Origin of the sequence: Mucilaginibacter sp. (genome assembly GCF_039921305.1) — a bacterium.
In the GTDB taxonomy this organism is placed as follows: domain Bacteria; phylum Bacteroidota; class Bacteroidia; order Sphingobacteriales; family Sphingobacteriaceae; genus Mucilaginibacter.
The window spans coordinates 1-115,343 of record NZ_JBDSCA010000052.1 but is presented as its reverse complement, the minus strand read 5'-3'; the positions used below and the strand labels follow the sequence as shown (position 1 = coordinate 115,343).

99 protein-coding genes, 1 tRNA gene and 1 pseudogene (1 of these 101 running past the window's edge) are annotated in these 115,343 nt (G+C 40.4%); 65 read left to right on the top strand and 36 right to left on the bottom strand.

The features are described from left to right. The 13 genes from ABIN91_RS15650 to ABIN91_RS15590 form a co-directional block, all read right to left on the bottom strand. Positions 1-1,163, bottom strand: the 5' portion of a protein-coding gene (locus tag ABIN91_RS15650) for a glycoside hydrolase family 88 protein (RefSeq protein ID WP_348052163.1). It extends 10 nt beyond the left edge of the window; 1,163 of the gene's 1,173 nt are visible here — the first part of the coding sequence; the start codon lies at positions 1,161-1,163; its stop codon lies off the left edge, out of view. Positions 1,164-1,178: 15 nt separating this feature from the next. After that, complete coding sequence (locus ABIN91_RS15645; protein ID WP_348052162.1) at positions 1,179-3,875, bottom strand: glycoside hydrolase family 2 TIM barrel-domain containing protein; 2,697 nt, start codon at positions 3,873-3,875, stop codon at positions 1,179-1,181. Between the two features lie 21 nt (positions 3,876-3,896). After that, positions 3,897-4,988 (bottom strand): alginate lyase family protein, encoded by a 1,092-nt coding sequence (locus ABIN91_RS15640; RefSeq protein ID WP_348052161.1) that lies wholly within the window; start codon positions 4,986-4,988, stop codon positions 3,897-3,899. Positions 4,989-5,063: 75 nt separating this feature from the next. Beyond that, a complete protein-coding gene (locus tag ABIN91_RS15635; RefSeq protein ID WP_348052160.1) occupies positions 5,064-7,301 on the bottom strand; it encodes a glycoside hydrolase family 3 N-terminal domain-containing protein in 2,238 nt (745 codons plus the stop codon). 182 nt (positions 7,302-7,483) lie between these two features. Beyond that, positions 7,484-8,212 carry a hypothetical protein gene (locus ABIN91_RS15630; RefSeq protein WP_348052159.1) on the bottom strand — a complete coding sequence of 243 codons (729 nt, stop codon included), beginning with the start codon at positions 8,210-8,212 and terminating at the stop codon, positions 7,484-7,486. A gap of 10 nt (positions 8,213-8,222) precedes the next feature. Next, positions 8,223-9,845: a RagB/SusD family nutrient uptake outer membrane protein gene (locus ABIN91_RS15625; RefSeq protein WP_348052158.1), complete on the bottom strand. Its 1,623-nt coding sequence runs from the start codon at positions 9,843-9,845 to the stop codon at positions 8,223-8,225. A gap of 28 nt (positions 9,846-9,873) precedes the next feature. Continuing rightward, the gene (locus ABIN91_RS15620) at positions 9,874-13,062 is read right to left on the bottom strand and encodes a TonB-dependent receptor (RefSeq protein WP_348052157.1); all 3,189 of its coding nucleotides are present in this window, start codon (positions 13,060-13,062) and stop codon (positions 9,874-9,876) included. 724 nt (positions 13,063-13,786) lie between these two features. Continuing rightward, a complete protein-coding gene (locus ABIN91_RS15615; RefSeq protein WP_348052156.1) occupies positions 13,787-15,709 on the bottom strand; it encodes a 7TM diverse intracellular signaling domain-containing protein in 1,923 nt (640 codons plus the stop codon). Positions 15,710-16,108: 399 nt separating this feature from the next. Further along, positions 16,109-17,497 carry a glycoside hydrolase family 30 beta sandwich domain-containing protein gene (locus ABIN91_RS15610; protein WP_348052155.1) on the bottom strand — a complete coding sequence of 463 codons (1,389 nt, stop codon included), beginning with the start codon at positions 17,495-17,497 and terminating at the stop codon, positions 16,109-16,111. A 1-nt stretch (position 17,498) separates the two neighbouring features. After that, positions 17,499-18,971 (bottom strand): glycoside hydrolase family 30 protein, encoded by a 1,473-nt coding sequence (locus ABIN91_RS15605; protein ID WP_348052154.1) that lies wholly within the window; start codon positions 18,969-18,971, stop codon positions 17,499-17,501. 25 nt (positions 18,972-18,996) lie between these two features. Next, entirely contained in the window at positions 18,997-20,178 is a 1,182-nt protein-coding gene (locus tag ABIN91_RS15600; RefSeq protein WP_348052153.1) for an alginate lyase family protein, read from the bottom strand. Position 20,179: 1 nt separating this feature from the next. Then, a complete protein-coding gene (locus ABIN91_RS15595) occupies positions 20,180-22,630 on the bottom strand; it encodes a glycoside hydrolase family 2 TIM barrel-domain containing protein (protein WP_348052152.1) in 2,451 nt (816 codons plus the stop codon). Positions 22,631-22,635: 5 nt separating this feature from the next. Beyond that, a complete protein-coding gene (locus ABIN91_RS15590) occupies positions 22,636-23,838 on the bottom strand; it encodes an alginate lyase family protein (RefSeq protein WP_348052151.1) in 1,203 nt (400 codons plus the stop codon). 442 nt (positions 23,839-24,280) lie between these two features. Between ABIN91_RS15590 and ABIN91_RS15585 the strand changes: the two genes are divergently transcribed. Further along, on the top strand, positions 24,281-25,027 hold the full coding sequence (locus ABIN91_RS15585) for an SDR family oxidoreductase (RefSeq protein ID WP_348052150.1): 747 nt from the start codon (positions 24,281-24,283) through the stop codon (positions 25,025-25,027). Positions 25,028-25,134: 107 nt separating this feature from the next. On the opposite strand, the gene ABIN91_RS15580 is transcribed toward ABIN91_RS15585, so the two are convergent. Together ABIN91_RS15580 and ABIN91_RS15575 are read right to left on the bottom strand one after the other, a co-directional pair. Beyond that, positions 25,135-25,644 (bottom strand): molybdopterin-dependent oxidoreductase, encoded by a 510-nt coding sequence (locus ABIN91_RS15580; protein WP_348052149.1) that lies wholly within the window; start codon positions 25,642-25,644, stop codon positions 25,135-25,137. A gap of 6 nt (positions 25,645-25,650) precedes the next feature. Continuing rightward, a complete protein-coding gene (locus ABIN91_RS15575) occupies positions 25,651-26,772 on the bottom strand; it encodes a cytochrome c peroxidase (RefSeq protein ID WP_348052148.1) in 1,122 nt (373 codons plus the stop codon). A 109-nt stretch (positions 26,773-26,881) separates the two neighbouring features. On the opposite strand from ABIN91_RS15575, the gene ABIN91_RS15570 reads away from it, so the two are divergent. The 3 genes from ABIN91_RS15570 to ABIN91_RS15560 all read left to right on the top strand — a co-directional run bounded on the left by ABIN91_RS15570 (position 26,882) and on the right by ABIN91_RS15560 (position 29,334). After that, a complete protein-coding gene (locus ABIN91_RS15570) occupies positions 26,882-27,949 on the top strand; it encodes a winged helix DNA-binding domain-containing protein (RefSeq protein ID WP_348052147.1) in 1,068 nt (355 codons plus the stop codon). A gap of 62 nt (positions 27,950-28,011) precedes the next feature. Then, positions 28,012-28,917, top strand: a complete 906-nt coding sequence (locus ABIN91_RS15565) for a nuclear transport factor 2 family protein (RefSeq protein ID WP_348052146.1) — start codon at positions 28,012-28,014, stop codon at positions 28,915-28,917. A gap of 81 nt (positions 28,918-28,998) precedes the next feature. Beyond that, positions 28,999-29,334: a hypothetical protein gene (locus ABIN91_RS15560; protein WP_348052145.1), complete on the top strand. Its 336-nt coding sequence runs from the start codon at positions 28,999-29,001 to the stop codon at positions 29,332-29,334. Positions 29,335-29,386: 52 nt separating this feature from the next. Here the strand turns inward: ABIN91_RS15560 and ABIN91_RS15555 are convergent, their stop codons facing one another. Next, positions 29,387-29,896, bottom strand: a complete 510-nt coding sequence (locus tag ABIN91_RS15555; RefSeq protein WP_348052144.1) for a hypothetical protein — start codon at positions 29,894-29,896, stop codon at positions 29,387-29,389. A 108-nt stretch (positions 29,897-30,004) separates the two neighbouring features. Next, positions 30,005-31,003: a helix-turn-helix domain-containing protein gene (locus ABIN91_RS15550; protein WP_348052143.1), complete on the bottom strand. Its 999-nt coding sequence runs from the start codon at positions 31,001-31,003 to the stop codon at positions 30,005-30,007. A 98-nt stretch (positions 31,004-31,101) separates the two neighbouring features. Between ABIN91_RS15550 and ABIN91_RS15545 the strand changes: the two genes are divergently transcribed. The 13 genes from ABIN91_RS15545 (at position 31,102) to ABIN91_RS15485 (ending at position 37,917) form a co-directional block, all read left to right on the top strand. Then, positions 31,102-31,611, top strand: a complete 510-nt coding sequence (locus ABIN91_RS15545; RefSeq protein WP_348052142.1) for a DinB family protein — start codon at positions 31,102-31,104, stop codon at positions 31,609-31,611. A gap of 40 nt (positions 31,612-31,651) precedes the next feature. After that, a complete protein-coding gene (locus ABIN91_RS15540) occupies positions 31,652-32,035 on the top strand; it encodes a DoxX family protein (protein ID WP_348052141.1) in 384 nt (127 codons plus the stop codon). A gap of 18 nt (positions 32,036-32,053) precedes the next feature. Continuing rightward, the gene (locus ABIN91_RS15535) at positions 32,054-32,593 is read left to right on the top strand and encodes an SRPBCC family protein (protein ID WP_348052140.1); all 540 of its coding nucleotides are present in this window, start codon (positions 32,054-32,056) and stop codon (positions 32,591-32,593) included. 35 nt (positions 32,594-32,628) lie between these two features. Next, a complete protein-coding gene (locus tag ABIN91_RS15530) occupies positions 32,629-33,057 on the top strand; it encodes a VOC family protein (protein WP_348052139.1) in 429 nt (142 codons plus the stop codon). A gap of 182 nt (positions 33,058-33,239) precedes the next feature. Then, positions 33,240-33,578 carry a metalloregulator ArsR/SmtB family transcription factor gene (locus ABIN91_RS15525; RefSeq protein WP_348052138.1) on the top strand — a complete coding sequence of 113 codons (339 nt, stop codon included), beginning with the start codon at positions 33,240-33,242 and terminating at the stop codon, positions 33,576-33,578. Then, positions 33,562-34,050 (top strand): SRPBCC family protein, encoded by a 489-nt coding sequence (locus tag ABIN91_RS15520; protein ID WP_348052137.1) that lies wholly within the window; start codon positions 33,562-33,564, stop codon positions 34,048-34,050. Before ABIN91_RS15525 ends, ABIN91_RS15520 begins: the two co-directional genes overlap by 17 nt. After that, a complete protein-coding gene (locus ABIN91_RS15515) occupies positions 34,040-34,474 on the top strand; it encodes an SRPBCC family protein (protein WP_348052136.1) in 435 nt (144 codons plus the stop codon). The genes ABIN91_RS15520 and ABIN91_RS15515 overlap by 11 nt, the downstream gene beginning before the upstream one ends. Beyond that, complete coding sequence (locus ABIN91_RS15510) at positions 34,471-34,965, top strand: SRPBCC domain-containing protein (protein WP_348052135.1); 495 nt, start codon at positions 34,471-34,473, stop codon at positions 34,963-34,965. The genes ABIN91_RS15515 and ABIN91_RS15510 overlap by 4 nt, the downstream gene beginning before the upstream one ends. A 10-nt stretch (positions 34,966-34,975) precedes the next feature. After that, positions 34,976-35,467 carry an SRPBCC domain-containing protein gene (locus ABIN91_RS15505; protein WP_348052134.1) on the top strand — a complete coding sequence of 164 codons (492 nt, stop codon included), beginning with the start codon at positions 34,976-34,978 and terminating at the stop codon, positions 35,465-35,467. A 54-nt stretch (positions 35,468-35,521) separates the two neighbouring features. Next, positions 35,522-35,905 (top strand): DoxX family protein, encoded by a 384-nt coding sequence (locus ABIN91_RS15500; protein ID WP_348052133.1) that lies wholly within the window; start codon positions 35,522-35,524, stop codon positions 35,903-35,905. 28 nt (positions 35,906-35,933) lie between these two features. Further along, positions 35,934-36,149 carry a hypothetical protein gene (locus ABIN91_RS15495; RefSeq protein WP_348052132.1) on the top strand — a complete coding sequence of 72 codons (216 nt, stop codon included), beginning with the start codon at positions 35,934-35,936 and terminating at the stop codon, positions 36,147-36,149. A gap of 68 nt (positions 36,150-36,217) precedes the next feature. Beyond that, positions 36,218-36,604: a VOC family protein gene (locus tag ABIN91_RS15490; RefSeq protein WP_348052131.1), complete on the top strand. Its 387-nt coding sequence runs from the start codon at positions 36,218-36,220 to the stop codon at positions 36,602-36,604. A gap of 77 nt (positions 36,605-36,681) precedes the next feature. Then, positions 36,682-37,917, top strand: a complete 1,236-nt coding sequence (locus ABIN91_RS15485) for a serpin family protein (RefSeq protein WP_348052130.1) — start codon at positions 36,682-36,684, stop codon at positions 37,915-37,917. Between the two features lie 21 nt (positions 37,918-37,938). On the opposite strand, the gene ABIN91_RS15480 is transcribed toward ABIN91_RS15485, so the two are convergent. Further along, positions 37,939-38,805 (bottom strand): glycosyltransferase family 2 protein, encoded by an 867-nt coding sequence (locus tag ABIN91_RS15480; protein ID WP_348052129.1) that lies wholly within the window; start codon positions 38,803-38,805, stop codon positions 37,939-37,941. Positions 38,806-39,121: 316 nt separating this feature from the next. On the opposite strand from ABIN91_RS15480, the gene ABIN91_RS15475 reads away from it, so the two are divergent. Beyond that, positions 39,122-42,115: a lantibiotic dehydratase gene (locus ABIN91_RS15475; RefSeq protein ID WP_348052128.1), complete on the top strand. Its 2,994-nt coding sequence runs from the start codon at positions 39,122-39,124 to the stop codon at positions 42,113-42,115. On the opposite strand, the gene ABIN91_RS15470 is transcribed toward ABIN91_RS15475, so the two are convergent. After that, positions 42,112-42,825 (bottom strand): histidine kinase, encoded by a 714-nt coding sequence (locus tag ABIN91_RS15470; protein WP_348052127.1) that lies wholly within the window; start codon positions 42,823-42,825, stop codon positions 42,112-42,114. The genes ABIN91_RS15475 and ABIN91_RS15470 overlap by 4 nt on opposite strands. 463 nt (positions 42,826-43,288) lie before the next feature. On the opposite strand from ABIN91_RS15470, the gene ABIN91_RS15465 reads away from it, so the two are divergent. Further along, positions 43,289-43,450 carry a hypothetical protein gene (locus tag ABIN91_RS15465; RefSeq protein ID WP_348052126.1) on the top strand — a complete coding sequence of 54 codons (162 nt, stop codon included), beginning with the start codon at positions 43,289-43,291 and terminating at the stop codon, positions 43,448-43,450. A 102-nt stretch (positions 43,451-43,552) separates the two neighbouring features. On the opposite strand, the gene ABIN91_RS15460 is transcribed toward ABIN91_RS15465, so the two are convergent. Then, the gene (locus tag ABIN91_RS15460) at positions 43,553-44,287 is read right to left on the bottom strand and encodes a LytTR family DNA-binding domain-containing protein (protein ID WP_348052125.1); all 735 of its coding nucleotides are present in this window, start codon (positions 44,285-44,287) and stop codon (positions 43,553-43,555) included. 584 nt (positions 44,288-44,871) lie between these two features. Here ABIN91_RS15460 and ABIN91_RS15455 point away from each other — a divergent pair. The 15 genes from ABIN91_RS15455 to ABIN91_RS15385 all read left to right on the top strand — a co-directional run bounded on the left by ABIN91_RS15455 (position 44,872) and on the right by ABIN91_RS15385 (position 63,708). Then, the gene (locus tag ABIN91_RS15455) at positions 44,872-46,116 is read left to right on the top strand and encodes an FAD-dependent oxidoreductase (protein ID WP_348052124.1); all 1,245 of its coding nucleotides are present in this window, start codon (positions 44,872-44,874) and stop codon (positions 46,114-46,116) included. Positions 46,117-46,127: 11 nt separating this feature from the next. After that, entirely contained in the window at positions 46,128-46,406 is a 279-nt protein-coding gene (locus tag ABIN91_RS15450; protein ID WP_348052123.1) for a UBP-type zinc finger domain-containing protein, read from the top strand. Between the two features lie 366 nt (positions 46,407-46,772). Continuing rightward, on the top strand, positions 46,773-49,136 hold the full coding sequence (locus ABIN91_RS15445; protein WP_348052122.1) for a DPP IV N-terminal domain-containing protein: 2,364 nt from the start codon (positions 46,773-46,775) through the stop codon (positions 49,134-49,136). 58 nt (positions 49,137-49,194) lie between these two features. Beyond that, a complete protein-coding gene (locus tag ABIN91_RS15440; protein ID WP_348052121.1) occupies positions 49,195-49,971 on the top strand; it encodes a hypothetical protein in 777 nt (258 codons plus the stop codon). After that, complete coding sequence (locus ABIN91_RS15435) at positions 49,955-50,503, top strand: hypothetical protein (RefSeq protein WP_348052120.1); 549 nt, start codon at positions 49,955-49,957, stop codon at positions 50,501-50,503. Before ABIN91_RS15440 ends, ABIN91_RS15435 begins: the two co-directional genes overlap by 17 nt. 37 nt (positions 50,504-50,540) lie before the next feature. Continuing rightward, positions 50,541-51,467 carry a helix-turn-helix transcriptional regulator gene (locus ABIN91_RS15430; protein WP_348052119.1) on the top strand — a complete coding sequence of 309 codons (927 nt, stop codon included), beginning with the start codon at positions 50,541-50,543 and terminating at the stop codon, positions 51,465-51,467. 90 nt (positions 51,468-51,557) lie between these two features. Next, positions 51,558-52,319 (top strand): SDR family oxidoreductase, encoded by a 762-nt coding sequence (locus tag ABIN91_RS15425; RefSeq protein ID WP_348052118.1) that lies wholly within the window; start codon positions 51,558-51,560, stop codon positions 52,317-52,319. A gap of 370 nt (positions 52,320-52,689) precedes the next feature. Continuing rightward, positions 52,690-53,166: a hypothetical protein gene (locus ABIN91_RS15420; protein WP_348052117.1), complete on the top strand. Its 477-nt coding sequence runs from the start codon at positions 52,690-52,692 to the stop codon at positions 53,164-53,166. Between the two features lie 237 nt (positions 53,167-53,403). Beyond that, complete coding sequence (locus ABIN91_RS15415; RefSeq protein WP_348052116.1) at positions 53,404-56,316, top strand: two-component regulator propeller domain-containing protein; 2,913 nt, start codon at positions 53,404-53,406, stop codon at positions 56,314-56,316. A gap of 15 nt (positions 56,317-56,331) precedes the next feature. Continuing rightward, the gene (locus ABIN91_RS15410) at positions 56,332-56,964 is read left to right on the top strand and encodes a response regulator transcription factor (RefSeq protein WP_348052115.1); all 633 of its coding nucleotides are present in this window, start codon (positions 56,332-56,334) and stop codon (positions 56,962-56,964) included. 269 nt (positions 56,965-57,233) lie between these two features. After that, on the top strand, positions 57,234-57,602 hold the full coding sequence (locus ABIN91_RS15405; RefSeq protein WP_348052114.1) for a VOC family protein: 369 nt from the start codon (positions 57,234-57,236) through the stop codon (positions 57,600-57,602). Positions 57,603-57,613: 11 nt separating this feature from the next. Beyond that, positions 57,614-58,489 carry a helix-turn-helix transcriptional regulator gene (locus ABIN91_RS15400; RefSeq protein WP_348052113.1) on the top strand — a complete coding sequence of 292 codons (876 nt, stop codon included), beginning with the start codon at positions 57,614-57,616 and terminating at the stop codon, positions 58,487-58,489. A 318-nt stretch (positions 58,490-58,807) separates the two neighbouring features. Beyond that, the gene (locus tag ABIN91_RS15395; protein ID WP_348052112.1) at positions 58,808-61,807 is read left to right on the top strand and encodes a TonB-dependent receptor; all 3,000 of its coding nucleotides are present in this window, start codon (positions 58,808-58,810) and stop codon (positions 61,805-61,807) included. Positions 61,808-61,825: 18 nt separating this feature from the next. Continuing rightward, positions 61,826-63,238 carry a RagB/SusD family nutrient uptake outer membrane protein gene (locus ABIN91_RS15390; RefSeq protein WP_348052111.1) on the top strand — a complete coding sequence of 471 codons (1,413 nt, stop codon included), beginning with the start codon at positions 61,826-61,828 and terminating at the stop codon, positions 63,236-63,238. Between the two features lie 11 nt (positions 63,239-63,249). Continuing rightward, positions 63,250-63,708: a hypothetical protein gene (locus ABIN91_RS15385; protein WP_348052110.1), complete on the top strand. Its 459-nt coding sequence runs from the start codon at positions 63,250-63,252 to the stop codon at positions 63,706-63,708. A gap of 553 nt (positions 63,709-64,261) precedes the next feature. On the opposite strand, the gene ABIN91_RS15380 is transcribed toward ABIN91_RS15385, so the two are convergent. Then, on the bottom strand, positions 64,262-67,525 hold the full coding sequence (locus ABIN91_RS15380) for a VIT domain-containing protein (protein ID WP_348052109.1): 3,264 nt from the start codon (positions 67,523-67,525) through the stop codon (positions 64,262-64,264). Between the two features lie 155 nt (positions 67,526-67,680). Between ABIN91_RS15380 and ABIN91_RS15375 the strand changes: the two genes are divergently transcribed. Continuing rightward, the gene (locus tag ABIN91_RS15375; protein ID WP_348052108.1) at positions 67,681-68,412 is read left to right on the top strand and encodes a DoxX family protein; all 732 of its coding nucleotides are present in this window, start codon (positions 67,681-67,683) and stop codon (positions 68,410-68,412) included. Positions 68,413-68,664: 252 nt separating this feature from the next. Next, on the top strand, positions 68,665-69,432 hold the full coding sequence (locus tag ABIN91_RS15370; RefSeq protein ID WP_348052107.1) for a hypothetical protein: 768 nt from the start codon (positions 68,665-68,667) through the stop codon (positions 69,430-69,432). 103 nt (positions 69,433-69,535) lie between these two features. On the opposite strand, the gene ABIN91_RS15365 is transcribed toward ABIN91_RS15370, so the two are convergent. Then, positions 69,536-69,778, bottom strand: a complete 243-nt coding sequence (locus ABIN91_RS15365; protein ID WP_348052106.1) for a hypothetical protein — start codon at positions 69,776-69,778, stop codon at positions 69,536-69,538. Positions 69,779-69,947: 169 nt separating this feature from the next. Beyond that, positions 69,948-70,021: transfer RNA gene (locus ABIN91_RS15360), tRNA-Ile, on the bottom strand. Positions 70,022-70,290: 269 nt separating this feature from the next. Between ABIN91_RS15360 and ABIN91_RS15355 the strand changes: the two genes are divergently transcribed. Both ABIN91_RS15355 and ABIN91_RS15350 read left to right on the top strand, forming a co-directional pair. Continuing rightward, positions 70,291-71,301, top strand: a complete 1,011-nt coding sequence (locus ABIN91_RS15355; protein WP_348052105.1) for a fatty acid desaturase — start codon at positions 70,291-70,293, stop codon at positions 71,299-71,301. A gap of 18 nt (positions 71,302-71,319) precedes the next feature. Continuing rightward, positions 71,320-71,952, top strand: coding sequence for an HAD family phosphatase (locus ABIN91_RS15350; protein ID WP_348052104.1), 633 nt, complete (start codon positions 71,320-71,322; stop codon positions 71,950-71,952). Here the strand turns inward: ABIN91_RS15350 and ABIN91_RS15345 are convergent. After that, a complete protein-coding gene (locus ABIN91_RS15345; protein ID WP_348052103.1) occupies positions 71,949-72,833 on the bottom strand; it encodes a glycosyltransferase family 8 protein in 885 nt (294 codons plus the stop codon). The genes ABIN91_RS15350 and ABIN91_RS15345 overlap by 4 nt on opposite strands. A gap of 115 nt (positions 72,834-72,948) precedes the next feature. Between ABIN91_RS15345 and ABIN91_RS15340 the strand changes: the two genes are divergently transcribed. The 6 genes from ABIN91_RS15340 (at position 72,949) to ABIN91_RS15315 (ending at position 79,119) form a co-directional block, all read left to right on the top strand. Beyond that, positions 72,949-73,428, top strand: a complete 480-nt coding sequence (locus ABIN91_RS15340) for a GNAT family N-acetyltransferase (protein ID WP_348052102.1) — start codon at positions 72,949-72,951, stop codon at positions 73,426-73,428. Positions 73,429-73,544: 116 nt separating this feature from the next. Then, positions 73,545-73,808 carry a YtxH domain-containing protein gene (locus ABIN91_RS15335; protein WP_348052101.1) on the top strand — a complete coding sequence of 88 codons (264 nt, stop codon included), beginning with the start codon at positions 73,545-73,547 and terminating at the stop codon, positions 73,806-73,808. A gap of 72 nt (positions 73,809-73,880) precedes the next feature. Continuing rightward, the gene (locus tag ABIN91_RS15330) at positions 73,881-74,546 is read left to right on the top strand and encodes a cytochrome b/b6 domain-containing protein (RefSeq protein WP_348052100.1); all 666 of its coding nucleotides are present in this window, start codon (positions 73,881-73,883) and stop codon (positions 74,544-74,546) included. A gap of 112 nt (positions 74,547-74,658) precedes the next feature. Continuing rightward, on the top strand, positions 74,659-75,798 hold the full coding sequence (locus ABIN91_RS15325; RefSeq protein ID WP_348052099.1) for an AI-2E family transporter: 1,140 nt from the start codon (positions 74,659-74,661) through the stop codon (positions 75,796-75,798). Between the two features lie 426 nt (positions 75,799-76,224). Further along, positions 76,225-78,717, top strand: coding sequence for a DUF5686 family protein (locus tag ABIN91_RS15320; RefSeq protein ID WP_348052098.1), 2,493 nt, complete (start codon positions 76,225-76,227; stop codon positions 78,715-78,717). 72 nt (positions 78,718-78,789) lie between these two features. After that, the gene (locus ABIN91_RS15315) at positions 78,790-79,119 is read left to right on the top strand and encodes a hypothetical protein (protein ID WP_348052097.1); all 330 of its coding nucleotides are present in this window, start codon (positions 78,790-78,792) and stop codon (positions 79,117-79,119) included. A gap of 118 nt (positions 79,120-79,237) precedes the next feature. Here ABIN91_RS15315 and ABIN91_RS15310 read toward each other — a convergent pair whose 3' ends face one another. The 3 genes from ABIN91_RS15310 to ABIN91_RS15300 form a co-directional block, all read right to left on the bottom strand. Further along, positions 79,238-79,405: a hypothetical protein gene (locus tag ABIN91_RS15310; RefSeq protein WP_348052096.1), complete on the bottom strand. Its 168-nt coding sequence runs from the start codon at positions 79,403-79,405 to the stop codon at positions 79,238-79,240. A 31-nt stretch (positions 79,406-79,436) separates the two neighbouring features. Next, complete coding sequence (locus tag ABIN91_RS15305) at positions 79,437-79,604, bottom strand: hypothetical protein (RefSeq protein ID WP_348052095.1); 168 nt, start codon at positions 79,602-79,604, stop codon at positions 79,437-79,439. Positions 79,605-79,800: 196 nt separating this feature from the next. Next, positions 79,801-81,102, bottom strand: coding sequence for a DEAD/DEAH box helicase (locus ABIN91_RS15300; protein WP_348052341.1), 1,302 nt, complete (start codon positions 81,100-81,102; stop codon positions 79,801-79,803). 78 nt (positions 81,103-81,180) lie between these two features. On the opposite strand from ABIN91_RS15300, the gene ABIN91_RS15295 reads away from it, so the two are divergent. The 15 genes and pseudogenes from ABIN91_RS15295 (at position 81,181) to ABIN91_RS15225 (ending at position 97,359) form a co-directional block, all read left to right on the top strand. Next, on the top strand, positions 81,181-82,527 hold the full coding sequence (locus ABIN91_RS15295; RefSeq protein WP_348052094.1) for a DEAD/DEAH box helicase: 1,347 nt from the start codon (positions 81,181-81,183) through the stop codon (positions 82,525-82,527). 64 nt (positions 82,528-82,591) lie between these two features. Next, on the top strand, positions 82,592-82,861 hold the full coding sequence (locus tag ABIN91_RS15290) for a hypothetical protein (RefSeq protein ID WP_348052093.1): 270 nt from the start codon (positions 82,592-82,594) through the stop codon (positions 82,859-82,861). Then, positions 82,862-83,209 (top strand): hypothetical protein, encoded by a 348-nt coding sequence (locus ABIN91_RS15285; RefSeq protein WP_348052092.1) that lies wholly within the window; start codon positions 82,862-82,864, stop codon positions 83,207-83,209. It abuts the gene before it with no gap. 844 nt (positions 83,210-84,053) lie between these two features. Continuing rightward, complete coding sequence (locus ABIN91_RS15280; protein ID WP_348052091.1) at positions 84,054-85,274, top strand: enolase C-terminal domain-like protein; 1,221 nt, start codon at positions 84,054-84,056, stop codon at positions 85,272-85,274. Between the two features lie 54 nt (positions 85,275-85,328). Further along, a complete protein-coding gene (locus ABIN91_RS15275) occupies positions 85,329-86,975 on the top strand; it encodes a sodium:solute symporter (protein WP_348052090.1) in 1,647 nt (548 codons plus the stop codon). A 68-nt stretch (positions 86,976-87,043) separates the two neighbouring features. Then, positions 87,044-88,366, top strand: a complete 1,323-nt coding sequence (locus tag ABIN91_RS15270) for an alpha-L-fucosidase (RefSeq protein WP_348052089.1) — start codon at positions 87,044-87,046, stop codon at positions 88,364-88,366. Between the two features lie 13 nt (positions 88,367-88,379). Next, positions 88,380-88,838 (top strand): L-rhamnose mutarotase, encoded by a 459-nt coding sequence (locus ABIN91_RS15265; RefSeq protein ID WP_348052088.1) that lies wholly within the window; start codon positions 88,380-88,382, stop codon positions 88,836-88,838. A gap of 199 nt (positions 88,839-89,037) precedes the next feature. Next, positions 89,038-89,157 (top strand): annotated as a pseudogene (locus tag ABIN91_RS15260) (glucuronyl hydrolase); the annotation flags it as partial. A 56-nt stretch (positions 89,158-89,213) separates the two neighbouring features. Next, positions 89,214-89,837 (top strand): alpha-L-fucosidase, encoded by a 624-nt coding sequence (locus ABIN91_RS15255; protein ID WP_348052087.1) that lies wholly within the window; start codon positions 89,214-89,216, stop codon positions 89,835-89,837. 70 nt (positions 89,838-89,907) lie between these two features. After that, a complete protein-coding gene (locus ABIN91_RS15250; protein WP_348052086.1) occupies positions 89,908-90,660 on the top strand; it encodes a TlpA disulfide reductase family protein in 753 nt (250 codons plus the stop codon). A 25-nt stretch (positions 90,661-90,685) separates the two neighbouring features. Beyond that, positions 90,686-92,437 carry a TlpA disulfide reductase family protein gene (locus ABIN91_RS15245; RefSeq protein WP_348052085.1) on the top strand — a complete coding sequence of 584 codons (1,752 nt, stop codon included), beginning with the start codon at positions 90,686-90,688 and terminating at the stop codon, positions 92,435-92,437. Between the two features lie 482 nt (positions 92,438-92,919). Then, positions 92,920-94,515 (top strand): tetratricopeptide repeat protein, encoded by a 1,596-nt coding sequence (locus ABIN91_RS15240; protein WP_348052084.1) that lies wholly within the window; start codon positions 92,920-92,922, stop codon positions 94,513-94,515. 351 nt (positions 94,516-94,866) lie between these two features. Beyond that, the gene (locus ABIN91_RS15235) at positions 94,867-95,811 is read left to right on the top strand and encodes an AraC family transcriptional regulator (protein ID WP_348052083.1); all 945 of its coding nucleotides are present in this window, start codon (positions 94,867-94,869) and stop codon (positions 95,809-95,811) included. Positions 95,812-95,858: 47 nt separating this feature from the next. Further along, positions 95,859-96,308: a protein-disulfide reductase DsbD N-terminal domain-containing protein gene (locus tag ABIN91_RS15230; RefSeq protein ID WP_348052082.1), complete on the top strand. Its 450-nt coding sequence runs from the start codon at positions 95,859-95,861 to the stop codon at positions 96,306-96,308. A 193-nt stretch (positions 96,309-96,501) separates the two neighbouring features. Next, positions 96,502-97,359 (top strand): histidine decarboxylase, encoded by an 858-nt coding sequence (locus ABIN91_RS15225; RefSeq protein WP_348052081.1) that lies wholly within the window; start codon positions 96,502-96,504, stop codon positions 97,357-97,359. Positions 97,360-98,596: 1,237 nt separating this feature from the next. On the opposite strand, the gene ABIN91_RS15220 is transcribed toward ABIN91_RS15225, so the two are convergent. The 4 genes from ABIN91_RS15220 to ABIN91_RS15205 form a co-directional block, all read right to left on the bottom strand. Then, positions 98,597-99,280 carry a hypothetical protein gene (locus tag ABIN91_RS15220; protein ID WP_348052080.1) on the bottom strand — a complete coding sequence of 228 codons (684 nt, stop codon included), beginning with the start codon at positions 99,278-99,280 and terminating at the stop codon, positions 98,597-98,599. Positions 99,281-99,392: 112 nt separating this feature from the next. Further along, complete coding sequence (locus ABIN91_RS15215) at positions 99,393-101,039, bottom strand: hypothetical protein (protein WP_348052079.1); 1,647 nt, start codon at positions 101,037-101,039, stop codon at positions 99,393-99,395. A 3-nt stretch (positions 101,040-101,042) separates the two neighbouring features. Next, on the bottom strand, positions 101,043-101,822 hold the full coding sequence (locus ABIN91_RS15210; RefSeq protein WP_348052078.1) for a caspase family protein: 780 nt from the start codon (positions 101,820-101,822) through the stop codon (positions 101,043-101,045). A 10-nt stretch (positions 101,823-101,832) separates the two neighbouring features. Then, positions 101,833-103,290, bottom strand: coding sequence for an alpha/beta hydrolase (locus tag ABIN91_RS15205; protein WP_348052077.1), 1,458 nt, complete (start codon positions 103,288-103,290; stop codon positions 101,833-101,835). 833 nt (positions 103,291-104,123) lie between these two features. Here ABIN91_RS15205 and ABIN91_RS15200 point away from each other — a divergent pair. From ABIN91_RS15200 to ABIN91_RS15180, 5 genes are all read left to right on the top strand, one after another. After that, complete coding sequence (locus tag ABIN91_RS15200; protein WP_348052076.1) at positions 104,124-105,767, top strand: vitamin K epoxide reductase family protein; 1,644 nt, start codon at positions 104,124-104,126, stop codon at positions 105,765-105,767. Between the two features lie 438 nt (positions 105,768-106,205). Further along, positions 106,206-107,273 (top strand): glutaminyl-peptide cyclotransferase, encoded by a 1,068-nt coding sequence (locus ABIN91_RS15195; protein WP_348052075.1) that lies wholly within the window; start codon positions 106,206-106,208, stop codon positions 107,271-107,273. Positions 107,274-107,346: 73 nt separating this feature from the next. Further along, complete coding sequence (locus ABIN91_RS15190) at positions 107,347-109,524, top strand: peptidase domain-containing ABC transporter (protein WP_348052074.1); 2,178 nt, start codon at positions 107,347-107,349, stop codon at positions 109,522-109,524. 2 nt (positions 109,525-109,526) lie between these two features. Further along, on the top strand, positions 109,527-110,825 hold the full coding sequence (locus ABIN91_RS15185) for an HlyD family efflux transporter periplasmic adaptor subunit (protein ID WP_348052073.1): 1,299 nt from the start codon (positions 109,527-109,529) through the stop codon (positions 110,823-110,825). A gap of 96 nt (positions 110,826-110,921) precedes the next feature. Further along, the gene (locus tag ABIN91_RS15180; protein WP_348052072.1) at positions 110,922-111,230 is read left to right on the top strand and encodes a hypothetical protein; all 309 of its coding nucleotides are present in this window, start codon (positions 110,922-110,924) and stop codon (positions 111,228-111,230) included. Positions 111,231-111,260: 30 nt separating this feature from the next. On the opposite strand, the gene ABIN91_RS15175 is transcribed toward ABIN91_RS15180, so the two are convergent. From ABIN91_RS15175 to ABIN91_RS15155, 5 genes are all read right to left on the bottom strand, one after another. After that, positions 111,261-111,428, bottom strand: coding sequence for a hypothetical protein (locus tag ABIN91_RS15175; RefSeq protein WP_348052071.1), 168 nt, complete (start codon positions 111,426-111,428; stop codon positions 111,261-111,263). 10 nt (positions 111,429-111,438) lie between these two features. Continuing rightward, positions 111,439-111,819, bottom strand: a complete 381-nt coding sequence (locus tag ABIN91_RS15170; RefSeq protein WP_348052070.1) for a hypothetical protein — start codon at positions 111,817-111,819, stop codon at positions 111,439-111,441. Positions 111,820-111,922: 103 nt separating this feature from the next. Then, positions 111,923-112,993 carry a DUF932 domain-containing protein gene (locus tag ABIN91_RS15165; RefSeq protein WP_348052069.1) on the bottom strand — a complete coding sequence of 357 codons (1,071 nt, stop codon included), beginning with the start codon at positions 112,991-112,993 and terminating at the stop codon, positions 111,923-111,925. Continuing rightward, the gene (locus ABIN91_RS15160) at positions 112,977-113,180 is read right to left on the bottom strand and encodes a hypothetical protein (protein ID WP_348052068.1); all 204 of its coding nucleotides are present in this window, start codon (positions 113,178-113,180) and stop codon (positions 112,977-112,979) included. Before ABIN91_RS15160 ends, ABIN91_RS15165 begins: the two co-directional genes overlap by 17 nt. Positions 113,181-113,392: 212 nt before the next feature. Then, positions 113,393-113,962, bottom strand: a complete 570-nt coding sequence (locus tag ABIN91_RS15155) for a hypothetical protein (protein WP_348052067.1) — start codon at positions 113,960-113,962, stop codon at positions 113,393-113,395. Positions 113,963-114,575: 613 nt separating this feature from the next. On the opposite strand from ABIN91_RS15155, the gene ABIN91_RS15150 reads away from it, so the two are divergent. Next, the gene (locus ABIN91_RS15150) at positions 114,576-115,307 is read left to right on the top strand and encodes a hypothetical protein (RefSeq protein ID WP_348052066.1); all 732 of its coding nucleotides are present in this window, start codon (positions 114,576-114,578) and stop codon (positions 115,305-115,307) included. Positions 115,308-115,343 lie beyond the last annotated feature (36 nt).

Here is a 115,343-nt window from a genome sequence, read left to right as displayed (position 1 = left end):
CTCCTCAGCAAAGCTTCCAAATAATAATAATCAGCATAGTTAATAGGCACATCAATCTCGCTTTTAGCCGGGCGGTGGCCTGTGCTATGCAGCAAAATAAAGCCCCCATTGCTGTTCAACGGGTTTTTGTAGTTTGCAGCAAGGTTATTCAATATCGTATTCGCCTTAACAACATAATCCTTATTCTTGGCATAGCCCGATAGCTCGTACAAAGCCGAAGCCGTGATCGCTGCCGCAGATACGTCCCTGGAAGTATTCGGTATTGTCGGGTCATTATAATCCCAGTATGGGATCAGATCCTTAGGCATTGTAGGGTTGCTGAAAATGAACCTGGCAATACGCTGTGCATGCTCCAGGTATTTTTTATCATGCGTTTCGCGATAGCAAAGTGTAAAGCCATAAAGCCCCCATGCTTGTCCGCGTGCCCATGCCGATTCATTACTATAACCCTGGTGCGTAGTTTTCTTTATAACCACTCCTGTTTCCGGATCATAATCAACCACATGATACGAGCTGTAATCCGCACGGAAATGATTTTTCATTGTATGGTCGGCATGAGATACCGCTATCTTATAAAACGATGAATCGCCGCTTAGTTTGGTCGCTTCAAAAAGCAATTCCAAATTCATCATATTATCAATAATAACCGGGTTAACCCACAGTTCCTTATTATGATCCCACGATTTAATCACGCCGGTTTTAGGGTTAAAGCGGGTACTTAATGATTTTGCCGCGTTAATAATAATTTGCTTATAAGCCGGATCTTTGGTTAGCTTATAACCATTACCAAAGCTGCAATAGATAATAAAACCTAAATCATGGGTGCCTTTGTTATATTGTTCCTTCTCAATTTTAGCTGTATATATTTTTGCTTGTTCCAACCATTTAGGGTCCTTTGTTTGTTCATACAGAAACCAAAGCTCACCGGGGAAAAATCCGCTTGTCCAATCGGTACTGCTAACTATCTTAAACTTACCATTTTCAAAAGTGCGTGGCGAAACCAGCTTAGGGTCGGTGTTGGCCTCAAGCTGTTTCAGCATAAAGCCGGTTTGCTCCGCGGCGTATTTAAACTCTTTGGCAACATTTGGCTTTTGCGCAAAAGTGGCTGTGCTAATTAATAAAGAAGCGGCTACCGCGCTCATTTTTAAATTTTGGTATATCATAATTCCTGGTAATTATTACTCAACTTTACTCAATTGTATCGCATTTAAAATGGGTTCACCTTTAATAGGTCTAAACTCAATGTTCAAACCATTGTTATCGTTAATCCAAACTTTTACTTTTTCGTAGCCCGCGGTTAAATAACCAAACTTTTTAGCCACATTAAAATCCTTCAGCACAACCAGCCCGTTAGCCAGCACATCAAATATCCTGTCCTGCGCTTTTTCATCACCGGTATTTCTGCCATCGCTCAAGTTATAAGCTAAAGCCTCTTTTTTCTCGTCGCTAACCAACTCCGCAAAATGTAAGGTTAATTCATAGCTACCTTTAGGTGCGTCTATTTTATAAGCCTTGATGCCCGTTTGCTGGGTTTGATATATCGGGTCATTTTCTGTACTCCTGATATTCCTGTCTGATCCATAAGGTAACCTCGCATTTTTACCAATATAAGGCTTACCGCCAATAGCTCCAAACTGACCCTTCTTATAAGCTTGATCAGAAATCCAAACCTGCTTGCTCACAGGCTCAATATAATAGCGGGTAGTTCCCAGCATAATATTCAAATCCTGAAACCACGCGCCCGCAGCCTGCATATTAAAAGGTATTAAGTTAAAGCTCACTTCTGCATTATCCCAATATTGTTGGCCATTAACCTTAGCTACAACCTGAATTTGGTTTATCCCATTCGCAAAAGGCACGTTCAAGGTAGCAACACCATTCACCGTTTTAGCTTCACCAAGCTTTTGGTTATTTAATACAAACTCAACCGACAGGGCGTTGGTTAATACCGTTAAAGCTTGTGTACAAACCTTATTATTTGCACTATCGGCAATACCGGCACGGTTTAACCAGTTTGATATTTTAATAAAAGGTTTTGTCAGCAATTCAGCCTGGTAATAACGGTAAGTATCTTTAGGTTCACGGTTCCATGTCAATAATCCTTTATTATTGATATGCGGCATGGTTTCTTCCCGGGTTTCCGAATTAAAATCAGCCAGATTCCAGGCCATCGCTCCCACCACAAACGGACGTATTTTAATAGCATCGAGGTAAACCTGGTGAAAGCCTAAGGCATAATCAATGCTCTTATCAAACCTGATCGGCTTTGCCGATCGTATCCTCGGGTCGGCATCCGCGCCATACTCCGTAACCATCATCGGCTTATCGGGGAAATCCTGATGGAACTTATCCAAAAACTTACCAAAATCTCCCACTACGCCCCCATACCACCCCTGGTAAAGGTTCCAGCCCAATAGCATGGGTATTTGTATCAAACCAGCTTGTTTATACCGGTTGTAATCGCCATGGCAAGCCATCATCGTATACCGGCCTGGGTCTGTCTTCCGGATGATATCTTCGAGCGTTTGGGCCAGTTTGGCAATATTGGCAAAGTAAATTTGTTGCCTTACTTTATCATCGGCAAATTTGGGTCTCAGTAACACCTCATTCATATACCCCCATATTATTAAAGCAGGATGATTGAAATTCTGGTGCATCATTTCTTCCAGCATTCGCTTGCTGTTATTGGTAAACCCGTCACTTTCGGTTATTGCGTTTACCACAGGTATCTCAACAGTAGCTAAAATCCCAAGCCTATCACATGCGGCCAATACCTCCGGTACTTGCGGGTAATGCGCTATCCGCAAAAAGTTACCGCCCATAGCCTTTAAAAGCTTCATATCCGCCTCATGGTAACCATCAGGTAAAGCATTACCCAAGCCCGCAAAATCCTGATGACGGCTCGCTCCTATCAACTTAACCGGCTTATCATTCAAAAAAAAACCTTTAGCGGCATCAAACTTAAACCACCTAAAACCAAGCGGATTCGATACTTCATCAAGCAATTCCTTAGTATCCGCGTTATAAACTTGTGTGATAACCCGATATAAATATGGGTCATTAGTACTCCATAAATGCGGATTGGCAATAGCTGTTATATCCTGTATAACATCGTTTTCGGCCAGTTTATCCTTCGGCAGGATGCTGCTTTTAACAGCGATACTCTTCCCATCAGCATCCCAAATGGTGCTAACAAACTTTAACTTGTTTTTAAAGCCAACGTACTTGACCAACTTTGCGCTCACCTTAACCGAAGCCATAGCCGCCGATACCTGCGGAGTAGTTATATAAACACCACTCGCCCCATCGCTCATATCAAAATGTACTTTATTGGTCGATACTAATTTCACGTTCCGGTATATCCCACCATAAAAAGTAAAATCAGCCGTTAAGGGTGCAATATCCGGGTTGAAACTATTATCAACCGATACCGCTATTTCATTTTTTTCCGGCTCATCAAAATTCAGATATTGATCTATTTGTATACAGAAAGCCGTATAACCACCAATATGGCTTCCTGCTTTTTTACCGTTTACATACACTACTGTTTGCTGGTTAGCACCTTCAAAATACAGGTAAACGTTTTTATTTTTAAAGCTGCTGCTTACCGCGATAGTCTTCCGGTACCAGCATAAAGCCCTGTAATAATCCGGAATATCGTCGGTCACATCATCCTTGTTCCAGGTATGTGGTAACGAAACTGTTTCCCAATTGGAAGCCGGATTAGCTATTCCACCGGGTTCAAAAGCTCCTTTGGTAAATTTCCAGTATTGGTTTAGCCCTGTTTCGGTACGTACCTGTGCGAACGATGCATTGCAAAGCAGCAGTAAAACTGCGGTAATAAATAATTGCAGGCAAAGCGGTTTTTTATTCATAGGTATAAATGGGCCGCTAATTTAATGGCTTCTCACCTTATTCAACAATAGTTCCCAATCATGCTTATGCTTACCTTGCGGGAAGCTCTTTAACACAACATCAGCATATTTTATATCAAAGTACGATGCCAGTTCTAAAACATAGATCGCCGTATTCGGATGGAACAATGCTCCCGCTACATAACCCTGCTCTCCGTTCTTGGCACGTGCCCGGTCAAAGCCCGACTTACTGTTTAAAAACTCACCGTGTGTTTTCTCTCCAGTAACAAAGGGCACCAAAAACTCCATCGATTTTTTGATAGAAGACCCCTTCTCTGATTCGTAATTGAAAAAATCCTTACCCGTAGCACGCTTGATAACAATAGCCGCCATAACCAAAGGTTCCAATGTGTAAATATGGTAGTGCAAAGCATCACGCTCCTTAAAATCATATCCCGAACCATCGGCATATAAATTAATAGCTATCTGTTTAGCCATTTCCTTCTCAATAATTTGGTTATACTTATCACTATGTATAGCGTAAGCAATCATCGCGATAATTTTGAGCCTGTGCGAATTCCAGTTATTTGTTGCTGTGCTCTGGCCGGGTTTAGCATAGTCACTATTTAACTCACCCTGGGCAATGCTATCCAGCCAGATGTCAATAGTTTTTTGAGCATCGGCTTTTATCGAACTTCGTAAAATATCATAACCGGTAAAAAGAGGTTCCAGTTTGGTTTCATCAATCGGGTCGCCTGATGATTTATTAACTTTGGCCCAGGCCAACAAATATTCGGTAGCTTTATCCAAACAGGCTTTATTGCCATACAGTTTGTAAACCAGAGCCAATGCATAAATTTTATCGGCATCTTCAACCGCCTTTAAACTTTTTACCTTATCGGGATGCCCTGCCAGCATACCTTCCGAAGTAATTTCTTCTATCGGGTTAGGCGTTTCTGTTAAAGCTTTATCGGCTGTAGCCTGAAAATATTCAAACGTCTTTTTAGCCTCCGCATCCGTTTTCAGGATAGCACCAAGCTTTGTAAACTCAGCATTGGTTAAACTCACGTATTGTGCCCTCGCGTTAAAACCAGCAAAGGCAACTATAATTAGCAACGAAATTATTCTTCTCATTTACTTTTCAATAATATTGATAATTAAAGTATCCGGATTAAGCTTAATTAGCCTATCATGATTGGAAATTCACACTTAATCTATCAGCTCAAATTTACTCTCAAGCAAAATATTATCGGATGAATTACCTATCATCAGCTTAAAATCACCTGGTTCCGTGCCCCATTTCATTTGTTGATTATAAAAGGATAGTTTTTCCTTGTCTATCACAAAACTCACCTCCTTGCTTTCGCCAGTCTGTAAAAATACCTTCCGAAAATCTTTCAGTTCCTTAACGGGACGGGTTACACTGGCAACCAGGTCCTGCAAATAAAGTTGCACCACCTCTTCACCAGCATATTTACCTGTATTTTGCAAAGTACAAGTAACCTGTAACTTATCGGTTTGCGATATTTGCGCTTTGCTCAATTTTAAATTACTAAAAGCAAATGTGGTATAGCTCAAACCATAACCAAAAGCAAACTTTGGCGTATTAGGCATATCTAAATAAGCCGATTTATAAAGCGGGTCCTTAATATTTAGTAAAGGGCGGCCCGTATTTTTAGCGGCATAGAACAAAGGTATCTGCCCCTCTGCCCTCGGGAACGACATCGGTAGTTTTGCTGCCGGGTTATAATCCCCAAATAGCACATTAGCCATAGCGTTGCCAGCCTCACTGCCCAACCACCAGGTATATAATATTGAATTGGCATGATCTGCCGTCCAGTTAAATATCAATGGGCGGCCAGCCATTATTAAAACCACCACTTGTTTACCCGTGGCTTTTATCGCTTTGATCAGGTCTTCCTGTATACCTGGTAAACCAATGTTAGCATGGCTTTTGGCCTCGCCGCTCATATCAAAAGTTTCGCCAACGGCCATCACAACCACATCGGCATTCTTAGCCGCGTTAACCGCCTCGGCAAAGCCCGCTCTTGATGTATCGCTCACGCCACAGCCTTCGGCATATGTTAGTTTAATGTTGTTTCCTACTTTATTCTGAAGCCCTTCGTATAACGATACCAAATGGTCATTATCCCACTTTACCGACCAAAAGCCCATCATATCTTTACTCGATTTTGCCAGCGGCCCAATCACAGCAATAGATTTTAAATTCTTTGATAAAGGCAACAACTGCCCCTCATTTTTCAAAAGCACAATGCTCTTTTCGGCAACGGTACGTGCGGCCACTTTGTTAGCCGGATCTTCCAATACCTTCTTTTCCCGCTGCGCATCGCTAAAGCGGTATGGGTCGTCAAACAAACCCAACTCATACTTTTTACGCAACACTCTTCTAACAGCATCATTGATCAGGTCTATCGATATCGTTTTATCTTCAACCAATTTCTTCAGGCCAATAACATATGCATGCCCTTCCATATCCATGTCCGAACCCGCCGTAATAGCCAATCTCGCCGCGTCGGTTTTATCTTTAGCGAAACCATGGGCAACCATCTCACTTATCGATCCCCAGTCGCTCACCACAAAACCGGTAAAGCCCCATTTTCCCTTCAAAATATCACGCTGCAAATAAGCGTTACCGGTAGCGGGTATCCCATTCAGCTCGTTAAACGAATTCATAAACGTTGCCGCGCCTGCATCAAGCGCTGCCTTAAACGGAGGTAAATAAACCTCCCATAGTAAACGGTCGCTCATGTCAACCGTATTATAATCCCGTCCCGCAATAGCGGCTCCATAGGCTGCAAAATGCTTTACGCAAGCCATAATAGCATCTTTATTACCTAAACCATTGCCCTGGAAACCTTTTACTCTTGCTGCCGCGATAAGCGATCCCAGATAAGGATCTTCACCAGCGCCTTCCATCACCCGGCCCCAACGTGGGTCGCGTGATATATCAACCATTGGCGCAAACGTCCAATGCAATCCGGATGCTGCCGCCTCAGTAGCTGCTGTTCTGGCTGATAGTTCAATAGCTCCCAGATCCCAACTCGCGGCTTCGGCCAGCGGTATCGGGAAAGTGGTACGATAACCATGTATCACATCCAAACCAAAAAGCAAAGGTATTTTTAACCGCGATTGCATAGCTATCTCTTGCACCATCCGCGTATCGGTAACCCCACGTACATTAAGCATCGATCCAACTTTGCCGGCTTTAATGTCTAAATATTTGGTGCTATTTGTTGTTAAAGGGCCTGTAGCCGCCCTATCGCCTGTATATTGATTAAGCTGACCAATCTTTTCTTCGAGGGTCATCTTAGCCATCAGGGCATCTATCTTTTGTTCAATTACCGTGTTCGGTGCTTTTTGTTGTCCAAAAGTTAACTGGCCGCCAATAAGCAGGCAAACAATGGTAAATGGAATTTTGGGTGACATATTAGGATATAATCTTTTTAAATTAACGAATACGCTTTGCAAAGTAAGGGCCTGTCATATGTTAAATTGAATAGCAAATTGGCATATGATTATAACAACTTTACAGCTGTTAACTTAAAGCGGTATTACAAATGAATATTTATAAATTAAGCTGCCGCCCCAAAAGACGGCAGCTTAATAAGTTATTGAGCCGGAAAAAACGGTGCAACAACAGCGGCACTGGTGCTGCTTTGCACTTGTATTACTCCATTAGTAGCTAATAAATCGCTAACTGCAATGTTGGAGTTAGTGTTTAACACGATGGGGTAATCTAACTGCGATGTAACTGTATTAGCATTTGACACATGTATCAGCATAATTGAATTTGGATTTGGATTGTAAGTTGTACCACTTGCAACGGGCGCAAGCATACCCGGAGGATTTGTTGTAAATACTCCCGCAGGCGCAAGTGTTTGTGCCTTAACATCCTGTAATGGCAAATTGTAATGCGAATACTGGCCCAGCAGAATCAAATACGATAAATAATTCTTAACATCTGCTTTCGAGAAACTTTGCCATTTACTACCAGCAACTGTACCGTTTTTATATTTGGGCCACAATTGTGATGTTACAGCGCCATTCTGCAAAAATATGAACGTTCTGCCCGGCTTAATATATTCGTTGGTATCAATGCCCGAGTAAATTACACCGTCATACATTCTTCTGAATATGGTATCGGTATTGCTGCCATAAGCACGAGCTTTCATGTATGCCCAAGCCGTTTTGTAAACATGCGCGTCAATGGTATCCACATTAGTTGCACGGTTATAGTCCTTTTGCATGCTCAATCCGGCCAGTGTACATCCGGACATTATTGCCGCCGCACCTAATGATGCGGTCAGCGTTGCTATAATGATTTTTATCTTTTTCATAAAATGATAATTAATATCCTGGGTTTTGAACTAATTTTTTATTCGCATTTAAAGCGTTCTGGCTAACCGGCCATAAATAACGGTTTGGTGCATCAATAAAGCCTTTAGTATCCGGGGTAACCGTAGTTACATTACCAACTGTAACCGATGTTGCATTACGGATATTCAACACCGGATCCATAACCTGGTGAACGCGGTTCATACGTACCAGATCGTACCAGCGTTTACCTTCACCTAATAATTCAAATTGTTCTTCGGCTAAAATACCATCAACCATTAATGCCGTACTTGGGTAAGCTGTTGCCGGTATAGGCGTAACCACTGTTGTTGCTGTTGTTTGCCTTGCTCTCACATATACATAGTTCAAATATTTTAACGCGTTAGGCAAGTCACTCGTCATGGCATAAGCTTCGGCCATTGATAAGTAAACATCTGCAAGCCTGTACATTGGTAAGTAAACGTTAAAATTAAGGTTACCTGCAACTGGTGTAATACCAGCGGTAGTTGGTGTTAAATTATAATATTTATAAAGCATATTGATGTGGTTCAAAGTAGTTAATGTATCAATACTCCTTGAAACACGCACATCTGTTTTATACTTGGCCTTAAAAGCAGCATGGAAAACTGGATCAAGTTGTACCGGGTTATTGCTCAATCCAACAAAAACAGGGATACAAGCACATCCATTAACGGTGTAATCCCAATAAATACTCCATATAGGTTCTGACGCGTTTGCAGGTGTTAAAAAGTTATTTTTCCAGTTCACACCTTGTTCAAGGGCTCCAATAGCTCCCGCTGGTGTTGAAGCAGTGGTAGCATTATATAAGCTCCCGCTAGGTGTTTTTCTGGTCAGCAAAGTATTATACCAGGTTAGCGCTTTAGTGTAATCTGCGGTACCACCGCCACCGCCACTTGGGATATTAGCTCTCCACATATAAACATCAGCCAATATCGCGCAAATTGCAGCTTCGCTAATATACCAAACCGTAGGGGTTTGGTTTTTTGAGATCATGGCATAAGCATTTTGCAGATCAGGAATGATCAACGAATCGATAAGGGTTAAGGCTTTGGTCTTCTCTTTACTGCCCGATTGGGTAATATCCAAATATGGCTCGATCCACAACGGTGCATCGCCCCAGTTCCTTACAATGTAAAAATAGCTTTCGGCACGCAGCGCGTAAGCTTGAGCCATAGCATTATTCAATATAGTTGGAGTAACGTTAGGATCACTTGCCGGTACCTGGGGGAAATATTTGATAGCCAAATTAGTGCGGCTTATTACACGGTACAAACCTGCCCAATCTGTTGATGAATTACTGAATTGCAAGGTGTTAGTCGACATTTCGATAACACTATTATTTGTGAACGTTGATGCCAAAAAAGTTTCGGCACGTAAATCTCCCCAATAATGATACTTACCTCCATAACCTTCATCGTTGGTATTTCCGGCACCTGTCATCGACTCCTGAAAAGCCGAATATATGCCTGCCAGGCCTGCGGTGATATCCTTTTGATTTTTAAAATACCCATCAACCGTAACCCCACTCGCTGGGTTTAAGTCCAGGTTTTTTTTACAACTGCTTATACCCAGGGCTATCCCGAAAAGTGAAGCAATAATTAATATTCTTTTCATTTTCTTTCGTTTAATCTTTTGTTGTTAATTAAAACTGAATGTTTATACCTAAACCCACTTCACGGCGACGCGGGTATTTTCCGTTGTCAAAACCAGGTTGCAAAGCATTGCTTGTGGTAAATTCCGGATCGTACCAGCTGTAATTGGTCCAGGTAGCCAGATTATTTCCATACACATATAAATTAAATGTATTGGCACCGATCTTTTTGATCAATTTGGTTGGGATGTTATAGGTTAACTTAGCACTCGCCAATCTGATGAACGATCCATCTTCAAGGTAAAGACTGTTTGTACCATTGGCGATAGAGCCATAGGTATCTTTAACAGAACCGCTCATGTTTGGATAGGTGGCTACATCACCCGGTTTTTGCCATGAGCCATAGATGGCCGCAACGGTTGGCGGGGTGTAGTTTGACGATTCGGTATTTAAACCGTTAGCAATAGAGTTGTAAACCTTACCGCCAAAAGATGCATTAAATGTTACGTTAAGTGTAAAGCGTTTATAAGTAAAAAAGTTGGTAATACCCCAATATGTTTTAGGTATAGCATTACCTAAAACCTGGCGGTCACTTTCGTCTATCGCGCCATCATTATTAATATCCTGCCAAATGGTGCTGCCACCATTTAAAATTTTACCATTCCGTTTCATTTGACGGATTGCACCTGTATAAGATGATCCATCGGCATTAGTATATCCTGTTGCTGCTGTACCTGCTGCGTTTACACCAACTGGTATTAAACGGTTACCTGCGGCATCATAAGCATTTGAAACATCGTACTGATAAACACCCATATTATTCAACAGATAAAAATCACCGATGTGCCCGCCCTCTTTAATAAGGTAAGATCCGTTGATAGATGTAGCTGTTGGAACCAAATAAGTGATCAAAGCTGCATTCTGGAAAGTAACATTACCATTAATGTTCCATGAGAAATTTTTAGTTGTAACTGGAGTTGCGTTCACTGTTAACTCAAAACCTTGATTCTGAATATTACCTAAATTTATCGCTCCGGATTTAACACCGGTTTCTTCTGGTAAAATCTGAGTTGATAATAAACCATTGGTCTTTTTGAAGTAATACTCCGGGGTTACGGTTAATTTTCCGTTAAACAGGGTCAGGTCTAAACCCAGATTTTGAGTTGTAGTTTCTTCCCAGTGTAAAGTTGGATTACCCAATTTAGGGCTCACGTACACGCCATTGTTTCCAAAATAAGTTCCGCTATTATTGGAGTTATCACCCACCCCAAAATTTAACAACACAGAGTAAAGAAAATCATTCTTTAAGTTATCATTCCCTAAAACCCCTATGCTATAACGTAATTTGGCATCATCCAAAAACTTTTTAGACCAGGCCATAAAAGGCTCTGCCGAAAAGCGCCAGGCAAAACCAGCGGCTCCAAAATTACCAAACTGGTTTTCGGGGCCAAACCTTGACGAGCCATCCCGGCGGTAAGTTCCATTAACAATATACTTGTCTTTATAACCGTATTGTGCCCGTGCAAAAACAGATTCGGTTGCATAATAGCTGTTCACATAGGTATTTATACCAGTAGCAACTAAATCTGCTACGCTAGATACACGTACGCTTTCACTTAAGTAATTTTGTAAAGCGATGTTAAAACCGCCATCCTTGTGGTGGTCACGGCTGTAACCTAATACGGCCGATATACTATGATCTTTACCAAACTTTTTATTGTAGTTAAAATAAGTTTGAATTTCGTACGAAAACTTGTTATCTGTATTGCTCGAACCACTATTTGGGCCTAACGCTCCTGATGTGATAGATAGTGGTATAAATTGCTCTGTACCGGTGTTATCCATACGCGCATTGAATGATGCCGTAAAGCGCAGGTCTTTAAATATGTTATAATTGGCTGCGATGTTGTCCTGGATAATATAATTTGTCGGTACGTTTTCACCGATCAACGCGAAAGCTACTGGGTTTCTTTTCGATTCCACATAACCAGCTAACGAACCATCCGGGCGGTATAGTGATACCCATGGGTTACGTTGGAAAACCGTACTCGCCGTGTTACCAACATCAACCTTGTTACCGGTAACATAACCGAAAGATATTTTATTGGTAATTTTGAATTTCTCTGTTGCCTGGTAATCTACATTGAATTGGGTGTTAAAGCTTTTAGCGTAACTGTTGATAATGATAGAACGATCGTCAAAGTAGTTTAATCCTAAATAATACAATAAGCCTTTTTGGCCACCGCTGATATTTAAGTTAAGATTATCCTTGTTTCCTGTTCTGTATAACAAGTCCTGGTAATCATTATCCTTGTTATCAAAAGTACTAACCGAATCGGGGTTAACCGCGGCACCTGTACCCGCCCCACCATTTAATACACGGCGGTAGTAAGTCAGATCTTTAGCTGATGTTGTTTGCAGTTTATGTGCAAGCTTGCCAAACAGGTGATAATAGTTAGCGGTAATTCTGGCTTTACCTTCTTTACCGCCTTTGGTTGTGATGATGATAACGCCGTTAGCACCACGCACGCCATAAATAGCAGCCGATGCCGCATCCTTTAAAACCTCAATGTTCAATATATCCTGAGGGTTCAAAAAGCTGGCATCATCATTTAACACACCATCAATAACATACAAGGGGTTATTACCCGCGCTCAGTGTTGATGCACCACGCACCTGTATCGTTCCTTGCGAGAAGGGATCACCACCATCGGTAACAACCTGCGCACCCGATATCTGGCCTTCTAACGCATCGGCAAGACTGGTTGGCTGGCGCTCTTGTATTTGTTTAGCGCTAACACTTCCGATAGATCCTACCAGGTCGCTCTTTTTTACGGTTTGGCCATAACCGGTAACTACAACTTCCGATAAGCTTGAAGATGCATCACTTAATGTGGTATTAATTACTTTACGCTCGCCCACAAGCTCTTCTTTATTAGAAAAGCCTATGTAACTATAAACAAGCACACTCTTTTTATCCGGAACGTTAATTGAATAAGCTCCGTTAACATCAGTAACCGCGGCAAGTGCAGTTCCTTTCACTTTAACTGTAACGCCAATCAGTTTCTCTCCTTTTGGATCAGAAACTGTACCTGTAACTTTAATTGTGCTTGTTTGCGCGTATAGGTTTGTGTTAGCGCAAATTACCATCAATAAAACAGGCACCATAAAGGCCACCTTTTTTAGTTGTGGTAATAATTGTTTACAGGAATTTGAAATTTGAGTAATAGTTTTCCTCATATCAATTTTTAATTAGTAACATTTTAACTTAGGTTTTAAATTTTGGTTAATAATTTATGTTGGGTATAGGTCAAATAATATATTTAACAAACACCAAATAATAATCAATAACCTCTACGGCGAAGAGCGTTTTTTTGTCATGATGTATCTGATTTTAGTAAATTGGTGAGGTAAATTTAAGGTAGATTTTTTGGGATATGCAAGCCCCAAAAAGCCTGTTTAAGCGCTTTTTTTCGATTGCGATTTTTAGTTATACGCTTTAAACACAATTGCCAATAATACTCTCAATACAGTTTAAAAACGCAATGTTTTTACTATCCGGGATTATAGCGAATGATAGTTTATACGCTTTGATAGCAATAAAAAAAGAGCGTTTTTTTTGAAACTTTTTTCACTGAAAACTGTGGGGTTTTTAAAGTTTGAGAAGTTGGCCAATTTTGAGGCTCATTACACGAAGTACTCTATTATAAAGATTATTTATTCGGGTATAAATAAATTGATAGGCCGCCTAAAAAATGCGGCCAATAAACAGCAGAAAAACAATTCGGAATATAAAATAGTAAATGATAAATACGGATCACTAAGCCATTTTGTCTTATCATTAAATATTTAAGCACAGAATATACCAGACAAGTCTATTCGTAAACTCAAAAAGGAAATTGGAAGGTATTTATCTAGTTATTATCGAATAATTGATGCTGATTTAAAGGATATCAGGCTTGCACTATTCCAACACAAGCTTACTCCAACCTTCTTCCCCGGCGTTCTTAAGCTCGCGTTTACGTTCCCCTAATACCTTTTTAATCTTATTCCCATACGACCAGCAGGTGCTTTGTCGTATCAATAATATCTCGGATAATTTATTGGATGAGATGCTCCCTTTTGATGAATAGATCAAAAAAAGCATATAGAAGCTCTTGTTGATGGGTAATTTGGTATTCGAGAAAATAGTATTCGCTATAACAGATTCCTCGTACCTGCATTTGGTGCACCTGCGGCTATAAGGCAAATGGCCCGATAGATAATTGGTATTGCCACATTTTCGGCAACTATATCCATTGGTCCATTTCAATTCCGAAAGGTATTTAAAGCAAGCTTCCCTGTCGGGATATATCTTACTAAACTCCTCAAAATCAACACCTTTATTCATTACCCTATCACGGGTAACCTTCTCAATATCAACATGCAGGTTTTGATTGTCAATTTCCAACAGAACATTCATCCTGGATATACTTTCGGCCTGCTCCTGCAATAAAATATTCATCGAGAACAACTCTTCGTTCTGCTTCTCTATCACAATAGCCTTTTCAACAACTTCCTTAGTACGCTGCTCTACCAGCGAGCTTAACTCTTTGTTGAGCTTGTTATTAAGGTCCTCGTTAATTTGCAGCTGCTGTATCATCCGCTTCTGCACGCTATCCTTACGCTTACGTAAATGCCGTATACTATCGCCAATTGCGAAGGAAACCAGTATCATCTCAATAACAAAACAAAAGCTTAAACTGTAGTGCGTAATAGCGTTATAAGGCAACCAGCTCACGTTAAAAAACAACAACACTTTAACCACAAAACCTATCACTAAAAAAGTATAACCGATTACAAAGAATCTGGCTGGCCGGAAACCGCCTTTGTAGACATAAATACCGGCAAAATACGCAACCACCAAAGGCCCAAACTCAATTATCTTATAAATAAACAACTGCCGATCGAACAAGCAAAGCACAAAAAACATGCACCGCAGTATAATAATGCCTATAATTAGCTTATACAGTTTAGGGGCCTTTGTTTTGAGGTAAAGGAAATTGATGGTGAACAGCAATCCAAAAATTGTACTGCAAAATAATGCCACTCCAAACGCGTATTGGTTTAACAAGGGCTCATTGGGCCAGATATACTGGAACGCGATACCATCAACACACATCTCGTAAAAACCGATACTGAGGTTATAAAGCACATAATATAAGTATCGTTTTTGCTGTATAGCAAAATACATCATCAGGTTATACAAACTGAATATGATGATCATTCCATAAAACAATCCAAAAATGAGGTACTCATATAAAGCGTACTCAATAAACCGGTGAATATCACGCAATACAATAATCACGTTAATGCCTTGTGCCGATGACAAATGCACGTAATAAGTATCAACCGCATTGGAGTTATTGGGCAGGTCTATCGTGAAGTTTTTATGCTTGTATTCCCTTTCGGCGAATTTGTATTTATTCCCAAAAAAATACTGTTTATAGTTGTGATTGCTGTCGGGAATAAATAGGTGAATATCATTGATCGTTTGATCAAAAAACTCCAGCATCCAATGCACCTTTGATGTTTTGGAGTGCTTTATTTTAAACTTAAACCAATAAGCCGATGTAGTATTGTAGTATTTAGGCGTATACGTTTTGCTTGGTTTAAACATCGCGTTGATATCCGGCTTCTGCACATCTGTTAGGGATAGCTTATTGCCCGGATCTTCCAGATACTCAATTTCGCCGTAAGATAAAATATGATGTGGTACATTATCATCAATATTAACCGCATTTTGAGCTTGCGAGCTATGGCAGGCAATAATGAGTGTAAGAGTTATCAAAAAAGCCTGAATAGGGCCATTCACAAAAAATCTCTTAAAAACGGTCAGTATTAACATTGTAATTATATTTTCATTATCCTTTACCGAACAATAAGCGTAGCACCGTAAAATCAGGTACAATAAGCATTTAACCAGATTATATCAGGTTACATAATTTCCACTAAACCGATCAATAAAACTGGTTTATATTTCCATCAGAACACATTGGCCAGATAGAATTTATTATTGGTTTATACTTAAATACTCTGCAATAAGTTGCATTTTACAACCTGCATTATTCCTCACTTAGGGCGGTTACAGCCTGTAAAAACCAAGCGGCATGCGGTAGCCATGTTCCGTCCACCGCCACTCATTTCCTTCGGTTTTAGGCTTTATATCGTGGCTTGACCGATTGCGCCCTGTTACCCCAGCAAACACCAATTAAAGCAAGTATCGAGGCTATCTTCTTGATGATGCTTACCAGATATAAGTTGCCGCCGAACCAGCCTTTAGCTCCGTTGTAGCTGTTTTACCCTTATAAAATATGTTGAAGCTTTGCGCCGATGTCCCCGTATTGGTAACGATCAGCACATTTTTACCATCAGGCAATTTAAAAGCCACATTAGGCAGATCATCCAATGTATTGGTTGCGATCCGCACCGAACCAGGTCTCACAAATTTAGAGGCATGTGCCATGGCATAATAAGCCACACTGCGTTTAATATCATCTTTAGCCACTGTAACCGCGCCCTCGCACATCGGGCAACCGCCCCTATCCGTATATGGCTGGTTTTGCGGGTCGGCAGCTAAGTTCCACTCTAATACATTCCTGCACCAGTTACGTGTGGCTCCAATAAACAAACGCGAAACCGGGTTAGCTATCTTAAACTGCGAAGTATCCTTCCCATCAATCACCATCTGCTCAGTAAAATACAGGTTCTTATCGGGATGAGCCTCATGTACTTTGGTTAAAGTCTCTATCTCCCCCCGATATAAATGGAATGCCGAGCCATCAATATACTTCTTCGCTTCCGGGTCGTTTAAAACCATTATCGGATAATCCGGCCTGTCGGCATTATGATCATAAATAATGATCTTGGTTTTAATGCCTGCCGCCTTAAAAGTCGGGCCCAAATTATTCTTAACAAATAAGGTTTGCTCTGGCGCATCCATATACAAACTTGGGTTATTACCCGGGTGCAAAGGTTCATTCTGCACCGTAATGGCATCAATAGTTATACCGTTAGCTTTCATCGCCTTAATATACTTCACAAAGTAATCGGCATAAGCCTGGTAATATTCCGGCTTTAAACTGCCGCCACGGGTATCGCCATTAGTTTTCATCCACACCGGTGCCGACCATGGCGAACCCAAGATCTTTATCTTCGGATTAAGAGCCAAAATCTCCCTCATCAGTGGAATAACATCCTGCTTATCAGGCCCCAGATCAAACTTTTCCAGTTTAACATCCGTTTGCCCTACGGGCATATCATCATACGAAAACACATGATCATTCAGATCCGAAGCCCCAATGCTTAACCGCAGATAGCTTACGCCAATATTATTACCATTTGTGGCAAATAACTCCTTCAGTAAAGCCGCTCTCGCAGGCGCACTCATACGGATAATATGCTGAGCGCTTCCACCTGTTAAAGCAAAACCAAAGCCATCAATAGTTTGGTAGGTAACTGTTTCGTCAACCGTAATATCAGGATATTTACCATCGGCTTTCTTAAACTGAAGCAACTGCTTCTGATGCGCAAACAATGCCGATTTATCCGCATTGGTTAGCCAAACATTCACCTGCGCATACGTGCTCTGGCAAGCTACAGCGATAAGCACACCGGCTAAAAACCTAAATTTCATACTATTGTATAATTAATGTACTCATAGAATGTGGCAACGCCGTAGCTGCTGCCGCTTTACCTTGTATGCACAGGTTATAACTCAGCTTATCATCAGAGCTATTCATCACAATAACTGCTAACTGACCTTTTGAGTTAATAAAAGCAGTAGTTAACAGCTTGTCGCGATTTGATGATGCCACGATCCGCTTATCACCCGGGCGAACAAACTTTGAAAAATGCCCCAAATAATAGTAAATGTTAGTGTAGATCAATTTCCCGGTACGGGTATCCGCCACAATTGGCGAAAAGCAGTAATTACCCACATGGTTTGGGCCGCCCTGCTCATCTAAAAGGATGTTCCAGTCTGTCCAGCCAACAGTTCCGTTATTAAAATCATGAATCAATGATTGTCCGTATTTTTCACCAAGCGCCCAATCATTTAAACGGTTGAAATCGAATTTTTCTATACATCCTTCGGTAAACAAAAGGTTTTTATCCGGGAAAGACTCATGCACACTCCTTACGTTATCAAACTGCATACTGCTACCGGTCCAGGTTTCGTACCAGTGGTAGCCAACACCCCAAACGTATTTAGCGGCCTCTTTATCTTCCAAAATTGTACTGGCACGCTGATAAACCTGGTCGCGGTTATGATCCCACACAATCAGTTTCTTATCGGCCATGCCTTCTTTGTGCAACGTAGGGCCTAAAAAGTTCTTTACGAAGTCTCGCTCCTCCTCAGCCGTAAACATACACGATTCCCATTTTTGCTTGGCCATCGGCTCGTTCTGCACCGTGATACCCCAAACCGGGATACCTTGTTTTTGATATTCACGGATAAATTTCACATAAAAATTGGCCCAGCTTTGGTCGTATTCCTTTTTCAATTTACCACCGTGCAGCACATCATTATTATCCTTCATCCAGGCCGGAGGGCTCCAGGGCGATGCGAATAAGGTTAACTTACCACCAGCAGCAGCGATAGCCTGTTTAATAAATGGAATACGGTATTTCAGATCATGACTGATGTTAAACGTTTTCAAGCTCACATCCTTATCAGCTACATAACTATAAATATCGCTCGAAAAATCACAGCTCTGAATATTGGTGCGGCCCAATGTGTAACCTATTCCCTTTTGGGGATCATAATAAGCCGTCATAAACTCCTGCTGCTCTGCTTTAGGCAGCTTGTAAAATGTTTCTGCAGATGCATCCGTTAACGCCCCTCCGATCCCCAAAATGGTTTGGAAGGTTTTATTGGCATCAACAAAAATGCACACCTCGGTTTCTAAGGGCTGTTTCTTATCAACAAAGTTAAGCGTTTCAGTTTTTGCCAAACGATCATCAGATGCCTTTGCAGTAGTGTAAACCTGTACTGTTTTGTTACTGACAGAAAATGGCTTCGGTAGCGCTTTCTTGTTCTGCGCCTGTACAGATTGTGCAAGCACACCCGCAAAACACAAGGTGATAATAGCAGAATAGTTTATGTTCATTGTATGAATTTATTTTTTTAAAAATCTAATTTTTTATCCAGATCAGCGGGTGGCGTACAGGTAAATTGCGTATCACCTCAGCATTATCTGGTATATGGTTTAATGCTTTCCAGGTTTTTAGCCAATCCATATTACTATAAGCCAAAGCACCAAACACCAGCGATGGCTGCGCCACAGGCCACTCCTCCCAATACATTACATCATGCGGAAAAGGCCAGGTATTTTTATCTTTCAGGTAAGGATATAAAAATGCGATACCCTTTTTGATAGAATGCCCATCAAGGGTTTCAAACGTAAAAAGGTTATCCGCAGGTGTACTTAGTATCTGGCAAATAGTAGTCATGGCATCCAGATCAAATATCGAATAACCATAAGGTTTGGTGCGTTTCAACTCCAGCGGAAAACCGCCATCAGCAGCCATTTGGCTCGGTAGTAAAAGTTGTTTATATCTATCCTTACAAAAATCAATCAGTTTTTGGTTTCCGGTAAATTTGGCAAAACAAGCCACCTGCATTACCCAGCAGGTACCGTGGTTGTTTTTAGCGTTCATCTCGTCTACGCCGTATTTGTGGGTACTAACCCAGGTCAAATAATTGGCAAACCAAGCTTTAGTACCATCCAATGTTTTTTTGCTTAACGCCGATGAGCCCTGCATGGCCTCAACTCCCTGCACAACTTCCATCAATTGTATGGCGTCAATAACGCCAATACCCCGGCCCGTTGCCACTCCCTTAATAGCTTGCGAATATTGCAGATTAGGGTTCATTAATGTTTCAGAGTCAATAAACCAGGCGTTCAAATGCTTCGCGGCCTGCTCTACATATTTTTTATCGCCCGTCAATTTATAAGCCGAACCCAATGCTCCTATAATCCTGCTGAAGCGGATCATGGCCAACCTGTGCGCCACAAAGTTCTGCGGATTGGTCATCCCATCACGCTGCACATAAGGGCTATCCGGACTTTTAGGATTAGGCCACCAGTAATCACCTTCCGAATAAAAATCGTGTTTACCCCCTGCGCTGCGGCTGCAACTTTCAGCAGTAACTGTAACTGGTTTTTGTTTAAGCGCCCATGCGGCTTCTTTAAGCGCAATAGGGCGTAGCGTTTCAATAATATGTTTGTTAATTTGCTGTGCATCAACTTTACAGCTCAATATCAAACCGAAACTTAATATCAATAATTTAAAATATGATCCTTTTGCCTTCATCTTATAGATTTAAAAATACCGTTGGTATACCCGGCGATTGTACCCCGGCTACGCTTTTACCATTATTTTTTTTGATGCTGATGATGGCTCGACCATTATAAGCCTGCAACTTGCGCGATCCGCGCGTGGTACCCAGGTCATCCAGTAAAGTACCATCCCCCGTTAACGAAAAGTTTACCCAGTTCGCGGCATCCACACATAAGATACCTTTGCTGTCTGTTAACGTTACTTGTATGGTTACAGTACCATTTTTATCAGCTATTTTTTCCAGTACCATTTTAGCGGGCTTGCCCCATTTAGCGGTTTGGTAAATTTGTGTGATGGTATCGGTAACCATAACTTTTCCTTTATGCGCCTTTAACAGGATCTCATTTTTACCAGCAATAAACGATACCATCCAATGCAAACCAGCAGCAGGGAAATCCTGACTGTTACGTTTTTTCACACCATAGCTTTTGCCATTCACAAACAGTTCGGCCTCGTCACAGTTAGAGTAAGCCTTAACCATTTTCAATTCACCATCGTCACCCCATCTAACCGGCCAGTTATGCCCATATATATGCGCCGTTGGCTTAGCAGACCAGTAAGATTGGAAAACATAATAAGCCTCTTTCTTAGTAAAATCACGCTCTACCACACCTTTCTGGTTCATATAAGGTAGTGGGTTATCAAAACGTATCGGGGTAGAAAAATCTTTAAACGTCCAGAATGCGGAGCCTGTTAACCAGGGCATATTTTCCTGCTCCTTCAAATGCCAGTCGAACAGGTTAACGATATTACTTTCGCTCCAATCGCCATCCTTCAATAGCTTTACCGAATTTTTTATCATTGCCGTATCAACACCTATTCCCGGTTTCATAGCCCCGGCTATTGCCTTATCGGGGATCTCTGAATGCCGCCCTGCATGGCTGTCACCGCCCCACTCCGCGTGAAACAGGTGCTTAACCTTCTTAAATTCCGTTTCCGAAAACTTAACATATTCCGGGTAAGAGCCTTTGTACCAGCCCGCCCAGATAGATGGCGAATAAACATCCACAATGTCCTTACAAAAATCGCATCGGCGAATGGTTGTTTTGCGCGATGGATCAAGCCTGTGCGCCAGATCATTCTGCTCACTCATAAACGCCCTGATCTTTGCTTTATCAAACTCAGGGAAATCACCATCCCAATCATTCTCATTACCCAAACCCCATAATATAATAGCCGGGTGGTTATAATGTTGCTCAATCATATTGGTCATCATGCGGCGGGCCTGGTTCTTGTACACATCGCCACCCAAACCACCACGGCACCAGGGCTCTTCTTCCCAAACAAATATGCCCAGGCTATCGCACAAGTTCAATATGATGCGCGATTGCTGGTAGTGCCCTAAACGGATAAAGTTTGCACCCATATCTTTAATGAGTTGCATTTCCTGGTTCATCATAGTATCCGTCATGGCGGCGGCTACGCCTGCATGGTCTTCATGCCGGTGTGTACCACGCAGCAACAAGCGTTTTCCATTCAAATAAAACGGACCGTTATCGGCAAACAAAAAGTCCCGAAAACCTACCTTTTCTTTTTGGGTAACCGTTTGTCCGTTAGCAGTAGCGGTCAATTCAACCGTATACAAATAAGGATCATTTGGTGACCATAAATTCGGTTTATTAACACTCACCTTCCCTATCGGATAAGCTTTACCATCTTCGGGGTTAGAGGCCGTATAACTTTCAGTAACAATTACTTTTCCCGATGCATCGGATATTTTCACCGTACCACTAACCTGCGCCACATGCTCAGGATTATAAAACATCGATCTGATATCAATACTCCCCGTTTTGTAAGGTTTTTCAACCGAAGCACTCGCCAGCACATTACCAATAGCAACCTGTGGCTGATAAACCAAATTCAGGTAACGGTAAATCCCCCCGTAAATATTAAAATCTGATAATTGCGATGGGATACTCTCCGCATTACGTGAGTTATCGCAGCGGATCTCGACAGGTATTTTCCCTTTAAATTGTTTGGTAAAAGCAGGATTCTTTTTAAAATCTTCTATGGCCTGGGTTAGGTCAACAAACCATTCATCGTAACCGCCAACATGGCTTCCCACCTTAGTGGTATAAACATAAACGTCGGTTTTTTGCCCCGCGCCTTCAAAATGTAGTATGGTATGCCCGTTTTTGTACGGATTATTGATACTTAACTGAGTACGATACCAACCCGGGCCCTGGTAATAGTTTACATCCGGATCAACAGCATCGCGTGCGTTAAAGCAATGCGGCAGGTTTACTTTGGTCCATAAAGGATAAAGTTCGGGGCCGTCTTTAATCACTATTGGCCTCACTGTTTCCCAGGTGCTGCCTACATCCTGTTTTAAAAACTCCCAGTTGTTATTGAGTCTTATTTTTTGCTGGGCGCTTGCCGCGATACTGATAAACGAAACAATTACCGCGATAAAATATCTATTCACTCTCATTAGTTTAACATCCATAATTTAGGTTGGGGATACATTTCGAAAACTTTTTGCAAATCAAGATCAGCATACTTGCCCGATGCCATATTGCAGATGTAGAGCATCTCGTTGTAATTGATCGGTTCAATTTGTTTATGCGTCCACTCCTTTTGTTTTAGCACATAGGGCAACATCCAGGCGATGCATTTTTTAATGCTTTTGCCATCTTTAGTTTCGGTATGCCAAAGATCAATCCCCAGCTTATCTGCCATAATGCTCAACCTTGCCCATGCTTCCAAATTAAAGCTGGAGTAGCCAAATGATTTTGTACGAGCCAATTCCAATGGTTGCTGGCCATCCACCGTAAATTGTTTTTCAAAACGCGGGATGCTCGTTTTCTGTATCACATCATGGGCCAATTTGGTATTGCCAGTAAACAACGCAAAGGTGGCCAACTGCAAATCATAATTGGTGCCGTGGTTGTTTAATTCTTTATGTTCAGCCGTTCCGTTCTTGCTGGTTTGCAACCATTCCACATACTCGGCAAACCATTTTTTGATGCCTGTTTTAAGCTCATCACTTAAACCTTTGCTACCTTGCAGCATAGCAACAGCATCGGGTATAACAGCCAGGTTACGGGTTTCAATAATGCCTATCCCACGTCCATCATTAATTCCCGGAATATATTGCCCGTAATTTAAATTTGGGTTCATTCGTGTTGCCGCATCTGTAAACCAGGTTTTTAATAAACCCGCCGCCTTTTGAGCATATTGCTCTTTACCAGTAAAGTAATATGCAGCGCTTAAGGTTTTAACAACATCACACATTTTAACCATCTGGCTATTATCGTGTATCAATTTAAGCTCGGGGTTGCGTTCACCATCACGCCTGATGTACGGTTTACCATCGGGTTTTGATGGATCGGGCCACCAGTATGGGGCCTGGCTCACATAATCATGCATATCGCCGCTTGGGGCAATTTTGGCTTTTTGCAATGTTACCGAAAAGGGCCCTGCTGTAAGGTCTTGATCTGCTTCGGCAGATAGTTGTACCACTTCTTTGCTAACGGTAGCATCACCGTTTTGATATTGTTTTTTAAGAACCGATAATTTGCTCTCATCCTGCAATATAAAGCCATTGTTTTTGCTTTGCGCGAAAACAAAGCTGCCCAAACAGCTCAAAATAATAACGAACAGATTCTTTTTAGAAGATAATTGTTTGATCATAATGTCCTTTAAATACAAGATGCTGATACGGATATATTGTAAGGGGAAAGCGTAAAAGCAGGTTTGTTTACATTGGTTAATGTAAATATAGGGGATATAAATTCAAAAAATCAAAAAAGCTTTTTCACAATTTGCTGATTTATAATTGTTTACATTACATTTTATACGCTTTAATCGCACTAATTTCGCACATAAAACATTGATTATTAGTCGGCTTAACATTTACCTTCTAATTTGCTATACGATATAATATAAATTGCTCGAATGCGAGAATAACTGAACATTATGCTAATTTGAAATAAGGGTTACATGCAGCAGCACCTGGATTTATTAAAACTGGTTATGTGGTTCACTTTTCATTAATTAATTTAGAGCGCTCATATTTGATAATTTAATTCATATTTGTAATCGATTACGAAATTGATCACATCCACATTAATTTATGAGCATACCAAATAAAATTGCAATTGTTACCGGCGGAGCTTCCGGCTTAGGTTTAGCTATAACCAAAAAATTTGTTCAAAGCGGTATTCAAACCATTATTATAGGCCGCAATGAGGAAAATCTGGCCAATGTTGCCGACGAATTAGGCAGCCTGTGCCATTACAAAGTATGCGATCTGAGCAATATTACAGCAGTACCTGCATTGGTAGCAGAGATCACCGCTGAATATCCCCAAATTGATATACTGGTTAACAATGCGGGCATCAACCTCAAAAAACATTTTGTTGATGTAACTGACGAAGAGTTTCAGCGAATAGTTCAAACCAATATGAATGCTGTTTTTGCAATCAGTCGTGAAGTAACAAAGGGTATGCTGGCAACCGGCGCTGGCTGTATCATCAACATCAGTTCAATGGCTGCACAATATGGTATACCTTATGTAATAGCTTATACCGCGGCTAAAACCGGCATTGAGGGTATGACAAAGGCTATGGCTGTTGAGCTATCCCCGCGCGGCATCCGTGTAAACTGTGTTGCCCCTGGTTTTATCAAAACAAACATGTCGGCAAAAGCGTTGGATAGTGATCCCGAAAGAAAACAAAAAGTAATGTCGCGTACGCCAATGGGCCACTTAGGCGAACCTGCTGATATTGCCGAAGCAGTTTACTTTTTATCATCAGATGCGGCAAAGTACATTACCGGGGTTGTGTTGCCTGTAGATGGCGGTAACTCTATCGGGTTTTAATTTTCTAAATTCTTAAAATTCCCTAATAAAGCCGGATGTTAAGCATCCGGCTTTATACTCAGCCATGTTTACCTTAAGAGGTTGCCATGCCAATCCATTACCAGGCATTATTTAGCAAATTTAACTGTAATACTGGTTACCATTTTTATACAGCGAGCCGGCTTCTTTTCATCCTGAACTATGATACGGAAACCGCCATCGCCCATGGGTAAAGGCTGGCCATCAATTTCGCTGGCTAATATAATTTGCCTGTCGGTAAAATCTTTGTCCAATTCGGCTAAGGCAAAAATAACCTGGTAACCATCGCTGGCTTCTACCGTTATGTACTTGGTTAGGTTTTCGCCTTTTAGCTCTTTACCCATAGTTACACCGGCTTTTTGCAGTATGGTGGCTAACAGCACACCAGTATAGGTATGATCTTTCCCATCACGATCTTTACGGGTAACTTTGGTTTGTTCAAGCTGCTTTAAATCACTCAATTTCAGTTCAATCGGTGTAATAACCTCACCTTTAACTTTTACCGATGGCTGTTGCATGGTAGCCTGCGCATTAGTAAAAGCAGGATTTAATAGAAACGCAAAAATTGCTGTGAGTAAGGCCAAATGTAATCTTTTCATAAATATTTAATGTTTAGATTTTGATATCATTTTGCGCGGGTCGGAAAAACGCGGATCGTTAATAAAAGTGCTATCTGTAAGCATATTTAAAAACGCGATGATCTGTTTTTTTTCCTGCGGAAGCAGTTTCAGCGTCTTCCCTCCCACCTCGTTTGACTCTCCCCGTATAAATGTACTTAATGATGCAGACTCTTTTATATGATCACTGTAATGATCAACAACCTCTGCCAGTGTTTTAAAACGGCCATCGTGCATATACGGGGCCGTAAGTGCAATATTGCGCAAGGTAGGTACTTTAAAACGTGCCTTATCCGATGCTAATCCGGTAATATCCTGTATCCCATTATCTATTGGCACACTATCCAATCCATTATTATGGAATAACTCGTTGTAAGTTTTAACGCCACCGTGGCATTGGCCACAATTAGCACCGCGTATGCCTTTATCCGGTTGTGGCGACCGCTCAAATAGTTCTATCCCTTTCAGTTCGTCTGTTGTGGGTTGGTATGCTTTGCGCAGATACTGATCGTAGCGGGAGTTTGCCGATATCAGTGTGCGCTCAAACTGTGCTATGGCCTTAACGATCCTATTCCCGTTAATAGTTTCATCGCCATAAACTGCTTTAAACAAAACCGGGTATTCTGTAACATCACTTAGTTTTTTTGCAGATGTGGATAACGATTGTCCCATCTCGTGCGGATTGGTTAATGGTATAACCGCTTGCTCTTCCAAACCGGTCACACGGCCGTCCCAAAAAAACTTACGTGTCCAAAGCAAATTAGCTAACGACATGGAATTACGGGTAGTAGGTACAAAATCAACACCTAAACTAAAATCACGGTCATCGCTAAAAGCTTTCTCCTGTTTGTGGCAGCTTGCGCAGGATAGTTTATTGGTTGCAGATAGGCGGGTTTCGTAAAACAACATCCGGCCTAAATAAACTCCTTGCTGCGTTGTAGGGTTATCTTCGGGAATGTTAATGCGGTTACCAAAATTAGCAGGATAAACCAGCTGATAAGGCCCTTGTGGGATAGAACCGTAATAACTCCAGGCTGATAGCATGATGACAGACAATAGCAGCACACTTATACCAATCCTACCCATGTATCTTTTTAGCCTGCTGTCCATTTATTTTGTGATATAAAATTAGCTGTTCTACAGCAGTGTAGCAAAAATATGCCCATCTTTAATTAAGTAGTTGACATACAGTTGTCAATCTACGTTTGTTTATTTGTATATGAAGTTAACCGATATAGCCAGCATGCGCCTTGTTAATCAACAAATAACAAGGGCAAAATTCGCGCATCCAAAAGATGTGATGAGCTATATGTGTGCCATACAAGCACAGGATTATGATATGAGTAAATGGGCTATAGGCGCGCGCATGTCAAAATCAACTATCGGCATGGTGAATGATGCTTTAGATAATGGCGACATCATTCGCACCCATGTATTGCGCCCAACATGGCATCTTGTTTCACGCGAGGATATTTACTGGATATTGCAACTTACAGCGCCACAGGTACGGGCAGCCATGAAATCAAACGATAAACGCCTCGAAATTACAGAAGAATTATTCAGCAAAAGTAACAGGTTGATTGAGAAAGCGCTCACCGGCAACAAACACCTCACGCGTGAAGAGTTAATGGCTCATTTTAAGCAGGCAGGTATCATCACCAACGAAAACCGCGCCTCCCATTTTTTAATGCGGGCCGAAACTGAGGGTATTATATGCAGTGGTAAGCGATCAGGCAGCCATCAAACTTATACGCTTTTACCAGAATTGATAATTAAGCCTGCGGAGTTAACTAAAGACGAATGCCTGGCCAAACTGGCTCAAACCTATTTCGCCAGCCGCTCTCCTGCTACTTTAAAAGATTTCATCTGGTGGTCTGGCCTATCAACCACCGCGGCTCGCCATGCGTTGGAGATGGTAAAAAACAATTTCATAGCCGAAACCATTAACAAACAAGAATATTGGTTAAGCAATGATTTTACCATACCTGTTACATTGAAAGCATCTGTAAACTTACTACCCGCCTTTGATGAATACCTGATAGCTTACGCTGATCGCAGCGCGGTTATCCATCCCAGCCATCAACCGCATGCTTTTACCAATAATGGCATATTTAAGCCGGTAATTATTATAAACGGACAAGCAAAAGGAATTTGGAAACGAACCGTAAAGAATAATACCGTAAGCATTGAAACCAATTTCTTTGGTAAACCGGCAAAACTATTACAGCCTAAAATTAGCAAGGCAGCAAAAGAATACGCTCATTTTTTAGGTAAAACACTGGTTTAAAATGTATACTTGTAACAACAAGCTATCTGTTAGTGTCTTAACTACAACCTAAATCATTATTCATGGCGTTAAAACTCAACTTTAAGTTAATAGCAATTGTTTCTTTAACCCTCATTAGTTTCAATACCTACGCTCAAAAAACATACATACAAGGCCTTGACGATATCATCAAAAGCGAGAACAACTTTGCAAAAGCTGCCGCTGATATGAACGTAAAGAAGGCTTTTCTGGCTAATTTGGATAGCGCGGGCCGTATATTCAATGGCTCAAAAAGCTATAACGGCATAGCCACATACAGCAAAGGCCCCGAAAACAACAATGCACTTTTAGAGTGGTACCCAACCGTAGCGCAGGTGGCCGCTACAGGCGATATTGGCTTTACATCCGGCCCCTTTACCTATCGTGCCAAACGGGCGGATACTGTGATTGCCTATGGTTATTATTTTACTGTTTGGAAACGGGATAAAAACGGCCTGTTTAAGATAATGCTGGATGGTGGCGTTACGCATTCGCTAAATCACAGCCCGCTGTTTAAGCCTGAAATCAAACTCCAAACCGCCGTCGATTTGAAAACACGCAGGGCTCCGTCTGCTAACAAATCTATAGATTTTAAACTAACAGAAACCGCGTTCAGCACATTAGCGGACACCGATCCGGCTAAGGCCTATCAAACCTATTTAAGCAGTAAAGCACGTTTACTCCGCAACAACAGCCTGGTTCAGCAGGATAAGATTGCCGACTTAGCTGCCATAAATAAAGAACAAATTAAAGCCTATCTTTTTATACAGGATGGCTCAGGTATATCTGCAGGTAATGATTTTGCCTATACCTACGGCTCTGTAAACGTGACATTAAATAACTCAACCGAAAAACCCGCGGGCTTTTATATACGCGTTTGGCAATTCATTAACAACGAATGGAAGATCATAGCCGATGAGGTAAGCTACGAAATGAAAACTGAAAAGTAGAATATTTTCATTTTAAATAGTACTATGTATTGTATAGTACCATGTTTTATAGTAGCTTTGCTTTTAACAAAAATAATTAAAATGAAAAAAGCTAATCAATTACAGATCTTGCTCGCCGTGGTTATTTTATTTGCAGCCTGTAAGCCAGGTCCGCATGTAAGAATGAGTATTAACAACAATGGCAATAAAACAACAATGGAATATTATGGTAAGATCGCTTTCAGCGAGGATAATACCTCCATTAAAAGTATGGCTAAGCACAGCCACATCCAGTTCGAAAAAAATGGAACTAAAATAACCGCCGAGCGTGATCTGGATGGTATAACCTATAAATTAAACGATGGTGTGAAGCTTGATTCGTTAAACCGCGATCAAAAACAATTGATAGCGAATATTATTCGTGAGGTACATAAGTAGATTAAAAAGCCTAAGGCTTGCCTTCAACAACCTGCAAGCCTTAGGCTTTTTGTTATTTGCGCTTACCCCAAAAAAAGATGCCAGCATTTATGGCAAAGTAGTTTTTGGTACCACCAGTAACATTATATTCCAACGATGCGCGGAAACGCCCTGTCTCCAATCCTATCCTCGGGAAATAGCCAAAATGCGCAATTTCGGTATCGCTGTTATTAATTTGCTCTTCAAAAGCGCCGGCCCCGCCACCAATAAATACCATCAGTTTTTGTTTGGTATCGGTAACATAATAATCGCCGCTCAGGCATTGTGATGCGTAACTATCAAAACCAATATTGTATTTAGTCGCGCTCAGGTTTGTCATCTGTTGGAACCGGAGCCCTAAAGCAAATACATCAGCAAAACGGTAATGAGGCTCAACAGTTATGATGAATGAAACTGAGTTTTTAGATACAAAATCAAATCCAGCACCTACATCCAGTTTAAAAGGTTGGAAACTTGTCGACTGGGCCCGCACCCCGGCAGTCAAACCAATCAATACAGTAATAATGATCAATAATTTCTTCATTGTGTAGGTTTAATTTTAAAATCAGGTCAAGTAAACATACATAAAATAAGAGAGTTACACAATCTCACCTAATAGCAACATAACCAAGTCTTGATTCTTGCCTCTATCCTACCTTACACAAAACTTCTCCCTATATTCCGATGGCGTCATCCCCACAGTTTTTCTGAATATCTTCCTGAAAGCCTTTGGGTCGCTGTAACCGCTGTTCATAATCACTTCCGTCATTTGTTGCGCGGTTTGTACCAACAGCTTTTTGGCGGCTTCAACGCGGGTATGTTGTAAATATTCAATAGGTGTTATACCGGTAACCTGTTTAAAGCGGCGCACAATGTTACGGCGACTGGCGGGTATATCTTTTATCATTTCTTCAATAGTACCCGTATCCTGGTAACTGGCTTCTATTTTTTGCTGCGTGCTGGCCACAATATTATCGGTATGCCCGCGCATGGGTTGGAAGGTGCTGAAATAGGCCTGGTTTTCCCTGTCCATGTCAATGGCGAAAATTTTAGCTGTACGCACAGCTATATCCCTGCCGCAATGCTGATGAATGAGGTGCAATAACAAGTGGAACGATGATGTAGCACCGCCACTGGTGTATAATCTTCCGTCGCAGGTTACGGTTTTATCTGCCTTCAAATCAATTGCCGGGAAGGCGTTAGCGAAGGCATTACAGGCGTCCACATGCGTGGTGGCACTTTTGCCGTTAAGCAAACCGGTAGCACCCAGTAAAAATGCACCTGTACAAACGGTGGCAATTTCGGCACCGGCGGCAAATTGCTGTTGCAACCAGGGTATATACTGATAATTATCGCCAACAGCCTGTTTAATATCTTCGGTTTTAAATGCAGGGATAATGATCAGTTGCATCGCATCGGTTTGATGTATTGACCGGGTTTCATATCCCCAATAAGGTGTACTAAATTTATCACTGTCACTCTCCAAATGCAGCAAACTAATGTGATATGGCTGTGGATCAGCGCTTTGTTGATAAAACGTATTTACGGTTTCTAAAACATCCAGTATCGCGGCAACGCTTAATAAACGGTATTGCCGGGTTATTAAAATACCTACTTGTATCATACGGTTTGTGATTTGTTTTGTAAACATAAAAAAATTGTCTCAAATCCCCCCTAAAGTTGACTTTTAAGGCAAGCACAAAAACCATGGCCCTGGTTTAACTTTGAGTTATACTAATCAACCAAGTTATGGATATTAAAGCAAACCTTACAGAAGCCGACCAAACGTTTACCAGTTTGTTACAGGTACTGTCAACTATCTCACAGCAAAATATCAATAAAATACCCTTTGCGGGGAGCTGGACCGCCGGACAAGATGTGCAGCACATCATTTTATCAGCCGGTGGTTCTGTACAATTATTAAACGGCCCTATTAAAGATACTGATCGTGATTTTGAAGAGAATGTAGCCAAATTGCGTGCCATGTTTTTAAATTTCGATACGAAGTTTCAATCACCAGAGTCTATACGTCCCGAAGAAAAAGATTACGACAAGCAGGAACTTATCGATACATTGCAAAAAATCAAGGCAGATTATCTTAACGCTATCCAAACGCTTGATCCTACCAAAACCTGCGTGATGTTTGAGTTCCCCGGATCGGGCCACATCACCCGTGCCGAAGCCATAGCATTTACCAATACACACACCATAAGGCATTTGCAGCAGCTAAAAAACATTTGTGAGAGACTTGCCAGTTAACATTACAATATTAACTTTAATATATAAACCCCAATAAATTATGAGCACAAAAGCAATCAAGATCACTTACTGGATACTCACATCCATATTTGTATTAGCCATGCTTGCCGATAGCATGGGCGGCCTAACCCAGCAGCAAGCCGGACAAGATGCTCTGAAGCACTTAGGCTATCCTATGTATTTTTTAATTATTGGGGGTGTTGCCAAACTATTGGGAGCATTAGCTATCCTGCAAACCAAGTTTAACGCAATTAAAGAGTGGGCATACTCTGGCTTTGTATGCACTTTTATTGGAGCGTCCATGTCGCACTATTTTGTTAACGATACCATTGGGATGATGATCGCACCGTTGATCATATTGGCATTTACCTTGCTTACTTACTACTTCTGGAAAAAGTATCAATCGGTAACAATTCAATCATAAACCGTTAAATAAAATCATATGAGTATCGTCATTATTATTATCGGAATAATTGTAGGATTGGTAGTCTTGCTGTTAATTATAGCAGCGTTTAGTCGTAAAGATTACGCTATCGAACGGCAAATCGTCATCAATAAGCCTCAGCAGGAGGTTTTTGATTTTATCAAATACTTAAAGAACCAGGATCACTATAACAAATGGTGGACAATGGACCCTGACGCTAAAAAGGATTACAAGGGCATAGATGGCACGGTGGGCTTCATTGCTTATTGGGACAGCCAAAACAAACAAGCCGGACAGGGCGAGCAAGAGATAAAAAAAATAACCGACAGCCAACGTTTGGATACCGAGATCCGTTTTATACGTCCCTTTGCGGGGATAGCCAATATTTTTATGACCACTGATGCCATAACCACCACACAAACTAAAGTGACCTGGGGTATGAGCGGCGCCTACAAATACCCTATGAATATTATGCTCGTCATAATGAAAATGGACAAACTATTAGGCGGTGATCTGGAGATTAGTTTAAGCCGGTTAAAAGACTATTTAGAGAAGTAACATAATTTGAACCAATAACATAATAACTAAATATCATGGCAATTATCAATCCGTATCTTAACTTCCCCGGCACGGCCGAAGAAGCGTTTAATTTTTACAAATCAATTTTCGGTGGCGAGTTTAGCGTGATCCAACGCTTTAAAGACACGATGGAACCCGGTAAACTATCAGCCGAGGATGGCGAGAAACTAATGCACATCTCTTTACCTATGGGTAACGGTAATGTATTAATGGCAACTGATGCTCTGGAGGCAACAGGGCATAAATTTATCCCAGGCAATAACTTTGATTTATCGTTAGCTGCAAACAGCGAGGCCGAAGCTGAGAAATTATTCTATGGCCTTTCGGAAGGCGGCAAGGTTACTCAACCCCTGGCAAAAATGTTTTGGGGAGCATACTTTGGTATGTGGACTGATAAATTTGGAGTTCGATGGATGGTTAACTACGATTACAACGAACAATAATAGCCTGCCTCTCCTTTTACCGCTAACATGGTTTTCAGAAGAAAAATTATGTTAGCGGTATTTAATTAACGTTTTTAATTCATTGTCATCCCCCTACGTTTTAAACATCAGGAAAATATTAAAAAAATATTTGCGCAACCAAAAGGTTTCATTTAAATTAGCAACCAAAAGGTTTCATATTTATGAGAAGAGATGTATTTCAGGCCATAGCCGATCCAACGCGCAGGGAGATCATAAACATGATAGCTAACCGGTCGCTTAATATTAACTCGGTGACCGAGAACTTTGATGTGAGCCGGGCTGCTATATATAAGCACATTAAGATACTGACCGAGTGTGGCCTCATAAAAGTTAAACAACAGGGCCGGGAGCGTTACTGTGAAGCAAAGCTGGATGGCTTAAGCGAAGTATCAAACTGGGTAGAGCAATACCGCAAGCAATGGGAACAAAGGCTCGATTCGCTTGAAGTTTATTTGAAAGAATTACAAAGTAAAAATAAAGGAGATGACACAATTAAGTAAACCACAAAACGACACAACCGACAGGGAGATCATTATTACGCGCTTGCTAAACGCACCGCGCGAGCTGGTATTTGATGCATTTACCGATGCCGAACATTTAATTAACTGGTGGGGCCCAACCGGCTTTACCAATACTTTTTTAAGCCATGATGTGCGCCCCGGCGGCGAATGGAACTTTATTATGCATGGGCCAGATGGTACCGATTTTAAAAACCAGATTGTGTATGAAGATGTGGTACGCCCATCGTACCTGGCCTATCAACATGGCTCGGGCGAGGCGGATGACCGGGGTTTTTATGTGACTGTAACCTTTGAGGATGTGGCCGGTAAAACCAACCTTACGATGAAGAGCGTATTCCAAACTGCCGAAGAACGTGATATGGTGGTTAAAGAATACGGCGCTATTGAAGGTGGTAACCAAACTATTGACAAATTGGAAGCCGAATTAATAAAAATGAGTGATGGGAGATAACCACATTATTACAACCCGCGTATTTGATGCACCACGTGCTTTAGTTTACCGTGCGTGGACCGAGCCAGAGCACTTAGCCGTTTGGTGGGGACCGGTGGGTTTTACCAATACCATTCATCAATTTGATTTACAGGTGGGTGGCCATTGGAAGCTAACTATGCATGGCCCCCAGGGCGGGAATTATGAAAATGAAAGCTTTTTTTTAGAGATCATAACAAATGAAAAACTAGTTTGGGACCGTATTACCAACCCCCTATTTAAAGTAACCGTTTTGTTTGAAGAGGAAGGCGACAAAACCAAAGTTACTTTTACAATGGAGTTTGCCAATTCCAAAGAATACCAAACTGTTAAACCAATAGTAATACCAGCAAATGAGGAAAACTTTGATCGTTTGGCCGCGGAATTAAATAGAATGAAACCATGAGTGCAGAATTAGTAATTACACGCGAGTTTAGCGCACCGAAAGAATTAGTGTTTAAAGTATGGACACAAGCCGAACACCTTAGCCAATGGTGGGGGCCAAAAGGCAGCAAAATTACTGTTGCCGAGTTTAATTTTGTACCTGGTGGCAGGTTCCATTATAAAATGGATTTTAACAATAGCATTATGTGGGGGCTGTTTGTTTATCACGAGATCAACCCGTATGATAGCATGTCGTTCGTTAATTCCTTTTCTGATGAAGCGGGTGGAATTACTTCCAACCCATTCACAGTAATGGGCGAATGGCCGCTGGAAATATTAAACAAGTTTTTATTGACCGAGGCCAATGGTAAAACTACATTAACGCTTCGCGGCAAGCCAATAAATGCTACACCAGAGCAAGAGAAATCATTTGCCGAGAATCTGCAATCTATGCAAGGTGGTTTTGCCGGTTCGTTCCTGGTTCTTGATGAATATTTAGCTTCAATTCAGTAAATTAGAGATCATGCCAACAGTAATTCAGAACGATAACGATATCCTGATCACCCATATATTCGATGCGCCTGTAAGCCTTGTGTTTAAGGCGTGGACAAACCCGGAGCAATTAGTACAATGGTATGCGCCAAATGGCTGTAGTATCAATTTTATTGAGATCGATATTAGCGAGGGCGGTAATTATTACTCGTGCATAACTACGTCAACGGGTTATAAATGTTGGTGCAAAGGCACTTATTTAGAAATTGTATCCAACAGCAAAATTGTTCAAACCATGAACATGGCTGATGAACATGGGAATCTTGTTGAACCTGCCGTTATAGGTATGGACCCGGAATGGCCAAAAGAAACCCTGCTTACCATCACGTTTGAAGAACAGGATAATAAAACAAAGCTTACCTTGCACCAAACCGCATCAGAGGTTGTAGCCAAACGTACCGGCGCTTACCAAAGCTGGGGGCAAATGTTAGATAACCTTGCTGTATTGACGGCACAGCGTTAAAATCGTAAATTAGATATTATAATCACTAATTCACTTAAATTAAACCTTAAAAAAATGAAAATTGCTTACATTATTGTCCGTTCCCTGTTAGGGCTAATGCTCCTTGTTGGCTCTGTTAGTTATTTTTACATGGTAGCCGCACATAAAATGCCTGCGCCTCCCCCTGGTGCTGCTACAACTTATATGGCGGGTATCAGCCTGGCAAACATTATGAATATTGTGAAATTTATTGAACTTGTTTGTGGTATATTGTTTATCACCGGTCGCTTTAACGCCCTTGCCGCGATAATCATATTCCCAATCCTGATCAATATTGCCTTGTTCCATGGATATATTGAACCATCGGGCGTTCCGGTGTCGATAGCTTTAATCATAGCCGATCTGTTTATCGCTTATTATTATCGTGATAAATATAAACCATTGTTCGAATCAAAGTAATTTGAACTAATAACACTTAAAATTAATTATGGTAGAAGTATTTAAAACCAACGTTACCGAACCACATCATGCAAACATGATAGTTGAACGGATACACCATGCCTATACCAATTACAAAGCAAACTTTGATCTGGAAGATTGCGATAATATACTCCGGATTAAATGCCATGAGGGTAATATATCACCATCGTGTTTAATTGAACTGTTAAAAAACCTCGGCTTTTATGCCGAGGTTTTAACATGACGACAAGAGGCAAAACCAAACCATAGTCCAAACGTTCTATAATAATATCACCAATTAACCACAACACTATGTTCAAGCACGGCCAGCCATTCAGCGGATTTTCTGTAAACGATACCGCAAAAGCGAAACAGTTTTACAGCGAGGTTTTAGGTTTAAAAGTTACGGAAGTGCCCGAGATGCCGAGCATTTTGAACCTTTACCTGTCTGATAATGCGCATGTGGTTATTTATCCCAAGCCAAATCATACACCGGCCACTTTTACCATTCTCAATATTCCGGTTAGTAATATTGAAAGCGCTGTAGAAGAGTTGACTCAAGCCGGTGTGAAATTCATCATCTACAACGAAGCCAATTTTAAAACAGATGAGAAAGGAATTTTTCGCAGCGGAGGCCCGCTGATAGCCTGGTTTACAGATCCGGCCGGAAATATCATATCTGTGATGGAGCAGAAATAATATTACTTTTCAAAATGTTTGTAGCGTTTTTACCGGAGTTTGCGTATTGGCAATAAACCCAGTTAAACCTCACATTTATGAAAAGCAAATATCTACTCTGGTCATTAGCTATTACATTAACAGTATTTGTATCGTGCAAAAAAGGCACTGGCGATATAGCCACTGATCCGGGTATGGATTTGAACCTTAACCTTGCCGAGCAGCAAAGAGTTGTGGCCGATAATGGTTTTACATTCAAATTATTCAAAAACTTATCGGCAAGCAATACGGGTACGGCCAATTTACTGGTATCGCCACTCAGTGTAAATTTCGCGTTCGGCATGCTAAATAATGGTAGTAATGGGCAAACTCTGAGCGCCATTAACAGCACCACGAACTATAACGGTTTTACACAAGCCGAAGTAAACAGCTATTATAGTAAGTTGATTACCGATTTACCAAAGCTCGATCCGCAGACACAAATTAACATAGCCAATTCAATTTGGTACAAGCAAACCTTTAGTGTTATTCCTGAGTTTTTAGCAACCAATAGTAATTATTATCAGGCCAAGGTACAGGCCGCCGACTTTAGCTCACCTGCCACACTTGATGTGATAAACCAATGGGTGAGTGATCAAACCAAAGGCAAAATACCATCCATTATTGATAAAATAAATCCCTACGATGTTATGTTTTTGATTAATGCCATTTATTTTAAAAGCGCGTGGAACCAAAAGTTTGATGTAAGCAATACTCATAAGCAGGCATTTTATACCAATGGCACCACAGCCGTACAAGCTGATTTTATGAGCGCAACGGTAGAAAACAAAACTTACAGCGATCAGGATGTACGTATTTTAGAACTACCTTATCATAACAAAAAATACAGCATGGTGATGGTAATGCCAATTACCAAATCGGTAAAGGAAGTAGCTGCCAGTCTTGATTCTGTTCAATGGCAAAACTGGATTTCAAAATTACATGCAGGCAATAACCAGGTTATTATTCCGAAGTTTAAGTTTGCCGACAAGGCAACACTTAAACAGCCTTTAACCACGCTTGGCATGGGGGTAGCGTTTACACCTAATGCCGATTTTACCCGCATTAATGCTAATGGTGGCTTAATGATAAGCGAAGTAAAGCATAAAACCTATATTGATGTTAACGAAGATGGTACCGAAGCCGCGGCGGTAACTTCGATAGGTGTTTCTACTACCTCGGCACCGGTGCAAACCCTTATTGATCACCCTTTTATATTTGCCATACGGGAAATGAAAACAGGATTGATATTATTTGCCGGGATGGTTAACAATCCGTTATTAACGGGTAATTAGTTATATATTAAATGGTGGTTATCAGTACATCTTGGCGATACAATACTTAAGACTGGCAGACAATACAACACGCGTTGGCTTTAGCCGATATCTGAACCCTAAACTGCCTATTTTACTGAGCCAGCCTTTACACAAGGACATAAATTCCCTGAGCGAAAACTCCACCATATTATAATCAATATTATCCATCACATTCACCCCTTCGGTTACATAAACACCGCTTTTTGATGCGCTGAATGATACACTGCTTTGGTGCCAGCGGTAATAATTTAACTTGCGCGGAGAGTAAGCGAGATTGGTGTGCTGTAGTATGCGGGTATAAAATATCCAATCGCCGCAGGCTTTATATTTGTGCAAATTTTTTGATGCCTTGGCGGCTATTTCTCTGCTGATGATACATGAGCTTGCATTGGTAATGATATTATAATGGCATAAGCGCTCCCTAACTTCAATTATTCCGTGTTTATATGATGATGTTATATACTCGGGTAACGCTTCTGTTTGCCGGTCCTGGTCAATTTTATAAGAGTTGCTAAACGCGATGCCTACGTTATGATACTCCTCGGTTAGTTGTATTAACGATTCTAAAAAATCTGATTTGGCATAGTCGTCACTTTCGGCTATCCAGAGCCATTCGCCTTTGGCCAAAGCAATTCCGGCTTGCCATTGTTTAAATGTGCTACCGCTGTTTTGTTGGTTGTAAACTATTTTGGTAACCTTGGGGTTGCCACGGTATTGCTCAATTATCTGTTTGCTATCGTCGGTTGAGCAATCATCCAATATAATGATCTCAAAATCCTGAAAGGTTTGGTTCAAAATACTTTCTATTCGCAATTTCAGAAAGCGTTCGTGATTATAGTTTGGTACTATTACAGATATTTTCGGCATACCAAACTTAAATTACCCGGAAGTAAGAATCCATCATCTCAATAAGTAATAATAGCTGTAACCCGCGTAAGCAACCATTAGCAGCTGGTTTTATGTTTTCGTGTAATTTCAATACTAATGCCGCATTTGGTAAATTTTTTATACCAATCACCCAGTTTCACATGGTGAATACCCACATTCGCATGGTGAAATATTAAATCACATATATTGTTACATTTAATTAATCAGAGAAATTTATAATGTAATAAACAACAATGATTTAAGCCCAATATTATCTATTTTTAGAAACCCCAGTTGGATAAACCATATTGATTAAATGTCGACCCATCATTTCCATTCAACATTACTGTTAAGAACGCCAGTTTACAGTTATTCAGAAAATAATCTTACAGAGGTTTTAAAACAATCCTTTTTCAGGAAAGCTATTTACTTTTCGAGCGAAGTGTTTTACAATGAGTTGGAAAAAGCAAATTTTGATTTGGACAAGCTTGATAAAAAAGCCGTTGAGACCTTAAAAAAATACTTTAACAGGATGTGTTTCCGACCTACGCCATTTGGTATATGCTCGGCTTTTGGTTCATTATTATGGGGGCTGGATACAACCGATATTAAACTGAGCAACAATAACCTTAAACCGCATATACAGTTTAGCTATGCTAAAAGTATTGAGTATGCCGGTACCTTACTCAATAAGGGTACTGATGGATTATTATACAAGCTCTCTGCAGCCATTTACAAGGCTGGCAACGAATACCGTTTCATCAGATCAAATTATGACAATACCCAAACTGAGTTTATAATAGACAGCTTTAAAGGCGATCGTTTTTTTGAGAAGATGCTGCAATATCTGGACGCATGGCATATGCTACCCCAAATAGCGGAATTTGTATGCCAGCAAACCGATTGTACTGATAACGAAGCCAATACTTACATACAATGGTTAATTGATAAGCAGATTATATCGCAACATCTGGAAGCTAATATTACCGGACAAGATTATTTGAAAAGGGTGTTGTATGAACGCCCTGATCAATCGGTTAAACATATTTTTGATCGGGTAACTCAAATACATACTGCTGCCGACCTTGATAAGCTTCCGGGTAAAGAAGTTAGCCTCCAAAGCAATGATTTTTATGTTAATTTGGGCGTAAACCTGCCCAATGCCAAGTTAGCACAGCGCTATCAGCAGGATATTATTGATGGTTTGCATTGTATTGATCTGCTTACGCCTATAGCTGAATTTGCCGGTTTATTGGAATTTAAAAAAAGTTTTCTTCAAAAATTCGATGGCCGAACTATACCCTTGCTCCTGGCGCTGGATCCGGAAGTTGGGGTTGGTTATGGTAACCTTGCTGTTGAAGAGGATGATGTAAACATAGCAAAGAACATAGCTAATGCTTCCGTATTAGAAAGCCGGCCCCTGCCCTGGGGTAATGTTCATACTTTGCTGTTTAATAAGTGGAAAACGGCGGGTAAACCCAACTCGGCCTTGGTGTTGACAGATGAAGATTTGAAAGTACTAAAGAAAGACGATGCCAGCCGTCCAAACAGTATGTCGGTAATGTTTAGGGTGGTTGATGATAAAGTTTTTATTGAAAGCGCAGGCGGCCCCTGTGCATCGGCATTGATAGGCCGCTTTACTCCTTTTGACCAAGCGATAAAGCAGCTTGCTAATGATATGGCCGCGAATGAGGTACTGCACAACCCTGAAGTTGTTTTTGCCGAAATAGTCCACATTTGTCATGATAAAACAGCCAATATTGACAGGCGCGAACACATTTATTCTTATGAGATACCTGTGCTTACACAATCAACCATGCCGGCTGAACAGCAAATATTGTTATCAGATCTGTGGGTATCTGTTGTTAACGGTAAGATCATCCTTCAATCAAAAAAACATGGAAAACGGGTTATTCCACGGTTAAGTTCCGCGTTTAATTATACCCGTAATGATCTGGCCGTATTCCGGTTTCTATGCGATCTGCAAAAGGCAGATATAAAATCAAACTTTGGTATTAACCTCAGTCAGTATTTTCCGGGTTTAAACTATTATCCCAGAGTTGAGTATAAAAATACCATACTCCAATTAGCTTATTGGAACATTAAAAAAGATATTTTTAAAGCTGTATTTAAAGCTGATGTAAGCAGCAAGGTTACCCTATTTGAAGAAATCAGGATAGAATTACAATTACCGGCGTATATAGCCTTAACGCAGGCCGATCATCAGTTAGTTTTTGATCTGGATAGTGAGCCGGACATTTTATTCTTTTTAGATACGATAAAAAGTTTGCAACAAATAACAATTAAGGAGTATTTGCTGCCATCAATAGCCTACCCAGTGGTGGTGAATGAATACGGCCAGCCACAGGTTAACCAGTTTATAGCTTCTATTTACCATACACAACAGGTTTACCGGCCCCTTACCAGCCCGATAACAGAAGAGAAAGTTGATAACCGGAAATTTATCCCTGGCAGCGAATGGTTGTATCTGAAATTGTATTGCCATTCCATCCGCTCAAACGAGTTACTAGCCGATGTTATTGGCGGCGCTTTAAAAAAGCTCAAAAAAAGCAATTTAGTTAATGAATGGTTTTTTATCCGATATGTTGACCCGGGGTATCATATTCGCCTGAGGTTAAAAGTTGAACCGCAGCAGCACCAAAAAGTATTAAATATTTTGAATACCAGCTTAAACACTTATGTAAACACTGGCTTGGTAAGCAACTATATTATTGATACTTATGAGCGTGAGTTGGAAAGGTATAGTATTAGCTATATGGCCCATTTTGAAAATGTATTTTATGCCAGCAGCAATTTTATATTAACATTTTTAAAGCAACATTCGGGCATTGTGAATGCCAAGCAGATACTTGAGTTTGCAATGATATCGGTAAATGATATGTTGTTGGCGCTGGGGCTTGAGGGTAAATCACTGGTTGCCTTTTTAGAGCATGTATTTACCTCTTTTTCGAATGAGTTTAGTTCGATCGGTGATTTGAAATACCAGCTTGATACCGAGTTTCGTAAGCAAAAAACTGTTATTGAATGGGTAAGAAAAAACGATGTGGCTTATTATCAGGATCGCAATTTAATTAAAGCCAGGAAACTGTTTATCCAATCACTATCACACTTAAAGCAAGCCACAAGCGCTAAAAGTAAATGGAAAGATAAGTGGATCTCTGACCTGGTACATATGCACTTAAACCGCTTGTTCGTTACCGATTCGCGCAAGCAAGAAATGATGGTTTATTATTTTATGTTAAAGTATGAACGATCGGTACAGGCGCGCCAAACCTGTACAATACCCTAGTTGAAATCAATTACAAGGTTGGTAATATATTGATTATCCACAACTTCGTTTTTTAGTTCAAACCTATCGGCATAAGCCATTTGTAAGCGTGTTATTGAGTTTTCAACCCCAATGCCATGCCCGCCGTTGATATTTACTTTACGCACTTTATTAGAGGTGTAAAAATCGAGTATGTTGTTGTGGAAGCTGATGTTGATCTTAGCGGGGCACGCGGGATCGCTCAAATCGCCGTGTTTAAATATATTCTCAATAAAAGTTAAAAAAACCAAGGGGATAACCCGTATTTCAAACTCACCGCTCAGGGAAACTTCAATGTTCAGTTTATCATTAAAACGAGCCTGATTTAGTTGTACCATGTTTTCGATATGCTCAACTTCTTTGTATAATTCAACCTTGCCATCCTCGCCAATTTCGGTAAGGGAGTAACGCATCATATCTGATAGCAACACAACTATTTCGGCCGATTTTTTGGAAACTTCGTACAAACTACTGTAAATAAAATTAAGCGTATTAAACAGCAGGTGCGGGTTTATTTGCGATGTTAAATAGGCATTTTTAGCCTTGAACAAGTTACGCTCCAGCTCGGCACTTTGTTTTTGCTGTAGCAGGTGCCGGCTTTCCATTCTGTTTATCAAATCATTGCTTCGTAATAACTGGCGTACAAACCAATAACCTACGCTAAAGCCTATAAAATATACACTGCGGTACATACTCTGCAAATAGAATCGCTTTGTAACGAAAACACTATGGGGCACTTCCCAATTGTGCAGTAATTGAGATGTAAGAAAATGCGAGAAGCAATAGACAACATACTCGACCAATATTAAAATGATGTATACGTACCGCCTACCCTTTTTTTGTATGAAACAAAAATCAAGGCACCATACATTCACGTAAAATAAAGTGATGTTTGAAACGTACCCCCAAAAGTAATCGGCAAAGGTTTGCCGCGGAAGACCAAGCAGAAAGATAAACGATATTTCATAACACATGAACGCGCACCAAACCGCAATATGGGCAGATATTTGTTTACCGTTCCGGCCAATTATAGATGCTAAATTTTGAAATACCATGTAAATAGTTTTGTATAACCACCCAATCAATATGTTGATGTAATAAAGTTCTGTAACAGGCACTTACGAAGTAATTTTCTCATAACAAACAAAAAACGTTATGAGAAAAAACATTTTAAAATCACTTGAACCTAAAACAAAATCACTATTCAGATTCAAAAACTTTACTACCAAATTTGACGCCGTGTATCCTTCAAAGACCGTTGGAGATACCGACCCAACAACTGTTACCGTAAGCACTTTAACTACTGTAACCATGTAGCAAAACAGCTTTAAACTATTTAATTAAATCAATTTGGATGTAATGTTTAGTTAAATTATCCGGGGGGTTTTACCTCCGGGTATTTAAGTTGGCATCGTGTTACTACGACAATTTTCTTTTTACCAAATTTTTAGATATTTTTTCGAGAAAAGAGTCTTTGTAGGTGCTGCCTATGGCCAGCTTTGTTTTATCATCAATAATTACCCGGTTACCTTCGATAGATTTGATCTTATCATCGTTTACGATGATAGATTTATGAATACGGCTAAACCAATTGGAAGGCAGTGTTTCAATGGTCTCTTTAAGAGTAAGGTAAACGATATATTTTTCATTACTCAGGTGGATGACGATATAATTGTTTAAGCTTTCGATATAAATGATATCTTCCAGATTGATCCTGATCATTTGACCCTTAAGGCCCGATTGGATAAAAATATGATCTTTTTGAGAATGAGGTAATATTTCTTGGCTCAGGCTTAAACTTTTGCGTATTTCGGCTACCTTTTGTATACTTTTTAAAAAGCGCTCGTACTTAATGGGTTTTAACAAAAAATCGTAACTGCCATAGTCAAATGCATCAACAGCAAAATTAGGGTACGCGGTTGTGAAAATAATAGATATCTCTTTCCGTACAAGTTTACTAAATTCCAAACCGGATATGTTAGGCATCTCAATATCTACAAAAGCGATATCTGGCATAATATCGTTTATCTCTTGCAGGGCCGCCACCGGATCATCACATTTACCTGCTAAATTAGTATTTGGAGTTCGGGCGATGTAATCTGATATGATATTTAGCGCGTGTAGTTCATCATCTACAACATAACAATTTAGCATAGTATTGCTTCAAAAAATTAATAAACAATCAGGCTGTAATAAACTTTGTTATAGGGTTATCCCGATTTCCCTTATTACAAGGAAGACGTTCCTTAAAGCCTTTATTATTACAAATTAGTACTTAATGAGTTGAATAGTTATTGTAAGTTTAATTGATTTTGATAGTAAATACTCAAATACAATGAATATTTAATAAAATAAAACGTTAAAACTTTTAAACATAGACACTCAAGCCGATATTGCAAGGTCAGCTTTACAATGATCAAATTTGAGCTCTAATATCGGTATTTATTTTTTGATATCAGAAAGAAGCGAATTGTTTTTAGCCTTGTTTTATAATGTATTTGGTTTTGAGTGTTTTAAATTAACAGGAGTGCTTTTTAAGTGTGTTACCTTCTCAAAAAGCTATTACATTATGGTGTCTTTGGCATATTATACTCGTTCCTTCTAATAAACTTTCTGTACAGTCATTCTTCAGCGTATTTTTGTTGAATGTGTGGTTAAATACCTTGTGCCAATGCTTATTTTGATGTTATGGTGAGTTAGGTGGTGTAAGCAATCTCAAATTATTATATTAGCACATCATGAACAAGCTTAAATTATATGGCAGCCCGGATTCGCCGGAAATGTACCCGATACGTGATTTTTTAAACCGCAGTGTGGTTGATTTTGAGTGGGTTGACCTGGATGAGGCCAATGATATACCGGCTAATAAACTGGATGTTATCCGCAACGCGGGCAACTACCCTACTGTTGAGTTTCCGGATGGGGTGCTGGTTTGTAACCCTACATTGGAAGAAGTTGCCAGCCATTTGGGATGGATCAATAAGCCCAGCTACCAGGAATATGACCTGAGTATTTATGGTGCCGGTCCGGCGGGATTGAGCGCGGCGGTTTACGCGGCTTCGGAAGGGTTGAAAACGGTTTTGATCGAAAAATCGGCTATTGGCGGACAGGCGGGAACGAGTTCGCTGATCGAGAACTATATGGGTTTTCCGCAAGGAATATCCGGCGCCGAACTTGCCGAACGGGCAAGGCAACAGGCGTTGAAATTTGGTGTTGAGATATTGCTGTTGCGCGAAGGCATCAACGGTAGTTTTTATGATAATAAGATACATGTAAACCTTGCAGGCGGCGGCACATTGGTAGCAAAGGCCAATATTTGCGCTACAGGTGTGGAATATGGCAAGCTGAACCTGCCTAATGAAACGCGTTTTTTGCATAAGGGAATTTACTACGGCGCGGGCGCCAGCGAGGCTTGTTTTTGCCATGGTAAGGATGTTTATATAATTGGCGGCGGTAACTCGGCCGGGCAGGCGGCATCGTATTTTTCGGGCTTTGCACGGAAGGTGTTTATGGTAATAAGGAAAGGGAACTTGTCGGATACGTTATCAGACTATCTGGTAAAGCGCATCGCTGGAATAGCTAATATTGAGGTGATGTACCACTCGGAGGTAAAAGAGCTTGAAGGTGATGATACCTTGAGCTGTATTAAGATATTTAACAATAAAAATTTAACTGAGAGCTGGCACGATACAAGCAAGCTGTTTATTTGCATTGGCGGTAACCCCAATACTGAATGGGCGGCGGCGAATGACATTATACGTGATGTTAACGGCTATTTAATTACGGGTAGCGATCTGTTGAAGTTCCCGGAGTTTCAGGCGAGTTGGAAGCTTGACAGGTTGCCTTATCATTTGGAAACCTGTGTGCCGGGATCATTCGCGGCGGGCGATGTGCGCTTTAACTCGGTTAAGCGGGTGGCATCGGCCGTGGGCGAAGGCGCTATGGCGGTTACGCAGGTGCACCAATACCTGGCTTCTATTTAAACATTTATCCTATGAAGAATCAAGAACTTTGTGAGCATTTAAAATCATTAACCAAAGTTACCGTTGGCGATGGCCATGTGTGTGAAGAATGCATTAAACATAATGGCAAATGGGTACACCTGCGCACCTGCCAAACCTGTGGTGTTACACTTTGCTGTGATGACTCGCCCGAAACACATATGACCAAGCATTACCATGCCGAAGGTCACCCGGTTGTGGCTTCGGCCGAGGTTGGGGAGCATTGGTTGTGGTGTTATGTGGATGAGGCATTTGTGGAGTATAATGCGTAAATTGAACGTTATACTTATTGCAAATTCGGTTAATTTTCACGATATTGTATTGATTGAAATACGCCAGATATAAGGCTTTCAATGGTTTATTTAAAACACCCATAAATACCCATAATTTGTTATTTAAATCACTGGGGTTTTGGAAGTTATTAAGCTCGATAAAATTATGAATTTGATAATTTAGGTTGAGAAATCAAAGAAAAACACCCATAAATCCCCATGACTTTATGACTTATTCGTTAGTGTCTGTTGTGAAAATGATAATTACAGGTGTCTAAATTTCTGTCGGTTTTGTAAAGCTTATAATACAAGTGGCACACTTTAAAAATTGTGCTTACCTTGGTATTTATAACTGACTATTCCTCCATGAATAAATTTTTGTTGACCGCCATTCCGCTGGCTTTGGTTTTTGGTGCGCATGCACAGCAAACCGTAGTAACCGCGAAGGATTATGAGCGTGCCGAGCGCATGCTTACCTACAATACCGAAGCACTTATAGATCACTCGACTGTTAAGCCTAACTGGTTGGCTGGCGATAGCTTTTGGTACAGGGTGATGACGGCGCAGGGCAGCGAGTTTGTTTTGATCAATCCCGCCAAGGGCACACGCTCCGCTCCTTTTGATCAGCAGAAGCTGGCGTCAGCACTTTCGGTAGCGGCGGGTAAACGATATACGGCTACGATGCTGCCTTTTACCACGTTTAGTTATTCGGCAGATGGTAAGGGAATTACTTTTAAGATTGATGAATGGCAATGGAAGTGCGATTTGGCCACTTATACCTTGACACGAGATAGTATTCCGAAATCCAGTAACGAACGCGGTACCGGTGGCAGGCGTGGTGCACGTAGCGGCATAAACGCTACTGTGGGGTCGCCGGATAGTACCAAGGTAGCTTTTATCAAAGATTACAACCTGTGGGTACGTGATGTAAAGAGCAAGCGGGAAACCCAGCTAACAACCGACGGCATTAAAGATTTTGGTTATGCTACCGATAACGCGGGTTGGAAACATAGTGATAAACCTGTTTTGGCTTGGTCGCCAGATTCTAAAAAGATATCCACGTTTAAGCAAGACCAGCGTAACATAAGCGATATGTACCTGGTTAGCACCGAAGTTGGTAAGCCCACTTTAAAGCAGTGGAAATACCCCTTACCGGGTGATAAAGAAATAGCCATGATAAGCCGGGTGATAATCAATGTGGATGAGCCGAAGGTGATCAACCTGCAGATTCCGGCTGATCCTCACAGGGCTACCTTGAGTGATGATATATCAAGCAGTGGTACGTTTGATGATAATGATTGGTCGGCAGATGGGAAGCAGCTGGCTTTTGTTTCTACATCGCGAGATCATAAGCAAGAAAAATTCAGGATCGCGGATGCTGCTACAGGCGCGGTTAGGGAGATTTTTGAGGAGAATGTAAAAACGCAATACGAATCGGGCTGGGGAAGTATCAACTGGCGCTATCTGGCTAAAACCAATGAGATCATCTGGTTTTCGGAACGTGATAATTGGGGGCACTTGTACCTGTACGATGCCCTAACCGGCAAATTAAAGAACCAGATAACCAAAGGTGAGTTTGTGGTTACCAAGCTACTTAACGTTGACGAAAAGAACCGGATGCTATATTTTATGACGGTTGGCCGTGAGCCAGAGAATCCATATTTCAGTCAGCTTTGTAAAGTTGGTTTTGACGGGAAGCACTTTGCCGTTTTAACGCCGGAGGCGGGTAACCACACGGTTACTTTATCGCCATCGGGTGCATATTTTATTGATAGTTACTCTAAGCCAAATTTACCCGCTGTTACGGTATTACGTGCCTGGAATGGTAAGTTGATCAGCACGTTGGAGAAGGCTGATATATCACGATTAAGCGCTACGGGCTGGAAACCACTTACGCCATTCTCGGTTAAAGCACATGATGGTGTTACCGATATTTACGGGTTGATGTTCACGCCTACCAACCTTGATCCGAATAAGAAGTACCCGGTTATTGATTATATATATCCGGGTCCGCAAGGCGGCAGTGTGGGTGGTAACTGGGGCTTTATGGCTTCGAGGGGCGATCACCAGGCCTTGGCCGAATTAGGTTTTGTGGTTATTGTTTTGGAAGGCACCAGCAACCCACTCCGATCTAAAAGCTTTCATGATATGAGCTATGGTAATATGGCCGAGAATACGTTACCGGATCAGATAACAGGTATCAGGCAATTAGCAGCTAAATACAGCTACATGGATACAACACGTGTGGGTATTTGGGGACATTCGGGAGGTGGTTTTGCTACGGCTACGGCGATGTTCAGGTATCCTGATTTTTTTAAGGTAGGGATATCAGAATCGGGAAACCACGATAACCGCAATTATGAGGATGATTGGGGCGAACGTTATAATGGTTTAGCTGCTAATTCGGACTATGATTCGCAAGCCAATGAAAAATATGCCAAAAACCTGAAGGGCAAACTGATGCTTGTTCATGGTTTGATGGATGATAATGTACCGCCGCAAAACACTTTGCTGGTTGTTGAGGCTTTAGAGAAAGCTAATAAGAATTATGATCTGGTAGTTTTTCCGAATAGTGCCCATGGTTATGGTTTGGAGTACGGGCCTTATATGATGCGCCGCAGATGGGATTATTTTGTAAAAAATTTACTGGGCGTTGAACCGCCTAATGAATATAAACTGGTTACGAAGCCTGATCCTCGTAACCCATTGATAAAGATTGGTGTACAGTAATATAAGTATATTTCAGAAAAAAAAATAATTAAAGTATATTAGCTTACTAAGCTTAATTATGAAACCAGTATACTTTATTATTTGCTTTACTCTATTAACATGTGGCGCACAAGCTCAAAATGTTGTAAATATTGATAGTATATCACGGTTAATTAGAAATGAGAATATTAATAAAATTAATGCGGAAGAAAACTATTTATTATCAAACAAACTAGAAACAGAAACTAACAGGGCTGATAGAGCAACTGATATTGCTAACCAACTACGAACTGATAATTATTATTTATGGTTAGAAATGAATTATTATGGCCTAATAAAAGATATTGAGTTATGGAACACGGCCGACCCAAAAGGCACTTTCATCAAAACACTGAAAGATGTTAAGCTTGAAACGGCTCAAACAACTATAAAAAAAATCACGGTGAAGGTTTCACCTTATGGTAAGAAGCCGGCTACATTAAGCGATATGCTGAAGAATACGGCTTCGTTTAAAAAACTTTATCCTGAAACAAGCAAATTACTAACAAATCATAAGTTGGTGTTTGATTCAACGATCGCTATTACAGATTCTTCGGTTCGGATGCAAATTTTAAGAATTAACATCCCTCCTTTAGTAAGTTACGCTCCAACTTTGAGTGAGAAACGTAAAAAGGCTGATTTATATATTGATATAATTATGAAACTAAGTAACACCGATGAATTGAGAGAATATACTCTTGATGCGTATAAATCATTTGAAAACAGCGAGGTTCCCGATCATAATATTGATAGAATACTTGAATGTAGGGTAAAATATTTAAAAGCGCTTAAAAAAATATATGAAAAGGAAATTTAGTATACCAGGCCTGTTGCTTTTGTTCGTTTGTATGTTTTATATCAATGCGGCTGTTGCCCAAAACTCGCCAAAAGAGATATTTAAAAAGCTGCACAATGAGTTAGCTAAAGATGATAGTACAGCTCGTAAGGTATCCAAAACAAGTTCAAACTACGTAGATACGGCATTTCAGAAAAAATATCAACAGTATAGTTTTGGCCATCTAATGCGAGTGTTTGATTGGCAATATCGCAGCAGTATCATTATTTTTTTTATCGTTATTATTATAGTGCTTATGGGCCTGATTTTATCGTATAAGCAATTTACTTTACATGAAAAGATAGTTACGGAAAGTATAAAATTAAAGCAGGTATCAACAGAAATAATTAAACAAGACCCGGCCGCGCAGATATCTTCATTTGAGGTTGGGAAAGATGGCCTAAAAATCAACACAGCGGTAATCGGACTAATGATCCTGGTGATATCTGTGGTGTTTTTATTCCTTTACCTGAAATATGTATATCCAATACAATTTGCAGATCCCATGGGTTAAGCGCCGTTAAACTACCAATTGATAATTTACCTTATATTTGAATTTTGCAAATACAGGCCAGATGGAAATTACCACGCTCGAAAATTTTTACCGGGATACGGCAAGCCTTATCCCGGAAGGTATTAATAAGGAAATTGGGCATTTTAATGTTTTCAAGATAGAGGATGTGCTGGCCCGTCAGAATAAAAAGGTGATGCCGTATAACCGCAGGGCTTATTATAAGATAAGTGTGATCAGCGGTAAAAACAAGGCCGAATATGCCGATAAGGTAATTGACATTGAGCATAATGCCTTGCTGTTCGCCACGCCTAAAATCCCCTATAACTATGTACCTCAGGATGATGACCAGCATGGTTTCTTCTGCATTTTTACGGATGAGTTTTTAATTCAAAGTAAGAGCGGTGTAGTGTTGGATGATCTGCCTTTGTTTCAGCCGGGCGGTTATCCTATATTTCAACTATCGGCTGAGGAGGTTGATGATATCACGTTCATTTTTAGAAAGATGTACAAGGAGCTATCTTCGGATTATGCTTATAAGTATGACCTGATCAGGAATTACATATTAGAGCTGATCCACTATGGGCAAAAGCTGCAACCCGCTACGACGCTTTACCCATCGCATACGGCTTCGGCACGGGTTTCTTCACTTTTTATTGAGTTGCTTGAGCGACAGTTTCCGATAGAATCGCCACAGCAAAAACTGAACCTACGCACTGCTAAGGATTATGCTGACAGGTTAGCTGTACATGTGAATCACCTGAACAAGGTTTTGAAAGAGAATACAGGTAAAACCACTACAGATATCATTACTGGCAGAATTGTTCAGGAAGCGAAGATCCTGTTAAAGCAAACCGACTGGAATATATCCGAGATTGCTTATTCGTTGGGGTTTGAGCAGGTAGCGCATTTCAGCAATTTTTTCAGGAAGCAGACCAGCTTTGCCCCGCTGGCATTCCGTTCTTAAATCATTATTTGAATTTTGCAAATATTGGATTGATGTTTGCAAACAGCCTGTTCAAATTGCATATTATCTTTGTTCTATTAAATTAAAACAATGGAAAACAACAAAATAGCATTAGTAACCGGCGGTAGCCGCGGATTAGGCAAAGACATGGCTTTGAGCCTGGCCAAAAAAGGCATCAACGTAATATTAACCTACAACAGCAAAAAAGACGAAGCTTTAGCCGTAGTAGCCGAAATTGAAAAAACGGGGCAGAAAGCCGCAGCGTTACAATTGAATACGGGCGAGGTTAAAACCTTCGGTAAATTTTTCGAGGAGGTTAAAACGGTATTGAAAGGTACTTTTAATACCGATCGCTTTGATTTTTTGATCAACAATGCGGGGATTGGAATTAATGCACCTATTGCAGAAACAACAGAAGAACAGTTTGATACTTTAACCAATATTCATTTTAAAGGCGTTTTCTTTTTAACTCAAAAAGCGTTGCCTTTAATTAATGATGGTGGCAGGATAGTTAACCTATCATCAGGATTAGCTCGTTTTTCGATGCCGGGCTTTGCAGCCTACGCAGCCATGAAAGGTGCCATTGAAACTTTAAGCAGATATATGGCTGTGGAGTTAGGCGCCCGCGGTATTGCGGTAAACGTGGTAGCTCCCGGAGCTATTGAAACCGATTTTGGTGGTGGGCTAGTTAGGGATAATGCTCATGTTAACGAACACATTGCAGGCATTACCGCTTTGGGCCGGGTTGGCAAACCAGATGATATTGGCAGTGTAGTTGCCTTTTTATGTACAGATGATGCCAAATGGATCAACGCGCAACGTATTGAAGTATCTGGTGGGATAAATTTGTAAGGCTAAAAACATCAGATCAGCGGAAGTACATTTATAGCTTCCGCTGATTTTTTACATCATCTACTCCACTGCCGCAGTTTTTGCTTTCTCGCAACAATTCAAACTCACTATATGCGGCTTTTTTGTGCATTTTACCGGTTGCTGATAAACATATAATCCACCAGTAATCATAATCAGTACGTTCATTATTTTCATATCAGATTGTTTATATTTATTAATTAGACGTAGCGATATTGATAGGGTTACAGTATTTTTAAATGATGGTGATTTTCGCATATTTTTAGTTTTTTATGCGCCTGCATAATTGGTGTTATTTACATATCTGCTGCGTTTTTCTGTTGTGATATTTGATAAACAAATCTAAATCAGCATGAAAAATAAACTTTTAGTGGTATGTATGGTACTGGTATCATTAGCCACAACAAACAAGCTTTACGCCGTGGAGATTAGCAGCAAGGGATCAAACTATGAAGCTGTTATAGGCGATTTTATAGACAGCTTTATGAACTCCAACTATAAAAAGCTCGACCAGGTTTTAGGCGACAATGCCTGCGTGAAAATACCAAGAATGGAAAAGGTAATTGTACAAGGCAGAGCGAGCCTGATAGACCGGATGAAAGAGGATAGCGGTACCAAACAAAACTGCACAAACAGTTACGAGGTAATTGCAAAAAGCGAAGCCATTGTAGTTGCCCGTGTTGACTTTCAATATCCTAATTTTAAGCAACAAAACTACATTGTGATGGAGAAGAACGACGATCAGCAATGGAAAATAACCCAGGTATGTAAGTTTTCTAAAAACAATGACAAACAGGTTGACCCGCAAAATGTAGTTGCCGTAAACTAAAGCTAAAATCTTAACTGGATAGTAACATATTGTTTAGATTTACGTCTAACAACTGTAAATCAAAGCACTAAATCAATATCACCCCAAAAGGGTGATATTTTTATGATGAAATAGGCTTTAAATTCATTGCCCGGTATAATGCCGGTTATTGTGATAAGTCTGTTGTATTTGTATATGCTAATATATTCAAGAAAAGCTCCTAATGCATTAAATATAGCCAGGCTGATATTTTTATCAGTGTGCTTTATATGTTGCTTTAGTTGGGTTACAACGGCACAAAAATACACCTTTACACATTACAATATTGAAGATGGTTTGGCGCAATCACAGGCTAACAGGTTTAGTCAGGATAACTCACATTGCCTTTGGATAGCCACTTTAGGCGGCGCCTGCCGGTTTAACGGGAAAGACTTTACATCATACTCAAAAGAAAACGGGATAGCCAATAACTTTATCTACGCCGTTTATTGCGATAGTAAAAACCGGGTGTGGTTTGGTTCGCATATGGGTTTATCATGTTTAGATGGTAAAAGAATCTTTAATTATGTTTCGCCTATATACCTAAAACGAACCTGGGTAACACATATAGTTGAAGATGCAAATGGCACCATATGGCTAACGATGGATGCCAAATTATTTAAGATTAATGGTACCAGACTGCAATACGTACCTATTACCGGCGCTACAGAAGTTTCTATAATGAATATAGCGGTAAACCAGGCAGGCAAATTGCATGTATTGGTTTGGGCCAATGGCATTTACAGCATGCAGGGTAATAAATGGATAAACTCCACTCCCTTGCCCGATGCTTACAAAAAAATCGAATTCAATAGAATTGAGTTTGACAGATTTGACGCCAATAAAATTTACATGTTGGGCAATGGTAAACTATTTGTAGTTAAAAATGGTGTTATAGCACCTTATCCCAATCTTGATTTTTCACAATCTGTTTCATTAACGAGTGTTGCCCAGGATGAACGTGGCTATTTATGGTTTGGCTCAACAAATGGGGCTTACTATTTAAAGAATAATAAGCTCATTCATTTTGATGCGCAAAATGGCTTAACCGATGTTACAGTATCTGATATTTATTGCGACAGGGATAACAACATTTGGCTTGGAACCTGGGGTGATGGTGTTTATAAATACGAAGGCGATGCTTATGTTATTTATGATCAACAACCCGGTGTTAATGGTTTTAAATCTGTAATGGGGATTGCCCGGGATAAAAATCAAAACATTTGGCTGGCATCTGACGGTGGCGGCCTTATTCAATATGATGGAAAGCTATTCAAAAACATCTATTTACCTACCAAAAATCCATATGGTAAAAAAATTCAATGTATTTACAGCGACCGGGATAGCAATATTTGGATAGGAACATCTATGGGTGGGATATGGAAATATGACGGACGATCATATTGCATGATCTCAAAATCAGACTACCGGATAGCCAATGGAATTTCGCAAGATGCAAACGGAACAATATGGATGGCTGGCCCGCTTGGTTGCTTTTATATGAATGGTGATACATTGGCAAAAGTTGATCACTTAAATGGTTTTGTAGCCTCACTTTTACCATTAGGGAAAGATACCATGCTTATTGGTACACAATACGGTGTACGGATGTCAATCAATAAAAAATGGGTCACTAACTTTAAACTGGGCCCTATAGAAACATCTAACATATTGAGTATGATAAATTTCGGTAACCTGGTGCTATTTGGAACTGGTGACCGTGGCTTATTTATCTGGAATAGAAAAACCGGGGCCATTAAGAATTACAACGTTAAAAACGGCTTTAATTCAAATAGCATATATAATATGCTCGTTTTAAACAAAAACACCATATGGGCAGGTACTGGTCGCGGGTTAAATGTGATCAATATCAATCCAGCTGCTATGGATTGTACCATTGGGGGCAGCAATACTTCCAAAGCGCTTATCGCGGAAGCCAACCAAAATTCTGTGTTGTATAACGATGGAAAAATATGGATGGGCACCACCAAAGGCCTTATTATTTATAATGCAAAAGCTGGCGAAGCGTCAACATCAAAACCTTATACTATAATACAATCTGTGCAATTGTTTAGCCAGCAAAATGGCAAACAAGCATCGGCTAATGTAATTACCCTGTTAAATGATGGCGAAAAGATAAGGTACAATCAAAATCACCTTACCATATCTTTTTTTGGCGTGTATTTGAAAAATCCGGATAATGTATTATATCAATATCAATTAACCGGCCTTGATGATAAATTTTGCCTTCCGGTGAAACATACCATGGTTGATTATCCATCGTTACCTGCGGGTAAATACACCTTTAAGGTTAAAGCAATTACAACTGATGGTATACAGTCGGGCAATGTTGCCAGTTTCTCGTTCGAGATCACCCCGCCTTTTTATGAAACCTGGCTATTCAGGATCCTGTTGCTGCTATTCTTTATTATGATAGGGATATCATTGCAAACTTATATGCACAAACGCAAGCTGCAAGCTGTTAAGCAGATTGAGCGTATGAAACGCGAAGAGAAACAAAAGATAAGAAAACAAACCGCCGAAGATTTCCACGATGATCTAGGGAATAAACTAACCCGCATTACGGTATTATCAGACATTCTATCATCCAAAATGGATAAAGAAAAAGACGAACAAAGGAAGCTTGTTGGACAGATCAAACAAAATGCCGAAGAATTATACTCAGGAACCAAGGATATTTTATGGGCGCTTGATCCTAAAAGTGATAACCTTTATGAAATATTAACCCATATTAAACATTTTGGTATAGAACTTTTTCAAGATACCCCTACCGAATTTGAGTTCGGTAAAATTGATGCTGCTTTAAGCAACGTGCGACTCCCGATGGAATACAGCCGCAATATGACGATGATATATAAAGAACTATTGAATAACATTCTGAAACATGCATCGGCTACGCAGGTAAACTTAACATTCGGCCATAGCAACAATCACCAGTTTATTATTTCACTTACAGATAACGGAAAAGGCTTTAATATGGCGAACACAATTATGGGGCATGGCACCAACAATGTTAAAAACCGGTCTGCACGTATTGGGGGCACAATTGATATTACATCCGCTGTTAATGTTGGTACAAAAGTTATCTTAAATTTGAAATTAAAGGCCTGATCAGTATATACAATTATGAACGATAGTGATAGCATTAGAATAGTAATTATTGAAGACGATGAAACCATACGCGAAGGCTATGCCTTTTTAATTGGCCAGGCCGAAGGTTATGAGGTTATAGGCACATATATTTCGTTTGATGAAGCCGTAAAAAAAATTGCGACAAATGCTCCAGATGTAATATTACTTGATATTGAACTACCGGGAACAAACGGTATTGAAGCTCTTCCGAAGCTAAAAAAGATGCTTCCTAATGCCCATATCCTTATCTTAACTGTTTACGAATCGGAGAAATTGATATTTGATGCTTTATCAAACGGGGCATCGGGCTATCTCACTAAAAATACACCGGCTGCCAAAATCATCGAATCAATTAAAGAGGTAAAACAAGGCGGCGGGCCAATGAGCGTTAACATTGCCCGTATGGTGATCAACTCGTTTCAAAAGAACCAGAACTCTCCCCTCTCTAAAAGAGAAACCCAGATATTAGAGCTGATATGTAATGGCAAAAGCCGCAGCCAAATAGCTAAAGAGCTATTTATTGATCTCGAAACAGTTCGTAGTCACATCAAAAACATTTACATTAAACTGGATGTCAACTCCCGGTCTGATGCTATTAAAACCGCCCGCGATAACAAGTTGATCTGATAATTCCCTTCTATCAGATTCATCTTCCCCTACCCTCCGTTACGTATTCTTCTCACCCTAAAAGGGGGATGAATACTGGCATAACTAACTCATTATTATTTAATTATATGTAAAAATCACCCTATGCGGGTGATACTATTACCTATTACTTTAGTTTAACTTTGGTATATACAATGAGCATAAGCCTTAAAGTATTGAATCCCTTATAACTGACCGCATAATCAATTACCCAAATAGTTTAATAATGGTAATGCTTGTATTATACGTGTATGAAAATAAAATACATCCCGGTTTTTGTAAAGGATATGGAAAATGGCATCAGGTTTTTTAATGATAAGTTAGGTTTAAAAGTAGCTGATCAGATTATGTTAGACAACCAAACACCCTACCTGCCCATACAAATGAACAGCGCCGACCTGTACCTCGGCCTGGTTGTAGATAAAGACAATATGGGCTTTAAAACCCGTATTATACTCAATACTACCGACTGTCTTAAAGATTATCACCAATTAAAAGCAGCCGGCATTTGTTTTAACAAACAACCGGAGTATTTAGCCATAGGCCTGTCTGCCGAGTTTAATGACGACTATGGCAACCAGTACATTTTATTAGAAGAGCGCAACTATAACCAACAATAAACCCTAAGGCGATGGACTACATCAAAACACTCAGGAACAACAACAAGATACTTAGCGAAACAAGGGCGCACCGCTTTCAAACGCAAAGTACCAGCGATTTTAGTATCCGGTTTGCTTTAACCGGGAACGAATCGTACCGTTTGGGAAGGCGTGAGCTTTCGGTTTATCCGGATTCGTTTTTGATATTGAACAAGGGTACGCAGTATATCAGCAAGATAGACAGCAATACCCCGGTTGAATCGTTCGCCTTAACATTTGATCAACACTTTTTAGCAGATTTTAACAGGAGCTATACCTTGAGCGATGTTAGCCTTTTAGATGAACCGCAACATGGTGCGGGCCTTGGCTTTGGTATGGATTTTAACGAAACCATATACCCTTTTGCAGGCGATATGCTCTTCAATGTTAACCACCTTAAAAACAACCTTGATAATGGCCTGCAAGACGAATTGCTGATTAACGAGTACTTAAACCATTGCCTGATTAACTATTACAGGATATACAAGAACGAAGTTGACAATAAAGTTGACAAGCTCAATTTCAGTAGCCAAAGCACCAAAATAGAGATTCTAAAAAGGTTAAATCTGGCCAAAGATTACATGTACAGCAACTATAATAAAAACATAGCGCTCGATGATTTGGCCAAACATGCCTGCCTATCGGTTAACCATTTGTTGCGGACTTTTAAGCAGGCTTTCAGCTTGTCGCCACATCAGTTTTTGATCCAACTGCGTTTGCAGCGGGCTAAAATGCTGCTAAAAACCACACATTATTCCATCAACGAAGTGGTTTGCATGGTAGGTTTTGAGTGCCCAAGTTCGTTCATCAGGTTGTTTAAAGGCAAGTACAAAACAACACCGATGAAGTATAGACAGGCAGCTGCTTAAGTGCATAATTACCGTTCAAAAAGGAGCGAATATTTGGCTATTACCAGTCATTGTTCGCTCTTTTTGTTTAATAACCAAATGTAAATGCTCTATCACGGGCAGGCACTAAATAAGCCTGAATCACCAAACGGGTGATAATCGCATATCCTACCGGAATGCTATTCCCTAATATTACAATTTACGATTTTATAACTGACTTATTATTATGAATGCGCACCGCATACTCATCAAAACGCCGCCATAGCTGGCCCGGCAAACTGGCAACATTTAATAATACCTACACTCGATAGGCTATTTCACCAAACAATTCTCAACAATATGAAACAAAGTTTACTCATTATTTTATTGCTGTTTGCATTTGGGGCAACCAATGCATCGGCGCAAAGCAAAACCATAACCGGAAAGGTAGTTAGCTCGGACGATGGCCTTTCTTTACCGGGTGTATCGGTACACGTAAAAGGTACTGCCGTTGGCGTGCAAACCTCGCCCGATGGTAATTACAGCATTGCAGTTCCTTCCGGTTCTAAAACGCTCGAATTTTCTTACATCGGCTACACCACTCAATCTGTTACCCTTACCGGGAAAGCTATTATTGATGTAAAGCTGGTGCCGGATTCTAAACAACTATCCGAAGTTGTAGTATCGGGTTACGGCCTTACACAACGCAAAAAGGATATAACAGGTGCCAACGCCGTAATTGATGGCAAAGACATTGCCAACCTGCCCACTCAAAGTTTCGACAGGGCCATACAAGGTAAAGCGGCAGGTGTGCAGGTTACCTCATCAAGCGGTATTCCGGGAGCAAACGTGCAGATCCGTATCCGTGGCGTAGGTTCTATTAACGCAGGGAACGACCCTTTGTACATTGTTGATGGTGTGGAAGTTTCATCGGGCGATAAATCACGCCTCTTCCCTACCACAAACGCGCTTGCTGGTATTAACCCTAACGATATCGAATCTATCAATATCATGAAAGATGCCGCGTCTGCTTCCATCTATGGTGCCCAAGCTGCTAATGGTGTGGTTGTTATCACCACTAAAAAGGGAAAATCGGGCCAAACGCTGTTAACCTTCAGCTCATACCTTGGCTCATCACAGATTATCAAAAAACAAGCAGTTTTAAGTGGGCCAGAGTTTGTTACGCTTTCGCGCGAAGCTGTTAAAAACCGCTACGGAACTGCTATACCGGCTTCGGTTCAAACCCTGCTAAACTCATTCGGCGATCCGTCAACAGCTCCTACTTATGATTGGCAGGATGCCGTTTACCGCAAAGGTATTACCCAAAACTATAGCCTAAATGCCTCTGGTGGTGACGAAAAAACCAAGTTCTTTGTATCCGCAGCTTATGACAAACAGCAAGGGCAAGAAATTGGTCAGGATTTTACCCGCGGTGTATTACGCGTAAATCTTGATCACCAAATGAGCAAAAAATTCTCATTCGAAACTAAATTGAACTTGAGCGGCTACAATCAGAACGGAACAACCGGCGGAACAGCGTTTGCAAGCCCTAACCGTTCTTCAACCCTTATTGTGCCCATAAACCCAATATATAATGCCGATGGTACTTATAACACCAGCTTTATTGGTTCGTACAATATCAACCTTGTTCAAAATACGTCTTATAACGATTACTCGGCATTTTCAAAACGGGGCATAGGTAACTTTGCCTTCAACTATAAAATACTGCCCGATCTTAAGTTCCGCTCATCCTACTCTTTGGACTATACCGACATTGTAGAAAACCAATACCAGGATCCCCGTACTGTTGATGGATCGGCAGTGAATGGCCGCGCACAGGTAGTCAACACCACCTTTAAAGATTACAACATCGATCAAACGCTAAACTATACCCACGTATTCAGCAAAAAGCATTCGTTGGGTGTAATAGCTGGCTTTACCTTTAAGCAGGAGATAAACGACGGTAACAACGCATCGGGTATCGGCTTTGTGAACTATCAATTACGCACGTTGCAATCAGCCGCTACTCCGGAGTCTGTTGGTTCATTTTACACCACCTACAAGCAGTTAGGTGTGTTTGGCCGTGTTGATTATACTTACGATGATAAATACATCTTCTCGGGCACCGTTAGGCACGATGGCTCTTCACGTTTTGGTATCAATAACCTTTACGGAACGTTCCCTGCCGCATCCGTTGGATGGCGGATCTCTAAAGAAGATTTCCTGTCAAACATTCAATGGATCGAAGATCTGAAACTAAGAGGTAGCTACGGTATTTTAGGTAACTCGCAGATCGGTAATTTTGACTCACGCTCACTGTACACCGGATCTGGCGAGTATAATACCCAACCGGGCCTTGCTCCTACTTTGGGTAACGATAACCTAACCTGGGAACAAGCAACAACTGCCGATCTGGGTATCGATTTCTCGTTCTTTAAGGGGCGTTTAGCAGGTGGAATCGGCGCGTTCCGGAAAACAACATCAAGGTTATTGTTAGATAGAAATTTGCCTGTTACCAATGGCTTCGCTTCTATCCGCAGTAATTTGGGCCGCTTGCAAAACGAAGGGCTTGAGTTTGAGTTAAACACTACCAACCTTGTTGTAGGCGGCTTTAAATGGACAACCAACGGCAACCTGACTGTATTACGCAGCAAACTTTTAGAGCTGAATGACGGCTTGCAAAGTTTAGCCAGCACCTATTTTGTTGGCCAGCCATTGTTGGAGTTTTTTGTATCGCGATATGCCGGGGTTAACGCGGCCGATGGTAATGCTATGTTTTACGATATTAACAACAACATTACCTACAGCCCCACCGCGGCCGACCGCGTATTGGCAGGCAGCCAGCTACCAACAGGCTATGGTGGTATAAATAACAACTTTACTTACAAAGGCGTTACCTTATCGGCATTTGTACAGTTCCAATACGGTAACAAGATCCAGAACACCGATGGTACTTTCTTACTTCGCTCTGGCAGCGGATTAGATCGTAATCAGGATGCAGCTGTATTGCGCCGCTGGCAAAAACCGGGTGATGTAACCGATCAGCCACGCGCTTATTATAACACAGGTACACCGGGCACCGTGGGTGGTATTACCTATTTAACGCCCTATACTTTAACAGATCGCTTTATTGAAGATGGTTCATACATCCGCCTTAAAACTGTTACACTGTCTTATGATTTCCCTTCAAAATTGCTTAAACGGGTTAACATACGCTCATTGCAAGTATATGCCCAGGCTTACAACGTAGTCACCTGGACCAAATTTACGGGTGCAGATCCCGAAGTTTCGGGCGGTACATTCTCTGGAGTTACGCCTCAGTACAAAAACATAATTTTTGGAGTTCAACTGGGCTTTTAATTAAACAATTCAAATACGATGAAAAAATTCAAAATATTAATCACCATAGGGGCCGTACTACTCAGCACATCATGCAAGGATGCGTTAAAGACGGTACCCAGACAATCCATCTCTGCCGAAGGAGCTTTGAGTACCTTATCGGGAGTTCAGGGCTTATTGATCAACGTTTATAACGCATTGCAGCAATCGGGCTATTACGGTCGTGATCTCATCATCCAATCCGAAGTGTTATCCGATAACTGTCGTATCACCGTTTCAAACAGTGGCAGGTTTGTAAACGAGTACTCCAACGTATTCCGCACCCATTTTGCCAATTATACCATCAGTTATGATATGATAAACAAAAGCAACCTGGTTATTGATAATGTTGCCGGTGTAGGCGATGGCACCCAGGCTCAAAAAAACAACATACTTGGGCAGGCCCTTTTTTTACGTGCCTTGGTTTACTTTAACCTGGTTAACGAGTACGGCTACAATCCGCAGCACATATTAAACGGCAGAGATGCAGGCGTTGCCCTTGTACTTAAAGGAGTATCGGCATTAAGCCAGGTAACCTATCCTGCCCGTGCCAAAGTAACCGATGTTTACGCACAGATAGAACTTGATCTAACAACTGCCATATCATTACTTGATAATACCAATGCCAAAACATTAGTAACCAAAGCAGCGGCGCAAGCATTAAGATCACGCGTGGCATTATACAACGCCGAGTGGCAAAACACAATTGATATGGCAACAGCGGCTATTAACGCCAATGTGGGTACCTTTGTATCAACAGCCACAGTTGCAGGTTATTCCAGCATCTTTAACACAAAGAACAGTCCCGAATCCATCTTCGAACTTAATTACGAAGTATCAGAAAGCCTGGTATTTAATTCCATCCAAAGCATTTACCAACGTCTGGGCAACTCCCCAACAAGTGCCACAGGTTATGGCGATGTTGTACCTCAAAACAATTTGTTAAACGCTTACGAAGCTGGTGATATCCGTAAAACTGCCATGCTTGCTCCGGTTACCAAAAGCGGCGAGCCTGTGTTCTGGGTACAAAAATACGCTGGCTGGGGCGGTAGCTTTGGTGTAGATAATATCCGCATCATCCGTGTATCCGAGATGTACCTTAACCGCGCCGAAGCCTATTCGCACCTCAATCAGGATGGTTTGGCTCAAGCCGATGTTAACAAGATCCGTGTACGCGCAGGCTTATTACCAACGGGGGCAACCGGAGCAGCGTTACTTGCCTTGATATTAAATGAGCGCCGCATTGAGTTAGCTTACGAGGGCCACCGCTGGTTTGACCTGGTGCGCCAGGGAGCCAACATTGTGAAAGATAATAACACCATCCTTTTCACTGATACCAGGATCCTTGCCCCAATACCGCAAGCAGATCTGGATGTAAACCCTCAACTCACACAAAATAACGGATATAATTAAATACTCTCAACATGAAAAGAACAACATATATATACACAATCATTATGCTGGCTATAGCAGGCATAATTGCCTCGTGTGGTAAAGATTTACGGGTTTATAACGGTCCAAACCAGGTTGAGTTCTCTCCCATCGTAAAAAGCCGTTCACAAGGCACGGTAGCGGTCCCCGGTTATGATAGCGTTAAAGTGCAGGTGATAGGCGCGCAATTAAGCTCGGCCCAAACCCTTAACTATAACATTGATGCAAGCAGCACAGCTGTAGCCGGCACGCACTATAACATACCAAACTCCGGTACGTTTAACTTGCCTGCAAACAGCAGCTTTGGCTACATCAGGGTTAACCTGGTTCCGGGTAGTATAGCTAGCTCGGCAACAACCAGCCAAAAAACACTGGTTTTAAACTTAACAGGTAACACGGCATTACCCGCAAGTGCTAACTATAGTAAGTATACGCTTACCATAACATTTTAATAATATATCGAACTTTAGCAGAAAAGTGTTTTTCGCGTATCTGCTAAAGTTCGTATACCTTAATTTTACTTCAGCCAAATTATTGTCGTTAATAAATTTGGTCAGTTAATAGTTAAGAAAGTCATTCACGCGAGGTGGTTGACTTTTTTTTATGACCTAACCTCACTGACAATTTTGTCGGTATTTGTCGGTATTTTGAAATACCTTATCGCTAGCGCGAGCGTCTCGCTCATGTTTACTATTCTCAGGCCTCTGGCCTTCTGCAATTACCATTTCCGCAACGAAAAGTAACCGGAATAATTTGAAACATGGGTATTTATGGGTGTTTTTCAATGATTATTTGAATGTAAATTATCAAATTCATAATTTACAAAACTCAATAACCATCACAACATCAATAACTTAAATAACAAATTATGGGTATTTATGGGTGTCTTTAATGTCGTGATTCTTGCATCTTGACTCCTGATTCTTCTTCCCTACAATATAGCAATTTTTCTAAACATTTCCAAACAGAAGGCAGGCTATATCTGCCGCCTTCTATATATCTTACTTACTTAAAATCCAGGTCGCCAATATAAACAGCACCGTTAGCCCCTTTTTTCATTTGCAATACAATCAACTCCTTCTTTTCTTGCGGAGTTCCGTAATGGGTGAACATTTCGGCCATAATGGTGGTTGGCCCTGCCAGGGTAACCTGCCTGTCACCAAAATAGTTGATCTCAATTTTATAAGTTCCTTTAATAGCCTTCTTCAATAAAAACTGTTCCGGACCAAACCCTTGCGTCATATCATGCGAAATACGCCCACCAATCTCGGTACTGTTATGGCCATAATAACACTTTTCGTTATTTGGGTCAGTTACCCATAAATCAATATCAGTATTATTCATGTTCCAGTCCATCACAATGCGGATATCTACCGGCAATGGTTTTATCATTGTTTTTGGGATGGAAGTTAGATCAAGCTTACCCTTATTCAGCGCAATTATCCTGTTTATCTCAAGTAAAAACACTTCCTGTATACCACTATAAAGGTTATCGGCATCATCAGTATAACTCCTGGTCATGGCAGCATAAAGTACATTCAAAGCTTTTTGATGATCTCCTGCATCCTCCAAAGCCAAACCATAATCACGGAAACTTTGCGGATCTAATGGCCTCAACTCAGTAACCTTTTCAAAGGCGAATACCTCACCCTTAAAATCACCCGCTTGTTTAAGGCGGTAGCCCAGCATTTTATATAGCTCATAATTGCCCAGGTCTAACTCGGCTAAATTGCTTAAAATGCGGATGCCCAGTTCTTTGTTTCCGTTTTTAATAAAGTAATCGGCAACCTCAAAATAGAAAACAGGTTTGGCACTTAATAGCACCCTTAATTCTATGTATTTTTGATACTGACTGGCCTTATCAGTTTTTTGTATGGTTTTTAAGTATTCGGCGGCAGCGGCATTGTAAGTAACGTTAATGCCACTATTATTTCCGGTTTTACTAAAAGCATTATTAACTGCAGCCGCCTTCCCGTTTTTGGTAGTGATAATTATTACACCATTTGCAGCCCGGCTTCCATAAATACTGGTTGCGCTGGCATCTTTTAATGTACTTACCGATTCAATCTCATTTACATTAATATTGGGATTATGATCTGTTAGTACACCATCAACAACATACAACTGTTGTCTATTAATAACGCCTGCATTACCGCGTATTTGTACATTAGTGCTTGCACCAACATAACCTTGTGCTACATTAACACCGGCTACCCTGCCCTGCAAAGCTTCGTTTAAAGGTATACTTGCAACCGACCCGGTAACATCCCGTTTGGCCTGCGCTCCGTAACCTACAACCATAACTTCCCTGAGCGACTTATCAGTTGGTGCCGAAAATGAGGATTCACTCTGCGGTACCGGCCTCGCTGCTACGGCTGCAACTGCCTGCTGTACATTAGCATTACCAACCGGTTCATCAACCATAGCTTGGGCATTTGCATCTCCGGCTATATATCGCTTTCCACCTTTGCGTTTTGCTATTTTCTGTTTTGGTAAGATATCCGTATTCCACCAAAGGCTAAGTTCCTTTTGCATATTTACCGACGTAGCGATATTTTCCTTTCGCGAATGTGTATTATCCGATCCGCGCATCTTCATAATGGCATCATATTGCGCACGTAGTTCTGCCGGTGGCTCAATCCCATACTGTATATAATCGTTCACGGTTTCTAAAACAATGAGCGATGTATTGCGGGTTACAATGCCAAAACGCTTGCCCAGCCATTCAATATCCAGCCGGTTGGCGTTGTAGTTAATATCCAGTTCGTTTATCTTTTTTTGCGCCCAAAGTTTAGCCACATCAATATTCTCGACCGTGTTTTTAGATAGGTCCAGCGTAATCACTTTCTCGTAACTTACTTTATCTCCATAACCATATTGTAAAGTAATATTTTGATTAGGATCGTGTGTAATACCAGCTATCGAAAATGTATGGCCCACACTAACCGGTAACGAAGGATAGTTTTCTTCTACCGAAGCGCCAGCCTTAACACCCAAAAAATGGAGCGATTGTGTTGTTAAGCTCTGTAACGCTTTATCCGTATCATCTTTGGTCAGGTCTATCAATTCGCCATGGCTTTTAAGCGCCATTAGTTTCAAATTGCTATAATCTGCCGCGGCAGACGAATTGATGCAGTAAACAGGCTTATTGCTCAACCGGATAGTTTTATCTCCAAATGTTTGATGGCCATCGCTCATTAATAAAAACTCATCAACCGCGTATTGCGGTAAGTTTATAGTGCCAAAGTTTGTAGCTCCGTCATAGGTAACATGTTCCAGATCATGCTTAAGTATCTCCCAGTTGCCATTAGTTATGGTATAAGCTTTGGTATTTAAAATAGTATTGCTAAACGTTACCAAAGTAATTTCTACATTGTTCAACTTCTTAAAATAAACATCCATCAAAGCCAATTCTTTTTTGCTATCGCGATTGGTACCACTTAACGATGCATCCCATAATAAGCCAATACGGTGTGGCAACGGCTTAGTTACGGTTTTCGGTTGTAAATTAGTATTTATAAAATAGTAATATTTATTGCCCTGCGCTTGCAGCATTACTTCGTTCGCGTCCAGGGGTTTTGGTATCGAAAATGATAAGGGATGATCCGGCACATAATTAACCTTCTCTATACTGGCCGAATAGATGTTTTGATGATTGTCAAATTGCAAATTATCACCATTTGAATTATCAGCAACCGGTGCAGTTACACTCTGAACAACCGATGCCTTAAGCGAAAACTGCTCAACCGTATCTTTTACATTAAGTGGTAATGTAAATTTCAAATTACCGTTATCGGTTAAAGGTATCTCTTCCTCATAGCCAATAATTACGGTACGGGTGCTATGTGGGTTAATAGGATATATCCGCGTTCTAAAAGTATTACCTTCTACCTTTTCCAGCAAACCCGGGTCAACCCTTCGCCTTTCGATAGATTCAAATACAACGGCCCCTTTCCCCCTGTCAACCGGAACGGCCTCACGCATTTTACCATTAATATCAAGCGCGTAACGGCTTACACTCACACCATCTTTAAGCGGGAACATAAGCGTACCCTCTAATATTCGCGAAGTAGAATTCACAAATGTCATTTGCCAGGTTGTACGGCTTATATTCCCATAAATAGCAACGTCAATTTTTAACTGCTGCAACTTAACGCCGTTGTTACTTTTGCCATTAACTGTAAGTTGCGGGCTTTGGGCCCAAACAGCCGGTACTTCCATCACAACTAACATTAATACCGCTAATAATAAATAATTTAGGTTTTTCATTTTCGCTTATTTGCACAGGGGATGCAAATACGAAACACATTCCATAAACTTTTTTAAAAACAACTAATAACGAATCCATTTGCTATTGTGATAATATTATATTTACTTTGAAACACAAAGTTCTTTTAATTTACCCAAAAGATAAATCCTAAAATATGAGCATTTCTTCCACACTTAACCAGCTGCATTTTAAGGTAAAGCAAAACAGGTGGCTCCGGTATTTTGCTGTTTTTAATCGTATAGCGCTGGCTGCTGGCTTTTTACCAGCAGGTTTTGTGAAAATTATGGGTGAGCGGTTCACCTCTTTATCCGTTAACCATCCCATGGGGAGCTATCTGGAAGCCTTACACCACACGGGGTATTATTATACATTTATTGGCATTGCACAAGTTGTAGCAGCCATACTGTTGCTGATACCGCGCACGGCTACGCTTGGTGCAATTCTGTATTTCCCTATCATATTAAATATTTGTATTCTATCACTTGCAGTGCGTTTTGATGGCTCGCTCCTCTCTTCCCCTTTAATGGTATTAGCTAATTTGTATCTCTTATGCTGGGACTATGATAAATTAAAATACATTTCTCCTTTTAATCATTTGGTTATTACTGATGAGGTACCAAAGCCTAAAGTACTTAATAATAAATTCCCGATAATTTTCTTTGGTGGGGTGCTTGCAACCATCATTACTTTAGTACTGATAGTTACCAATGTATACAACATTATGCCCCGCAATACATTATCAGATTGTACTTCGCAATGTGAGAAAAGTAAAAACCCTAAAGCTTGCGCTGATTTTTGCGATTGCATTCATAAAAAAGGCCAACCGCTGGAGAAATGCGTGGACGAGTATAATAAGGCTTTAAAGAATGCTATTACAAAGAAATAAAATCATAAGGCCGCTATTTTGAATGAACCACTACATGCTTTGCCCTGCTTTTGATAATTGGTTAAAATATAAAGATAGCGCTATACCAAATTGCTTAAAAAATTCCTTCCAAAATGTGCCCGAGATCACTTTCATACAAGAAAGTGAAAATTTAGCTGTGACTCAAGTGTTCCGCGTGTAAAATTTCACAACTACTTTATATTAGGATATTATATAACTTATTATATTTGATGTAATTACAACTTTAAACCTATGGAATTTATACCCTCACTATCAAAATACACGTTAGGTATATTGCTTATTGCATCGGTAATAACGTCCTGCAAAAAGAGCGATACTCCATCATCTGCACAAAGCACATCGGGCTTTGGTAACATATCGTATTTCGCCAAAGCTTCGGCCATAGCCACAAAAACTACTACAAACGCCCCAACCATCACAACATTCGCTATTAAGGCAGATAGTACGGTAGTGGTTGATTGGACCGCGGCATCGCTTTATATTGACAAGATATCCTTTACCGGACAAGGAAGCAGCCTGATCGACACCACAATAACCATAGAAAAAAGAATAGATATTTTTAATTTAAATGTACTGGCGGGCAGTATTAAATTACCTTCGGGTTCGTACAAAAATGTAACGGTAAAATTGTACTGTAAAAAGTCGGCAAAGTCCGAACTACCATTTAACCTGCACGGCACATTTACAAATACCAAAGGCGGAAGAGACAGTGTATTAGTATCAAGCTCTTTCCCGTTTGTAGCAAATTTATCGGTTAACGATATTGTACTTAATTCTTCCGACAAATACAAAGTAACTTTCAATTTCGATCTTACTAAGGTACTAACAGGCATTACAAACACTTTGCTGCAAACAGCCAAAAGCAATACCGGTACCGATGGTAAAAAGACCTATATAATTTGGAAGGGCGGCTCCGCCGAAGAACCATTTTTTGATCAGGTAATCAGTAACTGGCAAACTGTAGCAAGTGTTGTTGTAACTAAGGATTCAGATCTGTAAGTTGTGATCCCTCCCTTTTACCACTATGTTTATTGCGAGATACGAAGTAATAACATCTAAAATATAAAAACAACAAAGCCCGGTCAAAACCGGGCTTTGTTGTTTACAACTGCTGGTGATGTACAATATCTCCCAGGTTATGAACATCGGTACGCTGTTTCCGTTTGTGAGGCTGCTTGGCTTCAAGATAGTCGCCTGCGTGTTCATGGGCGTAGGCTGCTGCCAATTGCCCCTCCCGGCGTTGTTTAATATAATACCAGATACCGGCACCTGCGGCCGCTATACCTGCTGCACCTGCTGTTATCCAGGCAAGTGAGTTGCTTTCTTTAATAAATGGATTTTTCATGGCTCATGTTTTTAATAGTAACAAATGCCAGGCGGTTTGGTTGTGGCTTATTTAATAAAATTGATGAGTATGCGCATATGAATATATTATATCACAAAAAAAGCCGCTATCTTTATCAGATAACGGCTTTTTTATTGAATTACAGACCTTAAAGTTTGCACTTTGTTTGTGCGCCCACCTGGGCTCGAACCAGGGACCAAAAGATTATGAGTCTTCTACTCTAACCAACTGAGCTATAGGCGCAGAATCCTGCGCCTGCAATTCGGGTGCAATTTTACGCAAATACCACCGGAATACAAAAACTGATTTCAGTTTTTTATACGCTTTTAATACAAGTTGCGTTAAATAGGCTGCAAATCAGCCTGATATTTATTTAAAATTAATATCTAAACCACCTGATCATGTTTTTGGGAGGTATAAGGCCGGGTATTTTTTATCCAATAGGTTTTGTTTTAGTAAATATTAAAGTTAACATTGTATTTTAGACGAAAATATTTTATCCCTAAAGAAGAATGGCGAAGAGAAAAGATTTTAACTGGTCGGATGAAAGTGAGCCGCACAAAAAAAGAACTAAAAAGATCATTACCGAGCATCCCCACATCCGGGAACTGATAGGCCGAAACCCTTATACCTTCCTGGTTATCGTATTATGTGTAGGTATACAGGTTGCTTTAGCTATCCTGTTAAAAGATGTTTCGTGGTGGATAGTTGTACTGGCATCATACGTTATTGGCGCGTTTGCAAGCCATACTTTGTTTATCTGCATCCACGAGTGTGCGCACAACCTCGTATTTAAAAATCGTACATTAAATACACTGTCCGGAATATTCGCTAACCTGCCTCAAGCTTTTCCAAGTTCGGTATCGTTTCAAAAATATCATTTAAAACACCACTCCTATCAGGGCGTGTCTGAGTTGGATGCTGATATGCCTTTTGGCTGGGAAGCCCGTTTGATCACCAACTCATGGTTTGGTAAATCTATTTGGTTATTGTTTTTCCCGGTATTTCAATTATTGCGTCCATTCAGGTTAAAAGAGATTGACCTGCTGGATGCCTGGACGGTTGTTAACTGGCTTGCCGAAATTGCTTTTATGGTGGCATTCTATTACTTTTTTGGCGCTAAGGCCGTTATGTATATGATATTCAGCTTCTTCTTCTCGGTTGGCTTGCACCCGCTTGGCGCACGCTGGATACAGGAGCATTATTTAACCCATGGCGATGAGCAGGAGACCAAAAGTTATTACGGTGTACTAAACGTAGTTAACCTTAATGTAGGTTACCATAACGAGCACCACGATTTCCCATCAGTACCGTGGAATAATCTACCAAAGGTCAAAAAAATAGCCGATCAGCATTACGAAACATTGGGGTACCATACTTCATATACTGTTCTGTTATTTCAATTTTTATTTAACCGCGATCTGTCTTTATTCTCGCGTACTAAACGTTCAAACCGGGGTGGTAAATTAAAGGTTGCACCTGTTTCAATTAATAACGATCCCGTAGTTACCGAATCTGTATAACCATTCTTCTAAACCTTTATGACCAACGTTAAGAATATCATTTTTGATTATGGAAATGTTATTTTCAGTATCGATTTTTCGCTTGCGCAAAAAGCATGGACAGATTTAGGCGTTACCAACGTAGAACAGTTCTTCGGACACCGCCAACAAGATGACATTTTTAGTTCGTTTGAAAAAGGCGAGATCACATCAGATGAATTCAGAAACAAGGTTAGGCTCAAAGCCAACAAGCCAGAACTTACCGATAAGCAGATAGATGATGCTTTCAATACCATGTTATTAGGCGTAGCCGAAGGTAACCATGAGCTATTATTAAAGGTTAAAGCCAAATATCGCACCTTTTTGCTCAGTAATATCAATGCTATCCACTACGATTATATTATAGATCATTTAAAATCAAAATACAATTTTGACGGTAACGATCACTTATTCGAAAAGGTATATTACTCTCACCTGATGGGTAAACGTAAACCCAACGCGGATATTTTTGAGCAGGTTTTAAAGGAGCAAAACCTCAACCCTGCCGAAACTTTGTTTATTGATGATAGCCCGCAGCATTTAGCCACAGCCGAAAAATTAGGTTTGCAAGTTTACCTAATGAAAGCGCCGGATACCATCCAGGCATTTTTTGAGCGCGAAAAGCTGATCTAAAGCTTCTTTTTAATTTTGATCCAAATATTTTTTAACTTCTTAAAATAACGGTCAACCTCTCCTATTGGTTTGGCATTACGCCACTCAGTCAATTTTAGGTACTGATAAAAAAGCTCCTTGTATTTAGGATTATATTCGTAGGTAGTATAAAACGGCTTACGCGATATAAAGTGAACCAAAAAAGGTTCCTTCAGATCGCCGGAAGCAAAGTAATTCCAACGGGTATCCAACTCCAGCCATTTATTAGCCATAACCACGTTAAAGCCATATTGATCGGGATAGTTGGCAAATTTGATGTTATCGTTAATACAATCAATTACCTTTTGATCCAGGCTTTGTTCGGCCCATTTTTGAGTGTTTATCAATAGCAAACCTGTGTTAAAGTATTTGGTATCGGGAGCAAAGCCTAATTCCTTGTAATTCATAATACCGCCCCAGGAGTTATCAAAGGTTAACAGGCGGGGATCTTGTACTGCTCCAATAATGTTATCGCCTAATTCCTGGTTATATAGTTTGCTTACATCCTCCAGAACGATCATGTCAACATCTAAAAACAGTGCCTTTTGGGTATCTTCTGGTACAATATATTGGATAAACAGGCGCAGGTAAATAGTTACCGGGTACGATGTACGATCAAGCGGAAGCTTTACCCCTTTCGGGATGGTATCTTCCATTTTGATCCAGTTGATGGTAAACATATTGGCATCAACCGAAGCATGGATCTTTTTCTGACTGCTTTTTTTAACCCCGTCAGCAATTACATACACGTTGATGTGTTCGCCGCTTTTGTGGTTCATCTCAATAGACTTGAGCAGCGCTGCAAGCATAATTACATAATGTTCGTCGGTAACAACAACTATCGGGATGGCATTTTTTGGCATTGTAATAAGTTATACGGTAATTAGTAATGTTAGTTACAGTCGCTAAAAATGCAAATTAAAATGATAAAACAGTAACCAAATTGAAACATTCGGATAAAGCCTTATATTTCGGTTAATGTTAAGACCTTTTACCCAACCCGATTTCGCACAACTAAACACCTGGGTAAGCAGCGAAGAGTTGCTTATCCAATTCTCGGCAACGGCATTCCCCTATCCTTTAAACTACGCTGATATCGAAGCTTACATGCTCGCCAATCCCGACAGGCAATTTTATATGGTTAGCGATGAGCAATTGGGCGATTATGGCTTTGGTGAAATTATTCCGCAGAAAAACAATGTACCCCGCTTATCCCGCCTATTAATCGGCGATCCATCACTTCGTGGAAAAGGCTTTGGAAAAAAAATGATCTTACTTTTGTTGGATGAATGCCGCAACACACATTCATCTACCGGCGCGGAGTTGTACGTACTGACTGATAATCAACATGCTATAAAATATTATAAAAGTGTGGGTTTTAATTTTATTGGAGATGATATTGAAATAAATTTAAAAGGTAACATCAAAACCATGAAAAAGATGAGACTCAATTTTTAGCCTTCACTGCTGTTCTTTATTCTTTTTTTATTTTTATGAGTTATTTTAAACACAAGGCCATTTTTTATGTTGTACTTATAATCGAACAGAATATTCATCATTAAAAAGATACGATCATGAACAATCAAACAAAGTTAGTAGTAGGTGTACTTGCAGGTGCTGCGGCAATTGCAGCTGTTGGTTTACTATTTTCTACAGATAAGGGTAGCGAATTACGCGAAGAAGTTACCGATTATTTAGCCGATCTGGTTAAAACCGTAAAAAAGAAAGCAGAACAAACTGCAGATAGTTTAGCTGATTTAAAAGCGAGCGCCATAAAGTCGGCAAAATCATCAGTTAACGGTAAGGTTAATGATGTTGCCGAAGTTGTAGGTAATTAAGTATTAAAAAAAGCTATTTAAAGGGTTTCCACAATTTGGGAGCCCTTTTTTATACAATACGATTAATTTTATATGGCCCTGATTGAACCTGTTAAACAAAAAATAGAGCAGCCCGGTACAACCAAAACACGTTCGGCAAATTTACGAATTTGGCATTGGCTAAATGTAATTGCTATTAGTGGCTCATTAATAACAGTGCTTATTAATTCTACCCTATTAAAATCACGGCAACAGGCACCACTGGTACAATCCGAGCTTGCTAAAAATGGCGCGGGTGTAACTTTAGATCAGGCTCGCGCTGCTGTTCATGTGTTGAGCGATAAGGTTTGGGATATTCATGTGTATTTTGGTTACGCTCTGGTAGCATTATTACTTTTCAGGTTATTAGCTGAGTTTTTTGAACTGGCAGACCAAAAATTTATTATCACATTAAAAAAGGCCTGGCAACAATTTAACAACACAAAAAAGGCCCGCGAAAAAACAAGGCACGAGTTGTTTGTAAAATCAATTTATGTAGTGTTTTACCTATTACTTTTAACAATGGTGCTAACAGGGCTTTGTTTAGCGTTTGAAAAGGAGCTTCCATTTTCGTCATCCATGCAACATACTATTAAAGAAGTTCATGGTTTTTGCATGTATCCTATATTGCTTTTTATTGTTATTCACATAGCAGGCGTTATATTAGCCGAGCGTAAAGATGGTAAAGGAATAGTTTCGGATATGATAAATGGGGGCTAAAAACAATATCATCACATTTCATGTTCAACACTTATGGGATACGGTTTACTTACTATTTTAGCGGTTTTGGTTTTAATTGTTGGCATTTTTTATAAAGTGAGGGGCAATTGATATGCAAATAAGTCAAAAAGCCACTGCTACTAAAGCTGCTATAAAGCAATACCCGTTTTACTTAAAAACTACAGTTATTTTATTGGGGTTGGTTTTGCTAACCTATATATTATATACACTGCAAGGTATCTTTGTTCCTTTTTCATTTGCATTGATCATAGCCATTCTGCTTAATCCCGTTTGTAATTTATTGCAACGGATAAAAATACCAAGGTCTTACGCTATACTCATAGCCATACTAATTGCATATATTATAGTTGGAGGCATTGTGTTCTTTCTATCTGCCCAGATGATGCACTTTGGCGATTCATTTCCGGCACTCAAAGTTAAATTTGCCCATATCTTTCACGATCTGCAATATTGGCTCCAGGCCCGTTTTAACTTTGGTATCGATAAACAAAACAAATTAATTGACGAGACACTTAATGGCAGCAAGGCTTTATTAGGTGCTACCCTGGGCACAGCGCTTACAACCTTGAGTGTTATCTTTTTGATACCTGTTTATGTGTTTATGCTGCTTTTTTACAAAACCTTGTTACTCAATTTTATATTCGAGGTTTTTGCCGAAGAAAATTCACAATCGGTTAGGGTAATACTTAATCAAACCAAACAGGCCATTCAAAGCTATATGGTGGGTTTATTAATAGAAGCTTTTATTGTAGCCATACTCAACTCTGCCGGCTTACTGATATTGGGCGTAAACTATGCCATACTAATTGGTGTAATGGGTGCCATACTCAACATGCTGCCATACATTGGTGGTATAATAGCTATTGCTATCCCTTTATTAATAGCTACTGTAACTAAAGATGGTTATAGTACACAGTTGGGTATTATCATATCATTTATGGTTGTTCAGTTTATCGATAACCATGTTTTAATTCCATATGTAGTATCATCCAAGGTACAGATCAATGCTTTGATATCCTTGATCGTAGTTTTATTAGGTGGGGCATTATGGGGAGTTTCGGGCATGTTTTTATCTATCCCTTTTGTAGCGATCTTAAAAATAATTTTCGACAGGATTGATGATCTTAAACCATGGGCCAAGCTACTTGGCGATATAGTGCCAACCCGTCACAAAGGTGATATCTGGCGCATCCGCAAAAAGGAAGCTATAACAGAAAAGGTCACATCTTAATAATAAAGCCACAGTAAAACTTAACACTTAGTTAAAAACAATTAACTACTTTAAAAATATCTATTGTGCAAATTGCATTTTACAGCTATTAATTTATATTTGTAATAGGTTTGTTGCATTAACAAACCTACCCTCTTTAATTTTGTAGCTATGGATTATTATGCCTGACCGGAAAAGTATTGCCGTTTTCTAGCAGGTGATTTCTCCCCGCTTCATACAGGTATAGTTATTGCCTGTTATATAACGTTATTCTTTCGTTATGTATAATTCAAAGAGCTTATTTATAGTATATTTTAACTGAATGGAGTGATTTAAGCCCCATTTGCCAAATTTATTGTATAATTGATATTTAAATAGCGTTTAAAGTTGAGCAAAGTTTTACATCTTTTTAGCAACAAATTACCCGGTTTCAAATTAGCTATTCTTATGGCTGTTTTGCTTGGCAGCATTTGCCTTCCGGATAATTTATCGGCCCAACATTTAAGAACCATCACCGGTAAGATAACTGATTCGCAAACAGGTGAGCCCCTGCCCTATGTAACGGTATCGGTAAAATTAACTAATGGTACCCGCAAAGGTGTAGCCACCAATTTTGATGGCATTTATACCTTAGTTATAACAACAGCCATAGCTACCGATAGTATTTACACCAGTTATGTAAGCTATACCCCATCACGTAAGTTTATACCTAAAGTGGGGAGCCACGAAATTAATTTTCAGCTTTCGCTGGATACCAAAATGCTTAAAGCCATAAATATTACGCCTAAAACCTACGTAAACCCGGCCTGGGAAATTATGGCGCAGATGGTTAAGCACAAACCGAATAATGATTTGCAAAAGCTAAAAAGCTATCAATATCAAAGCTATAACCGTATTGAACTTTCGTTAACTAACCTGAGCGAAAAGATGAAGCAACGTAAAGTATTTAAACAAATACTACCGCTGATGGATAGCCTCAAAAAAATTGCCGGCGACGAAGGTACGCCTGTATTGCCCATCTTTGCTTCAGAAACCATATCTGATTATTTTTACCAGAACTCGCCGCAGCGCAAAGCCGAGTTTGTTAAACGCACCAAATCATCAGGTGTTGGTATTGAGGATGAAACTTTGGTGTCCCAATTAATTGGCTCAACCTTTTTACAGTATAACTTTTATAAAAACTACCTGCGTTTAGCCGGTAAAGATTTTATATCGCCATTAAGTGATAGCTGGAAAACCTTTTACAATTACGAACTAGTTGACGAGCACGATAAAATTGCCGGTAAAGAATATTATAAAATAGAGTTTAAGCCCAAACGCGGTCACGATTTGGCATTTAATGGTGTAATGTGGATCACTAAAGATGATTATGCTTTATACCGTGTTGATGCTTCGGTACCACCCGATGCTAACCTTAATTTTTTAAGCAAGGTACGTATCCAGCAAGAAATGGTTCAACCTATGGGTACAACTGCATGGTTACCCAACAAAACACGTATTACGCTCAATATAAATAACCTAACCAAAAACTTATCGGGCTTTATTTGTAAATTCTATCTTTCAAACAGCGATATCGAGATCAACAAAGATTATCCGGAAGATCTCTTTAAAGAACCTGTTGTAATGGCCGACGACGTGGCTAAAAAGGACGACAGATACTGGGCGCTAAACCGTCATGATTCACTTACAGTGGCAGATAAGCGGGTTTATCAAATGATAGATACCGTTAAAAACCTACCCATTGTTAAAACCTACGCCACCTTTGCGGGCATGCTGATCAATGGTTATTATAAGATAGGTAAAGTAAGTTTGGGGCCTTACCCTTACACGGTTAGCCATAATGACCTGGAAGGAACAGTTTTAAGATTAGGAGGCATTACCAATACACGCTTTAGCGATAGCTGGATATTGGGCGGATACGTAGCCTATGCATTTAAGGATGATAAAATAAAATACAGCGGCTCGGCTGATTACATTATATCGCGTAAGCCCTGGACACAAGTCGGCGGTTCTTTTTTGCACGATGTGGGCCAAACTGGTTACCAATATGAAAGCTTCACGCTAAGAGGAAATAATGTTTTTAATGCGTCTATTAATAATGGTTCGATAAGTATACGCGGTCCCTTCTATCAGGATGTAATAAAAGGATACGTACAGCGCGATCTGCAACGCGATATACGGGCAACTCTTACTGCAACGCACAGTACCTTTGATCCATTAACGTTTTTTGAATATCATGATCCCGATGATAAAACCATCTATAATAATTATCAAACATCAGAAATAACCGCAGAGTTGCAATGGAGGCCCGGAACACGCCAACTACAATCAAACAAAATAAACAAGCGTATGATGGTGGGCAATGGTGCCGATAATCCAACCTTTACGCTTAGATATATACATGGTATTAAAGGCTTAGGCGGCGATTTTAATTACGACAAGATTTTTGGTAACATACAACAAAAGGTACACATGGGCATTTTTGGTAAAGGCGAATACTCCATCACAGGAGGATTTATTCCAAGTAATGTACCTTATACTTTGGTAGAAAACCACCGCTTTAACTTTAATACCATGCGTTTTTTAGAGTTTGCGAGTGATAGGTTTGTGTCTCTTACCTACACCCAGCATATGGATGGCTTAATAACCAATAGTATCCCGCTGTTAAAAGCATTAAACGTAAGAACGGTATTAGTGGCCGATATTTTAGAAGGTAGCCTTTCAACTACCAACAATGAAGCTTTTAGGCGAGGCCGCACTATTGTTGACCGCAGCTTGGGTGCCGTACCCTATGTGGAAGTTGGTTATGGGGTAGAAAACATCCTTAAAATTATTCGTGTTGATTTTCTGTACCGCTTAACACATCTTGATCACCTGAATGTTCGTGGTGAATTGCCAAATACATTTGCACCGAGGGTAACCCTGCAATTCAGACTATAGTATTTAAAACTGAATTTGATATACAATGTTATGATAATAGCCGGCCAATAAAACTGACCGGCTATTATTGTTATGAAAACTTATCAAACCAACAAAACACAATCTGCAACCCTCCTGGCTGCAAAGCTCCGGGCAGAACTTCCGTTAGCATTCGATGGTAAGATAAATACACTTGCTCAACTAAACATACTTGAAAAAGAAAACAATATAGAGATTTGGTTACCTGCTCCTTACCAAGATTATTTATATAAGATTGAGATTGATGGCGTTAATGTAAACATAAGCAAATCCGAACATTATACAGACGATGTGAATAGTTTGGCTATGGAGGACGTGCTGATGGATATTATTATAGACTTTATTGGGAAAGAGAATATTGAGGCAATTGCACCATCAGCATAACCAGTCATTAAGTAACCCATAAGCTATGTGCCAATAACTAAAAAAGCTTATCACATAAAAAAGGAGTTTCCAAGCGAAACTCCTTTCTGTTTAAAATAGATAGATGGTATATTTTGTATTAAGCAACTTTATGGCTACGGCCACGGTTACTTAATTGTTGATGTTGAGATTTGAACGATTGCAGATCGCTTTCAATAATTTGTTTTAATTCTTTATCAAAACGAACCATCATTAATTTAGCGCGGTTAAGCATTAATTTTTCGATCACATTTTCTATATTTTCCATGGTGGTATATTTTAGATAGGTATATTTTATATTAAGCTGCTTTACGGCTGCTGTTTCTTTTTCCTAATTGCTGTTTTTGTGATTTAAACGATTGTAAGTCGCTTTCGATAATTTCTTTTAACTCCTTGTCAAAACGAGTCATCATTAAGCGTGTGCGGTTAAGCATTAATTTTTCGATTACGTTGTTCATATTTTCCATGGCTCAGTTGAATTAAGTTGATTAATATGTAGGCCATATTGCCAATATTATGCCACCAGAAACACATCAGCCTAAAAAAAGCCAAAACACAATAAAATGAGGGTTTTGAATAGAATCCGGTTAAAGCGCATTGTAATCACTGTATAATATAAAGGTCACTACACTGTAAAACACGCCTTTTAAAGCACACAGAGGCCTATCGGGATACCTCTATTTTAACCTTTTTGTTCTTAAGCTTTTCGTTTTTTATTTTCTGTACTGCTTGCTCAATACGGTTGCGCTTAACCGCCGCGTACGATTCATGGTCACGCACTTCAATCAAACCTAACTCATCTTTTTGCAGGCCACCTTTTTGCAGCAGCAAGCCTACAATATCAACTTTGTTCACCTTATCCTTTTTACCAGCGGATATGTAGAGCGTTTCCCAATCGGTTGGTTTGGGTGTGATATTCTTTTCGGGAAGTGTTTCTATTTCGGGTTTCTTTGTCAAATAAGGCAAGCTTTCGTCTGGCGATAATATCAGGTAAGCTGTACCTTTGGCGTGCATACGAGCAGTACGACCATTGCGATGTGTAAAGGCTTCTTCGTTGTGGGGTAACTGGTAATGTATCACAGCTTCAATTTCTGGAATATCTAACCCGCGCGAAGCGAGATCAGTAGTAACCAATATACGGTTACTGCCATTGCGGAACTTTAACAGGGCATGCTCCCTATCCTCCTGCTCCATACCACCGTGAAATACGCCATGTGTTAAGCCCATGTAATGGAGTAGTTCGCTTATCCTGTCCACGGCTTCGCGGTGGTTACAGAACACCAATGTGGCCTTACTTCCTATTTTACATATCAATGCGAATAGTATACTCAACTTATCTTCGGCATCGGCCATTACAGCTTTGATTTTTAAATCGGGTTTTATCACCGCGTCTTTCAAAAAATCAATTTCTACCGGGTTCTTAACTCCCGTAAAAGATGGAATATCATCCATTTTGGTAGCCGATGTCAGGATACGTTTATTTAATCCCGGAAGGCTACGGATAATGTAAGCCATATCTTCCTGAAACCCGAATTCCAGAGCTTTATCAAATTCATCTAAAACTAAAGTTTGCACGGTTAATGCATCAAAGCTTTCGTGGCGAACGTGGTAGGCTATACGCCCCGGTGTACCAACTAATACGGCTGGCGGTTGTGATAGGCTGTTCTTTTCTATCCGCGTTGGGTGGCCACCATAGCAGCAACTTATTTTGAAACCCGTAGCCATGCCTCTAAAAACCTTCTCTATCTGCAATGCCAATTCCCGCGAAGGAACTAAAACTAAAGCCTGTACCCCTGCCCTGTCTTTATCAAGCAAATTTAACACCGGTAGCAAAAAACCTAATGTTTTACCAGAGCCTGTTGGAGCCAATACAACCATATCGCTTTGCTTAGGTACGTTAAGCGCGGCATTTTGCATTTGATTAAGGGCGGTTATGTTTAGGTTTTCGAGGGCTTTTTTGATCATGATGCCGCAAAGGTACGGTTTAGTCTTGAGTCCATAGTCGATAGTCCACATGCACTATGGTAAGATAATCTATAGAGTATGGACTATCGACTATGGACTTACCACCTCAAAACCTTACCTTTGCGGCAAATGTGGTCAGATAAATTAAAGTTAAATAAGCAGTTGGTGCGTTCGCTAACGGATGCGGGATACTTAACGCCTAAAGAGATGCAGTCGCGGGCGTTGTCGCGAATTGTTGGCGGGCAGGATATGATTGGTGTTGGCCCCGAAGGCTGTGGAAAAACAACCACCTATATATTGGGTGTTTTAGCAAGGCTTAAATATGGTTTTGAAGAAGCGCCCAGAGCTTTGATCTTAGTTCCCGACAAGGAACGTGTGATTGCTGTAGCCGAGCAGTTTGAGTTGCTTAATAAAAATAAAAGCATCCGTGTGGTGAGTTTATACGCTACTCCGGGCATTGAAGCACAAATGGATGCTTTGGCAGATGGTGCAGATATTGTGGTTGCTACGCCCGATCGTGCCCGTGCCATTTATTTAAAGTTGGGCTTAAACCTGAACAAGATTATCATGTTTGTGGTTGACGATGCCGAAGCCATTGTGAAACAAGGTTTGCAACTCCCTGTTAACGAACTGGCTAACAGCATTACCAAATGCCAGCATTTAATATTCACCGAAGTTTTGCATGGCAAACTGGAGCACATGATAGCGCCGTTTATGAACGTGCCAGCCATTATTGAGGTTGAAGAATTGGGTGAAGCTAAAGCCGAAATACTGGATCAGGTGCTGTACCATGTTCCAAATTTTCGCACCAAACTCAATTTATTAAACTTGCTAATGCAGGATACCGAGGTGTTTACCCAGGCGGTTGTGTTTGTAAATACCCGTTTAACTGCGGAGAAGGTATTGAACAGTTTTACCCACATCCTGAAAAAGGAAGCGGCGATACTGAACCCTTTGTTTTTTGAGACAGCAGGTTTTGAGCGCATTGAAGAATTTAGGCAACAAACCGAAAAACGCATATTAATTGTAGCTAACGAATTGCAGGGTTTTGTTGATGTGGAAGATATTCCATTCATTATTCACCTGGAATTGCCCATTGAAAAGGAAACCTTTATAGACCGTATTGTGAAGCGTTATGATGAGCAGGAAACCTTTGCCATCACCTTCGCCACGGATATTGAATTGGGCACGGTTAAAAAGATAGAGCATGCCATTGGCCATAAAATTGAGATTGATGAACTACCCGAAGGTTTGGTTATAGCCAAAGAAGAAAGCAAAACCGAGGTTAAGAAAAAGATTTCACCCAAAGCGGACACGGAAGTTCGGGGCGAAGCTTTCCACGAGAAAAAGGACAGCAACAAAAAGGATTACAATTTTAGCGCTGGGACAAAGGCTAAGATGAATAAAAAGAAGAAACACGGATAGTGAGCCACAAGCAAAAAGCGTAAAGCTGAAAGTTTTTTACCCAATAACCCAATAACTACTACCCATGATAGAACCTTTTGATATAGAGATAGGCGAAGTTGTTTACGCTGTATTTCCGGAAGAGGATGAGATGTACACCATTTTTAAGGATGGTGTAGAATACGTTAAAATACAGAAGGATACCGAAGGCATCTGGTTAAAACTTGACCCCGAAACCGAAATGCCTATGTTTGGCAATGACGAGGAGATCAACAACATTGGTAAAGCTATTGTACTTTACCAAGAGAATGGTGGCGCGAACGACGAGGAAGAGGACGAAGAAGAATTCGGGTAAATGAAATTTGAAACGCTTTACAACGAGTCCCTTGCCTTTTGGCCGGATGATATTGAAATTTTCGACGGCGAAAGATTGGATGATGGCGGGATCCTGTTCCTGCGTTTATCCTTGATCTATGATCGTATTGATGCCGAGATCAAGCCATTGGGCGAATGGTATGAATTGATGACTTGGGTAATATTCAAAAACCTGCATGTTATAGCTAAAAAGAAGTTTTCTCCCCGTGCATTAACATTCAGCAAAACAGAGCTTGATCCGGAATGTATCAAAACTGACTTAATCGGAAACCTAAAAGCCGATGGCTATGAAAGTATGTTGACGGAATTTGAAAGCAAAAACCGTTAATAAAATTTTGCATTGCCTGTTTAAGCTTTATACTTAAAAATCAATCAATACATCTAAAAAAATTGACCATTTGACCCAGTGTACTGTTCGGTTTATTCCTATCAGCTAAGGCTTCTATCCTGCAAAAGAAAAGCCTGCAATAATTTTATTTTCAGGCTTTTCTTTTGTTTTAACTGAATTCAGTGGAGCCGGATGGATTTGCTTTACCTTCATACCGTGCTGATATTCAATATTTTATAAGGGATAAATTTTTTACTCACCGAAACACTCACCACTTTTCGAGTACAGATTAATTGCAAAGTCCACAGGATAGAAAACCCATTTGTGGAAGGCAGGAACGTTGATATTGATATAATATATTGATTTTCAATACATTATTCTATAATTCAATTGTATAGAATTAAAATCCATTTAAAGCACCAAGTGTAAGTTGTTCTCATTCAATTTATTACTCAATTACCTAAGTCTCCTAACGGGGTGTAAGTCATCGACACCCGTAATGAAAATGAATTTGGCTGAAACTATGGCAGGTTAATTTCCGTGGCAACTAAAGCCATCAAGATACGGATCTGAAGATAAATGCTATCTATTGGTTTCATTTTGGCATACTTAATTATCGCTAAAACATTAAAGTGCAAATATAACATCGAAACTGGTCAATATTAACCAAATTTTAGAAATTATACGCTGTAGTTTTGTTTAACCAATTAGAGATTAACGACGAATCCAATTCAGTTATTCAATTTTTACGACCTTTTCATGTCTGTCAATTCTAAATAAGAACAATGGTAAAAAAGCAAAACCTTTGAGGCATTTGCGCTACAAGTGATAAAACAACAAATAAATGATACACAAAATTGAGATCAATGATAAACGTTTCGAGCTACAAACAGGCGCAGGCAGCGATGCCATACACAAGGACCCTCAATACTCTTACGCAGTTACAAAACTAAGCGACCAAGATGGGAACACAGGCACCGGCCTGGCTTTTACTTTAGGCGAGGGCAATGATCTGGTGTGCACAGCGGCTTCATTTTATGCCGAAAAAATTAAAGGCATCGACGTTGAAGATCTGATGAGTGATTTTGGAAAAACTTTTAGAGATCTATCGAATGAGCAACAATTTCGTTGGTTGGGACCTCATAAAGGAGTGGTACATTTAGGCCTGGCTTCGGTAACCAACGCCTGTTTTGATCTGTGGGCGAAAAAACGGGGCATACCGCTTTGGAAGCTTTTAATAGATCTGACTCCCGAACAACTCGTAAACACGTTAGACCTCTCCTATTTAGAAGATGTGTTAACTAAAGAAGAAGCTATAGATATGCTGAAAGGCAAATTTGATTCAAAAAAAGAAAGAGAAAGTATCTTAGCGACCGGCTATAACGGATACGACACTTCGGTGGGCTGGTTTAACTACGATGACGAAAAAGTGCGTGAGAACTGTAAAAAAGCAATGGATAATGGCTTTACTGCAATGAAACTGAAAGTAGGTTCCGCAGACCCGTTAAGAGATATACGGCGAGCCAATATTGTGAGGGAAACTGCCGGAGATAACGTTAAAGTAATGCTCGACGCCAACCAACAGTGGACCTTGCCACAAGCCATTTCCGTTTGCCACGAGCTTAAAAAAATGAACCCTTATTGGGTAGAAGAACCCACCCACCCTGACGATATTTTGGCCCACCAAACCCTTGCTAAAGAAATTGCCCCTGTAAAACTTGCGCTCGGAGAACATGTACCCAACCGCATCATCTTTAAAAATTACCTGCAAACAGGTTGCACCAGTTTTGCACAGGTTGACGCGGTACGGGTAGGTGGTGTAAGCGAGTTTATCACTATTAGCCTGATGGCGAAAAAATTTGGTGTACCCGTAGTGCCACATGTGGGTGATATGGGGCAACTACATCAACATCTGGTATTGTTTAATCATATATCCATTGGGCACGAAGCCTTATTTTTAGAGCATATTCCCCATTTAAAACACTATTTTGTAAACCCGATCACAATTAAAAATGGTGTTTATATCACCCCACAAGAACCAGGCAGTAGTTGTGATCTAAAATAACCACCTTTAATACCGAGAATATCAGCCAACAAGCCAAACTATAAATCAAATAAAATGATCAGTACAGTAGATATCATTATTACCATTGCCTATATCCTGTTTATAGTAACCATTGGTTTATGGGCGGGTACCAGGAGAAAAAAGAAGGGAGAAACATCATCTAACGATTATTTTTTGGCTGGCAAAACACTAAAATGGCCCATGATAGGTCTGGCGCTTTTTGCTACTAATATTTCCTGTTTGCATTTGGTAAGCCTGGCACAAAGCGGATTCGATAGCGGACTGCTAAATGGAAATTTTGAGTGGATGGCTGCATTTACGTTGATTCTCTTAGCCTTATTCTTTATTCCCTTTTACATTCGATCAGGCATCACCACCCTACCCGACTTTTTAGAGAAAAGATATAACAAAGCCTGTAGAGACTGGCTTGCTTTGATCTCAATTATTTCCGCAGTGATCATCCATATCGCATTTTCTTTTCTGGCTGGCGGCATCGTGCTCGAAACCTTGTTTGGTATTAACATGTACACAAGCATTATCGCAATAGCGTTGGTAACTGGTTTATATACCATTATTGGCGGTTTGAGGGCCGTGGTAGTTACCGAAACCATACAAAGTGTGGTTTTAATTTCCGGAGCTATTATTATTACCATTTTTTCGTGGAACAAGTTGGGAGGATGGGAGCACCTTACCACCATTTTACAGCAAAACAACGCCATAGATAAACTAAGTATGGTAAGGCCTGTAGGCGATGCCAGTGGCATGAGTTGGGTAGCTGTATTTTTAGGTTATCCGATCTTGGGAATATGGTATTGGTGTGCCGATCAAACCATTGTACAACGGGCCTTGGGTGCAAAAGACGAGGATCAGGCAAAAGCCGGAGCTTTGTTTTGCGGATTTATTAAAATTTTACCCGTTTTTATTTTTGTGCTACCTGGCCTGTTCGCCTATGCATTATACAAAAGTGGCGCTATGGATCTAAGCAGTCTTCAAACTGTTGTTGATGGGAAGGCTGTTTTAAACACCAAAGGCATTTATACCTTAATGATTACCCAATTATTACCATCGGGTTTAGTTGGTATTTTAGTGGCCGCTCTCTTATCGGGTTTAATGAGCCAGATTGCTGGCGCCTTAAATTCTATTGCTACGTTAAGCAGTTTTGATCTGTATAAACGCTTTTATCCAGAGGCATCTGATCAAAAAATGGTAAAGGTTGGCCGTTGGTCGGCCGGCATCGCCTTGGTCATTTCTTTGGCTTTACTGCCGTTGTTAAACCAATACGAAAGTTTATTTGCTGGTATTAACGATATTATCGCGCACATTGCACCGCCCATTACCTGTGTGTTTTTGTTAGGCATATTCTGGAAAAAAGCATCGGGCAAAGCCGCTCAATATACATTATGGCTGGGATCTTTAATAGGCGTTGTGGTTTTCACGATCAACAAACTCTACCCAGGCAGCATCATTGGTCATGTCCCCTTTATGATCATGGCTTTTTACCTGTTTTTGATCTGTGTATTCATACAGGTGGTATGCTCTTACATTTATCCGGTAACACATACACAGGAAAGCAATAAATTGTACTGGAACTCTATTTTTGAACCTTTACACGCAAAAGGATGGCCTGGCATTGGCAATTACAAAACATTATCCGCCTTGCTATTGGGTATTATGGTGGTATTGTATTATTTTTTTAAATAAACTTTCCTAACACGGCAATACTATGAATAAAATGATCAGCAAATAAAATCAAGCACCAATTAAATATTATGCGAATAAGTATTTCAAATTTTAAAAAAAGGATATGCACACTAACCATCCTTTTAGCTGTTTTAAGTGTTAATGCACAGGCTAAAAACAGCCAGGCCGCAGTTAAAGATTTTATGGACCTGCGTTTAGGTTTATTTATCCATTGGGGACCAGTAAGCCTGCGTGGCACCGAAATAGGCTGGAGCCGTGGTAATCAAGTAGCTACAGAAGATTATGATAACCTTTACAAAGAGTTTGATCCCGTTTTATTTGACGCCGATGCTATTGTTAAAACAGCAAAAGACGCGGGAATGAAATACCTCACCATTACTGCTCGCCACCATGATGGCTTTTGCCTATGGCCTACCAAATTCAACAACCATAATATCAAAAATTCTCCTTACAAAAAAGATATTGTTGGCGCTTTGAACGAGGCCTGTAAAAAGCAGGGCATCAAATTTTGCATTTATTATTCGGTGCTGGATTGGTGGCATCCAGATTATCCCAACAATGCATCTAACAGAACTGGTATTGACAATCCCAATGCAAATATGGACAAATACATACTGTATATGAAAAACCAGTTAAAAGAATTGATCACCAATTATGATCCATATATGCTTTGGTTTGATGGCCAATGGGAAAAACCCTGGACAAACGAAATGGGGATCGACATGTATAAATACCTCAAGACACTAAAACCAAATGTGATCATTAACAATAGGTTAGGTAAAGAATTTGCATCTACCAAAAACAACAAAATTGACGCCAGTAAAATGGTTGGCGATTTTGACACTCCAGAGCAAGTTGTTGGTCGTTTAAATATGGAAACACCTTGGGAAAGTTGTTTTACGATATGCAATCAATGGTCGTGGAAACCGAATGATAAAATGAAAACGTTAGCCGAATGCCTTTCGATACTCTGTAAAACTGTAGGCAGTAATGGCAACCTATTGCTAAACGTTGGCCCCATGCCAGATGGAAGAATAGAAGCCCGGCAAATATCCCGTTTAAAAGAAATTGGCGACTGGGTGAAAACCAACGGTGAAGCTATTTACGGTACATTAGGAGGACCTTACCAACCAAACACCAAGTTTTCGACCACCAGAAAAGGAAATAAAATATATCTGTGTGTACTTGGATCAGAGACAGCAACTATCCAATTAAAAAATATCCCCGATAGAAAGCTCGTAAAAGCATATACTATAAATGGCAATAAAGTAACTATAGAAAATGGGCAAAACACCTTTAATCTAACCACAACGCAAAGTAAAATACCATACATAATTATACTTGAATTTAATGCAAGTGTAGAAAATGTGGCTGTGATTGATCAAGAGTAAAAAAATAATTATAATGATGAAAAAACTTAAAGTACTATTTACAATTGTTGTAACAGCACTTCTATTTACTGCCTGTGTACAACCAAATACTGAAGAAAACGCAACCACTGGCACAAAAAATATCCAAACAGTTGTAAAACGCTTTGGATCGGTCACTGGTCTTAAACCCGAAAAAATGGATTATTACAAAAAGCTGCACGCTGCTGTGTGGCCCAAAGTACTGCAACAAATAAACCGATGTAACATCCGCAATTATTCTATTTATTTAAAAGAAATTGAAGGCAAACAATACCTGTTCAGTTATTTCGAATACGTTGGTAAAGATTTTGAAGCAGATATGAAAAAGATGGCCGCAGATACCACTACCCAACGTTGGTGGAAAGAGACAGCTCCAGCCCAAATCCCCTTACCCGATGCCGCTGCCAAAGGCGAAACCTGGAGCGCGATGGAGGAGGTATTTCATCAAAATTAATTAACAGGTAAATCAAAACTAGCATGAAACCTCAGCTAATAAAAGTTTCAAACGATCCTACGCACTCTTTTAGTGTAAGAAGAGACCTAGTTCCTTATATGAACAATAAAACGCACTACCATTCCGAAGTTGAGCTTGTTTATTTAAAAAGTGGCGTTGGAACCCAAATTGTAGGTGACAATATTAGAGGGGTGGTTCAAAAGGCTTTATATTGGAATACAGTACGGGTTACAAACCAGCGAACAGCGAAGTAGATGTATCAATTAATTATGCGGACTATTATTATATAGAAGCTTTAACAAGAAGTAATCGCAAATAAATTAAGATAATACCTGATGGTGAAACCATCCTCCACTAAAAATAAACATTAATTAAATGAAATTTAAAAAGTTATTTTTTGTAATCGCACTAAGTTGCCTTTGCAACTTAAGTAATGCGCAAAAATCTACCCAAGACCAAAAAATGAAGTGGTGGCAAGATGGGAAATTCGGCATGTTCCTTCATTGGGGCTTGTACTCACAAGCCGCAGGCGATTGGAAAGGAAAGCCGTATAAGGGCAATGAGCATTTCATGATCTATGAAAAACTTCACTTGAAAGAGTATGCAACCCTTGCGAACGATTTTAATCCCACCCTATTTAATGCAGATCAATGGGTGAAAACAGCAAAGGATGCAGGGATGAAATATATTGTACTTACAACCAAGCACCACGAAGGCTTTGCCATGTACAATTCTCCGAGCAGCGAGTATAACATCGTAAAGAAAACACCTTTTAAACGTGACCCTGTAAAAGAGCTGGCAGCTGCCTGTAAGAAAAATGGAATGAAATTTTGCTTTTATTATTCACTGGGCAGGGATTGGGAGGATCCGGATGTTGCAACCAATTGGCCCACCAAAGGAGGTCGCAGCAACCTTACAGACTATCCTAATGAAGACACCAAGGATTTTTCGAAGTATTTCGAACGTAAGGTAAAACCACAGATCTCTCAGAGCAGGTAATTTCTTCAAGTTTGGTAGATTAAATTCCGCGTATGATAGCAGCGCTGCTGTACAGGCATTTTATAAACCTTTGCAAGACAGAAAACTTGTATCTACCGGCAGGGTACTCCGCTCTGAGCACGGCATGGAAATGCTCGACTATATTTTTGCTTATCGCAAATTTAGCGCAGTGAAAAACACACAAGATCTGTTGAACGCATCATTTTCCGAGAACACTTCATCTATCTATAACGATACCGTTAAAGTAGCCTACCTTACTTATAACATGGCCAGAATAAGGAAGTATGAAGATTTTGTGAACTATGTGCAGCCTTATAAAGGCTTATTTGTTTCTGATGAGCAGAAGGCCGCATATAACAAGGTATATGAAGCATTAGGGCCTTTTGCCAAAGGTAAGGCCGGTTATAATTTTGAGTTGAAAGACGTGAATGATAAAACCTGCACATTGGCAGGCTTTAAAGGTAAAGTGGTGGTAATAGATGTATGGGCAATGTGGTGTGCACCCTGCCTGGCCGAAAAACCTAATTTCTCGAAAATAGAGGAGCAATATAAAGATAGGAACGATATTACTTTTATCGGGATATCGGTAGATGGCTTGAATGCAATAAAGCCTTGGAAGTATTTTGTAAAAAAGAAAGGCTGGACCAATACTGAACTCTTGTCAAACTTCACCGAGTCCCTTTTTAAGTACTACGGTATCGAAGGTATCCCACGTTTCCTGATCTTTGACCGGGAAGGTAAAGTAGTAACCGTGGATGCCCCTCGCCCATCAAGCCCAATATTTAAAGCATTAATAGACGAAGCATTGGCTGCGAAAAATTAAAATGTCAGATCAAAATTATACTTACATGAAAAATTTAATAAAAAGGTTTCTTCCTGCTATTATTTGCCTGGTAGCAACGGTAAGTGCATTCGCACAGTCTGAACAAACAACCATAAAAGGAACGTTTACAAAAAAATGCAATGCCGAAATTTTGTTGACCTGCAAAATTGATGGCAAGTCATTAAGAGTAGCAGGATACGCTATGGACACAACAAGCACTAAATTTTGCTTTGGTGTTCCATTTCGCGCAAACGCAAGTTACCAAATACAAATAGTGTTAATGAAAAAAGGACACCTTAGACCAGAGCCTGGTGTTAAGGCAAGCTTTCCGTTAACGTTGGGGGCAAATTCAAATTTAACTTTAACTGTTGATCCACTGCAATTAAACGAAGCGAAGCAAACCGGTTTGATGGTTGTGCAACAGCAGCAAAAATTTCAAACCGCTTCCGTTTCAGGCTCAATTACCAACTTGAATTTCGGGATAGAGGTTAATTTAGAAAAAGTTGTTGAAGGTAATAGACAAAGAATACAAAGTTACTTCATTGAAAAGGGAGCTTCATCCTATAACTTTTTGGTACCCATGGAAACTGAAGGGATTTATTATCTTTCAGTTGGAGTTAGGGGAAGACGTTTATACATCAAACCAAATGACAAGTTGGAATTGACAATTGATCTTAAAATGCGGGATCAGGTCCAATGGACCAGATCGACCCCCGAAAATGAATTGTTTTACCAATGGCAACAGTTGATTAATACAGTTCAGACCATGTCATTTTCAATAAAGCCCGATGAACCTTTATTTACAGTTGCCTACCAGGCTTTACAGCAAAAGATCCCCACTTTTTTACTGCAGGCAAAAACAGCAAATACTAAATTTAACGCAATTTTTAAGACGGCTGTTAGGCTTGACAATAATTTAATGGCCTTAACTATGCTGATCAACGCTCAAACACGGAGCGCGCGCTCAATAGGGCTAAGATACTTTTTAGATGTACCGGCTTACTACAAACAGTTCATTCCTGAAAACAAAGTAAATACAGCCAATGTGTTACAATTAGACGGAGGTAGTCAATACATTAACCTGTATGCAAAGCTTGCTTTAACCGGGCTTGAAAGCGACGCGGAGAAAATGAAACTAATGATGGGCGCAATAGCAAACGATACCTTGAAGGCCCGTTTGTTAAAGTCGCAATTAGAAACAGTAGAAGGAGTAATTGAAGTAATTAATTACAGTGAGTTTTGTGATGTGTACCTTCCCTTTAAAAAATATGCTACAACCGCATCAGCAAAAGAGAGATACAATGCTATGCAGAATAAATTTGCTGCCGATACCGCCTTTATCGGTAAATCATCGTATAATTTCATTTTGCCTGACGTAAATGGTAACATGGTATCGATGAAGGATTTTAAAGGCAAAGTGATCTTTATTGATACCTGGGCTACCTGGTGCGGTCCATGTAAAGCGCAAATTCCCTTTTTGCTCGAAATAGAAAAAGCGTATAAAGGAAACGATAATATAGTTTTTATTGGCCTTTCTATTGATAAGGAAACCGACAGGCAGAAATGGCTGGATATGTTAAAGGAAAAGGGACTTGAAGGCGTTCAACTTTTAGATAATATGGGTAAATCTTTTGCCCGCAAGTACAACATAACAGCTATCCCCCGCTTTTTAATGATCGATAAAAAAGGTAATTGGGTTGAAGTTAACTGTGCTTTACCCGATGCCCGCAACAATAAATTGAAGAATTACATTGACCGGGTTCTTGCCGCTCAATAAAAATAACCTACATATTACGCACAGCCTGCCGCTTAAAATAGCAGGTTGCGCGTTTAAGTAAACTTGCTTCATGGTTTTTTCTCAAATTTCTCATAAAGAGGGAACGGCAAATGAAGTTTTCTCTCTCCGTTATTAACGCTAATGTAAGTACTGTAATAGTTGTATTGCAGCACCCTGAACATAAACACCCTCATTGAAGTCGAATTGACACTGCTGTTATAACTACTTTCTTTTCAAAAATAACCCCCGAAACCCCCTTTTCGGGGATGCTGCCATTTTGTTCGTAGCGTTTATTTATTTTATCTTTACTTTATCTTTAAAAAGCCTTGTTCCTGAAAACGGGAATGAAAAGGCCGATCTTAATTTTTTTAAACCCCTTGTCTGTGAATGTCTCAATGCTTAGCGTTTTTTTTGCCTATATAAGACCGATAGCAGCATTGCATGTTAAAAAAAGGGGTATGATAATTTTGTATCTCCTGTGTATGGCGATTAATGCCAATGGACAAACAACCCAGATAGATAGTTTAAAAGGCCGTTTAAAACTTGCCGGCAACGATAACCAAAAACTTAAAGTAACGCTCGAGCTTTCTGCATTGGTCGCTAATTCCGATCCAATATCGGGATGGAAGTATGCCGAGGATGCGATGCAACTGGCTAATAAAATTCAATCAGATACGTTGTTGATCAAGGCAAAAAGCAGCCTTGCTACCGCTTATCTACAGATCGGAAATTATCCACGCGCCTTGCAACTTTATCAGGAAATTTTAAAAAGCAAAGCCGCCAACCCTAATGACATTTTATCAACCAATATGAATATTGGTATTATCTATTATTACGAAAGCAATTTCGCGACGGCGATATCATATTATGATAAAGCACTTTATTTGGTTGATAAAAGAAAGTTAGAAAAGGACAAAAAAAAAACCAACCTCGAAGGGAAATTATATAATAACCTTGGCATTATCTATGAGGTGTTGAAGAAGTTTGACAAGGCCGATCTGTTTTACAGTAAGGCACTGGATATGAGCAAACAGAGCAACGATCAGAATTCGACTGCACATGTTTTAATTAATTGGGGGCGATTATATTCTGCTCAAGGTAAAAGCGATCTGACACTCAGGTTTTATCTGCAAGCTTTAAATATTCGAAAAAAGACCAATAATAACTTAGGGCTCACTCAATGCTATATTAGCCTGGGGGCGTTTTACTTTGAGCAATTGAAAGATTATCGCACTGCTGAAACTTACCTGAAACAGGCTATCGCCCTGGGGCAGCATAACGGTTCATGGATAAATGTGCATCTTGCTTCAGAGTATCTTTATAAACTGTACAACCAGCAAGCGAAATATAAAGAAGCATTTGATGCGCTAAAACTTAGCAAACAAGTGAGCGATTCTTTATTCAATGCGCAGAAGACCAATAAAATAACTGAATTAGAAACGCAGTTTCAAATAGATCTTAAACAAAAAGAATTAGAGGCTAAAGAAAGAGAAAGAGATCTTTATTATGTACTTGTGGCAATTGGTTTGGGTTTCTCGTTGGTGCTCGTAAGTCTTCTTTTCTATTTGCAGCGCAATAAAGTAAAAAATTCACTGCTGGAGCAAGCCCATTTAAGGATGGAAAAGAGTAATCTTGAAAAGGACATAGAATTAAAAAACAAAGAGCTAACTACCAATATCTTGTACCTGATGCAAAAGAATGAGCTTATTGAAGATATTTGTGAAAAACTGGTTGAGATTAAAGGAGATGTGGGAGAAGATTCTAAGCAGGCCGTGCAAAAAGTCATTATACATCTTCAATCCAACCTAAGTCCCGAACTTTTACAGGAATTTGAGGTTAGGTTTAAACAAGTGCATGAAGCCTTTTTTGATGCTTTAAAAAAACAGTTCCCAAGCATTAGTCCGGGAGAGCGACGGTTGTGCGCTTTTTTAAAATTGAATATGACCACAAAAGAGATCGCGACGGTTACGCACCAAAACATTAAATCAATTGAAATTGCCCGTGCCCGTTTACGAAAAAAGTTGAATTTGACGGGTACCGATCAAAACCTGATCAACTTCTTATCTCAGTTGGGTTAGCGGATTACGATCTACCTATTTCTCAAACATTTTTTGCTTTCTCACTGCGCTATGGTAGATCTATATGAGCTGTTTTGTCACACAATTATCTGGCATCTGGCGTAACGAAGAGGTCTATCGGGCTAACCATCGCATACTTTATTAACCAATATATTGGCTCTCTTGCGCCTTCGAGCGCAGGCTAAATTTGGAAAAATGGTCATTTTTCCAAATAAACCACCGTTTGTAGTGGTAAAGTCAAGGTGAAAAAGTCATTTTGTTATGGTTTTGTAGTAATGGATTATTTCATTATCGCGTGTTGGGATACATAAATTTAGGATAAACAAATTCGAAGAATTTAACCTGAAGGCCATGATGTACTCTAACAACAATGATCAGTTACTTAAAAACGGGCAGATCAGATTTTCAACGCCAGTGTTAAACAGCATTGAAAAAGCCCCTGCTAAGGATCCGCTTTATGTTACTCATATCGGATATTTCCCGAACGCGCAACTTCATTACCGCAAATGGGAAAAATGTTGTGATGATTACATATTAATTTATTGCGTTGCCGGTAAAGGAAGTTGCGAAACACAAAACGCCACTTTTACTTTGCAGTGTAACCAATTTATATTATTACCGCCCAAGCAATATTATTCGTATCAACCAAGTATCGAGCACCCATCTACAATATATTGTGTACACTTTAACGGCACCATTATTAATGAATTAAATGCACATTTACAATTAAAAAAGCATGCCACTCCAATTGATCTGCCCTTAAATGATCAAATCGTTGAATCGTGGAAGGAAATTTATTCGGGTTTGTTAGGTGGTTACACAAATGAAAATACGGGATTTGCCAGTCTTTGCCTTTATCGCTTTTTTTCATTTTTCTTATTTCCATATCACCAAGCAAAAGCAATTCCGCCTGTTGAGATAGAAGATGCGGTTGATCAGTCTATCTTATTTATGAAAGCGAATATTCATAAACGGCTTACCGTTGATGAACTTGCCGCCCAATTTAACTATTCCCCATCTCGTTATACAGTTCTTTTCAAACAAAAAACGGGGCTTTCGCCGATGGATTATCTTATCAAAATAAAAATTGACAAAGCTTGTAATTTACTTATGCGTAGCAATTTATTTGTTAAAGAGATTGCCGGAAAAGTTGGCTATGACGATCCTTATTACTTTTCAAGATTATTTAAAAAAGTAATGGGAAAAACACCGCTGGAACATAAATGCGGCGAAAAGATGATTGCATCTGAACTACTTCAGTTTACCACTAATAATTTAGAGTTAAAAAGCGCGTAATTAATATGCCTTAGGCAATATTAAGTGATAGTAACTAAAATAAATTTATGAAAAAGAAATTTTTGATCATCACTATTATCGGCTTGATGAGCCTGTCTTTAAAGGCACAAATACTGACCCCCGTAAAGTGGAGTTACGGTTTCAAAAGCATTTCGAAAGTCGAAGTGGTTGTATTCCTTAAGGCTACAATAGATCAGGGCTGGCATGTTTATTCCCAAACTGTGAAAGACGGCGGCCCTGTTAAAACCAGCTTTACTTTTACGCCAAGTGCAGCTTACACATTGGTGGGAAAAACCATTGAACCACAGCCGATAATCAAATTTGAAAAAGTGTTTGGTATGGATGTAAGGTATTTTGAACGTGAGGTGGTTTTTCAACAAAAAATAAAACTAAAGACTGGCAGGGTCACAGTTAAAGGCCAGCTTGAATATATGACTTGTAATGACAGGAAATGTTTGCCACCTGATGATGTTGAGTTCCATATTGACGTAAAGTAACGGCGCCTACATACAGGTATGGTTTACTGCGAATTAGCAACCATTTATATCCTGTTAGATCCAAATACACGGCAGTAACCCCATGAGATACGGATTGTGACCCTCAAAGTTATCTCCGCTTTCTAAACAGTAGCTTAAACATTTCTAATAAAGTCAATTAAGTGAGAGAAAAAAAATACATGTTATGAAATTTTTGAATGATACGGATCGTGCGGCTTTAACTACATATCTCAATAGTATAGAGGATCGATCAAGGTCATGTATAGGCTATCCAACCAATACGGATTTTGACTTCGAATCCATATTCCCACTTTTTAAACACCCATTAAATAATGTTGGCGACCCGATGGTGGGGTCAACTTATCATCTAACTTCTACCTCGCTGGAGCTGGAAGTTCTTGCCTTTTTTGCCGATCTTTTCGGAGCTAAACACGGTGAATGGTGGGGTTATATTACTAATGGCGGTTCAGAGGGTAATCTTTATGGCTTGTATTTGACCAGGGAGTTGTACCCTAAAGCTATGGTTTATTATTCTGAGGCTACGCATTACAGCGTACAAAAAAATATTCATTTGTTAAATATGCCATCAATTGTTATCCGCTCCCAAGCCAACGGCGAGATCGATTATGAGGACCTGGACCATATGATCCGGATGCATAGGCATTTGCCAGCTATTGTGTTGGCTAATATCGGCACAACGATGACAGAAGCTATAGATGACCTGTCGGGCATAAAGGATACTCTTAAGAAGAATGCCGTAACCAATCATTATATCCATTGTGATGGTGCATTAGCAGGTTCTTATGCTGCTTTTATGGAACCTCGTCCCGCGTTTGATTTTAGCGATGGTGCAGACAGCATTGCCATCAGCGGGCATAAGTTTTTGGGGTCTCCAATGCCATGCGGCATCGTGTTGGTAAAGAAGAGGCATCGTGACCGCATCGCTCGTGCTGTTTCTTATATCGGTTCTATGGATACTACCATATCTGGTTCCCGCAATGGGCATACCCCGGTTTTTTTTATGGTATACGATAAAAAAGCTTGGCCTTAGTGGGTTAAAGCAGCGCTATGTTAACTGTTTGGAGTTAGCTGGGTTACGCTCGAACGTTTAAAAACCATAGGCATACAGGCATGGAAAAACCCCAACGCGATAACCGTGGTTTTGCCCGAACCCTGTGCTGAGATTGTTGAAAAATGGCAATTGGCAACAGAAGAAGGTTTGGCGCATGTTATTTGTATGCCCGGAATTACCAAACGTGAAATTGATTTGTTTTTGGAAGATATGTTGGCCGCTAATCGGGAAAAGCTTCAAAGTATAAAAATATAAGTCTTCAGTCGTTCTTTTAAGTCAGTTAATTAATGAATAGTTCAATCGAGAAAAAAGCACCCACTGAAGCGGGTGCTTTTTTTAAAACTTAAAAATGGTTAAGAACCATCGTGTTAAATAACGACCCTCCTATCCTAATTACTAAAAATCTTATATCTTTAATTTATCAGGTAGGGTTTTTATACCCTCATCCAGCTCATGAGCTGGTATTAAAAGATAGCCAAGTACTCCATCATTGGCCAGACCCGTAGCCACCGACATGCCTAAGAAATGTGAACTACCGGTAATCAGCGCCTCCCCTCTGTAAAAAAAGTATCCCTTATTCACCACTCCCGCGAAAATAGCCCACGCCGGAATAACTCGTCAAGGGTATACAAACGCGCCGTTTTGTCCGCTTTTAGCGATCTGCTGTACACAAGATGTTCATTTATTTAATAGATTGATAATCAAAGTGATAAGTCGTTCTGGTGAGTAAGAAATTTCAAAAGTCAACTCACCGAATCACTCACCTTGCAAATGCGAAAAGATGGGTAAATAGTACCATTTGACTATAAAAGAAATGCCTGCAATCATTTGATTTGCAGGCATTTACTCTGTTTGATACTGAATTCAGTGGTGGCTACTGTACAAATCTCGAACTATTTCCTGTCTGATTTGCGTTTAATCGCCGATTTGGATTTATAAATTTTATTTTCACATTGCGGGTGGAACGGAAATCAATTAGAACAGCTGGAAGGGATTTTAGAAGTTATAAAGGAAATTACTAATACCGAATAATTACAATTTTAAACAACAAAGGCTCCTTAAATTGAAAATTAGGGGACGACTGTATTATTCAATTGTGTAAAACAGTCAATAAGAATATAATCAGGATTAAAAATCAATATTGGTCAAAATGTTTCGGAACAATATAACTTAAGTGGAATCAAGTGGTCAATGGCTCCAAATTGCCAAAATAACATTATTTTATTTTAAAAATGGATAAAAGTGTACCAATGCCGATTAGTGCAACAGCAAAAACGACCAGCCAAAAGATGCGTCTGTCTATCATGAATGGCAACCTTGAACCATGCACATGTAGATCATACAAATCTTCACCTAAGAGAATCCTTTCACCCTTTGCCCCAATGAAATCACCAGATCGCTCATGCACAAGCAGCTGCGGTGATCCCGAAATCCGCCCGGTCTTCTTACTGATCAGTACAGTCTTTAATTTATAAGAATTAATATCGTAGGAAAAACGTGCCGTTACTTCGATATCCGTCATCAGAGTACCTGCTACAGGACTTGCCAAAGAAAACACAAAACTAAAAAACACCTTATCCCTGTTTACCAGATTTTTGATCACGTACTGAACCTTCAAAACCTGTTCTTCAGCAATTTCAATCACCACATTTCTCGCGCCATTAAAATCTTCCCTTAGCTCGAAGTTAACAAATGATTCAGGCGTAGAATCACGAAAAACCCGGAACACAGAACTCTCAATTCTTTCAGCTATCGAAGCAAAAGGCACCGGAATGCCAAGCAGGTTCGACATTTCGTACTTATAATGTGGAAGATTAATTTCCAGGCGCTTTCCAGTGGTAATGGTCCATTCCACGTAAAGATCACCTAATGGGTCTGCATATAAGGAAAGCTTGTTCATCACTCGGATTTAGCTATAACCAAGATAGGATATTTCGCTGAGATCGGCGCAGTGTGGCATATTATCTCAGAAATAAATGCCTCCATTTCCCGCCACCTAATAAATTCCTGTGCTATATGCCTAATTGTTTGCGGATACGGGTAACGGTATGTGCAGAGACCGACAAGGTCTCTGCGAGTTGCTCGTTCCCTAGATATTCATCTTGAAGCAAAAGGCTAATGATCGATCCGCCAAGCCAACCCACCTCGTTTTTATTTTCCATCAGCCGCTTCAGCTTATCTTTGACAGGTGAACCTATCTTTTTATCTGAAATGGCTATCTCTTGTACAACGGGAGCAAGCTTTCGCTGACTATCGTCCAGTTCTGTTTTCAGATTCTTGCTGCTTTTGACTTTATTATAATCTTCGGTCAGCAGTTGCGTAAAGACCTGTGCCGGCAGCGAACGGAAAACGGTATAAGGGGAATCGAATACCTGTTGTTCGGTCACATGATCTTTCAGGCCCCCTTCCTCGATCAGCCAGGGGTAGATCGCAGCGGCCTCGCGGATGGCGTCGAATGCGACACGCAGCATGGGCAGACCTTTGAGTTTACCCGCCTGGTCTAAAGAGATCGTCGTTTTGAAATGCTGATAAGTCAGCATATTAAGCCCCCAGATGTCAGGGGACCCTTCACCGCCTGCCAGGATATTGTATTGCAAATTATCGACGATCGTTTTGAACAACAAGTCATTCTTGGTCTGTTTGCTTTTCAGGTAGATATAGGCACCCAATAGCCCCACCATCGGCGCTTCCCACTTGCCATAAGCGATCTGATGCAACAGGTGATCATTCAGCGTAAAACTGCCATTGAGCAATTTGTTGAGCAGGACATCCGTATAATAATGATATTTATTCTGATGATCGAACCGACGCTGCTTGGAAAGCAACATACGAATGCTGCCGTATAATGGCTTGTCAGCCACCGTCATAAAGAACTGCGTATACCATCGTTTATAAACATAGACCGGTATCGTCCGGGGCTCAACAGGATCATCATATTGCAGGAAATAAAGCCCAGGCCGAAGTTTAGCTGAAAAACCGATATATCCAGAGTTGTGTTCCCAATTCCAATCATGGGTGTTGGTGTCTAACAGGCAGTGATTGGGAAAGCTGACAAAGGGTCTTCCCAGATAATCCAGGAGCGTAAACCGCTCCCAATAGCTTTTACGCTCGTAACGAATCCGGTAGCTTTCTTTGCTGGGGTAACGTAAGAAGATTAAAAGCCCACAGTCGTGACCAAGCTGATCCCAATTTTCAAAGGTATCCAACTCGCTGATCCTCACAGCGGGTTCTGTATAATATTCATGGGACGAGGCAAACCGGACCTCCCCGCCCAGCAGCGCCGAGGAATAGACTTCCGGGGCCACCAGTGTTTTGTTGACCGGCTGTTGACCATTCATAAAACCTACTGAGCAGGCATAGTCACTTTGTAACGCTAAGGGATAATCGGCAATCCTGCCGTTGATCTCCAGGCGAAGGGTATAGAATGCGGCATCAATCTTATAGGTCCAAACCACGCCGCTGTCCGGTAAATTGGGGGTGATGAGCTCGTCGCTGATCTCGGGAATTTTTTCCAGTTGCTGGTTAAATAAAGTAGGCTTTGTCACATAGCTATAAGCCTCAGAAAGGTAGAGCTTCAGCGTGATTTTTGCGTCAGGCGAACTTGTTGTTTCCTTTTGATAGATGGTGACCTGCCGGGGTGCCTGTCGTAGCATGTTCATACATCAAAAATTAAATGTTTGAGTAGTATTCAGGTTATTGATGATTTCCGGACGCTGGCTGAAGCCTACATTTTGCGCTTCTACAGGTACATGGAAAGCCAAATAATTGATCAGATCGACCGCATCGACGCCACCATTTCTGAGGAGAATATCTCCGTTAAGGCCGCGTAGCAGCACGCTTGTAAAGATGCCCCGCGGGTCCTGGTCGAGCTGATCAGCCTCAAAAGCTTCGCTTCTGAATTCAGCCGCAAAGGCGACCATAAAAGCCGGATTATCGTTTGGCCCTATCGGCGTAACCCCCGGACTGGCGCCTGGGGTCAAAAAAAGTTTGGTGGTCCTGCAGCAGTCCATCCACATCACCACTTCTTTGAATAGGCCCTCGTTAATAAACTTGCGCTTATATTCACTGGACGACAAGGTTGCAGCATCCCGCATATATTCGTCCCAATCTGCCATACACATGCCGTTATTCTCGCGGTCGCCCTGGATCCCCATGCCATGCCCAGCGAAATAGAAATAGAACCGGTCTGCATTCCTGTTATCCCGCTCGACTACTGTCCGGACAATATCGCTGATTGCGCGGTCTATTAAATTCTTAATGGGTGTCAACGGATCGGGGCCGCTCTGGATCAGTTTGCAGTTCGCCGCGGGTAGTCCGCCTGGTCCGATGAGCCAGTCATAGACCTTTTGGGAGTCAGGGATCGCCCCAAACAAGGTTTTTAAACCATCCCGTTGCGGAGGAGTATAATGATTGATTCCGATAACGATCGCGTAGCTGCTCATCTTATAATCGTTATTGCTGTAAGATATACTGGATACTCAACAGGGTCTTCGGATCATCATCGAAGCCACCATGGGAAAGAGATCCGGTGGTCATACCATCCGAGGCGCCATCCGGGCTGAGTGAAAAGGCCGTCCTGAACTTCGCGTCTTCGTAAAGGTAGTCATGAACAGGTTGTAATTCGGCGATGGCATAGGGGGATAAATAAGCGATGTCCCGTTGCAGACCGAGGATATAAGCATCATAAGACGCGCCTTCGTCTTCGAGCACGCCGGAAATAAGATAAAGCAAGGAATGCGTGTAGAAATAAGGCACGAGTTTATCATCACATTCCTTATCGTCGTTCATGGTGAAGATACGCAGATCAGCGTAGCGTTCCTGGTGATCCACCATTTCAGACTTGAACAGGTCAACCCTGCACGCGGGTGCCATAAAAATAATATGGTTGTACTTGAATTTCAAAGCAAGGGTATCAGTGGCTTTCAATAAGTTGCAAATAGCGATCGAACCGGCGCTGTGTCCAACCAGGTTGATCTCCGTAGCCGGATTGTCCGCTTTGTATTGCGCGAGCTTGTCCAGGAAATACCTGCCGGCATATTGATCGAGATCCGTTCGCCCGGTATTATCCTTCCACATGTCAATCGATTTGTCTTTCATGCCACCCCATACCCAGGCGCCGAGTTCGGCGATATAAAGTTCGCGAAGGATCTCCTCGACAACGGTCGGGTAAAGGTCATGGTCGCGGTGTTCGATAAAGCGCTTGATAATACGAATAGCAATCTTGACGGCATGGGCTATGAAGCCGGCAAAATCGAGTAATCCACGTGCACCTGTTTGCTGCCCCGTTGCATCCACGGTTACCTTGGTCGTTTGGATCGCCTGTTGAAATTGTTTGTCGGCATTGATATCTGCGCCGATTTGTACCGTCAGTTCGGCTTCCAGAAATGGGCTGTTCGGTGAAAGTACTGTTAACTGGGTAGCGCTCCTGCCACTATTGCCCCTGCTTCGGTTATACTGAGAGAAAGGGTCCTGCCGCCTGAGTTCGAATTCGATCTCTGCGTCGCTAAGACCCGGCGACGCGACGCCCCTTCCGGCAAGGGTATCGAAGCCAAGACGGTCGGTCACTCTTTTGAGGATCACCTTGAGCAGTTTATTGAACAACGTGGTCTCCGATATTTTGGAAAGGTTGTTGCCGATTGTCTCCATCAGACCGGTCTCCCAGACAAAGCATACGGGCGTCGCCCCGGCACCTGCCAATACCGGCGCCATCTTGCGGGCATCTGTCAGCCCACCTGCTTCGCTAACAAGTCCCCCATGAAAATAGACGGCGATCTTACGCACATTGTCCTGACGGAATCTGTCAAATATTCGGTCTATATCTGCGGGAACGGATTGATAGTCTCCAGATTTTCGAAATGTGCCGCCGGGCCCGGCGTTTATGATATAGTCCTGGTCGATAAGCGTTGGCATGATAGTATGGTTTGGTTAGGTCAAGATAGCAACATTTTTCGTTTATTTACAAGCGATTACGAAATAATATGGTTTTTTTTCCAAATAATACACAAGGGATACACACTCTCCTGTTTGCGCTATAGCGGACAGGGAATAGGGCCACCGGGTACCTATCTCCGGCGGTTAACCAGCATAGTCCTTCATCATCCAGCGGGCGGGCACCTTAATAAAGGAATAATACAATACGGGTGTAGCTTTAGTGTGTTGCTGCATTTACTATTTCACCATGTGAATCGGGGCGTTCGCCATGCGATAGAGCTCATTGGTATAATAATATTTTAATATACATGTGAATGTATATTTTTATCAATAAGATCTCAGCCCAACACATCTAATATAAATTATGCAATAAAACGCTTGTTAATAATGCACCTCTATTCGTTCACAGCCATTCTGAAATAATTCTTATAAAAATTTAAATTACAACAAGCTCTTATCTCTTATGTTATCCTTTCATAAATACGCTAACGCAAATGCTGCGGTTATTAAATTGCTCAAACTATTAGGTGTTAACATTAACTCTTCGGATGTTATTAGCGAATTGGAAAAGCATCCCGATTAGCCAAGTTTATTAGCGGTAAGCGATGTCCTTAACTGGTTTAATATTAACAAAGCGGCATACCGGGTTAACGCTGATGAACTAACCGAAATACCTATGCCTCTTATTGCACATACTTATATTAATGACGACTTTTTTACGGTAAATAAATCAATGGTAGCAAATTGATGCTAAGGAATGATAAACGCTGTAATTATTCGCTCGCTCTTGATGAATTTAAACAACCTAAATTATGCACAACCTATTAACCCGACTTTTTGAGCCAAAAAGTAATCCTTTTGAAGCTGCATTATTGACTACCACATTGCTTAATGTTAAAATTTCGGCAACTACCTTAAAAAAAGAAATTGAAGAACATCCCAATTTCCCCAGTTTGCTTAGTATAAGCGACGTATTTAATAATTATGGACTTGAAAACGTTGGCGTTGAATTTGATCTCGACAAATATTCTACATTGCCTTGCCCATTTATCGCTCAGTTAAAAGGCGTTAAAGATAATGAAAGCTTTTTTTCAGTTGTTAAATCATTTAAAGAAAAACAGGTGACATTTTTTGATCCCTTGAAAAGCAAATGGTCTGTTACCGAAAATGAACAATTTTTAAATAGGTGTGCAGGCGTTGTACTTTTAGTAGAAGCTGGCGAGAATACAGGTGAAAAAGACTATGACAAGATCGTTACAGAGGAAAAAAGAAAAAAAAAATTTCTTTATCTTGCTCTTAGCTTTATTCCAGCCCTGACCATACTAACAGGTGTACTTGCATTTGTGGCGACCGGTATAAACGCGTTACTGCCCTTTATATTTGCCTTATTAACCCTTTGCGGCAGTATTGCTACTGTATTATTGTTATGGTATGAAATTGATCAGCATAATCCTGGTCTAAAACAAATTTGCAGTTCGGGGGGTAAAAAAAATTGCAGTGCCATTTTACAATCTAACGCAGCAAAAATAATGGGGATAAGCTGGAGCGTAATAGGCTCCAGTTATTTTACCGGTTTATTGCTACTTCTATTATTCAGTAGCTTAACAAATTCTGCTATTTTATCAATCGCAGCTTGGATAAACGCATCAGCCTCGCTTTATATTGTGTTTTCTGTTTATTACCAATGGCGAGTAGCTAAGCAATGGTGCGTGTTATGTTTATCTGTGCAAGCCATACTGGCTCTACAACTTATAATAGCATTAACTGGCGGATGGCACATTTTACTGCGCTTTTCAGACATTACCCCAGACTTGCTTATAAAAACAATTATGGCCTTTGCCATCCCATTTTTTGCAACAACTTCTTTATTGCCTGCTTTAACGAGGGTAAAAGTGGGAAAACTTATTAACATGCAGTTGCAAAGGCTAAAGCACGACCCTCAGGTATTCGAAGCGTTGTTGTTAAAACAAAAAAGGTTGTCCGTTAGCGCAGAAGGCTTGGGTATCACTATTGGGAATCCGCATAGCAAAAATACTTTAATAAAAGTTTGCGCACCTTATTGCGGGCCTTGTTCTAAAGCACACCCGTTAATCGAGAAGCTAATTGATAATAATCAAGATATTAGGCTGCAAATAATTTTCAACTCTTACGGACAGGGCTATGATACGAATGCCATTGCTGCGAAGCACATGCTGGCAATTTCCGAAAAAGCAGATGAGCATACAATTAAACAGGCATTGGATGATTGGTACCTTCCAAAGAAAAAGGATTATGAAAAATTTGCTGCCAAATACCCCATGAATGGAGCTGTTGACAAACAGTTAGATAAAATAAATGCAATGAGCGAATGGTGTAATAAAATGGACCTCAACTTTACTCCGACATTCTTTTTAAATGGATACCAGTTACCCAATAATTATAGTGTTTCGGATTTAAAATATTTTCTTTCTGTTTAAGAACAAAGAGAGGTAGCCCTAATTGCCACCGGGCTTTAAAATAGGCAGCAATATAATTAACCTTTTAAATTTTATTAAATGTTAAAATTAAGAATGATTTCGATGGGAGCAAACGGAGTGCTTAGCCGCGAACAAATGAAAAACATCACAGGAGGTGATGGAGGGCAAACGGACTTCCTACCTGCTCCATTTAACCCAGGTCCCAACGATGTCGGATGTTTTGGAATACCTTGTAATCCTTACATCAATTGTTGTTCTGATGGAATGCGTTGTGATTCAGCCGGCTATTGCGGGCATCCTTAAATAATAATAGGCTGCCTCAAATGGCAGCCTATTATTATTTTATAATTAACTCCACAAGTTACAGATTATGTTATAATTGTCTCTAATGAGAGTAAACCCATTTAATTTGCGAAACATAAATCTTCGAAATGCAACATGAGTAATCGCAGAAAATTAATATTTCATTCTATAATAATCGCGCTGATCTTTGGATGTCAACCAAAGATGCAGCATGATACTGATATTACACTTTCACCCGAGTCAGGAACATCGTATAAATCCGGCGATTTGTTGCCAACAAAAGTACATTATGAAAGCACGATGCACATCGATTCCATAATTTATTTCGTTGATTCGTTAAAGGTGGGTTCACGTAAGGACTCATCGATATTATTAATTAAAACCGATTCTATGATCTTGGGGAGAAAAACAATCTCTGCTAAAGTTTATCATGGGGGCACGTTACAACAGGAATCTACGAATATCATTCTTTTAGCCGCCAAACCACCTGAACAAATGACCTATAAAATAGAGAAAATTTTTCCTCATGATACATCGGCATTTACCGAAGGGTTATTATATCAAGATGGTTACTTATATGAAAGTACCGGCAATGCAGGACATTCAACACTTAGAAAAGTCGATCTTGTAACTGGTAAAGTTATTAAAATAACAAAGCTGGACACCCAGTATTTTGGCGAAGGAATTTCGATAGTAGGTAACAAAATAATAATGCTCACCTATAAGCAACCAATGAAGGTTTTCATCTTTGATAAAAACACCTTTAATTTATTGTCTACATTTTATAATTATATAGGAGAAGAAGGATGGGGAATGACCTTTGACGGGAATAAACTCTACTTTGATGACCGAACGAATCGCATATGGTTTTTAGATAAGAACAACTATCGTCAAAAGGGGTTTATCGATGTGTGTGACGATAAAGCGCCTATAGATTCCATTAACGAATTGGAATATATAAACGGTAAGTTGTACTCAAATATCTTCGAAAAAGATTATATAATAACAATTGATCCAAAAACCGGTGCTGTGTTGCAAAGGGCGAACATGAGCAAACTTTGGCCATTGACTCAACGGCCCGCCGGTTTTGATAACGGAGAAAACGTTCTCAACGGTATTGCCTGGGATGAAAAAAGAAAAAGACTTTTTGTGACGGGTAAAAAATGGCCCCACCTATATCAAATCAGGTTCGATAATAAGTAAACTTTATAAAGTTTCGTGCAGGGATGTTTTTAGGTGGAAGGTGGAATAAAGAAAATTTATAAAAAACAGTAATTTGAAATTTCCTTACTACAAACAACTCGATAAAATGGATTGCGGCCCAACCTGTTTGCGCATGGTGGCCAAGTATTTCGGGCGCAATTTTAAATCGCAAACCCTACGCAAACTCTGCGAAATTAATCGCGAAGGCGTTTCTTTGCTGGGCATCAGCGATGCTGCCGAAAAAATAGGGTTTCGTTCATTAGGCGTTAAGCTAAGTTCTGCTGAATTAAAAGAAGCAGAACTACCTTGCATAATGCATTGGCGGCAACATCATTTTGTGGTGCTTTATAAAATAAAAAAGGGCAAATACTTTATAGCCGATCCAGCCAAAGGTTTAGTTAGTTTAACCGAACCTGAATTTAACCGCCAATGGTTAAGTGATACAGACAAGGCCGAAGGTATAACTCTACTGTTAAGGCCTTCACCACAGTTTTATGAGCAGGAGGATGAAAAGGGTTCTGAAATTCATTGGTTTTTCCTGCTTAGGTACTTAATAACTTATCGGCAGTTGGTAATACAATTGTTATTTGGTTTGGGTATCGGCAGTGTTTTACAATTAATAGCTCCATTTTTAACGCAGTCAGTAGTTGATATTGGTATCAATACCCGTAACCTCAATTTTGTCTATATTATCCTGATAGCCCAGGCTGCATTGATTATTGGGCGCGTAAGTGTCGATTTTATCCGGTCGTGGATATTGCTGCACATGAGCACACGGATAAACATTTCTATTCTTACGGATTTTCTAATCAAGTTAATGAAACTCCCCATCAGCTTTTTTGATACCAAAATGATGGGCGATATTATGCAACGTATGAACGACCAGAAAAGAATTGAAAGTTTTTTGACCGGATCTACATTAAACACGCTTTTTTCCGCTTTTAACCTGATTGTATTTTCAGTAGTGCTGGCCTATTATAACACTACTATTTTTTTGGTATTTACAGCAAGTAGTATATTGTACACTGCGTGGATATTGGCCTTTTTAAAGCGCCGCCGTAAACTGGATTATAAAAGTTTTGACATTTCGTCAAGAAATCAAAGCAGTATTGTGCAGTTGGTGAGCGGGATGCAAGAGATTAAACTGAACAATTGCGAACAACAAAAGCGTTGGGAATGGGAACACCTGCAAGCGCGATTATTTAAGTTCAAGGTAAAGGGCTTAGCGTTGAGCCAATATCAGCAAGGAGGTTCAACCCTAATTAATGAGAGTACAAACCTGGCTATTACTTTTTTAAGCGCAAAAGCAGTTATAGATGGCGATTTAACTTTAGGCGGTATGCTGGCTGTGCAATATATAATAGGTCAGCTCAACAGCCCGGTGCAGCAATTCTTGGGGTTTATACAAGGCTTTCAGGATGCCAAAATTAGCCTGGAACGTTTAAATGATATCCATCAGATGGACGACGAAGAACCTATCGATAAAGATTGGAATCACATTTTACCGGCTGACAAAAGTTTGAGCTTAAATAATTTAACGTTTAGATACCCCGGTGCAGGTAACGAACCTGTTTTAGAACACATTAATCTTCAAATTCCGCAAGGTAAAACCACAGCTATTGTTGGTATGAGCGGAAGCGGTAAAACCACTATACTAAAACTCCTGCTTCGCTTTTATGAACCCGAAAAAGGAGAGATTCGCATAGGTGAGCAAACGCTTAGTGGTATGAGTTTTAAAACCTGGCGTGGGCAATGCGGTGTTGTTATGCAGGAGGGTTTCATATTTTCTGATACGATAGCTCATAACATTGCCGTGGGTGATGAATATCCTAATAAAGAAAAACTACAACATGCCATTAAAGTAGCAAACATACAGGATTTTGTGGATAGCCTGCCATTGGGCCTCAATACTAAAATTGGTGCCGAGGGAAATGGGATTAGTCAGGGTCAAAAACAACGCATGCTGATAGCCCGTGCTGTTTATAAAAATCCGGAATACATATTTTTTGATGAAGCTACCAATTCGCTTGATGCCAATAATGAGCGGATTATAATGGATAACCTGAGCGAATTTTTCAAAGGCCGTACTGTGGTTATAGTAGCACACCGTTTAAGTACAGTAAGCAATGCAGATAATATTATAGTGTTAGATAATGGGCATATCATAGAACAAGGAACACACGATGTGTTAACTGCCTTAAAAGGCGATTACTACCGTTTAGTTAAAAACCAATTAGAATTAGGAAACTGATCATGCCGGAAGTGTACGCTAACTCAAATGAAGAAATTCGGCATACGGATGATATGCAGGATATTATTACGACAGTACCCTCATGGCTACTGAGATGGGGTATTACCCTGTTCTTTATAGTATTGGTACTGATATTTAGCCTATCCGCATTTATCCGCTATCCGGACATTGTAAAAACATCTATCAAAATTGAATCGCCAAATTCCCCCAAGCCTGTTGTATCTAGAATATCAGGTGAACTTACCAGGCTATTAATTAAGGAAAATGATATGGTTAGCACAGGGCAACCGTTGGCTTATATTGAAAGCACAGGTAATCATGGTGCCATCCTAAATTTGCTCAATACTTTAAAGCAGGTACAAATAGAATTACTTTCAAACAAAACGTTTACCAGTGGCTTGCTTAAACAAACTAATCTGTCGCAATTGGGGGAATTACAAATGTCTTACCAAACCTTTTACCAGCAATATATTGATTATCATTCGGCTGTTGATGACGGGTTTTATCTTAAAAAAAAGAGTTATCTTCAAAAAGACCTGCTTAACCTTAACCAACAACGCGACCAGTTAAATTCGCAAAAAGATATTCAGCAGAAAGACTATAAGCTGGCGAGCCAGGAATACGAAATGCACCAAAAACTGGAACGAGAAAAGGTGGAAAGCCCGGCAGAGTTCAGAACGCAGGAAAGCAAGTATCTTTCCAAAAAATCTCCTTTGGTACAAACAGAAACCGCATTGATAACAGCAAGTGGCACATATTCAGCAAAGCAGAAAGAAATATTGGAACTGGACAACCAGATCTCCGATGCGAAATCTAAATTTTCGCAGTCGCTCAATAGCCTGATTAGCCAGGCAGAAGACTGGAAAACCAAATACGTACTATCTGCCTCACAAGGCGGAAAAATATCTTTTGCCGGTATTGTTCAGGAGAATCAGGTATTAAAAATCAACCAGGAGGTCTTTTATATCAACCCCGGCAATGAACAATTCTTTGGGCAGATGGCCATCCCACAGGCCAATATGGGCAAGGTAAAATTGGGGCAGAGAGTATTGGTCAAACTGAAAAGCTACCCATTTGAAGAGTACGGTATGATACGGGGTAAAATCAGTTATATTGCTGATGTACCTTACAGAGACAGCATATTTGTTTCGAGAGTAGATTTTAAAATAAAAGGTGCTACCGACATGAAAAAGCCTATACACCTGAAACAAGGCATGATGGCCGATGCAGAGATTATTACTCAGGATGCCACTATTTTGCAGCGTATAACCTGGAATTTGACTAAGCTGATCAATAAATAATCCATTTTCGATAATCTTATTCAATCAGATACATTTCTAATTTTGTATCTCTAAGAACCTCTTGGTTTGCTATAGCTCGCAAAAAACGTACTTTTTATGGGATTAACAAGTTTTCTATCCCTGCAAATTGGCGGAGAGATTGGACTTTTTGGACTAACAACTGCCATCAAAACCTCGAACTTGTCTAGTTCGCCATGCCGAACTGGGGCCGCCGCCAACCGTCAGGCGACGGCTTTATCCGGCCTGTATTTCAACGACAACTCCATTCTGGCAATCGGCAGCCTCTGCTTCGGCATCTTCACGGTTTTCAAATACACAATTATTACCCTCCTGATCCGTTACGATGATGGCATAATCAGGCCCGCCAAATTTTTCTATTACTATATGACTTATTTAGTTTTATAAAGGGGGAAGTCCCCCTTAGTTAATCGAAAATCAGATATACTCCGAGCCTGTAAAATACTCGCCCCAAGCCTCTAATATTTTACTTTTGTTATTTCCGTCAGCATATTGAAATAGCTGAAATAATGTAATGGTGAACTTGTTGAGATTTAATTTCCAGCCGTCCACCCACCTGTCATACAGGCACTTTTCGTTTTCCATGATACAAGATTTAAGCGTTGAATAATAAGGCTACGGCTTGTTTAAATTTACTGTTCTCACTTTTTCCCTGCGCATATTTGACAATCCGGTCATTTACAAAAAGTACGGTATAATCGTAAGAATGGAACATTTGGTCAGCAAACACCTTACTGCTTTTTATCATATTGGCGCGGTGCCTGATTATTAGCTTCTCAGCGTTTTCCGCCAATGACAACCATGTATCAAAGGTCATTAATCCAAAATCCCATGTGCTTGCGTAGGCTTCCCGGTTTGCTTTCAGGTCTGTACAAACCTCTTTGATATGATCTAATAAAACTGGTATTTCGTGGGGGAAAAGTTCATGTAACAATCTTCCTTTATCTGTATTATTGAAATTATTCAGCGGTTTCATATTTTTTAATATTAAGAGGTAAGCGGGTGCCAACCGCCTACCAGTGTTGATTATAAGAATTAAATAAACGGTTCAGTACAGAGGGTTACGCCCTCTGTAAGGATTAATTGAGTGTTAGGGCGCAATTGCCATTTTTGGCGAAATCAATGCAAAGATTAAAGGCGGTCTGCGCCCTGCTTTGCCCCGTCCCGTTCATAATGGAGTTAAATTTGCTTTCGGTGTCCTTATAGTTGCGAACATTCTGAAAATAGCCCGCAACCGCATTATAACAGCCATAAAGTGTACCTTTGGTGGTATCTTCCTGCTGTGTGGGGTTGGTCATGGCATAATCAAATACACTGCTCACCTGATTTTTAAAGTTGCTTGACAATGCATCTTCCTTACCCGCTTTCAGGTTCTCATAGGTTTCCCGGTTGGGTATCATCGCTAATTGTATGAGTCGTTTTACATCGGGGTCAGATATGCGCACCTTTGCCCATCGGTTAAATACTGCTTCCAGTTCAACCGATAGCTGGTTAGTGATGCCTAACATTTTGTAGGCCTCCTTCAGTTTATCACCTGCACTTGCGGTATGACGGATTTTAATGCAGTTGGTATGATTTTGCAATGCAGCGTTTAAGGTGTTCCGGCAAACGATCCTGACTGGGGTGAATGCAATTTGAATACTCCCCAAACCATCGTGCGAAGTGGTCAGGAAAAGGTATTTTTCCACGCAATCGTTCCGGCCTACCCGGATATAATCGGGCAATTTGGCCGTGATGAAAATCTTGTGACCATGTTTACCCAATGCCCCCGCTGTTTCATATAAAATGCCCTCCTTACCGCCGACCAAGCCGTCAAAAAACGAAAAAGCATCTACATTCTGTACAATGTGGTAATCTTTGCCGACCACGCCCAAAACGCCCTCTGTATCGGTGCGCACATTGGCATAAAAATCAGGCACTTCGATTTCGTTATGGATTAATACGTCAGGCGCATTAAAGTCGGGAACACCATTATCTACTGTAAATAAGGGGCGTTTTTCAACGGTATAGTTTAAACCGGCATGAATAATGGCTTCCGCACTGGTGGGGTATCGGTCTATAACCGTTCCTAATCCGTGCCACGCACTTTGTTTTACACTCATAAAACTATGCCTGCCTGTCTGTTCATTATAATTAAGGTCGTGTGCCATGATGATTAATGTTTTTAAGGTTGTGTACTCTTGATACTAAAATCTCGGTTTCCAGTATATTGATATTGGCCGTATCGGTCAGGCTGAGTTTGGATTGTGTTTCCACCTCGTGGACGATGGCCGATACACTGGTATGGTCTGCGTGGACTGCCACTCGTACCATGATATAAAGGGTTTCGTATATCATAATCTATAAATTATAACAGTTTATAAAATCCGCTAATTCCCTGTTAAAGGCTGCGGGATTGTCCTTTGCTAACTGCTCTGCGTAGCCTTGCCAATAAATCTGGTCTGTCAGGCTGATGAATAAGTCGTACATTTGCTCTTGTTATTTAGGTGACAGATTAAGCAAGCCCCCAAAGAAGTTTTGGGTTGGGGGGCTTTGCTTGATTGATTAACTTAGGCAGGGATAATAATACCCGCTTCGATCTCGGCCAGTTTATTCACGCAAAGGCTGTTCACCTGTTGCGCTACTGTCCATATAATTACCGGGTTTTTGGTAGTGAACTTCCGGCGTTGGTCATCCTCGATGGTCAAAACGCAACCCTGATAATGATTGCCATCTGTTTCGTCCGCATCTTCTTTTAATTCAATCTCAAAGGCTTCTAAATTGCCGATGGTTTCCAGCAATTTGTCCCTTTGTATTTTTCGGCGGTTTAACTCGGTAACCAGTTTCAAAACTTCCTCTAAGTTTAAGGCAGGTTTTACCGGTTCGGGTTTAACTTCCGCTTTTGGCTCTTCTTTAACCGCTGTGGCCCCTGTTTGGGCTTGTTCCCCCTTTGTTACCGTTTCGGCTTTGGGGGCTTCCGCTTTAACCTGCTCTGTTTTTGGTTCAGGCTGTTCTTCCTTATTTTCGTCGTTTACCTTTGCTGCTCCGGGTATTGGTTGGCTATTCGCCTTATTTACCGGATTGTTATTTACATATGCTGCTTTTTTATCGGCTTTGCCGTTTTTTTCTATCGTGTTCATGATTTCTGTTTTTCTTTTTATCAATAATGTTAACTGTACATGTGATGGGTAAGCGGTTTGTATCTGTCCGGTGTGGCGGGGCTCTGCTGCTTGCTGTTTTCATGGTGCTGTTTTTAAATTTGTTTTTAAGTGAACTCGCATGGCGCTCGCTCGCTTTTTATTAAGCACCGCACCTGATTAAGTCAGCTGCTAAGGCAAGGCTTTTGAAAAAAAAATACGCTCGCAGACAAATCCGCCGGAGGCAGCCAATAAAAAAATGCGAGGAAGATTTTTTTTTCAAAACCCGTAGGGCCCGGCCTTGATGTGCAGCTGACGATTCAGAAATTTGCTGTGTAAAAAGTCGAGGAGGCCCTTATGAACGCGGATCATAAAACCTGAAAAAGCGGAGCCGAAAAGAAAAAGAAAAAGTGCTTGCGGTTTGGGCTATGCGCAGGCGACGCCCAAAACGCAAGCGCATTTAAAGGCGGTGAAGCGGCTGAATGACGGTACGGAATGGAGCGGCTGGAACCGCTGACTTTATTGATCTTAAAAGGCATATACCTATTTCCCACCCTTTTCCCACTGGATAACCTTCAACAAATTATTTAAGTTTGTAATAAGCTATCCTAAGGTTATGAATGAACACGTTTTAAAGATCACCCGTGAAATGCTGGCCGGTGGATTATCCGGGCGGGAGCAGGAAGAAAAGGAGTTCATGGTCATACAGGAATTGTGTGGTGCCGATGACCCCAAAGAAATAGCACAACTATTGGAGGTGCTCGGTGCAGCCGGTACCATTCTTGCCATTCCGGCTTTGCTGGGGCAATGGAAAACCGGAAATGACGACACGAAAATGCTGACGGAAGTCGCTATTGACCTCATTAAAGCGAGAGCAAGAACCAGGCGAAGCATCCTGCCTACCGAATATTTTAAAGCCAGCCATTGGAAGCCCCGATGGAATGGGAGCATCAATGCATTTCTAAGCTATGCACAGGTCATTGCCGACATTTATATCAAAGTGGGAAATGATGAGAGCGAAGTCAACAGGATCGGTGAAATACTTGCAAAAGAAATGGAGATTGACCTATTGCCCTATCCGACTTTTGCGGATTTTAAAGTTTGCCAGACTGATTGGGATTTTGAAAAAGATTACCAGTCGGTATTGGATAAGATGGCGCAGGAGGAGGTATTGATCCAAATGGAAGACATGGGCGTCAGTGAAAGCATCGTTAGTTTGCTTACCGGCACCTTAATGGATCTGCAATATGATTACCTGATCTCCCGTTTAAAACTCAAAGGCAATCTCAAATATTATCGTTTTGCCTTTAGCATGGCTGAAAGTCTGAATGCCTCCGATCCATCTTAGCACTGTGCGTTATGGGATTTGTGAAGAAAAAAAAGA

Coding starts and splice junctions, on each gene's coding strand:
- ABIN91_RS15645 (WP_348052162.1), bottom strand. CDS start 3,875: ATGAATAAAAAACCGCTTTGCCTGCAATTATTTATTACCGCAGTTTTA.
- ABIN91_RS15640 (WP_348052161.1), bottom strand. CDS start 4,988: ATGAGAAGAATAATTTCGTTGCTAATTATAGTTGCCTTTGCTGGTTTT.
- ABIN91_RS15635 (WP_348052160.1), bottom strand. CDS start 7,301: ATGTCACCCAAAATTCCATTTACCATTGTTTGCCTGCTTATTGGCGGC.
- ABIN91_RS15630 (WP_348052159.1), bottom strand. CDS start 8,212: ATGAAAAAGATAAAAATCATTATAGCAACGCTGACCGCATCATTAGGT.
- ABIN91_RS15625 (WP_348052158.1), bottom strand. CDS start 9,845: ATGAAAAGAATATTAATTATTGCTTCACTTTTCGGGATAGCCCTGGGT.
- ABIN91_RS15620 (WP_348052157.1), bottom strand. CDS start 13,062: ATGAGGAAAACTATTACTCAAATTTCAAATTCCTGTAAACAATTATTA.
- ABIN91_RS15615 (WP_348052156.1), bottom strand. CDS start 15,709: ATGTTAATACTGACCGTTTTTAAGAGATTTTTTGTGAATGGCCCTATT.
- ABIN91_RS15610 (WP_348052155.1), bottom strand. CDS start 17,497: ATGAAATTTAGGTTTTTAGCCGGTGTGCTTATCGCTGTAGCTTGCCAG.
- ABIN91_RS15605 (WP_348052154.1), bottom strand. CDS start 18,971: ATGAACATAAACTATTCTGCTATTATCACCTTGTGTTTTGCGGGTGTG.
- ABIN91_RS15600 (WP_348052153.1), bottom strand. CDS start 20,178: ATGAAGGCAAAAGGATCATATTTTAAATTATTGATATTAAGTTTCGGT.
- ABIN91_RS15590 (WP_348052151.1), bottom strand. CDS start 23,838: ATGATCAAACAATTATCTTCTAAAAAGAATCTGTTCGTTATTATTTTG.
- ABIN91_RS15585 (WP_348052150.1), top strand. CDS start 24,281: ATGAGCATACCAAATAAAATTGCAATTGTTACCGGCGGAGCTTCCGGC.
- ABIN91_RS15580 (WP_348052149.1), bottom strand. CDS start 25,644: ATGAAAAGATTACATTTGGCCTTACTCACAGCAATTTTTGCGTTTCTA.
- ABIN91_RS15575 (WP_348052148.1), bottom strand. CDS start 26,772: ATGGACAGCAGGCTAAAAAGATACATGGGTAGGATTGGTATAAGTGTG.
- ABIN91_RS15570 (WP_348052147.1), top strand. CDS start 26,882: ATGAAGTTAACCGATATAGCCAGCATGCGCCTTGTTAATCAACAAATA.
- ABIN91_RS15565 (WP_348052146.1), top strand. CDS start 28,012: ATGGCGTTAAAACTCAACTTTAAGTTAATAGCAATTGTTTCTTTAACC.
- ABIN91_RS15560 (WP_348052145.1), top strand. CDS start 28,999: ATGAAAAAAGCTAATCAATTACAGATCTTGCTCGCCGTGGTTATTTTA.
- ABIN91_RS15555 (WP_348052144.1), bottom strand. CDS start 29,896: ATGAAGAAATTATTGATCATTATTACTGTATTGATTGGTTTGACTGCC.
- ABIN91_RS15550 (WP_348052143.1), bottom strand. CDS start 31,003: ATGTTTACAAAACAAATCACAAACCGTATGATACAAGTAGGTATTTTA.
- ABIN91_RS15545 (WP_348052142.1), top strand. CDS start 31,102: ATGGATATTAAAGCAAACCTTACAGAAGCCGACCAAACGTTTACCAGT.
- ABIN91_RS15540 (WP_348052141.1), top strand. CDS start 31,652: ATGAGCACAAAAGCAATCAAGATCACTTACTGGATACTCACATCCATA.
- ABIN91_RS15535 (WP_348052140.1), top strand. CDS start 32,054: ATGAGTATCGTCATTATTATTATCGGAATAATTGTAGGATTGGTAGTC.
- ABIN91_RS15530 (WP_348052139.1), top strand. CDS start 32,629: ATGGCAATTATCAATCCGTATCTTAACTTCCCCGGCACGGCCGAAGAA.
- ABIN91_RS15525 (WP_348052138.1), top strand. CDS start 33,240: ATGAGAAGAGATGTATTTCAGGCCATAGCCGATCCAACGCGCAGGGAG.
- ABIN91_RS15520 (WP_348052137.1), top strand. CDS start 33,562: ATGACACAATTAAGTAAACCACAAAACGACACAACCGACAGGGAGATC.
- ABIN91_RS15515 (WP_348052136.1), top strand. CDS start 34,040: ATGGGAGATAACCACATTATTACAACCCGCGTATTTGATGCACCACGT.
- ABIN91_RS15510 (WP_348052135.1), top strand. CDS start 34,471: ATGAGTGCAGAATTAGTAATTACACGCGAGTTTAGCGCACCGAAAGAA.
- ABIN91_RS15505 (WP_348052134.1), top strand. CDS start 34,976: ATGCCAACAGTAATTCAGAACGATAACGATATCCTGATCACCCATATA.
- ABIN91_RS15500 (WP_348052133.1), top strand. CDS start 35,522: ATGAAAATTGCTTACATTATTGTCCGTTCCCTGTTAGGGCTAATGCTC.
- ABIN91_RS15495 (WP_348052132.1), top strand. CDS start 35,934: ATGGTAGAAGTATTTAAAACCAACGTTACCGAACCACATCATGCAAAC.
- ABIN91_RS15490 (WP_348052131.1), top strand. CDS start 36,218: ATGTTCAAGCACGGCCAGCCATTCAGCGGATTTTCTGTAAACGATACC.
- ABIN91_RS15485 (WP_348052130.1), top strand. CDS start 36,682: ATGAAAAGCAAATATCTACTCTGGTCATTAGCTATTACATTAACAGTA.
- ABIN91_RS15480 (WP_348052129.1), bottom strand. CDS start 38,805: ATGCCGAAAATATCTGTAATAGTACCAAACTATAATCACGAACGCTTT.
- ABIN91_RS15475 (WP_348052128.1), top strand. CDS start 39,122: ATGTCGACCCATCATTTCCATTCAACATTACTGTTAAGAACGCCAGTT.
- ABIN91_RS15470 (WP_348052127.1), bottom strand. CDS start 42,825: ATGTACCGCAGTGTATATTTTATAGGCTTTAGCGTAGGTTATTGGTTT.
- ABIN91_RS15465 (WP_348052126.1), top strand. CDS start 43,289: ATGAGAAAAAACATTTTAAAATCACTTGAACCTAAAACAAAATCACTA.
- ABIN91_RS15460 (WP_348052125.1), bottom strand. CDS start 44,287: ATGCTAAATTGTTATGTTGTAGATGATGAACTACACGCGCTAAATATC.
- ABIN91_RS15455 (WP_348052124.1), top strand. CDS start 44,872: ATGAACAAGCTTAAATTATATGGCAGCCCGGATTCGCCGGAAATGTAC.
- ABIN91_RS15450 (WP_348052123.1), top strand. CDS start 46,128: ATGAAGAATCAAGAACTTTGTGAGCATTTAAAATCATTAACCAAAGTT.
- ABIN91_RS15445 (WP_348052122.1), top strand. CDS start 46,773: ATGAATAAATTTTTGTTGACCGCCATTCCGCTGGCTTTGGTTTTTGGT.
- ABIN91_RS15440 (WP_348052121.1), top strand. CDS start 49,195: ATGAAACCAGTATACTTTATTATTTGCTTTACTCTATTAACATGTGGC.
- ABIN91_RS15435 (WP_348052120.1), top strand. CDS start 49,955: ATGAAAAGGAAATTTAGTATACCAGGCCTGTTGCTTTTGTTCGTTTGT.
- ABIN91_RS15425 (WP_348052118.1), top strand. CDS start 51,558: ATGGAAAACAACAAAATAGCATTAGTAACCGGCGGTAGCCGCGGATTA.
- ABIN91_RS15420 (WP_348052117.1), top strand. CDS start 52,690: ATGAAAAATAAACTTTTAGTGGTATGTATGGTACTGGTATCATTAGCC.
- ABIN91_RS15410 (WP_348052115.1), top strand. CDS start 56,332: ATGAACGATAGTGATAGCATTAGAATAGTAATTATTGAAGACGATGAA.
- ABIN91_RS15405 (WP_348052114.1), top strand. CDS start 57,234: ATGAAAATAAAATACATCCCGGTTTTTGTAAAGGATATGGAAAATGGC.
- ABIN91_RS15400 (WP_348052113.1), top strand. CDS start 57,614: ATGGACTACATCAAAACACTCAGGAACAACAACAAGATACTTAGCGAA.
- ABIN91_RS15395 (WP_348052112.1), top strand. CDS start 58,808: ATGAAACAAAGTTTACTCATTATTTTATTGCTGTTTGCATTTGGGGCA.
- ABIN91_RS15390 (WP_348052111.1), top strand. CDS start 61,826: ATGAAAAAATTCAAAATATTAATCACCATAGGGGCCGTACTACTCAGC.
- ABIN91_RS15385 (WP_348052110.1), top strand. CDS start 63,250: ATGAAAAGAACAACATATATATACACAATCATTATGCTGGCTATAGCA.
- ABIN91_RS15380 (WP_348052109.1), bottom strand. CDS start 67,525: ATGAAAAACCTAAATTATTTATTATTAGCGGTATTAATGTTAGTTGTG.
- ABIN91_RS15375 (WP_348052108.1), top strand. CDS start 67,681: ATGAGCATTTCTTCCACACTTAACCAGCTGCATTTTAAGGTAAAGCAA.
- ABIN91_RS15370 (WP_348052107.1), top strand. CDS start 68,665: ATGGAATTTATACCCTCACTATCAAAATACACGTTAGGTATATTGCTT.
- ABIN91_RS15365 (WP_348052106.1), bottom strand. CDS start 69,778: ATGAAAAATCCATTTATTAAAGAAAGCAACTCACTTGCCTGGATAACA.
- ABIN91_RS15355 (WP_348052105.1), top strand. CDS start 70,291: ATGGCGAAGAGAAAAGATTTTAACTGGTCGGATGAAAGTGAGCCGCAC.
- ABIN91_RS15350 (WP_348052104.1), top strand. CDS start 71,320: ATGACCAACGTTAAGAATATCATTTTTGATTATGGAAATGTTATTTTC.
- ABIN91_RS15345 (WP_348052103.1), bottom strand. CDS start 72,833: ATGCCAAAAAATGCCATCCCGATAGTTGTTGTTACCGACGAACATTAT.
- ABIN91_RS15340 (WP_348052102.1), top strand. CDS start 72,949: ATGTTAAGACCTTTTACCCAACCCGATTTCGCACAACTAAACACCTGG.
- ABIN91_RS15335 (WP_348052101.1), top strand. CDS start 73,545: ATGAACAATCAAACAAAGTTAGTAGTAGGTGTACTTGCAGGTGCTGCG.
- ABIN91_RS15330 (WP_348052100.1), top strand. CDS start 73,881: ATGGCCCTGATTGAACCTGTTAAACAAAAAATAGAGCAGCCCGGTACA.
- ABIN91_RS15325 (WP_348052099.1), top strand. CDS start 74,659: ATGCAAATAAGTCAAAAAGCCACTGCTACTAAAGCTGCTATAAAGCAA.
- ABIN91_RS15320 (WP_348052098.1), top strand. CDS start 76,225: ATGGCTGTTTTGCTTGGCAGCATTTGCCTTCCGGATAATTTATCGGCC.
- ABIN91_RS15315 (WP_348052097.1), top strand. CDS start 78,790: ATGAAAACTTATCAAACCAACAAAACACAATCTGCAACCCTCCTGGCT.
- ABIN91_RS15310 (WP_348052096.1), bottom strand. CDS start 79,405: ATGGAAAATATAGAAAATGTGATCGAAAAATTAATGCTTAACCGCGCT.
- ABIN91_RS15305 (WP_348052095.1), bottom strand. CDS start 79,604: ATGGAAAATATGAACAACGTAATCGAAAAATTAATGCTTAACCGCACA.
- ABIN91_RS15300 (WP_348052341.1), bottom strand. CDS start 81,102: ATGATCAAAAAAGCCCTCGAAAACCTAAACATAACCGCCCTTAATCAA.
- ABIN91_RS15295 (WP_348052094.1), top strand. CDS start 81,181: ATGGACTATCGACTATGGACTTACCACCTCAAAACCTTACCTTTGCGG.
- ABIN91_RS15290 (WP_348052093.1), top strand. CDS start 82,592: ATGATAGAACCTTTTGATATAGAGATAGGCGAAGTTGTTTACGCTGTA.
- ABIN91_RS15285 (WP_348052092.1), top strand. CDS start 82,862: ATGAAATTTGAAACGCTTTACAACGAGTCCCTTGCCTTTTGGCCGGAT.
- ABIN91_RS15280 (WP_348052091.1), top strand. CDS start 84,054: ATGATACACAAAATTGAGATCAATGATAAACGTTTCGAGCTACAAACA.
- ABIN91_RS15275 (WP_348052090.1), top strand. CDS start 85,329: ATGATCAGTACAGTAGATATCATTATTACCATTGCCTATATCCTGTTT.
- ABIN91_RS15270 (WP_348052089.1), top strand. CDS start 87,044: ATGCGAATAAGTATTTCAAATTTTAAAAAAAGGATATGCACACTAACC.
- ABIN91_RS15265 (WP_348052088.1), top strand. CDS start 88,380: ATGATGAAAAAACTTAAAGTACTATTTACAATTGTTGTAACAGCACTT.
- ABIN91_RS15255 (WP_348052087.1), top strand. CDS start 89,214: ATGAAATTTAAAAAGTTATTTTTTGTAATCGCACTAAGTTGCCTTTGC.
- ABIN91_RS15245 (WP_348052085.1), top strand. CDS start 90,686: ATGAAAAATTTAATAAAAAGGTTTCTTCCTGCTATTATTTGCCTGGTA.
- ABIN91_RS15240 (WP_348052084.1), top strand. CDS start 92,920: ATGGCGATTAATGCCAATGGACAAACAACCCAGATAGATAGTTTAAAA.
- ABIN91_RS15235 (WP_348052083.1), top strand. CDS start 94,867: ATGATGTACTCTAACAACAATGATCAGTTACTTAAAAACGGGCAGATC.
- ABIN91_RS15230 (WP_348052082.1), top strand. CDS start 95,859: ATGAAAAAGAAATTTTTGATCATCACTATTATCGGCTTGATGAGCCTG.
- ABIN91_RS15220 (WP_348052080.1), bottom strand. CDS start 99,280: ATGAACAAGCTTTCCTTATATGCAGACCCATTAGGTGATCTTTACGTG.
- ABIN91_RS15215 (WP_348052079.1), bottom strand. CDS start 101,039: ATGAACATGCTACGACAGGCACCCCGGCAGGTCACCATCTATCAAAAG.
- ABIN91_RS15210 (WP_348052078.1), bottom strand. CDS start 101,822: ATGAGCAGCTACGCGATCGTTATCGGAATCAATCATTATACTCCTCCG.
- ABIN91_RS15205 (WP_348052077.1), bottom strand. CDS start 103,290: ATGCCAACGCTTATCGACCAGGACTATATCATAAACGCCGGGCCCGGC.
- ABIN91_RS15200 (WP_348052076.1), top strand. CDS start 104,124: ATGCACAACCTATTAACCCGACTTTTTGAGCCAAAAAGTAATCCTTTT.
- ABIN91_RS15195 (WP_348052075.1), top strand. CDS start 106,206: ATGAGTAATCGCAGAAAATTAATATTTCATTCTATAATAATCGCGCTG.
- ABIN91_RS15185 (WP_348052073.1), top strand. CDS start 109,527: ATGCCGGAAGTGTACGCTAACTCAAATGAAGAAATTCGGCATACGGAT.
- ABIN91_RS15180 (WP_348052072.1), top strand. CDS start 110,922: ATGGGATTAACAAGTTTTCTATCCCTGCAAATTGGCGGAGAGATTGGA.
- ABIN91_RS15175 (WP_348052071.1), bottom strand. CDS start 111,428: ATGGAAAACGAAAAGTGCCTGTATGACAGGTGGGTGGACGGCTGGAAA.
- ABIN91_RS15170 (WP_348052070.1), bottom strand. CDS start 111,819: ATGAAACCGCTGAATAATTTCAATAATACAGATAAAGGAAGATTGTTA.
- ABIN91_RS15165 (WP_348052069.1), bottom strand. CDS start 112,993: ATGGCACACGACCTTAATTATAATGAACAGACAGGCAGGCATAGTTTT.
- ABIN91_RS15160 (WP_348052068.1), bottom strand. CDS start 113,180: ATGATATACGAAACCCTTTATATCATGGTACGAGTGGCAGTCCACGCA.
- ABIN91_RS15155 (WP_348052067.1), bottom strand. CDS start 113,962: ATGAACACGATAGAAAAAAACGGCAAAGCCGATAAAAAAGCAGCATAT.
- ABIN91_RS15150 (WP_348052066.1), top strand. CDS start 114,576: ATGAATGAACACGTTTTAAAGATCACCCGTGAAATGCTGGCCGGTGGA.